75 protein-coding genes and 2 pseudogenes (2 of these 77 running past the window's edge) are annotated in these 115,343 nt (G+C 73.9%); 39 read left to right on the top strand and 38 right to left on the bottom strand.

Annotated features, from left to right (window positions below; genetic code table 11):
• On the bottom strand, positions 1-475 hold the start of the coding sequence (locus tag Q5425_RS05280) for a chitinase (protein WP_308670951.1). Its footprint begins 485 nt before the window's first position; only the first 475 of its 960 coding nucleotides appear in the window; it begins with the start codon at positions 473-475; its stop codon lies beyond the left edge, outside the window.
• A gap of 218 nt (positions 476-693) precedes the next feature.
• On the opposite strand from Q5425_RS05280, the gene Q5425_RS05275 reads away from it, so the two are divergent.
• The gene (locus Q5425_RS05275) at positions 694-1,992 is read left to right on the top strand and encodes a diguanylate cyclase (RefSeq protein WP_308670950.1); all 1,299 of its coding nucleotides are present in this window, start codon (positions 694-696) and stop codon (positions 1,990-1,992) included.
• On the opposite strand, the gene Q5425_RS05270 is transcribed toward Q5425_RS05275, so the two are convergent.
• On the bottom strand, positions 1,979-2,941 hold the full coding sequence (locus tag Q5425_RS05270; RefSeq protein ID WP_308670949.1) for a 2-oxoglutarate and iron-dependent oxygenase domain-containing protein: 963 nt from the start codon (positions 2,939-2,941) through the stop codon (positions 1,979-1,981). The two genes, Q5425_RS05275 and Q5425_RS05270, sit on opposite strands and share 14 nt — an antisense overlap.
• A 69-nt stretch (positions 2,942-3,010) precedes the next feature.
• On the bottom strand, positions 3,011-3,469 hold the full coding sequence (locus Q5425_RS05265; protein WP_308670948.1) for a nucleoside deaminase: 459 nt from the start codon (positions 3,467-3,469) through the stop codon (positions 3,011-3,013).
• Between the two features lie 110 nt (positions 3,470-3,579).
• Here Q5425_RS05265 and Q5425_RS05260 point away from each other — a divergent pair, with 110 nt between their 5' ends.
• Positions 3,580-4,536: a YafY family protein gene (locus Q5425_RS05260; protein ID WP_308670947.1), complete on the top strand. Its 957-nt coding sequence runs from the start codon at positions 3,580-3,582 to the stop codon at positions 4,534-4,536.
• 32 nt (positions 4,537-4,568) lie between these two features.
• On the opposite strand, the gene Q5425_RS05255 is transcribed toward Q5425_RS05260, so the two are convergent.
• Positions 4,569-5,657 (bottom strand): winged helix DNA-binding domain-containing protein, encoded by a 1,089-nt coding sequence (locus Q5425_RS05255; RefSeq protein WP_308670946.1) that lies wholly within the window; start codon positions 5,655-5,657, stop codon positions 4,569-4,571.
• Complete coding sequence (locus tag Q5425_RS05250; protein ID WP_308670945.1) at positions 5,654-6,208, bottom strand: DinB family protein; 555 nt, start codon at positions 6,206-6,208, stop codon at positions 5,654-5,656. Before Q5425_RS05250 ends, Q5425_RS05255 begins: the two co-directional genes overlap by 4 nt.
• 63 nt (positions 6,209-6,271) lie before the next feature.
• Here Q5425_RS05250 and Q5425_RS05245 point away from each other — a divergent pair, with 63 nt between their 5' ends.
• Entirely contained in the window at positions 6,272-7,210 is a 939-nt protein-coding gene (locus Q5425_RS05245; RefSeq protein WP_308670944.1) for a YafY family protein, read from the top strand.
• An 8-nt stretch (positions 7,211-7,218) separates the two neighbouring features.
• Here the strand turns inward: Q5425_RS05245 and Q5425_RS05240 are convergent, their stop codons facing one another.
• Positions 7,219-7,848: a TetR/AcrR family transcriptional regulator gene (locus Q5425_RS05240; RefSeq protein WP_308670943.1), complete on the bottom strand. Its 630-nt coding sequence runs from the start codon at positions 7,846-7,848 to the stop codon at positions 7,219-7,221.
• Positions 7,849-8,091: 243 nt separating this feature from the next.
• A complete protein-coding gene (locus tag Q5425_RS05235) occupies positions 8,092-9,420 on the bottom strand; it encodes a WD40 repeat domain-containing protein (RefSeq protein WP_308670942.1) in 1,329 nt (442 codons plus the stop codon).
• Positions 9,421-9,560: 140 nt separating this feature from the next.
• Here Q5425_RS05235 and Q5425_RS45710 point away from each other — a divergent pair.
• Positions 9,561-10,178 (top strand): annotated as a pseudogene (locus tag Q5425_RS45710) (alpha/beta fold hydrolase); the annotation flags it as partial.
• A 377-nt stretch (positions 10,179-10,555) separates the two neighbouring features.
• On the opposite strand, the gene Q5425_RS05225 reads toward Q5425_RS45710, so the two are convergent.
• From Q5425_RS05225 to Q5425_RS05215, 3 genes are all read right to left on the bottom strand, one after another.
• Complete coding sequence (locus tag Q5425_RS05225; RefSeq protein ID WP_308670940.1) at positions 10,556-11,416, bottom strand: hypothetical protein; 861 nt, start codon at positions 11,414-11,416, stop codon at positions 10,556-10,558.
• Positions 11,416-11,835: a hypothetical protein gene (locus tag Q5425_RS05220; protein WP_308670939.1), complete on the bottom strand. Its 420-nt coding sequence runs from the start codon at positions 11,833-11,835 to the stop codon at positions 11,416-11,418. Before Q5425_RS05220 ends, Q5425_RS05225 begins: the two co-directional genes overlap by 1 nt.
• A 122-nt stretch (positions 11,836-11,957) precedes the next feature.
• A complete protein-coding gene (locus Q5425_RS05215; RefSeq protein ID WP_308670938.1) occupies positions 11,958-15,662 on the bottom strand; it encodes a hypothetical protein in 3,705 nt (1,234 codons plus the stop codon).
• A gap of 374 nt (positions 15,663-16,036) precedes the next feature.
• Between Q5425_RS05215 and Q5425_RS05210 the strand changes: the two genes are divergently transcribed.
• Positions 16,037-17,605, top strand: coding sequence for a hypothetical protein (locus tag Q5425_RS05210; protein ID WP_308670937.1), 1,569 nt, complete (start codon positions 16,037-16,039; stop codon positions 17,603-17,605).
• Here the strand turns inward: Q5425_RS05210 and Q5425_RS05205 are convergent.
• The gene (locus Q5425_RS05205; protein ID WP_308670936.1) at positions 17,554-19,146 is read right to left on the bottom strand and encodes a long-chain-fatty-acid--CoA ligase; all 1,593 of its coding nucleotides are present in this window, start codon (positions 19,144-19,146) and stop codon (positions 17,554-17,556) included. The two genes, Q5425_RS05210 and Q5425_RS05205, sit on opposite strands and share 52 nt — an antisense overlap.
• A 127-nt stretch (positions 19,147-19,273) precedes the next feature.
• On the opposite strand from Q5425_RS05205, the gene Q5425_RS05200 reads away from it, so the two are divergent.
• Entirely contained in the window at positions 19,274-20,047 is a 774-nt protein-coding gene (locus Q5425_RS05200; protein ID WP_308670935.1) for a maleylpyruvate isomerase family mycothiol-dependent enzyme, read from the top strand.
• Positions 20,048-20,066: 19 nt separating this feature from the next.
• Here the strand turns inward: Q5425_RS05200 and Q5425_RS05195 are convergent, their stop codons facing one another.
• The 6 genes from Q5425_RS05195 to Q5425_RS05170 form a co-directional block, all read right to left on the bottom strand.
• The gene (locus tag Q5425_RS05195) at positions 20,067-21,293 is read right to left on the bottom strand and encodes a DUF6596 domain-containing protein (protein WP_308670934.1); all 1,227 of its coding nucleotides are present in this window, start codon (positions 21,291-21,293) and stop codon (positions 20,067-20,069) included.
• Positions 21,290-21,613 carry a YciI family protein gene (locus Q5425_RS05190; RefSeq protein ID WP_308670933.1) on the bottom strand — a complete coding sequence of 108 codons (324 nt, stop codon included), beginning with the start codon at positions 21,611-21,613 and terminating at the stop codon, positions 21,290-21,292. The genes Q5425_RS05195 and Q5425_RS05190 overlap by 4 nt, the downstream gene beginning before the upstream one ends.
• A 34-nt stretch (positions 21,614-21,647) precedes the next feature.
• The gene (locus tag Q5425_RS05185; protein WP_308670932.1) at positions 21,648-23,741 is read right to left on the bottom strand and encodes an iron ABC transporter permease; all 2,094 of its coding nucleotides are present in this window, start codon (positions 23,739-23,741) and stop codon (positions 21,648-21,650) included.
• Positions 23,742-23,748: 7 nt separating this feature from the next.
• The gene (locus Q5425_RS05180) at positions 23,749-24,726 is read right to left on the bottom strand and encodes an iron-siderophore ABC transporter substrate-binding protein (protein WP_308670931.1); all 978 of its coding nucleotides are present in this window, start codon (positions 24,724-24,726) and stop codon (positions 23,749-23,751) included.
• Between the two features lie 37 nt (positions 24,727-24,763).
• Positions 24,764-25,603 carry an ABC transporter ATP-binding protein gene (locus tag Q5425_RS05175; protein WP_308670930.1) on the bottom strand — a complete coding sequence of 280 codons (840 nt, stop codon included), beginning with the start codon at positions 25,601-25,603 and terminating at the stop codon, positions 24,764-24,766.
• Between the two features lie 246 nt (positions 25,604-25,849).
• Positions 25,850-26,020, bottom strand: coding sequence for a hypothetical protein (locus Q5425_RS05170; RefSeq protein ID WP_308670929.1), 171 nt, complete (start codon positions 26,018-26,020; stop codon positions 25,850-25,852).
• Positions 26,021-26,159: 139 nt separating this feature from the next.
• Here Q5425_RS05170 and Q5425_RS05165 point away from each other — a divergent pair, with 139 nt between their 5' ends.
• Together Q5425_RS05165 and Q5425_RS05160 are read left to right on the top strand one after the other, a co-directional pair.
• Positions 26,160-27,278 carry a serine hydrolase domain-containing protein gene (locus Q5425_RS05165; RefSeq protein WP_308670928.1) on the top strand — a complete coding sequence of 373 codons (1,119 nt, stop codon included), beginning with the start codon at positions 26,160-26,162 and terminating at the stop codon, positions 27,276-27,278.
• A 4-nt stretch (positions 27,279-27,282) separates the two neighbouring features.
• Positions 27,283-28,068 (top strand): MerR family transcriptional regulator, encoded by a 786-nt coding sequence (locus tag Q5425_RS05160; RefSeq protein ID WP_308670927.1) that lies wholly within the window; start codon positions 27,283-27,285, stop codon positions 28,066-28,068.
• 73 nt (positions 28,069-28,141) lie between these two features.
• Here the strand turns inward: Q5425_RS05160 and Q5425_RS05155 are convergent, their stop codons facing one another.
• Complete coding sequence (locus tag Q5425_RS05155; protein WP_308670926.1) at positions 28,142-29,824, bottom strand: alpha/beta fold hydrolase; 1,683 nt, start codon at positions 29,822-29,824, stop codon at positions 28,142-28,144.
• A 158-nt stretch (positions 29,825-29,982) separates the two neighbouring features.
• Here Q5425_RS05155 and Q5425_RS05150 point away from each other — a divergent pair, with 158 nt between their 5' ends.
• On the top strand, positions 29,983-30,546 hold the full coding sequence (locus Q5425_RS05150; RefSeq protein WP_308670925.1) for an RDD family protein: 564 nt from the start codon (positions 29,983-29,985) through the stop codon (positions 30,544-30,546).
• On the opposite strand, the gene Q5425_RS05145 is transcribed toward Q5425_RS05150, so the two are convergent.
• Both Q5425_RS05145 and Q5425_RS05140 read right to left on the bottom strand, forming a co-directional pair.
• On the bottom strand, positions 30,427-31,077 hold the full coding sequence (locus Q5425_RS05145; protein WP_308670924.1) for a response regulator transcription factor: 651 nt from the start codon (positions 31,075-31,077) through the stop codon (positions 30,427-30,429). The genes Q5425_RS05150 and Q5425_RS05145 overlap by 120 nt on opposite strands.
• A gap of 16 nt (positions 31,078-31,093) precedes the next feature.
• Positions 31,094-32,275 carry a histidine kinase gene (locus Q5425_RS05140; RefSeq protein WP_308670923.1) on the bottom strand — a complete coding sequence of 394 codons (1,182 nt, stop codon included), beginning with the start codon at positions 32,273-32,275 and terminating at the stop codon, positions 31,094-31,096.
• A 146-nt stretch (positions 32,276-32,421) separates the two neighbouring features.
• Between Q5425_RS05140 and Q5425_RS05135 the strand changes: the two genes are divergently transcribed.
• Positions 32,422-32,868 (top strand): hypothetical protein, encoded by a 447-nt coding sequence (locus Q5425_RS05135; protein WP_308670922.1) that lies wholly within the window; start codon positions 32,422-32,424, stop codon positions 32,866-32,868.
• A gap of 63 nt (positions 32,869-32,931) precedes the next feature.
• Here the strand turns inward: Q5425_RS05135 and Q5425_RS05130 are convergent, their stop codons facing one another.
• Positions 32,932-33,468 (bottom strand): MauE/DoxX family redox-associated membrane protein, encoded by a 537-nt coding sequence (locus tag Q5425_RS05130; protein WP_308670921.1) that lies wholly within the window; start codon positions 33,466-33,468, stop codon positions 32,932-32,934.
• A gap of 135 nt (positions 33,469-33,603) precedes the next feature.
• On the opposite strand from Q5425_RS05130, the gene Q5425_RS05125 reads away from it, so the two are divergent.
• From Q5425_RS05125 to Q5425_RS05105, 5 genes are read left to right on the top strand one after another with little or no spacing between them, the layout of a single operon-like run.
• Complete coding sequence (locus tag Q5425_RS05125) at positions 33,604-34,296, top strand: hypothetical protein (RefSeq protein WP_308670920.1); 693 nt, start codon at positions 33,604-33,606, stop codon at positions 34,294-34,296.
• 15 nt (positions 34,297-34,311) lie between these two features.
• A complete protein-coding gene (locus Q5425_RS05120) occupies positions 34,312-34,836 on the top strand; it encodes a hypothetical protein (protein WP_308670919.1) in 525 nt (174 codons plus the stop codon).
• Positions 34,802-35,368 (top strand): hypothetical protein, encoded by a 567-nt coding sequence (locus Q5425_RS05115; protein ID WP_308670918.1) that lies wholly within the window; start codon positions 34,802-34,804, stop codon positions 35,366-35,368. Before Q5425_RS05120 ends, Q5425_RS05115 begins: the two co-directional genes overlap by 35 nt.
• Positions 35,365-35,538, top strand: coding sequence for a hypothetical protein (locus Q5425_RS05110; protein ID WP_308670917.1), 174 nt, complete (start codon positions 35,365-35,367; stop codon positions 35,536-35,538). Before Q5425_RS05115 ends, Q5425_RS05110 begins: the two co-directional genes overlap by 4 nt.
• An 18-nt stretch (positions 35,539-35,556) precedes the next feature.
• Positions 35,557-36,120: a hypothetical protein gene (locus tag Q5425_RS05105; protein WP_308670916.1), complete on the top strand. Its 564-nt coding sequence runs from the start codon at positions 35,557-35,559 to the stop codon at positions 36,118-36,120.
• On the opposite strand, the gene Q5425_RS05100 is transcribed toward Q5425_RS05105, so the two are convergent.
• Positions 36,095-39,418, bottom strand: a complete 3,324-nt coding sequence (locus Q5425_RS05100; protein ID WP_308670915.1) for a S8 family serine peptidase — start codon at positions 39,416-39,418, stop codon at positions 36,095-36,097. The genes Q5425_RS05105 and Q5425_RS05100 overlap by 26 nt on opposite strands.
• 281 nt (positions 39,419-39,699) lie before the next feature.
• Positions 39,700-40,851 (bottom strand): N(5)-(carboxyethyl)ornithine synthase, encoded by a 1,152-nt coding sequence (locus Q5425_RS05095; protein WP_308670914.1) that lies wholly within the window; start codon positions 40,849-40,851, stop codon positions 39,700-39,702.
• A 219-nt stretch (positions 40,852-41,070) separates the two neighbouring features.
• Here Q5425_RS05095 and Q5425_RS05090 point away from each other — a divergent pair, with 219 nt between their 5' ends.
• From Q5425_RS05090 to Q5425_RS05065, 7 genes and pseudogenes are all read left to right on the top strand, one after another.
• The gene (locus Q5425_RS05090; protein WP_308670913.1) at positions 41,071-41,385 is read left to right on the top strand and encodes a DUF5994 family protein; all 315 of its coding nucleotides are present in this window, start codon (positions 41,071-41,073) and stop codon (positions 41,383-41,385) included.
• A gap of 55 nt (positions 41,386-41,440) precedes the next feature.
• On the top strand, positions 41,441-41,653 hold the full coding sequence (locus tag Q5425_RS05085) for a hypothetical protein (protein WP_308670912.1): 213 nt from the start codon (positions 41,441-41,443) through the stop codon (positions 41,651-41,653).
• Positions 41,654-42,128: 475 nt separating this feature from the next.
• The gene (locus Q5425_RS05080) at positions 42,129-43,451 is read left to right on the top strand and encodes an enolase C-terminal domain-like protein (protein ID WP_308670911.1); all 1,323 of its coding nucleotides are present in this window, start codon (positions 42,129-42,131) and stop codon (positions 43,449-43,451) included.
• Between the two features lie 50 nt (positions 43,452-43,501).
• Complete coding sequence (locus Q5425_RS05075; RefSeq protein WP_308670910.1) at positions 43,502-44,566, top strand: sugar ABC transporter substrate-binding protein; 1,065 nt, start codon at positions 43,502-43,504, stop codon at positions 44,564-44,566.
• 24 nt (positions 44,567-44,590) lie between these two features.
• Positions 44,591-45,043, top strand: a pseudogene (locus Q5425_RS45705) (ATP-binding cassette domain-containing protein); the annotation flags it as partial.
• Positions 44,935-46,089, top strand: coding sequence for an ATP-binding cassette domain-containing protein (locus tag Q5425_RS05070; protein ID WP_396135133.1), 1,155 nt, complete (start codon positions 44,935-44,937; stop codon positions 46,087-46,089). The pseudogene Q5425_RS45705 and the gene Q5425_RS05070, both read left to right, overlap by 109 nt.
• Positions 46,082-47,107: an ABC transporter permease gene (locus Q5425_RS05065; RefSeq protein WP_308670909.1), complete on the top strand. Its 1,026-nt coding sequence runs from the start codon at positions 46,082-46,084 to the stop codon at positions 47,105-47,107. Before Q5425_RS05070 ends, Q5425_RS05065 begins: the two co-directional genes overlap by 8 nt.
• 21 nt (positions 47,108-47,128) lie before the next feature.
• Here Q5425_RS05065 and Q5425_RS05060 read toward each other — a convergent pair whose 3' ends face one another.
• A complete protein-coding gene (locus Q5425_RS05060; protein WP_308670908.1) occupies positions 47,129-47,830 on the bottom strand; it encodes a FadR/GntR family transcriptional regulator in 702 nt (233 codons plus the stop codon).
• Positions 47,831-48,172: 342 nt separating this feature from the next.
• On the opposite strand from Q5425_RS05060, the gene Q5425_RS05055 reads away from it, so the two are divergent.
• Both Q5425_RS05055 and Q5425_RS05050 read left to right on the top strand, forming a co-directional pair.
• A complete protein-coding gene (locus tag Q5425_RS05055) occupies positions 48,173-48,460 on the top strand; it encodes a hypothetical protein (RefSeq protein WP_308670907.1) in 288 nt (95 codons plus the stop codon).
• A 226-nt stretch (positions 48,461-48,686) separates the two neighbouring features.
• Complete coding sequence (locus Q5425_RS05050; protein WP_308670906.1) at positions 48,687-50,711, top strand: AMP-binding protein; 2,025 nt, start codon at positions 48,687-48,689, stop codon at positions 50,709-50,711.
• 52 nt (positions 50,712-50,763) lie between these two features.
• On the opposite strand, the gene Q5425_RS05045 is transcribed toward Q5425_RS05050, so the two are convergent.
• Together Q5425_RS05045 and Q5425_RS05040 are read right to left on the bottom strand one after the other, a co-directional pair.
• Complete coding sequence (locus tag Q5425_RS05045) at positions 50,764-52,152, bottom strand: alpha/beta hydrolase (RefSeq protein ID WP_308670905.1); 1,389 nt, start codon at positions 52,150-52,152, stop codon at positions 50,764-50,766.
• Between the two features lie 350 nt (positions 52,153-52,502).
• Positions 52,503-52,892: an Lsr2 family protein gene (locus Q5425_RS05040; RefSeq protein WP_308670904.1), complete on the bottom strand. Its 390-nt coding sequence runs from the start codon at positions 52,890-52,892 to the stop codon at positions 52,503-52,505.
• Between the two features lie 1,327 nt (positions 52,893-54,219).
• Here Q5425_RS05040 and Q5425_RS05035 point away from each other — a divergent pair.
• The 8 genes from Q5425_RS05035 to Q5425_RS05000 all read left to right on the top strand — a co-directional run bounded on the left by Q5425_RS05035 (position 54,220) and on the right by Q5425_RS05000 (position 97,627).
• The gene (locus Q5425_RS05035; protein ID WP_308670903.1) at positions 54,220-71,910 is read left to right on the top strand and encodes a non-ribosomal peptide synthase/polyketide synthase; all 17,691 of its coding nucleotides are present in this window, start codon (positions 54,220-54,222) and stop codon (positions 71,908-71,910) included.
• A 30-nt stretch (positions 71,911-71,940) separates the two neighbouring features.
• Positions 71,941-72,141 (top strand): MbtH family NRPS accessory protein, encoded by a 201-nt coding sequence (locus Q5425_RS05030; RefSeq protein ID WP_013224966.1) that lies wholly within the window; start codon positions 71,941-71,943, stop codon positions 72,139-72,141.
• Positions 72,142-72,193: 52 nt separating this feature from the next.
• Positions 72,194-73,552, top strand: coding sequence for a serine hydrolase domain-containing protein (locus tag Q5425_RS05025; protein ID WP_308670902.1), 1,359 nt, complete (start codon positions 72,194-72,196; stop codon positions 73,550-73,552).
• 48 nt (positions 73,553-73,600) lie between these two features.
• Complete coding sequence (locus Q5425_RS05020) at positions 73,601-93,346, top strand: non-ribosomal peptide synthase/polyketide synthase (RefSeq protein WP_308670901.1); 19,746 nt, start codon at positions 73,601-73,603, stop codon at positions 93,344-93,346.
• Entirely contained in the window at positions 93,343-94,593 is a 1,251-nt protein-coding gene (locus tag Q5425_RS05015; protein WP_308670900.1) for an MFS transporter, read from the top strand. The genes Q5425_RS05020 and Q5425_RS05015 overlap by 4 nt, the downstream gene beginning before the upstream one ends.
• Positions 94,590-95,795 carry a cytochrome P450 gene (locus tag Q5425_RS05010; protein ID WP_308670899.1) on the top strand — a complete coding sequence of 402 codons (1,206 nt, stop codon included), beginning with the start codon at positions 94,590-94,592 and terminating at the stop codon, positions 95,793-95,795. Before Q5425_RS05015 ends, Q5425_RS05010 begins: the two co-directional genes overlap by 4 nt.
• Positions 95,796-95,903: 108 nt before the next feature.
• Positions 95,904-96,722 carry a hypothetical protein gene (locus Q5425_RS05005; RefSeq protein ID WP_308670898.1) on the top strand — a complete coding sequence of 273 codons (819 nt, stop codon included), beginning with the start codon at positions 95,904-95,906 and terminating at the stop codon, positions 96,720-96,722.
• A 128-nt stretch (positions 96,723-96,850) separates the two neighbouring features.
• Positions 96,851-97,627: a sugar phosphate isomerase/epimerase family protein gene (locus tag Q5425_RS05000; protein WP_308670897.1), complete on the top strand. Its 777-nt coding sequence runs from the start codon at positions 96,851-96,853 to the stop codon at positions 97,625-97,627.
• Here Q5425_RS05000 and Q5425_RS04995 read toward each other — a convergent pair whose 3' ends face one another.
• The 3 genes from Q5425_RS04995 to Q5425_RS04985 all read right to left on the bottom strand — a co-directional run bounded on the left by Q5425_RS04995 (position 97,628) and on the right by Q5425_RS04985 (position 99,886).
• Complete coding sequence (locus Q5425_RS04995; RefSeq protein WP_308670896.1) at positions 97,628-98,521, bottom strand: NADP-dependent oxidoreductase; 894 nt, start codon at positions 98,519-98,521, stop codon at positions 97,628-97,630.
• 1 nt (position 98,522) lies between these two features.
• Entirely contained in the window at positions 98,523-99,113 is a 591-nt protein-coding gene (locus Q5425_RS04990) for an HD domain-containing protein (RefSeq protein WP_308670895.1), read from the bottom strand.
• Between the two features lie 101 nt (positions 99,114-99,214).
• Positions 99,215-99,886: a lytic polysaccharide monooxygenase gene (locus Q5425_RS04985; protein ID WP_308670894.1), complete on the bottom strand. Its 672-nt coding sequence runs from the start codon at positions 99,884-99,886 to the stop codon at positions 99,215-99,217.
• A gap of 436 nt (positions 99,887-100,322) precedes the next feature.
• On the opposite strand from Q5425_RS04985, the gene Q5425_RS04980 reads away from it, so the two are divergent.
• Together Q5425_RS04980 and Q5425_RS04975 are read left to right on the top strand one after the other, a co-directional pair.
• A complete protein-coding gene (locus tag Q5425_RS04980) occupies positions 100,323-100,997 on the top strand; it encodes a hypothetical protein (protein WP_308670893.1) in 675 nt (224 codons plus the stop codon).
• Positions 100,998-101,011: 14 nt separating this feature from the next.
• Positions 101,012-102,784 carry a GMC family oxidoreductase N-terminal domain-containing protein gene (locus Q5425_RS04975; protein WP_308670892.1) on the top strand — a complete coding sequence of 591 codons (1,773 nt, stop codon included), beginning with the start codon at positions 101,012-101,014 and terminating at the stop codon, positions 102,782-102,784.
• Positions 102,785-102,817: 33 nt separating this feature from the next.
• On the opposite strand, the gene Q5425_RS04970 is transcribed toward Q5425_RS04975, so the two are convergent.
• The 6 genes from Q5425_RS04970 to Q5425_RS04945 form a co-directional block, all read right to left on the bottom strand.
• Positions 102,818-103,624, bottom strand: coding sequence for an MBL fold metallo-hydrolase (locus Q5425_RS04970; protein WP_308670891.1), 807 nt, complete (start codon positions 103,622-103,624; stop codon positions 102,818-102,820).
• A gap of 64 nt (positions 103,625-103,688) precedes the next feature.
• Positions 103,689-104,300, bottom strand: a complete 612-nt coding sequence (locus tag Q5425_RS04965) for a DUF3618 domain-containing protein (protein ID WP_308670890.1) — start codon at positions 104,298-104,300, stop codon at positions 103,689-103,691.
• Positions 104,297-104,725 (bottom strand): phage holin family protein, encoded by a 429-nt coding sequence (locus Q5425_RS04960; protein ID WP_308670889.1) that lies wholly within the window; start codon positions 104,723-104,725, stop codon positions 104,297-104,299. The genes Q5425_RS04965 and Q5425_RS04960 overlap by 4 nt, the downstream gene beginning before the upstream one ends.
• Positions 104,725-105,543 carry a hypothetical protein gene (locus Q5425_RS04955; protein ID WP_308670888.1) on the bottom strand — a complete coding sequence of 273 codons (819 nt, stop codon included), beginning with the start codon at positions 105,541-105,543 and terminating at the stop codon, positions 104,725-104,727. Before Q5425_RS04955 ends, Q5425_RS04960 begins: the two co-directional genes overlap by 1 nt.
• 113 nt (positions 105,544-105,656) lie before the next feature.
• Positions 105,657-106,451, bottom strand: coding sequence for a MerR family transcriptional regulator (locus tag Q5425_RS04950; RefSeq protein ID WP_308670887.1), 795 nt, complete (start codon positions 106,449-106,451; stop codon positions 105,657-105,659).
• A gap of 8 nt (positions 106,452-106,459) precedes the next feature.
• The gene (locus tag Q5425_RS04945; protein WP_308670886.1) at positions 106,460-106,924 is read right to left on the bottom strand and encodes an SRPBCC family protein; all 465 of its coding nucleotides are present in this window, start codon (positions 106,922-106,924) and stop codon (positions 106,460-106,462) included.
• A gap of 119 nt (positions 106,925-107,043) precedes the next feature.
• Between Q5425_RS04945 and Q5425_RS04940 the strand changes: the two genes are divergently transcribed.
• Genes Q5425_RS04940 through Q5425_RS04930 form a run of 3 tightly spaced genes read left to right on the top strand, consistent with a single transcriptional unit; the run spans position 107,044 to position 109,004 of the window.
• Positions 107,044-107,424 (top strand): STAS domain-containing protein, encoded by a 381-nt coding sequence (locus tag Q5425_RS04940; RefSeq protein WP_308670885.1) that lies wholly within the window; start codon positions 107,044-107,046, stop codon positions 107,422-107,424.
• 42 nt (positions 107,425-107,466) lie between these two features.
• Positions 107,467-108,276 carry a nucleotidyltransferase family protein gene (locus Q5425_RS04935; protein ID WP_308670884.1) on the top strand — a complete coding sequence of 270 codons (810 nt, stop codon included), beginning with the start codon at positions 107,467-107,469 and terminating at the stop codon, positions 108,274-108,276.
• Complete coding sequence (locus tag Q5425_RS04930; protein ID WP_308670883.1) at positions 108,273-109,004, top strand: metallophosphoesterase; 732 nt, start codon at positions 108,273-108,275, stop codon at positions 109,002-109,004. Before Q5425_RS04935 ends, Q5425_RS04930 begins: the two co-directional genes overlap by 4 nt.
• Before the next feature lie 68 nt (positions 109,005-109,072).
• Here Q5425_RS04930 and Q5425_RS04925 read toward each other — a convergent pair whose 3' ends face one another.
• From Q5425_RS04925 to Q5425_RS04915, 3 genes are all read right to left on the bottom strand, one after another.
• On the bottom strand, positions 109,073-112,237 hold the full coding sequence (locus Q5425_RS04925; protein ID WP_308670882.1) for a BTAD domain-containing putative transcriptional regulator: 3,165 nt from the start codon (positions 112,235-112,237) through the stop codon (positions 109,073-109,075).
• Between the two features lie 203 nt (positions 112,238-112,440).
• Positions 112,441-112,803, bottom strand: coding sequence for a hypothetical protein (locus Q5425_RS04920; RefSeq protein ID WP_308670881.1), 363 nt, complete (start codon positions 112,801-112,803; stop codon positions 112,441-112,443).
• A gap of 252 nt (positions 112,804-113,055) precedes the next feature.
• The gene (locus Q5425_RS04915; RefSeq protein WP_308671419.1) at positions 113,056-113,664 is read right to left on the bottom strand and encodes an SGNH/GDSL hydrolase family protein; all 609 of its coding nucleotides are present in this window, start codon (positions 113,662-113,664) and stop codon (positions 113,056-113,058) included.
• Between the two features lie 55 nt (positions 113,665-113,719).
• Here Q5425_RS04915 and Q5425_RS04910 point away from each other — a divergent pair, with 55 nt between their 5' ends.
• Both Q5425_RS04910 and Q5425_RS04905 read left to right on the top strand, forming a co-directional pair.
• Complete coding sequence (locus Q5425_RS04910) at positions 113,720-114,535, top strand: alpha/beta fold hydrolase (RefSeq protein WP_308670880.1); 816 nt, start codon at positions 113,720-113,722, stop codon at positions 114,533-114,535.
• Positions 114,536-114,616: 81 nt separating this feature from the next.
• Positions 114,617-115,343, top strand: partial view of a zinc-binding dehydrogenase gene (locus Q5425_RS04905; protein WP_308670879.1) — the 5' portion only. The gene runs 233 nt beyond the window's last position; 727 of the gene's 960 nt are visible here — the first part of the coding sequence; the start codon lies at positions 114,617-114,619; its stop codon lies beyond the right edge, outside the window.

The raw sequence follows: 115,343 nt of genomic DNA, 5'->3' as shown, positions 1-115,343 counted from the left end.
GGATGCGGTCCTGCACCGTCGCGTTCTGGAACTCGTCGGTGTTTTCGATGTCGAGGTCGATCGCCTTGAGCGCGTAGGCGTCGATCACCTTCTGGTAGGCACCGGCCAGCGCCGAGGCCGACGTGCACTTCGAGCCCAGCTTGGTGCCGGACCAGCCGCCGAAGGAGGGGATCACGTCCCCGCCCGCGTTGCGGATGTTCTGGATCATCGTCTTGTCCGAGCCGGTCAGCGAGCGGCTGCCGTCCCACTTCGGGATGCAGGTGCCGTCGGACAGCACGAACGCGAGGGTAAACGCTTTCACGCCGGTCGCCGACATCGCGGCGGTCGGGCTGGTCTGGCCGCCCCACTGGTACAGGTACGGGGAGGCGAGCACGGGGTCCACCGCGGCCATGGCCTGCGGGGCGAGACCGACTGCCGTCGCCATCGCGGCCGAAGCCGCGACCGCGAGGGTGACCAGACGGCGCATCGATTTCATGGGGGTCCTCCAAACGCGCAGGGTGGAGCACCTCCGGTTTGAGGCGGCGGGATCATCCCGGGAGGAGTGCTGTGTGCCACCACACAGTGGACTAGACCAATGTTGCGTGTCAACCCTCCGTCGGTGGGAAAATGACCCACGGGATCTTCGAGGCCGGCGATGTGAAATTCCCCTGAAGGCGGATCGACACGGGCCCGCATTCCGGCTACTTTGCCGAAATGGTGGGGGATTCCACGGTCGCCGCCGGCGGGGAACGCCGCCCGGGCCGGTTCCTGCCCGCCCTCGTCCTGCGGCGCTGGGCCCTGCGGCGGTGGGCGCTGTGGCGGCTGCCGCGCCGCGGCCAGGTCTGCTACCTCGTCGGGGTCGACACGCTCGCCGTCGCCGCCGTTGTGCTCGCCGCCGTCCGGTTCCCGCCGCTCGCGTCGATGCTGGTGCCGTTCGCGCTGCTCGCGGCCGGGATGCTGGGGTCGGCGGAGCTCGCGCGCCCGGTCGAGCGGCACCGCGAGGACACCCTGCTGGGGCCCGGCGTCGACACGCCGTGGATCTTCGCCGGGGTGCTCGTGCTCCGGCCCGGTCTCGCCGTCGCGCTGGTCGTGCTCTCCGCGCTGCACCAGTGGTTCCGGGTCCGCAGAAGACCGGTGTACCGGCAGGTGTTCGGCGCCGCGGCGACGGCGCTGGCCGGTCTTGTCGCCGGCGCCTTCCTCACCGCGACCGGCATCCGGCCGCTGGGCGAGGCCCTCGACACCCGGACCGTCCTCCTGCTCACCGTCGCCGGGCTGGTGTTCCTCGCGGTGAACGCCGCGCTCGTCACCGGCGCCGACGGGCCCCGCCGTCCGCGCGAAGCCGCGCCGGGGCACGCCTTCGACGCCGCGATGACGGCGTTCGGCCTGCCGCTGGCCTGGGCCGCCGGAGCCGCGCCGCTGCTGGTGCCGCTGCTGGCCGGCGCCACCGTCGTGCTGCACCGCGGCGGGCCGGGCGGTGGCCGCCGCGACCACGTCACCCTCGATCCCGGCACCGGCGTGCTGACCGCCTCGTCGTGGCGCGGCGCCGCCGAAGCCCGCCTGGACCGGCTCGGCGGGCACGGCCCCGGCCCGGCCGTGCTGCTGCTCGACCTCGACCGCTTCCGCCTGCTCAACGACCGCTACGGCGTCCGCATCGGCGACGCTGTCCTGCGCGCGGTCGCCGGCGCCCTGCGCGACGAGGTCCGGGCCGCCGACCTCGTGGGCCGCTCCGGCGGCGAGGAGTTCGCGGTGCTGCTGCCCGGCACCGGCCGCTTCGACGCGATGGCGATCGCCGAGCGGATCCGCCTGCGGATCGCTTCGACGCTGGTGGCGCTGAAGGACTCGGGGGACGGCCCGCAGTTCGTCGGCGTGACGGTGTCGATCGGCGTGGCGGACTGTGCGGCCGGCGGCGTGCTCGCGGACGCGCTGCTGGCCGCGGAACAGGCGTTGCTGCGGGCGAAGGCGGGTGGCCGCAACCGGACGGTCTGCGCCGAACCGGACGTCAGCTCATCGTGATGGCGTCGAGCTTCTCTTTCAGGTAGTCCGACGCGATCACTTCGGGGTAGGTCCGGGTGCCGAGCGGCGGCGCGAGCGACGTGATCCGCGCGTTGTGGTCGGTTTCGTAGAAGAAGATCAGGGACACCAGGTCCTCGTCCGGTGCCATCGCCGCCGGCGGGAGGACGCGGTGGCGCGTCGAGCGCCAGCGGTCGCCGGTCCAGCGGGCCATCAGGTCGCCGATGTTCACCGTGAACGCGTCCGGGTGGAAGGGCGCGTCCACCCACTCGCCGTCGGCCGTGCAGACCTGCAGCCCGCCGACCCCGGCCTGGCGGTCGAGCACGGTGACCGTGCCGAAGTCGGTGTGCGGGCCGATCCGGAACTGGTCCGGCGCGGGCGGGCCGACGCGAGTCATCGGCGGGTACCAGTTGATGTTGAACGTGTACGTCGGGTGCCCGGTGTGCCGGGTGAAGTGGCTCTGGGCGAGGCCGAGCGCCGCGGCGAAGATCTCCAGCAGGTGGTCCGACAGCGCCCGCATCCGGCGCATGTACTCCGTGGCCGCCTCGCCCAGGCCCGGCACCTCGTGCGGCCAGACGTTGGACTGGAACCAGAACCCGTCGATCTCGGCGACGCCGGTGTGCGTGTCGGCGCCCGCCGAGTAGGACTCCTTGAGGTCCGGCGGGGTCTCGGTGCCCTCGGCGTACCCGTTGGCCTCGACGCCCGGCGGCAGCCAGCCGCGGCCGCCGACCGTGACGGCGTAGCGCTGCTTGACGTCCTCGGGCAGCGCGAAGAACTCCCGCGCCAGCTCCCGGGTCCGGTGGCGCAGCTCGTCCGGCACGCCGTGCCCGGTGACCAGCAGGAAGCCGGACTCGCGCAGCGCGGTGTCGATCCGCCCCGCCACCTCGGCCCGGCCCTCGGACGTGCCCGCGAACCACGGCGAAAGGTCCACGAGCGGAACGGATGACGGCATACCGGCTCCTGTCAGGCACTGCTGTTGTCCCACTGCTGTTGTTCAACACTGCCGTTGGTCAACACTGTCCTATTCGGACTTTTCGACCCCGATGTCCTCGAACCAGAGGTCCGGGCGCGCGGCGATGAACTCCGTCATCAGCGCGGTGCAGCCGGGATCGTCGAGCAGGGTGATCTCCACCCCGAGCCCGGCGAGCCAGTCGTGACCGCCGTGGAACGTTTCGGCCTCACCGATGACGACGCGCCCGATACCGAACTGACGGACGAGCCCGGAGCAGTACCAGCACGGCGAGAGCGTCGTGACCATGATCGTGTCGCGGTAGTGCGGGCGGCGGCCGGCGTTGCGGAACGCCGCGGTCTCGGCGTGCATCGACGGGTCGCCGTCCTGCACGCGCCGGTTGTGCCCGCGGCCCAGCAGCGTGCCGGCGGTGTCGAACAGCGCGGCCCCGATCGGCACGCCCCCTTCGGCCCGGCCCAGTTCGGCTTCTTCGCGGGCGACGGCGAGCAGGGTGTGCGGGTCGATCGGCATGCGTCACTCTTTCGCCCGGGGCGGTGCCTGGCAAGTGTTCGGCCCTCCGACGGCACCTTCCGGCGAATCGCGGACCGGTTCTGTCCTCGATGTCTGGCACACTGCGTGCCATGTACGGCACTTCGGAACGCCTGCTCCGCCTGCTTTCCCTGCTGCAGGCTCGCCGGGACTGGCCGGGCGCGGACCTCGCGACCCGGCTCGAGGTCGACGTCCGCACGATCCGCCGGGACGTCGAGCGGCTGCGTTCCCTGGGGTACCCCGTGCACGCGACGCCGGGGGTGGCGGGCGGCTACCGGCTCGGCGCGGGTGCCGCGTTGCCGCCGCTGCTGCTGGACGACGACGAAGCCGTCGCGGTCGCGGTGGGCCTGCGCACGGCGGCGAGCGGGACGGTCAGCGGCATCGAGGAGACGTCGGTGCGCGCGCTGGCGAAGCTGGAGCAGGTGCTGCCGGCGCGGCTGCGGCCGCGGGTCGGTGCGCTGCACGCGGCGACGGTGTCGCTGCCCGGGGCCGGCCCGACGGTGGACGCGTCGGTGCTGACCACGATCGCCGCGGCCTGCCGCGACCACGAGCGGCTGCGCTTCGGCTACGGAGACCGGTCCGGCGCCTCGACGGAGCGGGCGGTGGAGCCGCTGCGCCTCGTCCACACGGGGCGGCGCTGGTACCTGGTCGCCTTCGACCTCGATCGCGCGGACTGGCGCACGTTCCGGGTCGACCGGATCGCCGGGGCGCCGGCCGCGGGTTTCCGGTTCACCCCGCGCGAACCCCCGGCCGAAGACCTCGCGGCGTACGTCTCCCGGCAGATTTCCACGGCGCCCTACCCGCACCAGCTGGTGCTGCGGGTCGCCGCCCCGGCCGCGGTGCTGGCGCGCCGGATCCCGCCGACCGCCGGGGTGGTCGAGGGGATCGACGAGCACAGCTGCCGGGTCCGGACCGGGGCGAACACCCTGGACACCGTGCCGTACCACCTGGCCCAGTGGGGTTACGACTTCGTCGTCGAGGAGGCGCCGCCGGGGCTGGTCGAGCGGTTGCGGGAGGTGGCGGAGCGGTTCGCGCGGGCGGTGGGGTGACCCGGCCCAGGTCGCGGGAGGGCGGCCACGGCTCAGCCGGGTTCCACCCGTACGCGGTCGCTCTCGCGGTCGGTCAAGAAGGCGGCCAGGTCGCTGCCTTCGGCGGTGACCTCCTCGCGTTCGGCCTTCGTCAGCGGCCGCAGCGGGCGCACCACCACCGCGTCGGCTGCCAGCGTCCACGTCGCCGAGACGCGGCCGTCCACCAGCACCACCCGCTCGCCCGCGACCGACAGCCCGCGGTGGGCGTCGTCGATGATGCGGGAGCGGTCGTCGTAGCCGAGGATCGAGTTGTCGAACGCCGGCAGGAACCGCACCGGGGCGGGCGTGTCCGGGTCGGGGCGCGGGGCTCCGGGCAGGTCGAGCAGCTCGCGTCCCCGCTCGTCGCGGAAGACCACCAGCTCCTCGCGCAGCGCCTTCACCGCCGGCGGCAACCCGGTCAGGCCGCACCACGCGCGCAGGTCCGCCGTGGCGGCCGGGCCGAACGCCGCCAGGTAGCGCCGCACCAGCGCCCGTCCGGCGCCGTCCGCCGGGTCGAGCGGGTCGGCGTCGCGGCCGAGCCACGCGGCCAGCGGAAGGTTCCGCACACCCGCCTTGGTGCGCCACAGCCCGCGCGGCGGCAGCTGCACCGACGGGATCAGCCCGGCGACCAGCAGTTCGCCGAGCGCCCGCGGGCCCGGGGCGGGCCACCGGCCGGCGACCGCCCGCGCGAGCTCACCCATCGAGCGGGGCTCGCCGTCGGCCAGCACCGCCCGGCCCGCCGCCGCGAGCTCGGCGAGATCCACTCCCTCGAGCTCGCGGCGGTAGGTGCCGAGGACACGCCGGCACAACATCGTGTCGAACCGGCTCCGCCACGCCAGCACGTCACCGGCGGTGAGCAGGTGGACGGTCCGGCGCATCAGGTGCGTCCGCACCACGTGCCGCCCGGTCAGCAGCGTGTCCAGCGCCGCCGGGTCGAACGCGCGCAGCCGCGACCACAGCCCGGTGAACGGCTCCTGCGGCTCCTGCGCCTGCAGCCCGCCGAGGTGCGCGACGGCGTCGAGCACGGGCAGGCCGGTGCGGTCGAGCAGCAGCTGCCGGGCCAGCGTCGCGCGGTTGAGCGCCCGCGTGTCCAGGACGGTCACGTCGACTTCCGGCCGTCGAGCGTCTCGCGCAGGATGTCCGCGTGGCCGGCGTGCTGGGCGGTCTCCGCGATGACGTGCATCAGCACCCGCCGCACGCTCTGCACCGCGCCCGGTGCGTTCCACGGCGCTTCCGGCAGCGGGTGCGTCGTGGACAGGTCGGGGACGGTCATGACGATTTCCTCGCTGCGCTTGGCGACGTCCTCGTAGCGCGCGAGGACCTCGGCCAGCGTCTCGCCGGGCAGCATCCGGAAGGCGTTCTGGTGGTCGATCGCCCACTGCGGGAATTCGCGGGCGGTTCCGGCGGCCATGTCCGCCCAGGTCACGCCCTCGGGGAGGTCGTAGCGCAGCGCCGAGGGGCCGTCGACGACAAAGCGCAGCCAACCTTCTTCGATGGCGGCGACGTGTTTGACGAGCCCGCCCAGGCACAGCTCGCTGACGGTCGGGCGGGCGCCGGCCTGCTCGTCGGTGAGCCCGTGGGTGGTGGCGATCAGGGCGGCGCGGGCGGCCGCCAGTTCGGCGATCAGGTCGTGGCGTTCGGTTTCGTTCTGCACGAGGACCACCGTGTCAGGGGTAGCGGACAGGGTGTGTCCGCTACTGCGGGCAAGATGACAGCCGTGCCGAAAACCTCCGCGCGGCTGCTCGCCCTGCTCTCGCTCCTCCAGACCCGCCGGGACTGGCCGGGCCCGCTCCTGGCCGGGCGCCTGGAGGTCAGCGAGCGCACCGTGCGCCGCGACGTCGACCGCCTGCGGGAGCTCGGTTACCCGATCACCACCACCAAGGGCCCCGACGGCGGCTACCGGCTCGGCGCCGGCTCGGAACTGCCGCCGCTGCTGTTCGACGACGACCAGGCCGTGGCCCTCGCCGTCGCGCTGCGCACCGCGGCCGGCGGCGGGCTCGGGGAAGCCGCGGCCCGGGCGCTGACCACCGTCCGGCAGGTCATGCCGGCCCGGCTGCGCCACCGCGTCGACGCGCTGCACGTCACCGCCGTTTCCCCGGCGGTGCCTCCGGTCGATCCGGCCGTGCTCGCCACCCTGAGCGCGGCTGTGCAGGCCCGCGAGGTGCTGCGGTTCGACCACGCGTCCTCGGCCGGTCCGCCGCGCCGGGCGGAGCCGCACCACCTGGTGACCTGGGGCGGGCGCTGGTACCTCGTCGCGTGGGACCTCGACCGCGGCGACTGGCGCACCTTCCGCGTCGACCGGATCACGCCCCGGATCCCGGCCGGGCCGCGCTTCGCCCCGCGCGAGCTGCCCGGCGGCGACGTGGCCGCCTTCGTCGCGAGCCGGTTCTCGGGCCGCGACCTCTCCGGGGACTGGCCGTGCCGGGGCGAGGTGATCCTCGGCCGGCCGGCGCACGTGGTGTCCGAATACGCCAGGGACGGGGTGGTGGAGGAACTCGGCCCGGACCGCTGCCGGCTGGTGCTCGGGGCGTGGTCGTGGACCGGGCTGGCGGCGACGATCGGGCGGTTCGACGCCGACATCGAGGTCGTGGGGCCGGAGGAGCTGAAGGACGCCTTCGCGCTCCTGGCCCGCCGGTACGGCGAGGCCGCTCGCTGAACGACTGCTTATTCTGTGACCGGCGTCTCGGTGGCGACGCCGAGCATCCGCAGCACCAGCCCGCCGTACTCCTGGCCCAGCGCGGTCGGCGTCTGCCGGGCGCGCTCGCTGTACCAGCGGGCGACGTCGACGCCCAGCGAAAGCACCGCCCGGGCGGCGACGTGCGGGTCGGACACCGTGAACACGCCGCCGTCGGCGCCCTCGGTGATGACTTCGCGCACGATGCGCTCGATCCGCCGCCGCAGCGCGGCGACCACCTCGAACTCCTGCTCGGGCAGCGCCTGCAGCTCGTACTGGACAACCCGGGCGACGGTGTGGCGCCGCGCGTGCCAGGCCACGAAGTCCTCGACGATGAGCCGGATCCGCGCGACGGGATCGGACTCCTTCGCGACGACGTTTTCGACGAGCGCGAGGGTCTGCTCGTGGCCGTACCGGCTGATGGCGAACAGCAGCGCGGCCTTGGAGGGAAAGTGCACGTAGAGCGCGGCGGGCGACATCCCCGCGGCGCCGGCGATGTCCCGCGTGGTGGTGGCGTGGTACCCCCGCTGGGCGAAGGCTTCCACCCCGGCCAGCATGAGCCGCCGCGCGGTTTCCGGCTGCACGTCCGGCCACAGTTCGGCCGACAGCGACATCGTCATCCGGTGATCCTCCCAGATCGCCCCGCCCCAGCGGCGGCCAAGACGGCCGGCCCGGTCCTGCCCATTGTAAGCGGCCGCTTTGTGGACGATCCGGTGGACGGATTCCGCCGTGGGATGTCTCTCATGACGGTGACGCCCGGAGGATCGCCCGGGTTGTCTCTCCAACGCGGTCTGCCGGCTCCGGTCGTACACGCGAGACGTCCACACTTCACCAAGCCGGCCCGCGGCCAACGCCTGAATTCGCTATCCGACTGACCAAAGCCGCGCGGTTTTGTCGGAACCGGCGCTCGCCAGCTTCGTGCCGTCAGGGCTGTAGACGAGCGACGCTATCGAACTTTCGTGTCCGTACAGCATCTTCTCCTCGACGCCGGTGCCGACGTCGAAGATCCGGATGACGTGGGAACCCTCCCACTGATCGACGCAGGCGAGGTGACGGCGATCGGGGCTGAACACCGGGTTGCCGGCGAAGTGGTGCACGCCGTTGGTCACCGCGTGCACGGCCGCTCCGGCGGAAGGGCGCCAGATGTTCGTGGCGTGGTAGCCCTTGGTGTAGGCGACGAGGGTACCGTCCGGGCTGATCGACACCTGTCCTCCCGAGCTGCTTATTTCCTGGTCGCGGGTCAAGGCGATCTCTTTCCCGGTGCCGACGTCCCAGACTCGGACGGTCTTGTCCGCGCTGATGCTGGCGAGCGCTTTGCCGTCTCGGCTGAAGGTGATGTCGGAAACGACATCCGTGTGTCCGGACAGCGTGCCAAGCGGTCGCCACGTCCGGCGGACCCGCAGGGTGATGACCTTCTGGTCGCCGCCCTCCGCGACGATCCTGCCGTCGGGGCTCATCGCGCAGCGAGAACGCTTACCCGGGATCGGGAACTTCCTGGTGGGGCTGTCGCTCCGCGCGTCCCAGAAGACGACTTGCTGGCCGACGCCGGGCGCCCAGCCCGCGCCGGCCATGATGGTCGAACCGTCCGGCGTGAAATGGATGTCACCCAAGCCGCCGATGGGTCCGTCCACTGTCAGCGTCTTCCGGGTGCTCGACGCCTCGACATCCCACAACCGGACGGTCCCGTCCATGCTGCCGGTGGCCAGCGTCTTGCTGTCCGGGCTGAACCGCACGGAGAACAGGACGTCGGTGTGCCCGGCGAACGTCCGGATCGAGTCGTCTCGCTTGTCTTCGACGATCAGCCACGACGCCACGCCGCCGACAGCGACCGATGTGCCGGCGAACAGTATCGTCCGCCTCCGGACCAGCGGTCTCGCTCTTCGGCTTTTTTCGCGGGGGACGGCGATTTTGCGTTCGATGGGCGTGGGGGCAGCGACCCTCGCCGGTGAGGCCGATCCGGTGGTGACCTTCCTGTCGGTTCGGGGGCGGAGCGGGGGTGCCTCGCTCCGCGGAGCTGCTTTCGGCGTCTTTGCCGGCAGCCGGTCACCCGCCCATTTCTCGATGAGGAAATTCGTGAGGTACAGCGCTGTGCCGCTGATGCCCGCAGCCACTGCGGCTTCGGGATCTTTGATGAAATACCACACGGCGAGCCCGATCAACGGCACGAGGAATTCGATGACTCGTCGCATCATCGTTGCCGATCATCCTCACGATGTCGATGTTCGCCCTGCTCGTAGGCCTTCTGCGAAGCCGTTGACACGTTCGTCAGGTTGCGGTCAAGGCAGCGAGCACACAGAGAAGGTCGTGAAGAGCGCGCCGGTGTTACACACCTGTGGCCCGACTGGGATACCGCGCGGGCCGGGGACCACTGCTCGTCCTGTGTCCCGGCCTCCTCACGACCCAAGCCGACCTTTGTGAACTCGTCGGGATACTGCGTCACCACCACGAAGTGGTGACCTTCGATCTCCGGGGTCACGGCCTCTCTTCACCCGGCCGCCAGTACACCTTCGAGGCGTTTCTCGGCGATTTTGCGGCCGTGCTCACGAAACTGGGATCCCGGCCCACGCTCGTCGGGCACTCCCTGGGTGCCGACCTCGCCGTGCACTACGCCGCCGATCACCCGGACCGGGTGGCCGGGCTCGTTCTCGTTGATGGGGCGAATCCGGTGCCCGAACCGTTCCTTCGCTCAGGCCGAGGGCACCGCGCGGCAGGTTTTGCTCGCCCCGCAGGACTTCCTCGACCCGAACCTCGAAATCGAGGCGGTGCGCGCCGGCATCCTCGACCGGTACCTACAGATCGACCGCCCGATCCGCATGATCATGGCCACCTCGATGGCCGGGGACGGCGATGCCGGGCGTACGGGGTGGCGCAACCGGAACTGGCGGGCCGGCGTCGAACGGCTCGTCCGCGCGTGGCCGTGTCGTGGGTTGACGGCGACCACCGGCTCGTCGTCACCCGCGCTCCGGAGGTCGCCCGGCTGATCCGCGGTAGCCGGCTGCGGGCGGGACACCGGAGCGATGCTGACCATCGGCGAACTGGCTCCGGATCCGGACCCTCGCCGAGGCCGGGGTTCCGCCGGCGCGGGTCCGGGAGCTGCTCCAGGCCGGTGCGGCGGAGTTCGCTGCCGCGGTCGCCGACATCGGTGACCGGCTGCGGGCCGAAATCCGGCTGCGGGAACGGCATCGCGAGCGGATCGCCCGGCTGGTCTCCGGGGACAGCCTGGCGCTGCCCCCGGAAGTGGCCGGGATCCTCGACCGGCTGCGGGCACTCGGTGTCGACGACTCGAACGCGTGGCGGCGGCGCCGCCGCAGCATCGGTGACCGCGAGCTACCCCGTTCCGACGATCCCGGCCGCTCGCGCGATGAGGTCCCGGCGCTCCGCCGACGCCCTGGGCAGGCGATCCCCGAGCCGGGCGATCGCGCGCTCTTGGTACGCGGAGTCCACCGCGTGCCAGATGCCCACGTAGTTGACGCGCCGGGCGCACGTGGCGTCGAGCTTCGCCATCGTGCGTTGCTCCGCGGGCGGCGACGTCCCGACCGACTCCGCCGCGTCCCAGCGGTGGTGGAAGTCGTGGCCCGCCTCCCGCATGCACTCCGTCCAGGCCGTCTCGGCGGCGCGAGCGCGGCTGTCGGCCCGGGTCTGCGTCCAGGATTCTCTCAGCACCTCGTCGACCAGGCGGGTGAGTTCACCGCCGCCGCCCAGCCGCCGCCAGGCCTCGTCCGCGCACCCGCCCGCCGGGACCGGTGCCCCGTCGGCCGCGCGGGCGGTGGCCGGGCCGCCGGTGGGGGTGCGGCCCGTGACGACCTCGTACTCGCGTCCGGACGGCCGCCACGGCCCGGCTCCCCGGCGCTCCTTGCCGGCGCGCGCGTAACCCGATCGGGCGGCTTCCTCGACGTCGATCACGCCGTAGCGGCGGTCCGCGCCGTCGAGGATGCCCGGCTGCTCGACGGAACCGACGGTGTAGTGCACCCCGAAGCGCCGGGCGCAGCCCTCGGTGAGGACCAGGGTGGCCCGGCCGATCACCTCGTCCTCTTCGGCGGACGGAACGTAGCCGGCGATCGGCAGGTGCAGCTGGGTGCCGTGCTCGATCGGGGCCACGGACGGGGGCAGGCCGGGCTCACCCGTGGCACAGCCGGCGGGCAGGGCGATTGCGGCCGCTCCCGCCACGGCCGCAATCAACCTCCTCATCAGCTGAGGGCGAAGGACGACGCCCGGTCGTTCCAGTTCGGGCCGACGTACACGCCGGCCGAGCCGCCGTCGATCCACCCGGTCTGCGCGTCGCCGGTGGCGGCGCCACCGTCCTCGTACAGCTTCGTGTCGCACGAGTTGTAGTCGTAGACGCGCGAGATGGCGTCGTTCCAGCCGGACGGCACGACCCCGACGACGTTGTCGCGGTCCGACGTCGACGTCGTGCACGGCGAACTGCCGAAGACCCGGATCCGGTTGCCCGAGCCGTCGGCGTTCTCGGTGAGGGTGGCCCGGTGCACGTTGCCGTACTGCAGCCCGAGGTCGTAGTTCGCCGTCGGGGTGTCGGCGTGGGCCACGGGGGTCATCAGGACGACCAGGCCGGCGGTGACCGCGCCGACCGAGACGATGCGCTTCAACAAGGTTCCTCCTCGAAATTGGTGCCACGACCAGCTGTAGCGCGCGGGATTTGTCCGGTGCCAGTGCCGGACCGCCGGACAAACAACCTCCGGACAATCGGGCCGCCCCCGACCTGGGCGGGCGCTCACGGCTCGTTGAGGTACACCTTGCGTTCCTGGGGCGTGAAGTCCCGGGTGATCCGTTTCTCGGCCGTCTTCAGCGCTTCTTCGACGGGTACGCAGGGTTCGCACCGGGCGATGCGGGCCGTGCCGTCGCCGTGCGCGGTGATCAAGGAATGCCCGTCGGGGCTGAACGCGAGAGTGCTGACCGAGGACCCGTACCCCTTGATCACCACGGAGCCGCCCGCTCCGTCGGCCTTCCAGATGCGCACCGTGCGGTCGCTGCCGTTGGTGGCCAGGTGCTGCCCGTCCGCGCTGAAGACCGCGCCCGCCACCGGCCCCTGGTGGCCTTCGAGGACGATCGGGTCCCGGTCCGTGAGCGAGCGCCAGATCCGCACGGTGCCGTCGGCGCTCGCGGTGGCCAGCCGCTGCCCGTCGGGGCTGAACACCGCCGACCGGGCGCCGCCCTGGTGGCCGGGGAGGACGATCGGGTCGCCGTCGGCCGCGGTGCTCCAGATCCGCACGGTGCCGTCCAGGCCGGCGGTGGCCAGCCGGGTGCCGTCGGGGCTGTAGGAGACGTTGTACACCGAGCTTTCGTGGCCGCGCAGGACGGTCGGCGGGTCGTCCGGATCGGTGGTCCAGATGCGCACGGTGCCGTCTTCGCCGGCGCTGGCCAGGTGCCGCCCGTCGGGGCTGAACGCCACGTCCCAGACATCACCCTGGTGCCCCCGCAGGACGACCGGGTGATCGTCGCCGTCCGCCTTCCACACGCGCACGGTCCCGTCCTGGGACGCGCTCGCGATGCGCCGGCCGTCCGGGCTGAACGTCGCGTCCCACACCTCGCCCTCGTGGCCGCGCAGGACGACCGGGCTGCTGTCGCCGGTGGACCGCCAGACACGGACGGTCGTGTCCCGGCCGCCGGTGACGACGCGCCGGCCGTCACCGCTGAATTCGACCGGCGCGACCCGGCCGCGGTGCCCGCGGAGCACGATCGGATCCCCGGGGGCGGTGACGTCCCAGAAGCGGAGGGTGCCGTCCGAGCCCGCGCTGGCCAGCCGGGAGGGCACGTCCGGGTCGTACGCCAAGTCCCACACCACGCCGCGGTGGCCGCGCAGGGTCAGCGGATCGACCGGGCTGTCCACGCTCCAGATCCGGATCACCCCGTCCTGGCCCCCGCTGGCCACGTTCCGCCCGTCCGGGCTGAACGCCAGCGTCTCCACGGTGCCGTCGTGCCCGCGCAGGACGAGGGGATCGCGCTGTCCCGGCTCCTTCCAGACCTTGACCGTGCCGTCGTCGCTCGCGGTGGCGAGCCGGCCGTCGCGGCTGAACGCGACCCGTTTCACGGTGTTGTCGTGGGCGGGGAACTCGAGGTCCTGGCGGCCCCCGGCCAGGTTCCAGAGGCGCACGGTCCCGTCGTCGCCGCCACTGGCCAGCCGCCCGTCGGCGCCGAAGGCGACGCTCCAGACCGGGCCCTGGTGACCGCGGAACACGGCGGTCTCGCGGCCGGTGCGCGCGTCCCAGACCCGGACGGTGCCGTCGTCGCCCGCGCTCGCCAGGTGGGTCCCGCCGGTGTCGAAGACGACCCCGCGCACCGCGCCTCGGTGGCCCTTCAGCAGCAGGTCTTCGCCCCCGGCGAGCGCACGGATCCGGATCACGCCGTCCTCGCCGACGCTCGCCAGCCGGCTGCCGTCCGGGGTGAAGGCCAGTTTGGCGGCCTCGCGCTGGTGACCGGGCAGCACCACGGACCCGGCCGGCGCCACGCCGGTGGTGGCCCGCTCCCACAGCCGCACGGTGCCGTCGGTGCCGGCGCTGACCACGCGCCGCCGGTCCGGGCTGAAGGCGACGTTGTACACCTCGCGCTGGCCGGCGGGCACCGTGGCCACCACCCGCGAGTCGAGGCTGGCCTGGCGGAGGGCCGCCTCCGCCTCATCGGTCGGCCGGATGCGGTAGGCCTGCCGGGCCAGCAGCAGGGCGAGCTCGGGATCGAGCGCCAGCTGAGCCCGGGCGTTGGCCACCAGCTGCCGGGAGAACGCCAGATCCCGGTCCCCGCTCGCCCGGCCGGCGGACACCAGCGCCAGCACCGCGAGCAGGCTCACCACCACGACGACGACGCCGGCGCCGATCAGCGTCCGGCGGGCCCGGCGGCGGGTCGCGGCGAGCTCGCGCCCGTGCCGCCGCCAGCTCTGTTCGAGGAACTCCCGCTCCGCGTCGTTGAGCCGCCCGAGATCGCGCTCGTCCCACGCCGTGAGCCGGGATCCCCGGTAGAGGAACTCCTCGTCCCGGCCGCTGCGCTCCCACTCGGCCGCGGCGTCGGTGAGGCGTCGCTGGGCGAGCAGCAGTTCGCGGTCCTCGTCGATCCAGGCGCGGAGGGTGGGCCAGTTCCGGATCAGCGCTTCGTGCGCGATTTCCACCGTGTGCTCGCCGACCGTCAGGAGCCGGGCCCGCACCAGCTCGTCCAGCACCGCGGCCGGGTGGGGGCCGGTGTCGAACTCGGCGGCCGGGACCCGTCTCCGGCTGTCCTCGGTGTCCTCGCCGAGGGCGATCAGCCGCAGCAGGATCTGCTTGGCCGCGCGCTGCTGATCGGCGTCGAGAGCGTGGTAGGCGTGGTCGGCGGTCTGGGCGATGGCACCCCGGACCCCGCCGGTGGCCAGGTAGGCGGACAGGGTGAGCGCGTTCCCGCGCCGGCGGCGCCACGTTTCCAGCAACGCGTGCGACACCAGCGGCAGGTACCCCGGTTGCCCGGCCACGTCCGCGAGGACGGCCGTGGTCAACGCCCGTTCCACCACCAGCCCCTGGCGGACGGCGGGCCGGGTGATCGCCTCGGTCAGCTCCTCGGCCGTCATCGGCCCGACGAGCAGTTCGGCGTCCTGGAGCGCGGCGACGAGATCGGGGTGCCCGGCGCACCGGGCGTAGAAATCCGCCCGGACGCCGAGCACGACGCGGGTCCGGCTGCCGGTTTGCCGGACCGCGGTCAGGAGCGCGGCGATGAACCGGTCGCGTTCCCGCTCGTCGTCGCAGAGGGTGAAGACCTCCTCGAACTGGTCGACGACGAACACGACTTCGGCCTCCGGAGGCCGGTCGGCGAGGGCTTCGTGCACGGCGAGGCCCAGATTGGCCGGATCCTCGGCCAACGCGGCCGCCAGGGCACCGGGGGAGGAGCCCGACAGCGGAGCCAGCCGGATCGCGCACTCGTGGACGGGCCTCGCGCCGGGGGTGAGCACCACGGACTGCGCCTGTCCCGCGGCGTGCAGAGCGGGGACCAGGCCGGCGCGCAAGAGGGACGACTTGCCGCTGCCCGAGGCGCCGACGACCGCGAGGAAGCGCCGGGACGCCATTCTGGACACGAGCTCGCCGACGAGCCGTTCCCGCCCGAAGAATCGATCCGCGGTCTCCGAACGGAAAGCCGCCAATCCCACATAAGGGACTTCTTCTTCGCCGGGAGAAACGGGCGGCGCGGGCGCCGATTCGGCCGCCACGGCCCGCCACCGGGCCTCCCATTCGGCCCGGTCGCCCCCGCAGGCGGTGACGTACGCCAACGCCACCTCCAGCGAGGGCAGCCGGTCGCCCTTGGCCGCGTCCGCCAAGGTCGTGACCGAGTAATGCGCCTGGTGAGCCAGCCGCCGGTACGTCGGCCGCCCGGCCTTTTCCCTCAGCTGGCGCAGCTCCCACGCGAAGAGCTGCACCGGCCCCGCCAGCGGATCCAGCGGCTGTTCAGGCCGACCTGCACCCATGTCCGTCTCCCTCCCCTTGGCCGGACATTCTTTGTCCGCCTCGCCACCCCGAAGCCGGACAACGCAAAACGGGCCGGATTCTAACAGGTGGACGGCAAAATCGTTGTCCGGAACGAGGGGCGGAAAAGCGCATTCGAAGCCGGTTGTGCGTCCGGCTGCCTGATCGGGCAGCGGCTCCCGCCTCGTCGGCCCCGCCCTCGGCCGGCCCGGCGCCAAGTGCGAGGGCGGCCGGGTCAACGAGATCTCCCCGGCCGTGCCCAGTCCCCGCGCCACCGCACCCCGTGACGGTGCGCGAGCGAACCGCCACCGGCCCCGCGCCGATCCGGGGCCGGGCCGTGTCGCGGTCGTGATCACCGCACCGCAGGCTGTACCGGATGCGAACTGGGGTCTTCGTGCGCTGGCTGGCGCACCCGCTGACCGTCGGGGCCACGGCGGTGCTGCTGCTCAACGACCACGTGGTCAAGCACGTGTGGCCGGGCCTCGTCACCGGCAAGCTCAGCGACGTCGCCGGGCTGGTGGTGGCACCGCCGGTGCTCGGGCTGCTGCTCGGCCTGTTCGGCGCCGGCCGGGCCGGTGCCGCGGCCGCGGTGCTGCTGACCGGGGCCGGGTTCGCGGTGGTCAAGCTGGTCCCGGCGGCCGCCGGGGTCGCCTCGGCGGCGTGGTCGGTGGTCAACGGGCCTTCGGTCGTCCTGGCCGATCCGGGCGACCTCTTTGCGCTGCCCGCGCTCGGCCTCGCCTGGTGGGCCTGGCGCCGGGCGGCGGCCCCGCCGCAGCCGCCCGGCCGGGCGGTGCGGTGGCGGATCGTGATCGCGGGGCCGTTCGCGGTGCTGGCGATCACCGCGACGTCGGCGCCCGCCGAAACGCTCCCGTCGGTCGACTCGGTGCGCACCGGCGGCGAGACGGGCACGCAGATCGTGGTCGAGGCGGACGGAGCGCTTTACGGCTCCTCCTCGGGCGTCGACGGCTGGACGCTCCTGCCGGACGCGCCGCCGGCGGAGCGCCGGCGGCAGGTCGAAGCCTGTGTGCCGCAGGTGGCCGCGCACTGCTACCGGGTGCACGGGGGCGGTGAGGCCGGCTTCGGTGAGGCCGACTTCGGTGAGACACTGCCGCGTGGTGGCAGGCTGCTCGGCGTCGACGAAACGACCGACGCCGGCCGGACCTGGCGCACCGCCTGGGAGGTGCCCGCCGGCCGGTGGCCGTTCGTCCTGCGCCAGCACCCGTTCCCCGGTGGGCTGGACCGCCCGGAGAAGGTGGCCAGTGTGGACGTCGTGGTCCGCGCCGTCCCCGGTGGACACGAGGTGATCGTGGCCAACGGGGTGGACGGGCTGGCGGTCCGCGGCGCCGACGGCACCTGGCGGCGCGTGCCGTTCGTGGCCGGCGATTCCGGGCCGACGATCCGGCCGGTGCCGCTCACCGGGTTCGGCCGGGCGATCGGGGACTACGTCAACGACGCCGGCCTGATCACCCTGCTGGCGCTGCTGATCGGGATGTCGGTGGCGGCCGGGCGGGCCCGGGCCCGGGGTGCCCGCGTGCGCGCCGCCGTGCTTCCCTTGAGCCTCCTCGTCGTGTCGGCCCTCCCGCTCACCGGCCTGGTGGCGTTCTTCACCTCGAACGCCGGGGTGCCGACCGGGCTCTGGCTGGTGTTCTCCCTGTGGCTGGCCGGGATCGGTGCCGGTCTCGCGCTGGCGCAGCGGGTGCTGCGCCGATCGCGCGTGGCGGTGCTCGTCGCCGCGGCCGTGCTGACCGGGCTGGCGTTCGCCGGCCCCCTGCTGGGCTGGACGGTGGGTCACCCGCAGGAGAGCGGTTCGGCTGTCGGACTCGGGCTGCTCCTCGCCGCGGGCGGCCTGTCCGTGGTCGTCGCGGCCGGCGGGTGGGCCGGCCGCGACCCGGTTCACCGGCCGGTGCCGGTCGAGCCGCCTTGGCCGCCTTGGCCGGCCGCGTAGGTGATGCCCGGTCCCGAGCGCTCCCAGATTTCGCCGGGGCAGTCCAGGCCCTCGGCGGAAAGCCGGCGCTTGAGGACCTTGAACGTCGACGTCCGCGGCAGTTCCCGGACCGTGCGCACGTACCGGGGCACCTGCTTGGGCCCGAGATCCGGCTGGCGGGCGAGGAAGCGGCCGAATTCGGCGGGGTCCAGCGGAGTGCCACCGGTGACGATGGCGGCCATCACCTGGTCGCCGGTCACCGGGTCGGGCACCGCGTAGACGGCGGTGTCGGTGATCGCCGGGTGCCGCAGCAGGATGCGCTCGATCGGGGCCGTGCCGAGGTTTTCGCCGTCGACGCGGAGCCAGTCGCCGAGCCGCCCGGCGAAGTAGCAGAACCCGTCGGCGTCGGCGTAGGCGAGGTCGCCGGTGTGGAACCGGCCGTCGCGCAGCCGTTCGGCGTCGGCTCCGGGATCGCGGTAGTACCCGGCGAACCAGCCGGCGCCGGTCGTGTTGACCAGCTCGCCGACGGCTTCTTCGGCGTTGAGCAGGCGGCCGTCGGCATCGAACTCGGCGGGTGGGCAGGGGCGGTGAGTGTGCGGGTGCAGGATCGCCACGTCCCCGGCCGGCCGGCCGAGCGAGCCGGGCGGCGTGTCGTCGGTGCGGGCGAACCCCACCCCGCCCTCGGTGGAACCGAACGCGTCGACGACCGTGCAGCCGAAGCGTTTCTCGAACACCGCCAGGTCGGCGCTCGCCCCTTCGTTGCCGTAGACCAGCCGCAGGGGGTTGTCCGCGTCGTCGGGCCGCGGGGGCGTGGCGACCACATAGGACAGTGGCTTGCCGACGTAGTTGGCGTAGGTCGCGCCGAACTTCCGCACGTCGGGCAGGAAACCGGACGCGGAGAACCGGCGCCGCAGGGCGATGGTCGCCCCGGCCGCAAGCCCGACCGCCCAGCCGGCCATGACGGCGTTGGAGTGGAACAGCGGCATCGAAACGTAAACCGTGTCCGATGCGGACAGCCCGAACCGCTGGGCGAGCATCGCGCCGGGGAAGGCGATCTTGCCGTGGGTGCAGCGCACGGCCTTCGGGTCGCCGCTGGTGCCGGAGGTGAAGATGAGCATGAGCAGGTCGTCCGCCGCCGCGGGGACGGGATCGATCGGCGCGTCACCCGCCGGCCACGATTCCGGTTCCCGCACCTCGATCCCGTCGAGGTCCAGTCCGTCCAGCAGGGGCCGGTACTTCCGTTCGGCGACCACGAACTGGCAGTCGGCGAGCCGGATGTCCCGCGCGAGGGCGTCCCCGCGCCGGGTGGGGTTCAGCCCGACCAGCACCGCCCCGGCGAACGCGCAGGCCCCCAGGAGGACGGAGAACGCCGGGATGTTGTCGGCCAGGATGCCGACGTGCGGCGGTTTGTCCCGGTCCAGCGTCTCCCGGAGGCCGGCCGCGCAGCGTGCCGAAGCGCGGACGTGCGCGGCCCACGAACAGGTCTCGTCCTCGAACCGCAGGCTGGGACGCTCGTCCCCGGCGCGGGCCAGCAGGAGCTCCGTCACCGTCGGGACGCTCATCCGCGCACCTCCCGGCACCGGCGGGCAGAACTGGAACAGGTTCTATTTCTAGCACGGGGGCGGCGGCCCGGTCCAGATCGGGAGTGATCGGCGGAACACCGGCGTGCCCCCGGGAGTTGAGCGTGGCATGAACCAACTCGTGGATCGCACGATCGCCGCCCTGCGCGCCGAGCACGACGCGCTCGCCGGCCTCGTCCGCACCCTCACCGACGAGCAGCTGGCCGCTCCCAGCGGCGCCGACGAGTGGACCGTCGCCCAGGCCCTTTCCCACCTCGGCAGCGGCGCGGAGATCGGCCGCGCACCGATCGCCAGGGCCGCCGGGGAGACCGTGGCGGCCGAGGACAACCAGACGATCTGGGCCCGCTGGGACGCCTCCGCGCCGCGCGCGCAGGCCGAGGGGTTCCTGGAGCACAACGGCCGCTGGCTCGAAACGGTCGAAGCGCTCACGCCCGAGCAGCGCTCGTCGCTGACCGTCGACCTCGGCTTCCTGCCGGAGCCCGTCTCGCTGCTGACCGCACTGGGCATGCGGCTCAGCGAGGTGGCCAACCACTCGTGGGACGTGCGCGTGGCCTTCGACCCGGACGCCGGGGTGGACGCCGGCTCGGCCGAGGTGCTCGTCGACCTGCTGGCCGGGCCCGTCGGCTTCATGCTGAGCTTCCTCGCGAAGCCGGCGGAGCTCGCGAACCCGGTGTCGGTCGCGGTTCCCGGGGCGGCCCTGGTGATCGACGACGCGGTCACGGTCGTGAACGACCTCGAGTCGCCTTCCGCGACGTTCCACGGGCCGGCGGAAGCGTTCGTCCGGCTGGTCAGCGGCCGGCTCAAGGCACCGTACGACAAGGGCGTCACCGTCGAGGGCGCCGTCACGCTCGACGACCTGCGCCGCGTGTTCCCCGGCTTCTGAGGGAACCGGGCCCGCCGGCCTACCCCAGCCGGTCGCGCCGGCGGGTCAGGGCGGCGGTCTCGGCGGTGTTGCCCGCCAGCTCGATCGCTTTGCCGTAAGCCGCGCGCGAGTCCGCGCTGCGGCCCAGCCGGCGCAAGAGGTCGGCGCGGGCCGCGTGGTAGGCGTGGTAGCCGGCCAAGGTGCCGCCCAAGCGGTCGATGGCCGCCAGCGCCACCTCCGGGCCGTCGAGCTCGGCGACCGCGATGGCCCGGTTGAGCGCGACGATCGGCGAGGGGTCGAGGCGGACGAGCTGGTCGTAGAGGGCGACGACCTGCGACCAGTCGGTGTCGCGGACGTCGCGGGCCGAGGTGTGCACGGCGTTGATCGCGGCGAGGATCTGGTAGCGGCCCGGCGCGGCCCCGGCGGCGAGGCGCTCGCGCACCAGCCGGTGGCCCTCGGCGATCAGCGCCGCGTCCCAGGTGCCCCGGTCCTGTTCGTCGAGGGTGACCAGTTCGCCGCCGGCCGAGACCCGGGCGGTGCGGCGGGCTTCGGTGAGCAGCATCAGCGCCAGCAGCCCGGCCACCTCCCCGTCGTCCGGCAGGAGGGCCCGGATGAGGCGGGTGAGCCGGATCGCCTCGGCGGTCAGCTCGTGGCGGACGGGGCCGGTGCCGGGACCGGTCGCCAGGTAGCCCTCGTTGAAGACGAGGAACAGGACGGTGAGCACGCCGGTGACGCGGGCCGGGAGGTCCTCGGCGGAGGGCAGGCGGTAGGGGATGCGCGCCGCCTTGATCTTGGCCTTCGCGCGGGTGATGCGCTGCCCCATGGCACTTTCGGCCACCAGGAAGGCGCGGGCGATCTCGGGCACGGTCAGGCCGCCGACCATGCGCAGCGTCAGCGCCACGCGGGTCTCCATCGCCAGCGCCGGGTGGCAGCAGGTGAAGATCAGCCGGAGCCGGTCGTCGTCGATGGCGCCGAGGGGCTCGGGTGGTTCGTCGTCGTGCACCCGCCACGCCTCGTGGTGCTTGTCGTCGCGCTTGTTCTCGCGCCGGATCCGGTCGATCGCCTTGCGGACGGCGGTGGTGGTCAGCCACGCGCCGGGGCCGGGCGGCACGCCGTCGGCCTGCCACCGCTCGACGGCGGTCGCGAACGCCTCGGCCGCCGCCTCCTCCGCGATGTCGAGGTCACCGAACCGCCTGGTCAGGATGGCCACCACCCGCGCCCACTCCTCGTGGTGGGCCCGGGTGACCGCCTCGTCGACGTCGATCACCGGAACGGCCGCACCTCGATCTTCCGGTCGCAGACCTTCGACGCCTCGGTGGCGAGCTCGAGCGCGACCTCCGGATCGGGGACCTCCCACACCCAGACGCCGGCGAGGTACTCCTTCGACTCCACGAACGGCCCGTCGCTGAACACGGCCTGCTCACCCCGGTTGTCGACGACCGTGGCGGTGCCGGTGTCCGCCAGCCCGCCCGCGAACACCCAGTAGCCCTCGGCGATCAGCCGCTCGTTGAACTCGCTGATGGCCGGCTGCCGGTCCGTGCGGCCGGGAGTGCCCTTGTCGTCGATCACGGAAACCAGGTACTGCATCCGGAGATCCTCTCGTGTGCGCCGCCGCCCCCGTTCAGCGTCCCCGGAGGGACTTCGTGCGGTGCCGGTACAGGAGCCACACGAAGTAGGGCGCGCCGATGATCGCGGTCATCAACCCGGCCGGGAGCTGGCCCGGTGCGATGACCGTGCGGCCGAGGGTGTCGGCCGGACAGACCAGGATGGCACCCAGGAGCGCGGCGGCGGGCAGCAGGCGCGAGTGGCGGCTGCCGACGATCGCGCGCGCCGCGTGCGGGGCGACCAGCCCGACGAACGTCAGCACCCCGATGCCGGCGACCGCCGCGCCGGTCAGCAGGACCGCGCACGCCAGCAGCAGGAGCCGCGACCGGGCGACCGGGACACCCAGCACCCGCGGGGTCTCGTCGTCCAGGGCCAGCAGGTCGAGCTCGCGCCGCATGCGGATCAGCACCGGTGCCACCAGCAGCAGCGCCAGCGCCATCGGCACGAGGTGGGTGAAGGTCCGGCCGTAGGTCGAGCCGCCCAGCCAGGTCAGCGCCTTGGTCTCGTTCCACGGGTCGGACAGGGTGATCAGCAGCGTCACCAGCGCCTGCGACGCCGCGTGCACACCGAAGCCGATCAGCACCAGGCGTTCGCTGGTGAAGCCGCCGCGGGCGGCCACCGCGAAGACCACGGCCATCGCCAGCGCCGCGCCCAGGCCCGCGGATCCCGTCAGGGTCCAGAAACCGACGCCGGACACCAGCGTGATCACCGCGACCGCGCCGAGGCCCGCTCCGCCGACGACGCCGATCATCCCCGGCTCCGCCAGGGGGTTGCGGGCCACCGCCTGGGTGAGCGCACCGCCCAGGGCCAGCGCCGCGCCCGCCAGCAGCGCGGCCACCACGCGGGGGACGCGGGTGTCGAGCACGCCGGTGACGAGCGGGCCCGCCTGGCCGGTCAGCCAGTTGACGACGTCGCCCAGCAGCAGTTTCGCGTCCCCGAGCAGGACGGCTCCCACGGCGGCGCCGACCGCCGCGAGCACCAGCACCCCGAGGACCACCCGGTACCGCAGGACGCTCACCCCGCCGCGCGCGCCCGCCGCGGGTGGTTCGGCGGTCGCCGACGTGATCCGGGCGGTGCGGGCCAGCACCACGAGGAAGAGCGCGCCCAGGATCGTCGTCACGACCCCCGTGGGCACTTCCAGGGCTCGTTGCGCGCTGATGATCGTCCGCAGCAGCACGTCGGCACCCAGCAGGAGCGCCGCGCCCAGCGCCGCGGCGACCGGGATCAGCGCGGCGTGCCGGTGCAGGCCGGGGACCGCGGACGCGAGCAGCCGCGCCAGGGCCGGGGCGGCGAGGCCGACAAAACCGATCGGGCCCGCCAGGGTCACCGCGGCCGCGGCCAGCAGGACCGCCAGCGCGATCGCCGCGAAGCGGACCCGTCCGACGTGGACGCCCAGCGTCCGGGCGTGGTCCTCGCCGACCTGGAGCAGGTCGAGGTGCCGGGCCATGCCGAGCAACACCGCCACCGCCACGCCGGCGAGGGGGCCGAGCGTGCCGATGCCGCCGAGCCCGTTCTGCTCCAGCGCCCCCTCGCCCCACGCGAACAGGCCCCGGGTCTCCTGCGCGTAGAGCAGCAGCAGGACCTGCGTCACGGAGATCAGGGCCAGCGCGATCGCGGTGCCCGCCAGCACCAGCCGCACGATCCCGGTGCCCCCGGTGCCGGACAGCGCGAGCACAAAAACGGCCGCGCCCAGCCCGCCCGCGAACGCCACCCCGGTCGCGCCGAGCAGGGGCAGCGAGACGCCGAACGCCGCGACGGCGACGACCGCCAGGTGCGCACCGGCGTTGACGGCGAGCGTGTCCGGCGACGCCAAGACGTTGCGGGACACGGTTTGCAGCACGGCGCCGGCCACGCCGAGCGCGGCGCCGACGACCAGCGCCGCGAGCAGCCGCGGCAACCGCGACTCGAGGACCACCGCGGCCGTGTCGCCGGTGCCGCCGCCGAACACCAGCCGCAGCACGTCGAGCGCGCCGAGGTTCGCGGTGCCCTGCGTCAGGTGCACCGCCGAGCCCAGCAGGATCAAGGCGGTGAGCCCGATCCCGAGCAGCGCCGGCCGCCCGCGTCGCCGGACGGTGACCACGGGCGGCCCGGGCTCGGTCAGGGTGACCACGGCCGCGTCATCCCTTCAGCGCGGCGACGGCCGCGTCGACGAACTGCTCCATCGACTTCGGGCCGCCGAACATCCACAACGAGTCCGGGAAGCGGTGCACCTTGCCGCTCTTGACGAACGGGAGGTTCTGCCAGATCGCGTTGCCGGCCAGCTGCTGCCGGTACGGGTCGCCGTCGGCGTTGTTGGCGATGTACCAGAACCGCACGTCGGGCAGCTGGGTCAGACCCTCGACGTCGGCCTGCGCGAGCCCGTAGGCCGCGTCGCCCGCCATCGGCCACGCCGTCTCGAGACCGAGCTTGCCGAACACCGCGGACACCAGCGCGCCCTTGGTGTAGGGGCGGATGCTGACCGAGCCGGAAGTGACGTAGGCGTCGGAGAACGCGACCTTCTGTCCCACCGCGCCCAGCTTTTCCGCCTCGGCCCGGCCCGCGGTGAGCTTCTGCTCGAACGCGGATTTCAGCTGCGCCGCCTTGGCTTCGGTGCCGGTGGCCTTCGCGATGACGTCCAGACCGGCGTACATCCCGGCGATCGGGTCCTCGGCGTTGCCGCCGTTGATGACGATCACCGGCACCTTCGCCTCGATCTGCTCGAGCGCGCCTTCGGTGACGCTGTCGGTGACGACCACGAGGTCCAGCCCCAGCGAGCCGAGCGTGTCGAGGCTCGGCTCGCCGCGGGTGCCGATGTCCTTCGGCGTGCTGTCGAGCGGCGCGGCGCTCACCCACTGGCCGTAGCCCTTGATGTCGGAGACGCCGACCGGCATGACGCCGAGCGAAACGAGGTGCTCGACGCCGTTCCATTCGGTCGCCGCGACGCGCTTGGCCGGACGGGGCAGCTTCACCTCCTTGCCGCGGGAGTCGACGACCGTGACCGGGCCGCCGCCGGTCGCGGCGGCGGCGCCGCTGGCGGGTTCCTCGGTGGTGCCGCAGGCGGCCACGAAGAACGTGGCGGCCGCGGACAAGCCGAGGATCATCCGGGTGATCCGCATGGGTTTTTCTCCTGTTTGTCGAGGAAAGGCGTATCGGTCAGACCGACGCGGTGCGCACTCGCGCGTCGTTGAAGCGGCCCACCGCGCGGGTGTGGATCCGCCCGTCGGCCGGATCGAGCACGACGTCCACGCGGATGCCGTAGGCCCGGCTGAGGTTCGCCGCGGTCAGCACGTCGGCGGGGCCGCCTTCCGCGGTGACCCGGCCGTCTTCCAGCAGGAGCACCCGGTCGGCGACCGCGGCGGCCTGGTCGAGGTCGTGCAGCACCAGGCCGACCCCGACACCGTGCCGGTCGGCGAGGTCGCGGACGACGTCGAGGACCTCGACCTGGTAGCGCAGGTCGAGGAAGGTCGTGGGTTCGTCGAGCAGCAGCAGCGCGGTGTCCTGGGCCAGGCAGGCGGCCAGCCAGACCCGCTGCGCCTGCCCGCCGGAGAGGGCCTGCACCGGCCGGTCGGCGAGCCCGGAGAGACCGGTCAGCTCCATCGCCCGCTCGACGGCCGCGGGCCCCTCGGGATCCCGGCCGCCCCAGCGGGACCGGTGCGGGTGCCGCCCGAACTCGACCAGCTCCCGCACGCACACGCCGCCCGGAGCGGTCCGCTGCTGCGACAGCAGGGTGATCCGCTTGGCAATGTCCTTTCCGGACAGTGCACGCAGGTCGGCACCGTCGGCGAAGGCGACCGAGCCGCCGACGGGCGGGTGCAGCCGCGCGAGGGCGCGCAGGAGCGTGGACTTCCCACTGCCGTTCGGGCCGATCAGCGCGGTGACGGTACCGGCACGCAACGAGACGGACGCGGCACGCACGACGACGTTGCTGCCGTAGGCGACGTCGATGTCATGGGCGTGAAGACCGGCATCGGGACGGTGGGGAACTGGGGACACGGGAGGACAATAAGGTCAGGCTTACCTAAGTGCAAGGGTGGGTGGCGGCCGGCACAGTGGCTCCGGATCGGGCGGCGGGACGAAGAAAGTGCTGCGGTAGTTGGCCGGGGGCCGAACCGGCAAAACGGGCCGTTTCGCCGCGCGGTGGGCCCGGCGCGGCTGCTCGCCCTCCAGCGCTCGCCGGAGCCGGCGGGATCGCCCGGCCGCCGGCCCAACCTCGACGTCCGCGCCGCGACCGAAACCGGCTTACCAGGGCAGCTCCCCGTTCTCGTCCTGGAGAGTCCCGGTCGGGCCGTCGGCGCCGAGGGTGGCCAGGCGCACGACCGTCCCGGCGCTCTCCTGCTGGGACCGGCCGATGCCGAAGGCCGCCGTCATGTCGGTGCCCACCGCGTTCGTGTCGAAGGCTCGCAGGGCCATGGGGCTCTGGGGCCTGCTCGGAACGGGAGCGCATCCCGTGACCGGGTGAGGCGGATCACCGTTGAGGTTGACCTCGGGTCAGGGCCCAAGCTCGCCGCAGCGGCGAAGCGCCGCCGACCCGATCCGAGGAGCGATCACCATGTCCGAGCAAGACCGTCCCGAACTGCGGCAGGCCATCGAAGAAATCGCCGGCTCCGGTTTCCTCGGGGTGTCCCTGCGGGTGCACGACGAGCGGGGCGAGTGGGCCGGCAGCGCCGGGGCGGCGCAGCTGGGCGGGGCCGCGAAGCCGCCGGTCGACGGGCACGTCCGGATCGGCAGCAACACCAAGACCTTCATCGCCACCGTGGTGCTGCAGCTGGTCGCCGAGGGCCGGATCGGGCTGGACACCCCCGCCGCGGGCCACCTGCCCGGGGCCGGCCTGGACGAGCGGATCACCGTGCGGATGCTGCTCCAGCACACCAGCGGGGTGTTCAACTTCAGCGGCGAGGTCGGCGACGACGGGACGGTCGTGCCGGGGATTCCCGTCCCCTACCTCGGCACCGGCGAAGAATGGGTGGCCAACCGGTTCCGGACCTACTCGCCCGGCGAGCTGGTCCGGCTCGCGGCGGCCCGGCCGCTGCGGTTCGAGCCGGGCACGGGGTGGAGCTACTCCAACACCAACTACGTGCTGGCCCGGCTGCTGATCGAGAAGGTCACCGGCCGGTCGCTCGCCGAAGAATTGCCGCGGCGGATCCTGGGGCCGCTCGGGCTGTCCGGCACCGTGGTGCCGGACGCCTCGCCGGAGATCCCCGAGCCGCACGCCCGCGCCTACTTCCGGTACGAGGACGCCGGGGTGCCGAAGACGATCGACGTCACCCGTCACAACCCGTCCTGGATCTCCGCCGGCGGAGACCTGATCTCGACCACGCGGGACCTCCACACCTTCATCGCCGCGCTCAACGGCGGCGGGCTGCTGCCGGCCGGGCTGCTGGCCGAGATGCGCACCCCGTGCCCGACGGGCCTCCCGGACATGGGTTACGGCCTCGGCGTGTTCTTGCTGAACGGGGGCACCCTCGTCTCCCACAACGGCGCCACCGTCGGCCACGCGGCGCTGATGTACAGCACGCCCGACGGCCGCAAGACCCTCACCGCCGCGCTGAACTGCGTCGACGACGCCGGGATGTCCGTCGCGGCCGCGTTCCGGAACGCCCAGCAGCGGCTCGTCGAGGCGGTTTTCGGCGGGGGACCGGGCGCCGCCGGCCGGGACACGGCAGGCTGAGTGGATGGGGAACGGGGTCACGATCGGGCAGGCGGCGGCGTTCGCCGGCGTCACGGTGAAAACGGTGCGGCACTACCACAAGCTCGGCCTGGCCGGGGAGCCGGAACGCGACGGCTCCGGCTACCGGCGGTACGGCTCCGCCGACCTGCTGCGGCTGGTGCAGGTCCGGACGCTGGCCGCGGCCGGGGTGCCGCTGGCCGAAATCGGGCCGCTGCTCGACACCGACGCCGCGGGCTTCGCCGCCGCGATCGCCGACGTCGAGCGGCGGCTCACCGAACGGATCGAGGACCTGAAGGCGCGGCGTGCCACGCTGAACCGGCTCGCCGACGAGGACCGGGCCCTGCTGCCCGGCCGCGCGGTCGCGCTGCTGGCGCGGCTGCCCGGCCTCGGGTTCTCCCCGGACGAGGTGGCCGCCACCCGGGAGGGCTGGGTGCTGGCCCGCGCCCTGGTCCCCGACGGCTTCGACGACTACCTCACCCAGTTCGGGCAGGCCGTCGAAGACCCCCGGCTCGTCGCCTTGGGCCGGCGCGCAGCCGAAGCCGCGACCTGGGACGCGGACGACCCCCGCCTCGCCGGACTCGCCTCCGACGCCGCCGGGCTCTACCTCGCCGACCCCGCCCTGCTGAAGACGGTGACCGGGCTGCAGGCCCGCACCGACGCCGCGGCCCGGTACGCGCTGATCGCCCACCACGGCGAAGAGCGGACACCGGCCGCGGCGCGGCTGGCCGAGCTGTTCGAGGCCGAGCTGCGTGCCGCCGGCGTCCGCGTTCCGCGGCCGGGATCCCGCTGACCTCGGCCCCCTCACCGAACCCGCCGGCAGCACGGAAACGAAGCGCCGCCGGACGATCGGCTCGCGGTGCGGTTCACCGGTACCGGTTGACCGCGCCGATCTCGTCCTGGACCCGCGCGCGCAACGCCGAGACGTCAGCCGAGAGTCGCGTTTGGACGGACAACGCCGTGTCGCGCACCGGTCCGGCGACCGGGTACACCTGCTCCTCGCCCGGCAGCGGAACACCCGGGCAGGTCGTGGTGCGGGGCCGGGAGTTCTTGACCAGGAACACGTTCACGAGACCGTCGACGCACGGGTTGCCCGCCAGGGCGTACTGGCCGTGGAACGGCGAGTCGTCCACCGACACCAGCGGCACGCCGGCCGAGCGGACCGCCGACGCCGCTTGCTCGTAGCCGGTCTGCGGGTCGAACTCGCCCTGGACGACCAGGATGTTCGCCGCCGCTTCGGGCGGGAGGTCCGGGAGCTCCTGCCGCGGCTTGTCCGACCAGAAGCCGCACGTCTCGCCCAGGCCGTACGCCCAGCCGAACAGCGGGTACCGCGGGCCCTGCCGGTCGCTGAGCCGCTTGTACCAGGCCGCCGAGCGGGTCGGCTGGTCGCCGCACGCGACGGCGAAGCGGGTTCCGGGCACCTGCTTGTAGTCGGGGGCGAGGCTCGCCGCGGCCACCCGGTCGGTGGTCAGCTCGGCCGCCGGGACGCCGAACGTCGTGCGGGACACCGCGTCCAGGTCGCCGGACAGGGCCGCCGGGTCCGGGGGCGGCGTCCCGTCGAGGGCCTGCGCGCCCAGCACGAAGATCAGCGCGCCGAGCACCCACCGGAGGTGGCTGCCGTTGCCGACGAAGACGCCGTCGTAGGTGTCGGGGGCCAGGCCGTGCGTGCCGTAGTACGCGCGGACGCGCTCCCACTTCGCCTTGACCTCGGCGGCCGTTGCGCCCAGCTGCGCGGGGAAGTTCCGCGCCAGCCACGGCAGGTAGACGTCGTCGAACTGCCTCTGGTCGATGACGGGGAACGCCTCGAAGTCGGCCTGCAGCCTGCCTTCGAAGTCGACGCTGGAGTCGAGCACGGTCTTGCCGGTGTGCTCCGGGAACAGCGACGCGTACTTGGCGCCGAGCCAGGTGCCGTAGGAATAACCGAGGTAGTTGAGCTTCTCGTCGCCGAGCAGGGTGCGGATCAGGTCCATGTCGTGGGCGGTCTGCCAGGTCGTGACGAAGGGCGCGAGCGCGTCGCTCTGGCACGCCTCGGCGACGGCCCGGGGGACCTGCTGGTGGGCGGCGATGCTCGCCGCCGAGCGGTCCCGGGCGTCGAGCGGGCCCTGCGGCAGCCGCCCGACCGGCACCTGGCACTGGAAGCCGTTGTCCCCGGTGCCGGCGTGGCCGGTGCCGCGGGGATCCATGCCGACGAAGTCGTAGAGCTCGTTCACCGTCGGCTGCAGCGCGGCGAGCGAGCCCGCGAGCGGGGTGCCCTGGCCGCCGGGACCGCCGGGGTTGAGCAGGATCGCGCCGCGCCGCTCGCCGGTCGCGGCGACCCGGCTGATCGACACCTCGAGCTGCGGCCCCGCGGCCGGGTCGGCCCAGTCCCGCGGGACCGTGACCCGGGCGCACTGCGCGGGCTTCTCGTCCGCCGCCGGCTCGAACGGGCAGCTGCCCCAGCTCAGCTGCTGCGTCGTGTACGGCGTGAGCGGGTCGGCGGCCGCGGCGGGCACCGTCGCGGCGAAGAGGGCGGCCGTCGCGGCCACCAGTCCTGTCCGGGAGAAACGCACCGGGATCCTTCCGTCGGCGGGTGGGGGTGCGCCCGAGACTGGCCCGGTGGCGCCCGCCGGTGATCAGCCCGCGGGACGAACTCGCCGCGTCCGCCTCGGCCCGGGGTATGAGACGCACCCGGCGCGCGCCCGGCGGCCACGGCGGAGATCATGGGCCCATGACCGGTTCGCGGCCGGGGCTCGGCGTCGTCGGACGCCGCCTCGCTCAGTTCCTGCTGGACGAGCTGCTCGTCTTCGTGCCGATGCTGCTGCTCGCGATCGCCGTGGTCTGGCTGTTCCACCCGCCCGGGCCGATCCTGACCTTCCTCAAGGTCGTCTGCTACGCGATGCTGGCGCTGGTCCTGGTGGGCCAGTGGTTCGTCAACGCCTGGTGGCCCTACCGGCACGGCGGCCAGACGCCGGCGATGCGGTGGCTGCGCCTGCGGGTCGTGACGCTCGAGGGCACGCACCCGTCGCTGGGTGCGTTCTTCGTGCGCGAGCTGCTGATGCTGGTCGACGGGTTCGCCTGGGGTCTGGCCGGGATCGTGGTGATGCTGGTGAGTCCCCGCCGCCAGCGGTTCGGGGACATCGTCGCGCGCACGGTCGTCGTGCGCGTCCCGAAGTCAGCGGACCAGGCCGCTTTCCCAGGCCCAGATGGCGATCTCGGTGCGGTTGCGGGCCCCCAGCTTGCGCTTGGCCGCGCCGATGTGGGTCTTGACCGTCGGCATCGACACCACCAGTGAGCGGCAGATCTCGTCGTTCGTCCTGCCGCGGGCCACGGCCTTCACGACGTCGAGCTCGCGCGGGGTGAGCGGGTTCTCCGGTGCGGTGGCGCGCCGGGGATCGCGGCGCGCGAAGTGCGCCAGCAGCCGCGTCGTGATCGCGGGGGAGACCAGCGCCTCGCCGTGGGCGGCCGCGTGCACGGCCTCGACGAGCAGGTTCGGCCCGGCGTCCTTGAGCAGGAAGCCGCAGGCCCCGGCCCGCAGCGCCGCGTGCACGTTCTCGTCGAGCCCGAACGTCGTCACCATCACCACGTGCAGCGGCTCCGCGACGTCCGGGCCGGCCAGCAGTTCCGTCGCCCGCAGCCCGTCCACGCCGGGCATCCGGATGTCCATCAGTGTGACGTCCGGGCGCAGCTGCCGGGCCAGGCGCACCGCCTGGTCCCCGTCGGCGGCCTCGCCGACGACCTCGATGTCCGGCTCGCCTTCGAGGATCAGCCGGAACCCGGCGCGGACCATCGCCTGGTCGTCGGCGATCAGCACTCGCGTCGGCACCCGGTCTCCCCTCGCCTCAGCCCGGTTCGAGCGGCAGCCGCGCGACGACGCGCCAGCGCCGGCCGCCCGCCGGACCCGCCTGCACGGTACCGCCCACCGCCGCCACCCGCTCCGCCATCCCCAGCAGGCCGTAGCCGCCCCGGCGGGCGGGCCGGGCGGCGCCGTCGTTGACCACCTCGACCCGCAGCTCGCCGGGCGGCTCGTGGCGGACGAGCACCCGCACCTCGGCGGCGTCGGGCGCGTGCCGCCGGACGTTGGTGAGCGACTCGGTGAGCAGCCGGTGCGCGGTGGTGACGACCTCCGGCGCGACCGGGAGCGCGCCGAGATCGGGGCTGACGTCGAGGTGGATGCGGTCGTCGTCGGGGACCGCGCGGTCCACGGCGGTGGCGAGGTCGGCCGGCGGGACGAAGAGGTCTTCGTCGCCGGTCCGCAGCGCCCCGACCAGCCGGCGCATCGCGGACAGAGCCGCCGCACCGGCGGTTTCGAGCTCGGCGAAGGTCGCGGTGTCGCCGCCGGTGCGCTCGGCGACGCGGTGCGCGGCCTGGACGCGCACGACGATGCCGGTGATCTGGTGGGCGACGAGGTCGTGCAGTTCCCGGGCCAGCCGCAGCCGTTCGGCGTTGCGGAGCTCGAGCACGTCGACGCGGTGGCGGACGTCGGCGTCGCGCAGGACCAGGCCGCCGGCGAGCGCACCGCCCCAGACCACCGCGGCCCCGGCGGCGTAGAGCGCGGACGGCGTTTCGGCGCCGTAGCGCAGGATCGGGGCCAGTGTCGCGGCGCAGCCGCCGAGGACCGCCTGCACGGTGGCCGCTTTCGGCGAGAGCCGGTGGCAGCACGCGCCGACCATCAGCGCCAGCGCGAGGGCTTCGGCCGCGCCGGGCTGGGGCGGGAGCCGCGCCCCCGTCACGGCCAATGCCGCCGCGACGGCCGTGCCCAGGAGCGACAACCCGGAGACGGCGGCGGCCAGACCGGCGATGTGGTCCGGGAACCGGCGGCGCAGCACGGCCAGCAGCGCCACGACCGGCCCGACCCCCGGCGCGAACTCGATGGCGATGGAGGCGAACTCGCCCCGGCCGGGGCCCGCCCGGGCCGCGAGGACGGTGTCGAGCACCACGAGCGCGCCGAGGACGGCCGCCTCGGCCACGAGCGGGCCACGGCGGCCGGTCCACGGGATCCGCGGGTGGCGGGCGAAGGTCATCTGCCGATGGTGCCCCACCGCGCGCCTCCGCGCCGCGAATCTCGTACCCGGGTACGAGACGGCGGCGGTGATCTCGTACCGCCGTCCGATCGCGGGTGAGTGGGTCCCCGCAAGACTCGGGGGACGACCCGAATGGAGGATTGCTCATGCGAGAGGCCGAAACCACGGCCGGCACGCGGCCCGTCGAAGGCGACATCGAGGGCCTGCCCGGCTGGTACTTCGTGCTCGTCGGGCTGCTGGTGGCGAGCAACGACCTCAGCGTGCAGTTCCGCGACCGGTACGGCTGGGTCGCGTTCCTGCCGCTGGTGCTCCTGGCGGTGCACCTGACGCTGTGGTTCACGTTGCTGTCCCGGCGACGGCGGTACCTCCGCGCGGTGTGGCGCAGCAAGCAGGCGCTCGCACTCGTCGTCGTGCTGGTGGCGCTGCGGCTGCTGCTGCAGGTGGGGCTCGCGAAGCTGACCGACGAAGCCGCGCCGCTGCACAGCTACCGGCACCTGGTCATCGGGCTGGTGATGCTCGTCGTGACCACCGCCGGCGCGTGGTTCGACCAATGGCTCGTCCTGCGGGTGCTGAACCGGGAAACGAACCGCTGACGGTGATTTTCCGGCAACCGTCCGCCGATTTTCCCGCCGGTCCCGGAAACCGTGGAAAAATCATCAAGCGGAGCGGCCGGATTTTCGATAGTTGGCTCCGCGCCAAACCGGGACGAGGTGGTTCGCCATCGCGAGGACCACCCCGGCCGCCACGCACGCCCAGCGGTCCGGCACCGGCTCGGGCGCGCCGAGTACCGCGCACCCGGCGCTGCCCGCGGCGAGCACGACCGCTCGGGACACCACCGCCCACGACACCTCCGCCGTGCCGAAGCACCCGCACGGCAGACCCGGGCGGCGCGTCCGCAGCACCGCCGCGTAACCGGCAAAAGCGCAGTACAGCGCGGCTTGAGCGGTGGACGGCAGGACCGCGGCGCCCGGCGCCGCGAGCAGGACCGCGAGCACGGTCGCGCCCACGAGGACCTCCGCGGCGGTGACCGCCACCGCCACGGGTGCCGCCGACGCCGCCGGCAGGAGGCGGTGGGCGCGCAGCACGGCCCGGTGCTCCCGCGGGCGCGCCGCGTGGGCCACGCCCGCCGCGGCCAGGAGAATCGCCCCGAGTGCCGTGAGGACGGTCATTCCGGCGGTCCAGAAAACGGTCATGGAACCACGGTAACGACCGACAAAAATACCGTCCCCGTTCGGACCAATTCGGAAACCGTTGCGAAACGATCGTGGCCGCCGCCGAATCCGTCGGCTAGTGTCTCGCGAATCGGATTCGGGGGAATCGGAGGTCCCATGGCGACACAACGGCTGCGGTTGGTGGCGCCGAGCGGTGACCGGCTGACCGTGGACCTGCCCGCGGCGGCTCCCGTGTCCCACGTGGTGGCCGGCGTCCGCTTCGTCGGCGGTTCGTACGGCACCGGCTTCCAGATCGGGCCGCGCGGCTACCACGAATTCGCCTGCACCCACGTCGCGCCGGCCGGAACCCGCGAACGCCTGGTCGTGCACGGCCGGGAAGTGGTCGTCGCCGAGGCACACGACGGGCAGTCGTCGGTGGCCACCCTGATCGGGGCGTACCACGAGCTCATGACGGTCTACGCCGGACCGGCTCCCCGCCGCGACCGCGTGCTGGCCCTGTTCGGCTCGCTGCGGATCGAAGACCACGTCGACGGCATGACCGTCGTCCCCCGCGCGGCGACCCTGCTGGACCCGGCGAACGAGCACTTCGTGATCGTGGTGAAGGACCACGGTTCGCTGTCCGTTCCCGCGCCGCGGCAGGCCGCGGCCATGATCCCCCGGCACGCGGGCGCCCGCACGCAGCACGGCGAAGTCTGGAAGGCCGGCTACACGAAGGATTCCGCGCGCTCATTCCTCCTGGGGTGCCCGGCGGGGCTGGCCGAGGTGCACCTGGCGGACACGGCGGCGAAGACCGAGCGGGACCGGCTCGACTGGCTCGACCGGATCGACATCGCCTGGGCCCGGGGCTGAGGGGAGGGGACGCCGATGCCGCCGTCGATCGCGGTCACCCTCCTCACCTGGGCGGCGATCATCCTGCTGTTCTTCGGGCTCGCGGCCGTCCTGCGCGAAGTCCGGCTGCTGCGCGGGATGGTCACGCGCAGCACGGACGGATTTGTGGCCGTACCCCCGGATCTGGTCCTCGGCCCGCGGTTCGCCGGGGACGGCGGCCGGATCGTGGCGGCGGTCGATTCGGGCTGCCCGCTGTGCCTGGTGGTGGTCGAGCGGCTGGCCGTGCTCGGCTCGGGCGCGACCCTGCTGACCCACGAACCGCCCACCACGTGGACGGACCTGGCCCGCGGGCTGCCGGTGATCAGCGACGGCGAAGCGTGGCGGTCGATCTCCCACCTGGCACCGCCGGTGCTGATGCTGCTCGACGGGACCGGCCGCGTCCGCCGGCTGCTGCTCCCGGTCCGGGCCGGCGAGGTGGACACGACACTGGCCGAATGGGCCGTCCCGGAGGCAGGAGGCGATACCGGTGACCCTGGTGTTGGCGCACATTCCCGACCATGACCGGCCCGGCCCGGATGCGGGGGACACCCGCGCGGGCCGGAAGCTGAAGGCCGGCGGCACGCGCAGGACGTTCCTGCGTGCGGTGGCGCTCGGCGCGCTGACGCTCGGCGCGACCGCGCTCGACTGGTCCGGCCTGTCCCGCACCAGGAAGGCGAACGCCGAGTTCAGCCCGTACGGCATGCCCGGCTACGACCGCAACGACTGCCGGGACGCCTACCCCACCGGCTACGCCGAACTCCCCGACACCAGCGGCACCTACACCGCCACCTACGCCGCCTGCTTCGGCGGCTTCTGGCGGGGAAGCACCTACTGCGAGGCGGGCTGGCACAAGTACGGCACCTACAACGAAGGCGGCCTGCAGGTCGACCACCAGCCGGTGGCCAACACCTGCGGCCAGTTCGTCGGCAAGAACGCGTGGCGGTGGACGACGCCGGACTCGAAGGTGTACCGCTGCTCGGACGGCTTCTCCACCTTCTGGGGCGCCGGGTACACCGGCCAGACGTACCTGACCATCTGCCGGGCGGTTCTTTGACGCACGGGACTCCCCGGCGCCGGTGGCACCCGCGCACCATCGCGGCCGGGCTGGTGCTCGCGGCCGTTTTGACGAGCGCGCTCGTGCTGGTGCGGCCGGGTGGGCTGCTGCCGAGCGCGTGGCTCGTCATGGGCGCGGCGGCGGGGTTCGCCACCAGCGGCTCCAGTTGAAGCCGGAACTCGGCCTTCGTGCTGAGCTCGCCGGTCTGGCGAGGCACCCCGACACTCGCGTTCTGCGCGGGACTGGTCTGCGGCGGCGCGTGCGCGGCGCTCGTCCTGATCGTGGCCGGTTCCCTGCTGCGTGCCCCGCTTCCGGACTTCGCCCGCTGGGCCGCCGTGGCCGCGGCGCTGGGCGCCGTGCTGCTGCGGGAGACGGGGGTGTGGTCGTTCCGGCTGCCGGAAAACCGGCGGCTGGTGCCGGAAACCGTGTTCCGGCACGGCCGGCACCTCGGCCCGCTGCAGTTCGGGTTCGAGATGGGCACGGGCGCGCGCACCTACCTGCCCAGCGGCCTGCCCTACGCCGCCGCGGCCGCCGTGGCCCTCACCGCCGCGCTGCCCGCCGCACTGGGCGCGGGTGCCGGGTTCGGCCTCGGCCGGGCGCTGATGACCACGGCGAACCTGCGCTACGACCCGGACAACGGCTGGGACGGCGAATGGCGGGCCCACGGCCGGGAACTGAGGTTCCTGACCGGGGCCGCCTTCGTCGTCCCGCTCGCCGCGATCGCCGTCAGGGCGTGGTCTGGTACGCCCTGATCACGGTCTGGGTGAGCGTGTTGCCCTGCCCGTCGCGCGCGGTGATCCGCAGGGACACGAACCCCTCGCCCGGCGGGTTGCGCACCACCGCGAGGCCGCCGTTCCCGAGGCGCACGGCGGGGACGGCCGTCCAGGTCGTGCCGTCGTCGGCGGACGACTCGACCCGCAGCTCCGCCAGCCGGAACTCACCGGCGCCCGGCTGCCGCTGCGCGGTCAGCGCGAGCACGAACGGCTTGCCGGCCGGCGCCCGGCTCTGGTCGTCGACCGCGCCCTCGGCGCGGACCACCATCAGCGGCAGCGGTTTCGCCGGGGCCGCCGCACCGGGCTCGGTGAACGTCCACGCCACGTCGACCCGGGTGCCCACCACCGACCACGGCACGCTGCGCGTGGCGACGGACCGCAGCGTGTAGGTGCCCGGGCCGTCCGGGATGGTGAACGCCCCGATGGCGGGGTTCTCGGTGGTGCCCAGCACGACGCCGTCGCGCGACAGCGTCGCCGTGCCGGTGAGCCCGCCCGGCGGCGCGGTGTACTGCTCCGGGTCGCTGCCCGAGACCAGCGGGATCGCGTACACCAGCTGGTTGCCGGCGCGGAGCACGCCCCAGCCGTCCTGGGGTGCGCCGAAGGCCGGCCCGACCGGGGCGCGGTTCCAGCCGGAGCGCTGGGGCCCGGCGCGGTAGGTCCGGTACGAGAAGCTGTTCTCCGCGTCGGTCAGCGGCGTCGGGTACACCGCCAGGAGGTGCTGCCAGCTCACCCCGGTCGTGTAGTACTCGGTGCGCCGGCTCGGCAGCACCTGCGGCAGCAGCTGGTAGGTGCCGCTGTCGGCGCCCGGGAAGCCGAAGGTGACGTCGTCCAGGCGCAGGCTGTCCGCCGGTTTTCCCTGGGTGTGGTAGCGGGTGTCGACCACCGCGAGCTCCCGGTCGCGCACCCGGAAGACCGGGTCGGCCGGCACGCGGCCGCGCTCGAGGAAGGCCAGCTGGTAGACGTAACCGTTCGGATCTGCCCCTGGCGGCCGGGCGGCCAGGGTCGCCCGGAAGTACAGCGCGTAGGTGTGGTCGGTGACCTCGCCGCCCGAACCCACCGCGTACAGCTCGTTGCCCGGCTGGACGATCCAGGCGAGCGTGCTGGTGCGGCTCCCGGCCGGATTTCCGGACACCAGGCCCAGTTCACCGCCCTGCAGCCGCGCGTCGCGGCGGTCGACCGCCGCGCGCACGGGTTTGCCCGCCCGCGCGTCGAGCGTGACCGAGACATCGCCGGTCACCGACTGACCGGGCCGGGACAGCAGCGTCACCGCGGCCGGCCGGGTCTGGCCGGTGGGATCACCGGAGACGTCGAACGCGTTGAGGTCGTAGCGCCCCTTGGGCACCCGCACCACGGCCGTGCCGTCGGAGCGGAAGGGCCGGACGCCGAACGCGGCTCCCGTCGTGGTGTCGACCAGCGTGGCCACGCCCGCGGTGAACCGCCCGTCGCGGCCGATCAGCCGCACGGACACGTTGTAGCTCTCCGGCTCCAGGAACGCACCGAGCGCGGTCTGCACGGTGATCCCCGGCGCCGTTGCGGTCAGCCTGCCGCCCTGCGGCCCGGCACCGGCCGGGCCCGCCCGGAGGGTGACACCGACGTCGGCCTCGCCGTGCGCGGGCACCACCACGGACGGCGCCGACGGCGTGAACAGCGGCTCCGGGCCCGTGGTGAGCGTCAGGGTGACGGCGGCGTCGCCGTCGTTCCGGTAGGTGACGGTCTTCGTGACCGGCGCGGTGCGGGGCCAGGCGACGAAGCCGTAACCGAGGCTGCCCGTGGTGGCGGTGACCTGCTGGGTGACCGCGCGTGCCACGTCGACCCGGCCGGCCCCCTGCTCGAGGACGTCGGCGGTGGGGTTGGCGGTGCTCGTCAGCGTGGACTTGAGCCGGCCGGCGAGCCAGTCCGGGTGCCGCTGCAGCAGCAGTGCCGCCGAACCCGCGACGTGCGGCGCCGCCATGGACGTCCCGGAGAGCCGGGCGTAGGCGGCGTCCACCGGAGCGGTGTCGCCGTCGCGCGTGCCCGCGGCCCGGGCCGAGACGATGCCCTCACCGGGCGCGGCGACGTCCGGCTTGACCGCGTGGTCGCCGAGGCGCAGGCCGCGGTTGGAGAACGCGCTGGTCGTGTCCTGGGCCGAGACGCTGCCGACGGCCAGCGCCGCATCCGCCGCGGCGGGCGCGACGACCGGTCCCGGTTCGGGGAGGTCGAGCGAGCGGTCGTTGCCCGCCGGCGCGACGAACAGCGTGCCGTACCGGCCGGTGAGCGCGTTCACCGCCTGGGACACCGGATCCGTGCCGTCGGTCGCGTCGCCGCCGAGGCTCAGGTTGACCACGCGCACCTTCGGCGCGATCCACTCCATGCCGGCGATCACCGCGGACTCCGGGCAGCCGTAGGCGACGCAGACCTTGCCGCTGATCAGCCGGGCGTCCGGCGCCACACCGCGGTAACGGCCGCCGGAAGCGGCGCCCGTGCCGGCGATGATGCCGGCGACGTGCGTGCCGTGCCCGAGGTCGTCGCTCGCGTCCGGCCTGGTGCCGGTGAAGTCCTGCGCTTCCACGACCTTGCCCGCCAGGTCCGGGTGATCGGCTTCTACGCCGGTGTCGAGCACGCCGACCGTGACGCCGCTGCCCGTGTAGCCCGCCTGCCAGGCGGCCGGGCCGCCGATCTGCGGCACGCTGACGTCGAGGGCCGGCTCGGCCAGGCCGTCCAGCCACACCTGGTCGATCCCGGCCCGCAGCGCGGCCCCGGCGGTGAGCCAGCTCCAGAACTCCGTCGCGCGGCGCCGGTCCTGGCGCAGGGCCGCACCGCGCACGCTCGGCAGGGTGCGGACGGTCGTGGCGGCGGGCGGCGTGGGCGCGGGAGCCGCGGCCGGATGGGTGACGATCAGGGGAAGGCCCGGCGCGGAGTCGTCGAGGTGCTGCTTCAGCAGCCGGGAAACGTCGAACAGCCGGGGATCCAATTTTCCGGACGACACGAGGGACAGCGCGTCCGACGGCACCACGGTGATGTCGCCGCTGCCCGTGCCGCTGTTCGCGGCGGTGTTCGTGCCGGTGTTCGTGGCGCGGAAGAAGCCGATCCCGTCGCGGCCCGGCCCCGGTTCGACCACTACCGTGCCGGCACCGCGGTGGTCCGGCAGCACCCGGACCCGGTCGCCGGTGATCAGCGTGACCGCCTGCCCGGGATCGCCGTCGCCGCGGGGCACCGCGGCCGGCGTCCCCGCCGCCGGCGCGGGTTGTGCCAGCACCACCGTCATCACCGCCGCGATCGCCATCGGTCTTCGATGCATGTCGGAACCCTCCGCCTCAGCTCGTTTTCCCCAGATTTCCCGCGCCGTCCGCCGTTCGGAAAGGTCGGAAAAATTCACACCCTCGAATCGTTTTTTCACGGCAGCGCGAGCCTGGGCGGTCGCCGGAACAACGTATAATCCGTGCGGGCGGATTGTGCAATCCGGCGTCCTCGTGAATCGGGATCCGCCGAGCTGGGCGTCGAATTCGGCGAAAGGTGACATTTCCGGAAGTGGGCAAATAACTTGCCGGCTCCGTTACCTATTTCGCGGTGAGCGAGGGCTCAGCGCGGCGGGTGCGGGTAGTCCGGCGAGCGGTGCTGGAAGGAAAGGATGGCGGGGTTGCGGATCGTGCCGTCCTGGATCTCCACGGCGCGCCGGACGGTTTCGTCCTCGTCCCATGTGGACTGTCCGGAGAGGACCGCCCGCAGGTGCGGCAGGAGGGCTTCGCTGATCTCCCAGGTCGCCGAGTTCCACAGGTACGACGGGCTGTGGTCGACGGCGTAGTAGGTGACGCCGTCGCCGACGGTGAAGGCCGGCCGGGCGAACGTCGTGGGCCGGGCCCAGCTGAAACCCATGCCTTCGTCGCAGGAGACGTCGACGATCAGGCTGCCGGGCGCGAACGCGGCGAGGTCGTCTTCGACGAGGAAGGTCAGGGGCGCGTCGGTGTCCTGCAGCACGCAGTTGACGACGATGTCGTGCTCGGCGAGGAACCCGGCCAGCGGCACCCGGCCGTGGTCGGTGATCGCGTGGCTGCGGCGCAGATCGCCGGGGTTGTTCCCGTCGTGGTCGAGGTGCACCATCGTCGCGGAGTGGATCGGCGAGCCGACCGCGCTGAGACCGCGAGCGGTCAGGACGTCGACGTCGTGGATGCCGTGGGCGTTCAGCGCGGTCACCGAGCCGCGCGCGGTCGCGCCGAAGCCGATCACCACGGCCCGCAGCCGCCGTCCGTAGTCCCCGGTCGACCCGATCAGCTGCAGGGCGTGCAGCACCGAGCAGTAGCCGGCCAGTTCGTTGTTCTTGTGGAAGACGTGCAGGTCGAACGAGCCGTCGCGCCGCCAGTGGTTCATCGCCTCGAAGGCGATCACGGTCAGCCGCCGGTCGACGGCCAGCTGGGTCAGCTCGGCGTCCTGCACGCAGTGCGGCCAGCCCCACAGCACCTGACCGGGCCGCATCCCGGCGACGTCTTCCCGCAGCGGCTTGGCCAGCAGGACGACGTCGCATTCGGCGATGAGCTGCTCGCGCGTGCGCAGCCCCGCGACGGCGGCCGCCAGGTCCTCGTCGGGCACGCCGAAGGGTTCGCCGTAGCCGTGTTCGAGGTAGATGCTCTTCCGGAGATCGGCGTCGATCCGGTCGAGGTGGTGGGGGTGGATCGGCAACCGCCGTTCGTTCTCTTTCCGTGAACGCGCGATGACGCCGAGACTGAGCTGCTGCAAGGGGGCCCCTTTTGCTAGGACCCAGTCTTAACACACCGGCTTGCGCTGCTCGGCGCAGTCGTCGTGTACGCTGGGTGTTGTCCGAGAGCATTTCGTGCGCAAGTGGTCGAACCTGTGCCGTCCTCGGCCCCAAGCCGGCCAGCGAGCCACGCCTGCGGCTGAAGCCGGTGGCCCCGCACCCGTGACCTGGCCGCCGAGCTGCCCCCGCTGCTCGCGGCGGTGGCCGCCCGGCTGGGCCGGACCGACCGGGTCACCTACGGCCTCGGCGAGTGGCCGGGGCCGGGCCGCCGGCTCACCGTCGACGACGGCGTCGTCCGGCTCGAGGGCTTCCGGTCGCAATCCGGCGGCACCCTGACGGTCGTCGGCTGGGACCGGCGACGGCTGACCCTGCTGGTGGTCCCGCCGGAAACCGGCGCCGACGAGGCGGAACACGTCCTCGCGACCACCGCGGGCCCGGACGGCGGCGGCGCGCACCCGCGCACCGCCGGTGCCGTCGCCGGGCCCACCCCGGGCGGCGTACCGCTGCCCGCCTGAACCCACGCCACCGCCGGTGGCGTCCACGAAAGGATCCCCGATCACTACTTCTACAGTGGACAGTGCGCTGTTCAGCCACCCCGTCGCCGAAGAACCCCGCCCCGGAGCGCTCGCCGCGCCCCAGAGCGACCGGTACGGGAGCCTGTTCCGCCAGCCGGTGTACACCCCGGAACCCGCCGCCGACGGCGAGACCACCCCGGGCCCGCAGCGGAGGCACCGCGCGGCGACCACCCGCGCCCACGACCCGTCGGGCCGCCGCGGCCGCTGAACCGCAGCTACGTCGGCGCCCGCTGACCGCGGGCACCACCGTCTATTTGTGCGTTCCGCGGTCGTTCAGGCCCGAGAACCGCGACGGTAACTCCGGAGCTTCGAACCGCCGCGTCCCGCGCCCCTATCCGCCGGTCGCGGTTCCGCGTTCGGACGGCGGCAGGCCGTCGATCAACGGCGTTCGCAGCGCACTGGCAACTCCGGGACCTGTGGCCCTGGGCGGAGACCGCGTTCGATCCGGCGATGAGCGGCTCCGCGGCCGCGCCCGCCCGCTTGGTGCGTGCCGGCGCGCGTCGCGGGGACCGTAGCAGACATATGATGTCTCGATCAAATTGTCGCCGAGTCATCACATCTAAACGCACGTACCGTAGTCACCAGTTACTGCTCGTCCAAGTTATTGCCGTGTTACGGCCCAACACTGGACATTCGCCGAGCCGCCGCGTAGCCATACATATGTTGTCTGCGTCGAGCGGGAGGTGGCCTCGGTGGTTGAAGTGATCAGCGCCATCGACGCCGTGGACGTCCGCTTCCCGACTTCGCTGAGCCTGGACGGTTCGGACGCGATGAACCCGGAACCCGACTACTCGGCCGCGTACGTGACCATCCGCACGAGTGCCGGCGAGGAGGGCTACGGGCTCGCCTTCACCGTCGGACGCGGCAACGACGTCGAGGTCGCCGCCGTCCGGGCGCTCGTGCCCCTGGTCGTGGGGATGCCGGTGGCCGCCGCGCTCGCCGACCTCGGCGGCTTCTCCCGCCGGCTGACCGGGGACAGCCAGCTCCGGTGGCTGGGCCCGGACAAGGGCGCGATCCACATGGCTGCGGCCGCGATCGTCAACGCGGCCTGGGACCTGCGCGCCCGCCGCGAAGGCAAGCCGGTGTGGCGGCTGCTGGCCGGGCTGCCGCCCGAGGAGCTGGCCGACCTGGTCGACTTCCGGTACCTGCAGGACGCGCTGACCCGCGACGAAGCCCTCGACATCCTCCGCCGCGCCGAACCGGGCCGCGCGGCCCGCCAGGCCGAGCTGCTCGAGTCCGGTTTTCCCGCCTACACCACGACTCCGGGCTGGCTCGGCTATTCCCCGGAGAAGCTGGCGGCCCTCGCGGCGGCGGCGGTCGAGGACGGGTTCACCCAGATCAAACTCAAAGTCGGCGCCGATCTCGACGAAGACGTCCGCCGGCTGCGGCTGGCGCGCGAGGTCGTCGGGCCGGACGTGCGGATCGCCATCGACGCCAACCAGGCCTGGGGGGTCGGCCAGGCCATCGAATGGCTCCGGCCGCTGGCGCAGTTCGACCCGTACTGGATCGAGGAGCCGACCTCGCCCGACGACGTGCTCGGCCACGCCGCGATCCGCCGGGCGGTGGCGCCGATCAAGGTGGCCACCGGCGAACACACCCCCAACGCGGTGGTGTTCAAGCAGCTGCTGCAGGCGGAGGCGATCGACGTCCTGCAGCTCGACGCGAGCCGGGTCGCCGGGGTGACCGAGAACATCGCGATCCTCCTGCTGGCCGCGAAGTTCGGCGTCCCGGTGTGCCCGCACGCGGGCGGGGTCGGGCTGTGCGAGATGGTGCAGCACCTGTCGATGTTCGACTTCGTCGCGGTGAGCGGCACCCGGACCGACCGCGTCATCGAGTACGTCGACCACCTGCACGAGCACTTCGTCGACCCGGTGCGGATCGAGCGGGGGCGTTACCTGGCTCCGCGGGAGCCGGGGCTCGGCGCGCGGCTGCACGACGAATCCGTGGCGCGGTACCGGTTTCCCGACGGACCGGCCTGGCAGCAGGACGCGGTGGTGGTCGCCTGACCGGCGGCGTCCCGACCCGGTAGCCCGAAACCCGTCAACGAGGAGAGGCCATGAAGTTCCAGCACCTGGGGGCCGCCGCTGTCGTCACAGCCGGCGTCCTGACCGCGGCCGCACTGGCCGGCTGCAGCGGCGGCGGTTCCACCGCCGCGTCGGGGGGAACCGTCGTGGGGGTCGACTACCCGCGCTCGGACACCGACTTCTGGAACGCCTACATCAAGTACGTGCCCCGGTTCGCCGGGCAGCTCGGTCTCGACCTCAAGACCACGAACTCGCAGAACGACGTGGCCAACCTGACGGCCAACGTGCAGACGATGATCAGCCAGGGCGTCAAGGGCGTGGTCATGGCGCCGCAGGACACGGCGGCGATCATCCCGACCCTGCAGCAGCTGGCCGCGAAGAAGATCCCGGTCGTGTCCGTCGACACCCGGCCGGACCAGGGCAACGTCTACATGGTGGTGCGGGCGGACAACCGCGCCTACGGCGAGAAGGCCTGCCGGTTCCTCGGCACCAAGCTCGCCGGCCGGGGCAAGGTCGTCATGCTGCAGGGCGACCTCGCCTCGATCAACGGCCGGGACCGCACCGAAGCTTTCAACGATTGCATGAAGAAGGACTTCCCCGGCATCACCGTCTTCGGTGAGGCCACCAACTGGGACGCCGGCACCGCCGCCCAGAAGCTGCAGACCCGGCTGACCGCCAACCCGGACATCAAGGGCGTCTACATGCAGTCCAGCTTCGCCCTGTCCGGCACGCTGCAGCTGCTGAAGCAGCGTGGGTTGCTCGTCCCGGCGGCCGATCCGAAGCACGTGTACATCGTGTCCAACGACGGCATCCCCGAGGAGCTGGCCAAGATCCGGGCGGGGGAGATGGACGCGACCGTGTCCCAGCCCGCCGACCTGTTCGCCCAGTACGCCCTGCAGTACGTCAAGGACGCGATCGCGGGCAAGACGCCGGCGCCGGGCAAGACCGACCACGACAGCACCATCGTGGCCGTCCGCGACGGCCTGATGGAGGACCAGCTGGCCGCGCCGCTGGTCACCGCCGACGGTGGCACCTTCGGGCCGGTGAGCAGCGTCAAGGTCGACGACCGGTCCCTGTGGGGCAACAGCAAGAGCTGAGGCGTTTTCGGAGAGGACGCGAACATGAGCACCGTGCCGGTCGTCGAAGCCCGTCAGGTGGTCAAGCGCTACGGCGCCACGGTCGCGCTCGACCACGCCGACCTGACCGTCCTACCGGGACAGACGCACGCACTCGTCGGCCGCAACGGGGCGGGCAAGTCGACCCTGGTGTCCGTCCTCACCGGACTGATCGGGCCGGACGCCGGAACCGTGCGGCTGAACGGGGAACCGGTCCCGGCCCTGGCCGACCGGGACGCCTGGCGGTCGCGGGTGGCCTGCGTCTACCAGCGGTCGACGATCATCCCCGAGCTGTCGGTGGCGGAGAACCTGTTCCTCAACCGGCAGGAGACCCGCGGCGGGCTCGTCCGCTGGGCCGCGCTGCGCCGCTCGGCCGCCGAACTGCTCGAACGCTGGTCGGTGGACGTCGACGTGCACCGCCCGGCCCGCGAGCTGAGCGTGGAGCAGCGGCAGTTCGTCGAGATCGCGCGGGTGCTGTCGTTCGGCGCCCGGTTCGTCATCCTCGACGAGCCGACCGCGCAGCTCGACGGCGCCGCCATCACCCGGCTGTTCGGGCACATCGCCGAGCTGCAGCGCCAAGGTGTCACGTTCCTGTTCATCAGCCACCACTTGCAGGAGGTGTACGAGATCTGCGACACGGTGACGGTGTACCGGGACGCCCGGCACGTCCTCACCGCGCCGGTCGCCGAGCTGCCGAAGGCCGGCCTCGTCGCAGCGATGACGGGGGAGAACGCAACCGTGGCCGAAGAGCGCCCCTCGTCGGTCCGGGCCGGCGCCGGCCCCCTGCTCCGGGTCGACGACCTGAGTCTCGCTCCGCACTACGAAGCCGTGTCGTTCGACGTCGCGCCCGAAAGATCGTCGGGCTGGCCGGGTCGGGCAGCAGCGGCAAGACCGAACTCGCCGAGACACTGGCCGGGCTGCGCAAGCCCACCTCCGGGACGGTCTTCGTCGCGGGCCGGCGGCCGCGGCCCGGCGACGTCCCGTCCGCGCTGGCCGCCGGGATCGGTTTTGTCCCGGAAGACCGCCACCACCAGGGTTTCGTGCCGGAGATGTCCATTGCGGACAACACCACGATGAGCGTGCTGGACCGGCTCGGTCCCGGCATCTTCGTCCGGTCGGGCCTGCGCGACCGGCTCGCCGGGAAGCTGATCACGCGGCTGGCGGTGAAGACGCCCGGGCCGGAGCTCCCGGTGTCGGCTCTCTCCGGCGGCAACCAGCAGAAGGTCGTCATGGCGCGGGCGCTCGCGGGCGACCCGCGCCTGCTCGTGCTGATCACCCCGACCGCCGGGGTCGACGTGCGGTCGAAGGAGTTCCTCCTGGACAAGGTCGCCGAGGCCGCCGCGGCGGGCACCGCGGTGCTGATCGCCTCCGACGAGCTGGACGACCTGCGCCTGTGCGACCGGCTGCTGGTCGTGGTCCACGGCAGGCTCACCACCGAAATCGCCGCCGGCCGGCCGGACCGCGAGGTCGTGGCCGCCATGGAAGGAGTCGACCTCGATGCCTGACAGCCCCGCCGCGGTGGGCGTCCCGCCGCGGACCGGACCCGGCGCCACCCGGCCGAGCCGGCGCATCGCCCTCGCCCGCCTGCGTGATTTCGCGCTGGTGCCGGGGATCGTCGCGATCGCCGTCGTCGGCCAGCTGGTGAACCCGGTGTTCCTCCAGTACGACAACGTGCTCAACATCCTGCAGACGATGTCGGAGATCGCCCTGCTGGTCCTCGCCCAGACGATGGTCCTGATCGTCGGCAAGATGGACCTCTCGCTGGAATCGACCTTCGGTCTCGCGCCGGGCGTGGCGGCCTGGCTGACGATCGGGGGCGGGCATTCCCTGGGGCTGCTGCCGTCCTGGACCGCGGTGCCGGTGGTGCTGTTGGTCGGTGTGGTGGTGGGGGCGCTCAACGCGTTGCTGATCGTGCGGTTCGGGCTGAGCGGGTTCGTCGTCACCCTCGGCATGCTGATCGTGCTGCGCGGCCTGCTGACCGGGATCTCCGGTGGCCAGACCTTCTTCGGCCTGCCCGATTCGGTGCTCTACCTCGGCACCACGCTGTGGGCCGGGATCCCGGCGTCGATCTGGGTCTGCGTGCTGCTGTTCGCCGGCGGGATCGTCCTGCTCGGCTACACCCGGTTCGGCCGCAGCCTCTACGCGATCGGCGGGAACGAGGACGCGGCGAAGGCCGCGGGCATCCGGACCGACCGGATCGGGTGGATCGTGCTGATCGGCGCGAGCGTGCTGGCCGCGCTCGGCGGGCTGCTGCTGTCCGGCCGGCTCGCGTCGGTGGCGGCGGCGCAGGGCAACGGTTACATCTTCACGGTGTTCGCCGCCGCGGTGATCGGCGGGGTGAGCCTGAACGGCGGCCGTGGCACGCTGTTCGGCGCGTTCACCGGGATCCTGCTGCTGTACATGATCCAGAACGTGCTGACCCTGGCCGGGGTGCCTGCCCAGTGGATCGGCGCGCTCAACGGCGCGATCATCCTGATCGCGCTGGTGATGTCCCGCATCACCAGCGGCAAGCGCCAGACCTGACGGCCGCGCCACCGGGACCGATCAGCCGAGTTCCCGGAGGTCGGCCAGGTGGGCCCGCAGCCAGCGTTCGGACGTGTCGACGTGCATCAGCGCGGCCGCGGTGGCCACCGCGGGATCGCGGTCGGCGAGCGCGTCGTAGATGGCTTTGTGCTGTGACAGCGTCACGTGCGTGACGCCCCGGTCGACGGTGCCGCGCCAGATCCTCGCGCGCAGGGTCATCGAGGAGATCCCGTCCAGGACCGCCGTGAGGGTCTCGTTGCCCGTCGCGGTGACGACCGCCCGGTGGAAGGCGGCGTCGAGCACGGTGAGGCGTTCGACGTCCTCGATCGCTTCGTGCATCGCGTCGAGCAGCTCGCCGACCGTGCGGAGCTGGGTGTCGGTGATGCGGGTGGCGGCCACGCCGGTCGCCGCGGGCTCCAGGAGCCGGCGCACTTCGGTGAGCTCCAGGACGCTCCCGCCCTGCATCAGCGCCACCGCGCTGCCGAGGCCCTCCAAGAGCAGGCTCGGCGCGAGGCTCGTGACGTACGTGCCGTCGCCACGGCGGACTTCGAGGACCCGCGCCAGCGCCAGCGCCTTCACGGCTTCCCGGGTGGGGCTGCGGGAAATCCCCAGCTCGGTGGCCAGTTCGTGTTCGGGAGGCAGCTTGGCGCCCGCCGGGAACCGGCCGGATCGGACGAACTCCCGGATCCGGTCGATCGCTTCGTCGGTCAACGACCTCGCCATGGCGCTCCTCGGACGGTGGGTCCTGCTCCGGCCATTCTAAGGGTCGTATGATGTCTATCCGGGAAGTGGGCGGGAGGTCGCGCGTCTGAGTGTTCTGAGCGCTGAGACATGTGATGTCTTGGGCCGGTGAAAGCAGGCTTCGAAGGGCCACCGCGATGTCCCGCCCGCCGCCGTTGATCGCGTGGTGGTGCAGCAGCTCGCTCGCCGATCGGGCCCGCCCAGCCGCCGGGGTCGCGGACGTCGATGCCGGCGGTGCCCGCCTGCACGGCTTCCCGACGGCGGTGACCGACGTGAGCTTCTCGTTCTCGACGGTGATGCGGACACGGCTCGGCGCGGGTGCCGGTGACGAGCCACAGCCGGGCGGGCTGCACGTTGACGAACGACCACTCCGGACTGGACCTCGGCGTCGAAGGCACGGCGGTCGTCCAGCAGACCACGGCGACGCAGTGGGTGATCACGCGGCAGCCCAGCGGGTACGCCACGCCGGCGAACGCGGGCCGCGTCCTGTCGGTGGCCGGCGAGTCCACAATGGACGGCGCGCGGCCGGAGGTGCCCGCGCCCGGGTCCGCGGCCCAGGAGTGGACGGCCGCCCGGGAGCGGCGCCCGGTCCGCGGTGACCGCCCGGCGTGAGGAGCACGTGAAGACTTCGGCGGTTCACCGGGTTTTCCGCGCTCTTCGTGGTTTAATCCGTCGAATCGTCCGGACCCGTGTTGACACGCCGGTCGGTGCAAACGGATGCTCGGCGTACCGGCCAAAAGGCCGAACTCCGCGCCGGCAAGGGAGAACTCCAGTCATGACGATCTCGCCGGTGGCACCGCCCGGGCGGCCGAGCCGGGTGGCTGGGTGACCGACGTCGATGGAGCCCGAACTCGTCGAGATCACCGCCACCGTGCCGCACTCACCCTCGGCGGTGTGGACGATCGTCGGCAGCCCGCACCTCTACCCGCGGTTCGTCCGCGGGATCACCTCGTGTGAGCCGGTTTCGGAGACAACCGGGCGGGGCGCCCGCTACCGGTACCGGGCCGGCGGCGAGGGTGCGGCCGAAATCTTCGTCCACCGCCGGGACGAGCACCTGGCGTGGTCCGGCGTCGAGGGCAGGCCGCACCGGATGTCCGTCGTGCTGCGGCCGGTGCCGGAAGGCACCGCGCTCACCGTCCTGCTCACGCTGCTCGACGGCCGTTCGCCCGCGGTCCCGCGGATCCGGCAGCGGATCCTCGACGCGATCGCGGCGATCGGCGACCACCTCGGCGGGGTGCCGGCGGCGGACGCGCTCCCGGCCCGCCCGTCGAAGCGCGAACTCGCGCGGATCCTGGTCCGGGCCGGGGTCCTCACCCCGGCTCAGCCCACCGGAACGCTGCGGCAGCTGAGGTCCGTGGGCCGCTGGGGCTCGACCTTGGCCGGCGGCTACGAGGCGGCGGGGCGCCGCGCACCCGGGTCCCTGGCGCTCTGCGACGAGCGGTCCGAGCGGACCTTCGGGGAGGTCGACGAGCGCACCACCCGGCTGGCCGCGGTGCTGCAGCGCTACGGGATCACCGAGGGCACGCGGGTCCTCCTGATGTGCCGCAACCACAACGCGATGGTCGAGGCGATGATCGCCTGCAGCAAGCTGGGTGCGGACGTGGCGCTGATGAACACCGGGCTGGCGCTCGGCCAGGCCGCCGAGTTCGCCGTGCGGCAGCGGTCGCGGCTGGTGCTCGCCGACGCCGAGTTCGCCGCCCTGCGCGCCGAGCTGCCGCCGGACGTCCCGCAGCTGTGGACCTGGCCACCCGGTGGCGGGTGGCACGGTCCGACCATCGAAGAGCTGATCGAGGCGCAGCCGCTCGCCCGGATCTCCCCGCCGGAGCGGCCCGGCCGGCTGGTCGTGCTCACCTCGGGCACCTCCGGCCCGCCGAAGGGCGCGCGCCGTCCGACCCCGCACAGCGTCGCCGACGCCGCCGCGGTCCTGTCGGAAATCCCGTTGCGGGCCGGGGAACCGATCCTGGTGGCCGCGCCGCTGTTCCACACGTGGGGCCTGGCGGCGCTCCAGCTCGGCATGGCGTTGCGCGCGGGTCTGGTGCTGCCCAGGCGGTTCGACGCGGAAGCGACGCTGGCGATGATCGAGCGCCGGCGGTGCACGGCGTTGTTCGCGGTGCCGACGATGCTGCGGCGGCTGCTCGACCTGCCCGAGAAAACGCGGACCCGCTACGACATTTCTTCGCTGCGCGTGGTCGCGAGCTCCGGCGCGGGGCTGCCGGGCCGGCTGGGGGAGGAGTTCATGGACGCGTTCGGCGACATCCTCTACAACCTCTACGGCTCGACGGAGGTGTCGTGGGCGGCGATCGCCGGCCCCCGGGAACTCCGGGCGGCCCACGGCACGGCGGGCCGTCCCCCGATCGGCACGGCGATCCGCGTCCTGGACCGCGCGGGCAACCCGGTCCCGCCCGGCGTGACCGGCCGGCTGTACGTCGGCAACCGCCTGCTGTTCGACGGGTACACCGACGGCGCGCAGCTGGACGTCCGCGACGGGTTGATGGACACGGGCGACCGCGGGTACGTCGACGCCAACGGCCTGCTGTTCGTCCAGGGCCGCGAAGACGAGATGGTCGTGTCCGGCGGCGAGAACGTGGCCCCGGCCGCGGTGGAGGAAGTCCTGCTGACCCTGCCGGAAGTCCGCGAGGCGGCGGTGGTCGGCGTCCACGACCCCAAGTACGGCCAGCGCTTGGCGGCTTACCTCGTGCTCGCGCCGGGGGCCCGGCTGGACGTCGACTCGGTGCGGTCCCACGTGCGGGAGCGGCTGGCCCGGTTCGCGGTGCCGCGGGACGTCGTGTTCGTGGACTCGCTGCCGCGCAACGCCACCGGCAAGGTGGTCAAGCGGGCCCTGCGCCGCAACTACCGCTGGTGACTCGGGCCGGCAGCTACCCCGCGGGCGCTGCCGGACCGCGAGTACCGGGAGGTCAGGCCGCCGGGCAGCTGACGTCGTGCGGGGGCAGCTGCAGCGTCAGCAGGTAACGGTTCACGGCCGACAGGGTGCAGGGCGTGCGCTCGAAAACCCCGTGGCCCGAGCCCTCGTACGTCAGCAAGGTCGTGTTCGCCGGTGCCTGGCGGTGGATGGCGAGGGCCCACGCGTACGGGGTCGCCGGGTCGTAGCGGGCGTTCAGCAGCAGGATCCGCGGCGCTCGCGGGATGCTCAGCCGGTGCGGCGGGTTCGCCGGCGGGCCGGGGACGCCCAGGCACGCCACCGCTTCGTCGTGGCTCAGCATGCTGCCCCGCATGATCGGCCCGCGGCGCAGCTCTTCGGCGTGCAACGCCGAGTACTGCGCGAAGTCCCGGATCCGGAGGTCGAAGTCCTGGCAGACGACGGCCAAGCGGATCGACGCGTAGTTGTACTCGAACTGCGCGGACACCGGCGGCCGGCCGGCCAGGGTGCCGGCGATCGCCTCGGCCAGGTCGTCCCAGTTCGGGCCGTACATGTCCTTGAACACCCGGTCGCGCAGGTCGGGCCCGTTACCGGTGATCGCCAGGGCCTGCTCCCAGGCGGCCAGGACGTCGCGGCCGTGCAGCGCGCAGGTCGTCGTCCGGTCGCACCACGCGGCGAACTGCCGGAACAGCTCGTCCGCGGCGGTGGCCCGGTCGCCCAGGAAGCGCCGGACGTCGGCGCTGTGGTCGATGGAGCTGTCGAGCACCATCGCCCGCACCCGGTCGCCGTGCAGTTCGGCGTACTGCTGGCCCAGCAGCGTGCCGTAGGAGATGCCGAGGAAGCTGATCCGGGCCTCGCCCAGCGCGCGGCGGACCGCGTCCATGTCCCGGGCGTTGTCGGCGGTGTTCGCGTGATCGAAGACGGGGCGGTTGTGCGCGCGGCAGTCGGCGACCGCTTTCCGGTGGTACGCCCGCAGTGCGTCGAACTCGGCCCGGTTCCGCGGTTCGGTGCCCGGCGGGGCGGTCGTGGTTTCGCACCGGATGAACTCGCTGCGGCCGGTGCCGCGCACGTCGACGCCCACGACGTCGAAGCGGGCCCGGACCTCCGGGCTGTACACCCCCGGCGTCAGCGCGATTTCCGCGTTCGACGAGCCGGGGCCGCCGAAATCGGCCAGCAGCACCCCGAGGCGGTGTGCGGAATCGGTGGCCCGGTGGCGGCCCAGCGCGAGTGAGATCGACGGCCCGGCCGGCCGGTTCCAGTCCAGCGGCACCCGCAGCGTGCCGCACTCGCCGTCCGGCGCACCGGGGCTGTCCGGGTCGTCGGGGCAGGCCGCCCAGACGATCGGCGACGGCGACCAAGCGGCCTCCGCCACGGCGGGGGTGCCGCCGGCCAGCAGGAGTGCGCTCGCCAGAACCGTTCCCCACATCCGAGGCTCCTCCCCGCGCCGACCCGGAGCCTCCGACCGTAGGGCTCCCCGGGTCCGGCCCACAAGGGCGGATCGGTCGGCGGGAGCGCTCCCGGAGGCCGGCCGGCGCGACTGCGCGCGCCGGCGGCCCGGCTGTTCTCCACCGCGACCACAGCCGCCGCCGTCCAGTTCGGCGTACCGGGTGGTCGGTATTCCTGTTCCGCGTCGAGTTCACGTCCTCCGGGTCATCCGGTGATCGGTGACCTCGAGGCTGCACGGCGATTCGGCGGAGAAACGGTCTTGTTCTTTCCCTCGGCCTCGGCTGCGCGTACTTCGGCGGCTTCGCCCGGCAAAAACCACCGTAATCGGGGTCAAGCGGCGACCTTCTTGCGCTTTCGGGGCGACGGGGCGGCCGATTCCGCTTCGCTGCCGTGCGCTCGTTCGTAGGCGGCGGCCACTTCGGAGGAGAGTCGGCCGCGTTCGGAGACTTCGTAGCCGTTCGCGTTCGCCCAGGCCCGGATCTGCTGGTTGCGCTCGCGGTCGGAGGCGGTGGTCGACTGGCCGGTGGCCGCGCGGGCCTTCCGCCCGCCGACGCGGCGGCCGGCGCCGATGTAGCGGGCCAGTTCGCCGCGCAGGGCGGACGCGTTCCGGTCCGAGAGGTCGATTTCGAAGGTGACACCGTCGAGGCTGAACTGCACGGTCTGGGCGGCGGTGCTGCCGTCGATGTCGTCGAGGATCTCGACGGAGACTTTCTGGGCCACTTCATGCTCCTCTTGGTGGATGTGTGTCCAGGAACGCGACAGCACAATGCGCAGCGTCCGTCGGGAAGTGTATCGACAACCGGGCCGGAAAGGAAATTTCCCCCACCGGGAAACGGGGCGGGTCCGTTCGGCGTAATTGCCCGCATCGGAGCGGAAGCACGGCGGGTGCCGAGGTGAGCGGGGGGTCCGTGAATTGGTGCAACGTCGCCTCAACGGGTGAAGAACAACTTCGGCGAGCCGGGTGACGGCCGGAGATCCCGGGAGTGTGTCGTGCCGGGCGCGTGAACGCGGAACCGCCGGTTGCCCGGCGGCTCGCGTATTCGGTTCCGCCGGTTCCGCCGGTTCCGCCGGTTCCGCTGCCGGGTGGGGCGGACGCCGTCGGTGGGTCCGGTGGCGAGCGGACCGCCGGCGGTCATCGGTCCGGCCGTCCGGGCCGCCGGCGGTCACCGGTCCGGCGGTCCGGGTCGCCGCCCCGGCGGCCCGGTGATCTCGGCCCCGGCGCGGTGAGGCCGCTGCCCGCGCTCGGCGGAAGATCATCCGGACGCCCGGCGGTCCCCGCATTCCGGGGCCGGCTTTGCCCGCTTGACGAGACGGCGCAAGATCTGTAGTAGGCGCTTGGAGCCGCTGTCTTCAATCGATCATTTCACCGATGTGACCGGGTCTTCCGCGTTACCCGCCAAACGGGTGATGTGGCGTAAGCTGGAACACGACTTCCGATACGCGCTTACTTCCCCGCCCGGCTCCGCTCGTCACCCGGCTGCCGGGAGTATCTTCCCAGGTGAGCGCTCTGCCGGAAAGTCAAACCTCCCAATCGAGGTAACATTTTCCGGCAGAAGAGTGAACATTAATCGACGTCGTACTACTCGCTGTCTGGGCAAAGCCACGCGATTTTTGGACATTTTTGCCAATGCTCCGTTCGGCGGTACGAGCGGGGCTTTCACTGGGTAGCGTGATGCCAATCCGGCTGGTCTTGGGGGTACTTGACTGCCGGGTGACCGACCTGTTGCACGAAGAACGCTGGTTGTCGCGCGCGTTCGGCGGTCGCTGCTGCCTGAACGGCGCGGCGGGGGTGCCGTCGAAATCGGAACTGTTTCCGGGAGCCGTCGCGCGGCCGGCGCGCTGGAAAGGATCAATGTGTCTCGCGCTCGTTCCTGCGGGTTCGCCCGGTGTGTGGCACGCCGGGCCGATTTGTTGAACGAGTGGCAAAAAGACGGCGGACGGCCGCCGTTTCCGTGAATTCCCAGGTCGCAGGCCACCCCTGCGTGTCCTCTCCCAGCGCCCGGACGGCCCTGCGCTGACGTCACCCCGTGCTCGAAAGGTTTCCGCAATGCCGCGATACGACGTCTCGGTTCCTGCCGACGGCGACGACAGATCGGTACCCGCGCGTACCCTCGCCGGGCTGTTCCAGGCGCAGGCCGCCCGCACCCCCGGGGAACCGGCGCTGACCGGCGCCGACGGCACCCTGACCTACGCGACGCTCAACGCACGGGCGAACCGGCTGGCCCGGCTGCTGATCCGGCACGGCGCCGGCCCGGAAGAGGTCGTCGCGCTCGTCCTGCCGAGGTCGGCCGACCTCGTCGTCGCACAGCTCGCGGCGGCCAAGGCCGGTGCGGCGTTCCTGCCCGTCGACCCCGACCAGCCCGCCGAGCGGATCGCCTTCATGCTCGCGGACGCGCGGCCGGTGCTCGTCGTGACCCGTTCGTCCGCCCGTCCGGCCGGCGTGGAGACCGTCCTCGACCTCGGTGCACCCGGGTTGCTCGACGGCCTGCCCGACGGCGACCCCACCGACGCCGACCGGACGCGCCCGCTGGCCGTCGACCACCCGGCCTACCTCATCTACACGTCCGGCTCGACCGGCGTGCCGAAGGGCGTGCTCGTCACCCACCGCGGCCTGGCCGGGTTCTTCGCGGCCATGCGGGAGCAGTACGACGTGCGGCCCGGCGACCGGGTCCTGGAGTTCTCCTCGCCGAGCTTCGACGCGTCGATCCTCGAGCTGGGCATGTCCCTGCCGGCGGGGGCGGCGCTGGTCGTGCCGCCGCCCGGCCCGCTGCTGGGCGAGCACCTCGCCGCCGTGCTGCGCGACGAAGGGGTGACCCACGCCCTGATCCCGCCGGTCGCGCTGGCCACGCTGGCCGCGGAGCACGCGGCCTCGCTGCCGGGCTTCCGGACGGTGATCGTCGGCGGGGACGCCTGCCCGCCCGAGCTGGTGCGGACCTGGGCACCCGGGCGCCGGATGATCAACTCCTACGGCCCCACCGAGTTCACCGTCGTGGCGACCTGGAGCGATCCGCTGGTCCCCGGCGGCACGCCGCCGATCGGCCGCCCGCTGCCGGGCGCCGCCGCGTACGTGCTCGACGAGGCGCTGCGCCCGGCCGCCACCGGGGAGCTCTACCTGGCCGGCCCCGCACTGGCCCGCGGCTACCTCGACCGGCCGGGACTGACCGCGAGCCGGTTCGTGGCCGACCCGTTCGCCGGACCCGGCGAGCGGATGTACCGGACCGGCGACGTCGTGCGCCGCACCCCCGGCGGCGAGCTGGAGTTCGTCGGCCGGGCGGACCACCAGGTCAAGATCCGCGGCTTCCGGATCGAGCCCGGAGAGATCGAAGCGGTGCTGCTGGGGCACGAGGGGGTCCGCGAGGCGGTCGTCGTCCCCCGCGAGGACCAGCCCGGCGTCAAACGCCTGGTGGCCTACGTCGTCGGGGACGCCGATCCCGCCGTGCTGCGCGCCGCACTGGCCGACCGGCTGCCGCCGTACATGGTCCCGGCCGCCATCGCCGGGCTCGAGGCGATGCCGCTGACCCACCACGGCAAGCTCGACCGCGACGCGCTGCCGTCCCCCGACTGGCAGGCCCAGGTCCGCGCCGCCCACACCGCGCCCCGCACCGACGCCGAGCGGGCCCTCGCCGAAATCTGGGCCGACGTGCTGGGCGTGCCGGACGTCGGCGTCGACGCGGACTTCTTCGAGCTCGGCGGCGACTCGATCCTCGGGGCGCGGGCGCTCGCCCGGATCCGCGCCCGGTTCGGGGCGGAGCTGTCCCCGCGCGTGGTGTTCGACGCCCGCACCATCACGAAACTCGCCGAGCTGCTGCCGGCTCGATCCAGCGCCCCGGCCGGCCGGATCGAGCCCGTGCCGCCCGGCGCCGTCGTGCCGCTGTCGCCGGTCCAGCGCCGCCTGTGGGTGCTCGACCAGCAGAACCCCGGCAGTACCGAATACAACGCCGGGGTCGGCCTCACCCTCTCCGGCCCGCTCGACCGCGACGCCCTGCGTGCCGCACTGGACGGGCTGGCCGCGCGGCACGAATCCCTGCGGACGACGTTCCGGACCGTCGACGGCGAAGGCGTCCAGGTCGTCGCCGACGAGGGGACCATCCCGCTGCGGGAGGCCGACGCCGGGGACGACCCGGACGCGCAGCTCGCGGCCGAGCTGGACCGCCCCTTCGACCTGGCCACCGGACCGCTCACCCGCGCCCTGCTGCTCCGGCGCGGTCCCGAAGAGCACCTGCTCCTGCTGTGCCAGCACCACATCATCACCGACGGCTGGTCGGTCGGCGTGCTGGTCGACGACCTGGCCGCGCTCTACGCGGGGGAGAAGCCCGCCCCGCTCGAAATCGGCTACCGCGACTACTCCCGCTGGCACCACGACCGGCTGGCCGGGCCGCTGCGCGAGCGGCAGCTGGCGTACTGGCGCGAGCAGCTCGCCGGGCTCGAACCCCTGGACCTGCCCACCGACCGGCCCCGCCCGCCCGTGCGCGGCACCCGGGGCGCGATCCGCCGGTACGACCTGCCCGCCGGCCTCGCCGAGCTGGGCCAGGACACCGGCGCGACCCTGTTCACGACGCTGACCGCCCTCGTGCAGCTGCTGCTGGCCCGCTACACCGGGCAGGACGACGTCGCCGTCGGCACCGCGGTGTCCGGTCGCGACCACGAGCAGCTCGAACGGCTCGCCGGCTTCTTCGTCAACACCCTCGTCCTGCGGTCCGCGGTCGATCCGGCCCAGCCGTTCGACGAGTTCCTCGGCCGGGTCAAGGAGACGACGCTGGCGGCGTTCGCCGCCGGCGAAGTGCCCTTCGACCAGGTCGTCGACGACCTGCGGCCGGCCCGTGACCCGAGCCGGACCCCGCTGGTGCAGGTCCTGCTGGTGCTGCAGCAGGACCTCGTCCGGCCCCGGGAGGCGGGCGCCCTCCGCCTGGGCGAGCACGATCTGCCCCGCCCCCGGGCCCGGTTCGACCTCGTGCTGGAGTTCCGGCCGCGAGGCCGGGGGGTCGCGATCGAATACGACACCGCGCTCTTCGACGCCGCGACGATCGACCGCTTCGCCGGGCACCTGCGGGTGCTGGCCGAAGCGGTGGTCGCCGATCCGCACCGGCCGGTGGCCGAGCTGCCGATCATGGACGGCGCCGAGCTGGCCCACCTGCACGACCTGTCCCGCGGGCCGGTGCTCGAAGCGCCGGAAGCCACGCTGCCGCAGCTGTTCGAGGCGCAGGCGGCCCGCACACCGGACGCGGTCGCCGTCGTCTGCGATGGCCGCTCGCTCACCTACGCCGAGCTGGACGAACAGGCCAACCGGCTCGCCCGGGTGCTGCTCGGCCGCGGTGCCGCGCCCGAACGGTTCGTCGCCGTCTCCCTGCCGCGCACCGAACGGATCCTCGTGGCGCTGCTCGGCGTGCTCAAGTCCGGCGCGGCCTACCTCCCGGTCGACCCGGCCTACCCGGCCGACCGGAAGGCCCTGATCCTCGACGACGCCGCCCCGGCCCTGCTGCTCACCGGGGACGGGCGGGGGCCGGGCACCGTTCCCGTCCTCGCGTTCGACGACCCCGCGCTGCTCGAGGGCTCCTCCGCCGAGCCGGTCGGCCGCGCCACGAACCCGGACCACCCCGCCTACGTGATCCACACGTCCGGCTCGACCGGCCGCCCCAAGGGCGTGGTGATCGCCCACCGCAGCGCCGCGAACCTGATGGCGTGGGCCGGCCACGACTTCGGGGACGTCTTCCGCCCCGGGTCCACAGTGGTCGCTTCGACGTCGCTCAACTTCGACGTCTCGGTGTTCGAAATCTTCGCGCCGCTGATGACCGGCGCCACCGTCGAGATCGTCCGGGACGTGCTGGCCCTCGGTGAGGGCGAGCAGACCGGCCGGCCCGTCGGCCTGGTCAGCGGGGTGCCCTCGGCGTTCGCCCAGCTGCTGGCCCAGGGCGCGGTGACGGTGCGGCCGTCCACCGTGGTCCTGGCCGGCGAGGCGCTGACGCTGCACGCGCTGCACGACATCCGGAAAGCGTTGCCCGGCAGCCGGCTCGCGAACATCTACGGACCCACCGAGTCCACTGTGTACGCCACCGCGTGGTACCACGACACCGACCGCACGCCGCCGATCGGCCGCCCGATCGCCGGCATCCGCGCCTACGTGCTGGACCGCGGCATGCGGCCCGTGCCCGTCGGCGTGCCCGGCGAACTGCACCTCGGCGGCGCCGGGGTGGCCCGCGGCTACCTCGGCCGGCCGGGCCTGACCGCCGTCCGGTTCGTGGCCGATCCCTTCGGCGAGCCGGGGATGCGGATGTACCGGACCGGCGACGTCGTGCGCTGGACCGCCCGCGGCGAGCTGGAGTACCTGGGCCGGGCCGACGACCAGGTCAAGATCCGCGGCTTCCGGATCGAGCCCGGCGAGGTCGAGGCCGCGCTGCGGCAGCACCCGGACGTGACCGAGGCGGTGGTGGTCGCGCGCACCGACGCCGGCCACCAGCGGCTGGTCGCCTACGTCGTGCCCGAGGCGCCCGCGGACCTGCGGGAATTCCTCGGCGCCTCGCTGCCCGCCCACCTCGTGCCGTCGGCGTTCGTGCCGCTCGAGCGGCTGCCGCTCAACCCCAGCGGCAAGCTCGACCGGCGCGCCCTGCCCGCCCCCGACTGGACCGGCGGCACCACCCGCGTCGCGCCGCGCACCGAGACCGAACGGCTCCTGGCCGCCATCTGGGCCGACGCGCTCGGGCTGCCCGAGGTCGGCGTCGAGGACAACTTCTTCGAGCTCGGCGGCGACTCGATCCTCAGCATCCGGCTCGTGTCCGAGGCGGCCAAGGCCGGCCTGCGGATCACCACCAAGGACGTCTTCCGGCACCAGACGATCGCCGCGCTCGCCGCCGCGGCCGGGGTGAGCGCGCCCGCGCCCGAACGGTCCGCGGCGACCGGCGAGGTGGTCGTCACCCCGATCCAGCACTGGTTCCTCGACACCGAGCCGGCCGATCCGGACCACTTCGTCCAGCACCTGAGCGTGCGGCTCGCCGAAGACTTCGACGAAGACCGGCTGCGTGCGGCGGTGCACACGGTCGTCGCCCACCACGACGCCCTGCGGCTGCGGTTCCGCAAGACCACCGCGGGCTGGACGCAGTTCCACGCCGAGCCCGGCGACGTCGACGTCTTCGGCGCGGAGATCGACCTCGAACACGGCCCGCTGGTGCGCGCGGACCTCAACGGCACGACCCTGCGCCTGGCCGTGCACCACCTGGTGGTGGACGGCGTCTCGTGGCGCATCCTGCTCGAGGACCTCGACCACGCCTACCACGGACGGGACCTGAGCCCCCGGACGACGTCCTTCCAGGACTGGGCGAACCGGCTCGCCGGCCACCCCTTCGACGGCGACCTCCCGTACTGGCAGGCGGTCGACGGCGCCCAGATCCCGCTGGACCACGCCGACCCGGACACCGGCGACCGCGCCGCGGTGGCCGGCACCCGCACGGTCACCACCCGGCTCGACGCCGAGCTGACCCGCGCGCTGCTGCAGGACGTCCCCGGCGTCTACCGGACCCAGGTCAACGACGTGCTGCTGGCCGCGCTCGGCGGGGCCTTGCGCCGCTGGAGCGGCGCCGGCCGCGTGCTCGTCGACCTGGAGGGGCACGGCCGCGAGGAGCTGTTCGACGACGTCGACCTGTCCCGCACGGTCGGCTGGTTCACGTCGATGTTCCCCGTCGCGCTGGAGGTCCCCGACACGGGCGTGGCGAGCCTGCTCAAGTCCGTCAAGGAGCAGCTGCGCGCGATCCCGGCCCGCGGCCTGTCCTACGGCGTGCTGCGGCACCTCACCGGGACCGCCCCCGCGGTGACCCCGCGGCTCAGCTTCAACTACCTCGGCCGCTTCGAGGCCGAAGGCGAGCTCTACCGGGGGCTCGAGCGGGAACTCGAGCTTTCGCAGCACCCCGGGGACGTCCGCGCGCACGCCGTCGACGTCGTCGCCCGGGTCACCGGCGGCCGCCTGGAGATCACCTGGTTCTACGGCGGGCAGCTGCACCGGGAAACCACCATCCGCGCGGTCGCCGACGACCTGGTCGGCCACCTGGCGGAGATCGTCGCGCACTGCACGGCACCGGGCGCCGGCGGCCGCACGCCGTCGGACTTCCCCCTGGCCGGCCTCGACCAGGCCGCGGTGGACCGGCTCGCCGGCGACGGCCGCGCGGTCGAGGACATCTACCCGCTCACCCCGGCCCAGTCCGGCATGCTCTTCCACCGGCTCACCGGCGGCGGCCGCCACGCCTACCTCCAGCAGGTGACGTTCGTGCAGAGCGACGTCCCCGACCCGGCCGCGCTGGGCCGCGCCTGGCAGCGGGTGGTGGACCGGACGCCGGTCCTGCGCAGCCAGGTCGTCTGGGACGGCCTCGACGAGCCCGTGCAGGTCGTGCACCGGCAGGTCACCCTGCCCGTCGAGCACCGGGACTGGACCACCGCACCGGAAGACCTCGACACCGTGCTGGCGGCCGACCGGGACGCCGGCCTGGACCTGGGCGAGGTCCCGCTGATGCGGCTGCTGCTGGCCCGCGTCTCGGCGACCGAGGTCCGCGTGGTCTGGACGTTCCACCACCTCCTGCTCGACGGCTGGAGCCTCTTCCAGGTGCTCTCCGACGTCTCGGCGGCGCACGCCGGGCGTCCGCTGCCGGCCCGCCGCCCGTTCCGCGACCACGTCCGGTGGCTGTCCGAACAGGACACCCCGGCGGCGGAACGGTTCTGGCGCGGACAGCTCTCGGGCCGGCCCGAGCCGGTCCGGCTGCGCACCGACCGCCCCCGGTCCCCAGGGCACCCGGTCGAGTCGACGGCCTCGCTGCGGATCGAACTGCCCGCCGGACCGCTGCGCGCCGCCGCGCAACGCCACGGGCTGACTCTCAACACGCTCGTCCAGGGCGCCTGGGCGGTGCTGCTGGCCCGCCACACCGGACGGCCGGAGGTCTGCTTCGGCACCACGGTCTCCGGACGGCCCGCCGACCTGCCCGGGGCCGACGGGATCACCGGCATGTTCATCACCACGCTGCCGGTCGTCGCCGACGTCGACGAGCGCGCCGGGGCCGCCGCCTGGCTCCGCGACCTCCAGGACGCCCAGGCCGAGGCCCGCCGGTACGACCACCTTTCCCTGGCGCGCCTGCAGACCTGGGGCGGGGAGTTCGACACCCTGCTGGTCTTCGAGAACTACCCGGTGACCGCGGAGCTCGGCCTGCGCGACCTGCGGGGCGTGGAGACGACCAACTACCCCCTCAGCGTCGTCGCCTACCCCGGCGAGGAGCGCCTGGAGGTCCTGTTCGGCTACGACCCGGACCTGTTCGACGCCGAGACGATCGCCGGGTTCGCCCGGCACCTGGAGACCCTGCTTTCCGAGTTCGCGACCCGGCCGCACGAGCCGCTCGCCCGGCTGCGCATGCTCACCGAAGCCGAGCACCACGACGTCGTGGTGCGGTGGAACGACACCGCGCAGGACCACCCGGACACGACCGTGCCGTCGCTGTTCGCCGACCAGGTCCGCCGCACGCCGGACGCGGTCGCCGTCACCGGCGAAGAAACCTTGACCTACGCGGAGCTGGACGCCCGGGCGAACCGGCTGGCCCACCGCCTGCTCGCCCTCGGGGCGCAGCGGGACGGCCTGGTGGGGCTGCTGCTCGGCCGCTCGGCCGATGTCGTCGTCGCCGAACTCGCGGTGCTCAAGGCCGGCGGCGCGTACCTGCCCCTGGACGCCCGCGCGCCCCGCAGCCGGCTGACGGCTCTGCTCGAGGGCGTCCGCGTGCTGGTGACCGACGACGCCGGCCGGGCGCTCGCCCACGACGTCCACAGTGGACCGGTGGTGTCGATCGACGACGCCGGGACCGAGCCGTCCGACGCGCCGGAGGTGGTGCTCCGGCCGGAAAACCTCGCCTACGTCATGTACACGTCGGGCTCGACGGGAACGCCCAAGGGTGTGGCGGTCAGCCACCGGGCCATCGTCGGCCTGGCGCGGGAGCGGTCCTTCGCCTGCCCCGCCCACCGGACCGTGCTGATGCACTCCGCGCTGGCGTTCGACGCGTCGACGTACGAGACGTGGGTGCCGTTGCTGAGCGGCGGCCGGGTCGTCGTCGCGCCGCGGGGCAACCTGGACGCCGAGGTGCTCCGCCGGGTCGTCGCCGCGCACGGGGTGACCGCGGTGTTCCTGACGGCGGGGTTGTTCCGGGTGCTGGCGCAGGAAGATCCCGCCTGCCTGCGGGGCGTGGAGGAGGTGTGGACCGGCGGCGAGGTGGTGCCCCCCGCCGCGGTGCGGCAGCTGGCGGCGGCCTGCCCCGGCCTGACCGTGGTGGACGTCTACGGCCCCACCGAGACCACGACGTTCGCCACCCGGTTCCCCATGCCGCCGGGCGAGCCGGTGCCGGCCGTGCTGCCGATCGGGCGGCCGCTGGACGACACGGCGGCCTACGTCCTCGACCACGGGCTGCGCCCGGTGCCGCCGGGCACCGTGGGCGAGCTGTACCTGGCGGGCACCGGGCTGGCCCGCGGCTACTTCGGGCAGCCGGCGCTGACGGCCGAACGGTTCCTGGCCGACCCCTTCGGCGCGCCCGGTGCGCGGATGTACCGCACCGGCGACCTCGTCCGGTGGACCAGCGCTCGCGTACTGGAGTTCGTCGGCCGCGCCGACGACCAGGTGAAGATCCGCGGCTTCCGCGTCGAACTCGGCGAAATCGAGACGGCGCTGACCGCCCACCCGGACGTCGCCGAGGCCGTCGTCGTCGCGGCGGAGTCCGCCGGGAGCAAGCGGCTGGTCGCCTACGTCGTCACCACCGGGACGCCGGACCTCCGTGAATTCCTGCTCCGGTCCCTGCCGGACTACCTCGTGCCGTCGGTGTTCGTGCCGCTCGAGGCCCTGCCGCTGAACGAAAACGGGAAGGTCGACCGCCGGGCGCTGCCCGCACCCGACTTCGTGTCCGGCCTCGGCTACCGCGAGCCCGCCACGGACGCCGAGCGGCTGCTCGCCGGCATCTGGGCCGAGGTCCTGCGGGTCGACCGGGTCGGCGCCGACGACAACTTCTTCGAGCTCGGCGGCGACTCGATCCTCAGCATCCAGGTGGTTTCCCGGGCCCGCCGGGCCGGTCTGAACCTGATGCCCGGCCAGGTGTTCGACCACCCGACGGTCGCCGCGCTCGCGCTCGCCGCCACCCCGGCCGCGCCCGCCGCGGCCGCCGACGCGGGGCCGGTCACCGGCGAGGTGCCGCTGACGCCGGTGCAGCACTGGTACCTCGACCCGCGGCCGGTGCACCCGGAACGGTTCGCCCAGTCCGTCTCCGTGGAACTGCCCGCCCCGCCGGACCCGGCCGTGCTGCGCCGCGCGCTGCGCGATCTCCAGCTGCACCACGACGCCCTGCGCCTGCGGTTCACCCCGGACGGCCAGCACCACGCGCCCGACGCCGGGGATGTCCTCGGCGCCACCATCAACCTCGAAACCGGGCCGCTGCTGCGGGCCGAGCTGTCCGGCACGACGCTGACGCTGGAGGCGCACCACCTGGTCGTCGACGGCGTGTCGTGGCGGATCCTCCTGGAGGACCTGCAAACCCTCTTCGACGGCGGCCGGCTCGCCCCGCGGACGACGTCCTTCCGCGACTGGGCCCGCACCCTGGCGAGCCACGCGGCCGAAGGCTTCTTCGACGACGAACTCGGCCACTGGGCGGCGATCGACGCCGACCCCGCCCTGCCGGTCGACGCGGCGGGCGAAAACACCTACGGCTCGGCCCGCTCGGTGGTCGTGCGGCTGCCCGCGGAAGCGACCCGCGCGGTGCTGCACGACGTGCCGGCGGCGTACCGGACGCAGGTCAACGACGTCCTGCTCACCGCGCTCGGCCGCGTCCTGCGGGACTGGACGGGCCGCGAGCGCGTCCTGGTCGACCTCGAAGGCCACGGGCGGGAAGACCTGTTCGCGGGCCTCGACCTCTCCCGCACCGTCGGCTGGTTCACCTCGATCTTCCCGGTCGAGCTGACCTCGTCCGGCGAAGACTGGGGCGAAGCCCTGAAGACGACGAAGGAGCGGCTCCGCGCGATTCCCCGCCGCGGGATCGGCTACGGCGCTCTGCGGTACCTCACCGGTACCGCTCCGCGCCTCGAACCCCGGATCAGCTTCAACTACCTCGGCCGCTTCGACCACGGCGGCGGGCTGGGCGGGGCCGCGCACCCCGAGCAGACCCGCGGGCACCAGCTCGACGTCGTCGGCGCGGTCGTCGGCGACGAGCTCGAACTGACCTGGATGTACTCCACGGGCGTCCACACCGAGGCCACCGTGCGCCGGCTGGCCGGCGCGCTCCTGGAAGCGCTCACCGGGATCGTCGGGCACTGCGCCCGCCCGGACGCCGGCGGCCGGACGCCGTCGGACTTCCCGCTGGCCCGCCTCGACCAGGCAGGAGTGGACCGCCTCGCCGGCACCGGCCGCACGGTCGAGGACATCTACCCGCTCACCCCGATGCAGTCGGGCATGGTCTTCCACAGCCTCGTCGACGGCGAGGCCGGGACCTACCTCAACCAGGTGCGGCTGCGGCTGACCGGCGTCACCGACCCCGAGCGCCTGGCCCGTGCGTGGCAGCAGGTCGTCGCGGACACGCCGGTGCTGCGCAGCCGCGTCGTCTGGGACGGCCTCGACGAACCCGTGCAGCTCGTCGAGCGGACCGCCGCAGTCCCGGTCGTCCACCTCGACTGGACGAGCTTGGACGACGCCGAGCGCGTTCGGGAGCAGGAGCGGTTCCTCCAGGCTGATCGCGCGCGCGGGTTCGACCTGACGGCCGCCCCGCTGCTGCGGCTGGCGTTCGCCCGGCTGCCCGGCGGCGACGTGCTGCTGGTGTGGACGTTCCACCACGTGCTGCTCGACGGCTGGAGCGCCGCGCAGGTGTTCGGCGAGGTGTGCGCCCGGTACGCGGGTGCCACCACGCCGGGCCACCGCCCGCCGTTCCGCGAATACCTGCGCTGGCTCGGCGAACAGGACACCACGGCCGCCGAAACCCACTGGCGCGAGCAGCTCGCCGGGCTGCGGACGCCGACACCGCTGCCGTACGACCGCCGCCCGGTGGAGGCCCACCGCGCGCGGTCCGCCGCGTCGGTCCGCGTGTCGGCGCCCGCCGAGGGACTGCGAGAGCTGGCGCGGCGCGCCGGCCTGACGCTCAACACGATCGTGCAGGGCGCGTGGGGGCTCGTGCTTTCCCGCGCCAGCGGGGAGTCCGACGTCGTCTTCGGCACCACCGTGTCCGGGCGGCCCGCCGACCTGCCGGGCGTCGAAGCGATGGCGGGGCTGTTCATCAACACCCTGCCCGCCCCCGTCACCGTCCACAACGGACTCACCGTGGCGCAGTGGCTGCGGGACCTGCAGGCGGCCCAGTCCCGCTCCCGCCGGTTCGACTTCGTGTCACTGGCCCAGCTGCAGGGCTGGGCGGGCGGGACCACGCTGTTCGACAGCATCCTGGTCTTCGAGAACTACCCGTTCGACACCGACGCCGTGGCCGAGCACGGGATCGGCCTGCACGAGGAAGGCGAGCTGCAGCCGACCAACTACCCGCTCAGCGTGGTCGTCACGCCGGGCGAGCGGCTGACGGTGTCGTTCGACCACGACCCCGACCTGTTCGACCGGGCCACGATCGACCGGCTGGCCGGGCAGCTGCTGCTCGTCCTGGAGCGCATCGCGGCGCAGCCGGAACAGCGGGTCGGCGAGCTGGACCTGCTCACCGGCGACGACCGCGAGAAGGTGCTGCGGACCTTCAACAACACGGCGCACCCGGTCGCCGAGGCCACCGTGGTGAGCCGGTTCGCCGACCAGGTCCGCCGGACGCCGGACGCTCCGGCGGTCGACGACCTGACCTACGCGCAGCTGGCCGCCCGCGCCGGCCGGCTCGCGTCCCGGCTGAGCGAGCTGGGTGTCGGGGTGGAGGACCGGGTGGGGCTGCTGCTGGAGCGATCGGCCGACCTCGTCGTCGCCGAGCTGGCGGTGCTCACGGCCGGGGCCGCGTACGTCCCGGTCGACCTGCGCGCGCCGGCGAGCCGGATGCGCCTGGTCCTGGCCGAAGCGGGCGTCTCCGTGGTCATCGCGGCGGAGTCCTATCAGGACATCCACAGTGGACCGTCGGTGCGGGTGGACGAGACCGGCCCGGAGGGTGCGCCGGATGTCCCCGTGCGGCCCGGAAACCTGGCGTACGTGATGTACACGTCCGGGTCGACCGGCCAGCCGAAGGGCGTGGCGGTGACCCACCGCGACATCGTGGCCCTGGCCTCGGACCGCTCGTTCGCGGGTGAGGCACACCGGACCGTGCTGCTGCACTCGCCGCAGGCGTTCGACGCCTCGACGTACGAGGTGTGGGTGCCGCTGCTCAACGGCGGCCGCGTGGTGGTCGCCCCGCCGGGGGACGTCGATGCCGAGGTGCTGCGGGACGTCATCACCCGGCACGGCGTCACCGCGCTGTGGCTGACCGCCGGGCTGTTCCGGCTGCTGGCGCAGGAAGACCCCGGCTGCCTGCGGGGGGCCGGCGAGGTGTGGACCGGCGGTGACGTCGTGCCCGCCGCGGCCGTCCGGCAGGTGCGCGCGGCCTGCCCGGGGCTGACCGTCGTCGACGGCTACGGCCCCACCGAGACGACCACCTTCGCCAGCCGGCACTTCCTGGCCCCCGAAGCCGCGGTGCCGGACGCGATGCCGATCGGGCGGCCGCTGGACAACATGGCCGCCTACGTCCTCGACGAGGGGCTGCGGCCGGTTCCGCCGGGCGTGACGGGGGAGCTGTTCATCGCCGGGGCCGGGGTGTCCCGCGGCTACCTCGGCCGGCCCGGGCTCACCGCGGAACGCTTCGTGGCCAACCCCTTCGGGGCGCCGGGGGAGCGGATGTACCGCACCGGCGACGTCGTCCGCTGGTCCGGCGACGGCGTGCTGGAGTTCGTCGGCCGGGCCGACGACCAGGTGAAGATCCGCGGCTTCCGGATCGAGCTGGGCGAGATCGAGACGGTCCTGGCCGCGCACCCGGACGTCACCGAAGCCGTGGTCGTCGCGCGGGACCGGCGGCTCGTCGCCTACGTCGTCACGGCCGGAAAGCCGGACCTGCGGGCGTGGCTGCAGCGGGACCTGCCCGACTACATGGTCCCTTCGGCGTTCGTGACGCTCGACGCGCTTCCCCTGAGCGCCAACGGAAAGGTCGATCGCAAGGCGCTCCCGGAGCCCGCCGCGGAGCCGGTGGCCGGGTACGTGCCGCCGCGCACGGAGACCGAACGCCTGCTCGCCGAGGTCTGGACCGACGTGCTGGGCGTGCCCGGCGTCGGCGTCGAGGACAACTTCTTCGAGCTCGGCGGCGACTCGATCCTCAGCATCCAGGTCGTCTCCCGGGCCCGGCGCCACGGCCTCGCGCTCACCCCGCGGGACCTGTTCGCCCACCAGACCGTCGCCGCGCTCGCCGTCGCGGCGGGCTCGGCCGCGGTGACCGTGGCCGAGCAGGGCCCGGTCAGCGGCCCCGCCCCGCTGACCCCGATCCAGCGCTGGTTCTTCGACGGCGGCTTCGGGGACCCGGCCGCGTTCACCCAGTCGGTCCGCCTCGAGCGCGCCGAGCCGTTCGACGTCGAGACCCTGCGCAAGGCGCTGGCCACCCTGGTCGAGCACCACGACGCCCTGCGCATGCGGTTCACCGGCGACGGCCAGGAAAACGCCCCGGCCGAACCGGCCGAAATCCTCGGGGCCGAGATCGACGTGGCGAGCGGGCCGCTGCTCACCGCCGAACTCCTGGAGCCCGCGGTCCTGCGGCTGACGGTCGATCACCTCGTCGTCGACGGCGTCTCGTGGCGGATCCTCCTGGAGGACCTGGAAACCGCCTACCGCGGTGGCCCGCTGCCGCCCAAGACGACCTCGTTCCGCGACTGGGCCAACCGGCTCGCCGCGCACGCCGAGGCCGGCGGCTTCGACGACGAACTGCCGTACTGGCGCGCCGCGCTCGCCGTCGACGCCTCCCTGCCGGTCGACGCCGGCGCCGCGGACGACGGCACCGGCACGGTCACCACGCGGCTGGACGCCGAGCTGACCCGGGCGCTGCTGCAGGACGTCCCGGGCGTCTACCGGACGCAGGTCAACGACGTGCTGCTGGCCGCACTGGGCCGGGTGCTGGCCCGCTGGACCGGCCGCGACGGCGTGCTGATCGACCTGGAGGGCCACGGCCGCGAGGAGCTGTTCGACGACGTCGACCTGTCCCGCACGGTCGGCTGGTTCACCTCGCTGTACCCGGTCGCGTTGCGCATCGACGACGACTGGGGCGTCCTGCTCAAGTCGGTGAAGGAACAGCTGCGCGCGGTGCCCCGCCGCGGCGTCGGCTTCGGTGCGCTGCGGTACCTGACCGGGACCGCGCCCACGCTGGAGCCCGGGATCAGCTTCAACTACCTCGGCCGCCTCGACGGCGCCGCCGGCAGCCTGGATTCTGCGGTCGGCGAGGGCGCGGGCCGGGCGCACCTGCTCGACGTCGTCGGCCGGGTCGACCGGGAAACCCTGGAGCTGACCTGGTACTACTCCCGCGACACGCACACCGCCGCGACGGTGGAGAAGCTGGCCGCCGAACTGGTGGCCGCGCTGGGCGAAGCCGTCGCGCACTGCGCCGGACCCGGTGCGGGCGGGCGCACCCCGAGCGACTTCCCGCTGTCCGGGCTGGACCAGCGGCAGATCGACCGGATCGCCGGCGACGGCCGTGGCGTGAGCGACATCCACCCGCTCACCCCGATGCAGGCCGGCATGGTCTTCCACGGGCTTTCCCAGCAATCCCAGGGCGTCTACTTCGAACAGGTCACCGCCGTCCTCGACGGCGTGGCCGAGCCGCGGTTCCTGGCCGGGGCGTGGCAGCACGTGGTCGACCGGACGCCGGTCCTGCGCGGCAGCGTCGTGTGGGAGGACGTCCCCGAGCCGCTGCTCGTGGTCCACCGCGAAGCGCGGGTGCCGGTCACCGAGCTCGACTGGCGGGACCGCGACCGCGAGGAAGCCCTGCGCGAGCTGCTCGCGAGTGACCGGGCCCAGCCGTTCGACCTGGCGGCCGCGCCGCTGCTGCGGGTCACCTTGGCGCGCCTGCCGGACGACGCCGTCCAGCTCGTCTGGACGTTCCACCACGTCCTGCTGGACGGCTGGAGCGTCTTCCAGGTGCTGTCCGACGTCTGCACCGCCTACGCGGCGCTGCGCGACGGCACGGCACCCGCCCTGCCGCACCGCCGTCCGTTCGCCGACTACGTCACCTGGCTCAGCGGCCAGAACGCCGACGGCGCCGAAGAATACTGGCGCCGCGAACTCGGCGGCGTCACCGAGCCGACGCCGCTGCCCTACGACCGGATCCCCACGGCCACCCACGAATCGAGTTCGTCGACGTGGGTGAGCCGCGACCTCGGCGAAGAAGCGACCGGCCGGCTGGCGGCGTTCGCCCGCCGCGAGCGGCTCACCGCCAACGCCCTCGTGCAGGGCGCCTGGGCGCTCCTGCTGGCCCGGCACAGCGGCGAGGACGACGTCTGCTTCGGGGCCACCGTGTCCGGCCGCCCGGCCGGGCTGGCCGGCGTCGACGACATCACCGGCATCTTCATCAACACCCTGCCGGTGCGGGTCACCGCCGACCCGGCGGCCCCGGTCGCCGGCTGGCTGCGCGGCCTGCAGGCGGCCCAAGCCGAATCGCGCCGGTTCGAGCACGTCCCGCTGACCGCGGTGCAGGCCTGGAGCGGCGTCGAGGGCGGCCGGAACCTGTTCGACAGCCTCGTGGTGTTCGAAAACTACCCGGTCACCGCGGACGATGTCGCCGCGCACGGCGTGCGGCTGCGGGACCTGCAGGCGATGGAGACGACCAACTACCCGCTCAGCGTCGTGGCCGCCCCCGGCCCGCGCCTGTCGCTCGGCCTGGGCTACGACCCGGCGCTGTTCGACGAAACCACCGTCGAGCGGCTGGCCCGGCAGCTCGAACACCTCCTGGAGACGATCGCCGAAGACCCGGCCCGGCCGCTGCGGGACCTGGATGTGGTCGGCGCCGCCGAACGCGACCAGCTCCTCGTGGGCTTCAACAACACCCACCACGAGGTCCCGCCGGTCACCCTCACCGAGCTGATCGAGGCCCAGGCGGCCCGCACCCCGGACGCCGTCGCGGTGGTCTCGCGCGAGGAACGGCTCACCTTCGCCGAACTCGACACCCGCGCCGACCGGCTGGCCCGGCTGCTGGCCGCGCGGGGGGCCGGTCCCGAGCGGATCGTCGCGCTCGCCTTGCCGCGGTCGGTGGAGATCGTCGTCGCGCAGCTGGCCGTGCTCAAGACCGGCGCCGCCTACCTGCCGGTCGACCCGGACTACCCCGCCGAGCGGATCGCGTTCATGCTCGCCGACGCGAAGCCGGTCGTCGTGGTGACCAAGCCGGGAACGCCGTTGCCGGTGGCCGACGTGCTCGTCCTCGACGGCTCCGAGGCCGACGGCGCGGCCGCCCCAGTGGCCCCGTCCGTGCCGCTGACCGCGCCGGCGTACGTCATCTACACCTCCGGCTCGACCGGCACCCCGAAGGGCGTCGTCGTCACCCACGCCGGCCTGGCGAGCTTCGCGAGCGCCGAAATCGCCCACTTCGACGTCCGGCCGGGCGACCGCGTGCTGCAGTTCTCGTCGCCGAGTTTCGACGCTTCGGTGCTGGAGCTGTGCATGGCGTTGCCGGCGGGCGCCGCCCTGGTCGTACCGCCGCCCGGGCCGTTGCTCGGCGACCACCTCGCCGCCGTGCTGCGCGACGAAGGCGTCACCCACGCGCTGATCCCGCCGGTGGCCATGGCGAGCGTGCCCGACGTCGAGCTGCCCGCGTTCCGCACGCTGGTCGTCGGCGGCGAAGCGTGCCCGGCCGACCTGGTGGCCCGCTGGGCGCCGGGCCGCCGGATGATCAACGCCTACGGGCCCACCGAAACCACGGTGGTGGCGACCTGGAGCGACCCCCTCGAACCCGGGGCCACCCCGCCGATCGGCCGCCCGATCCGCAACACCCGCGTCCGCGTCCTCGACGCCGCACTGCGGCCGGTGCCGATCGGGGCCGCGGGGGAGCTGTACGTCGCCGGTGCCGGGCTCGCCCGCGGGTACCTCGACCGGCCGGGACTCACCGCCACGCGGTTCCTCGCCGATCCGTTCGGGGCGCCGGGGGAGCGGATGTACCGCACCGGCGACCTGGTCCGGTGGCGCGCCGGCGGGACCCTCGAGTTCCTCGGCCGCGCCGACGACCAGGTCAAGATCCGCGGCTTCCGGATCGAGCCCGGCGAGATCGTGGCGGTGCTGCGCAAGCACAGTGGCGTCCGCGACGCCGCCGTCGTCGCGGACGGCCAGCGGCTGATCGCCTACGTGGTGGGCGAGCCCGGCGCCGGGCTGCGGGAACACGTCGCCGCCGCCCTGCCGGCCCACTTCGTGCCCGCCGCGTTCGTCCGGCTCGACGCGCTTCCCCTGACGGCCAACGGGAAGCTGGACCGGCGGGCCCTGCCCGCCCCGGCCGCACCGGAGGAAAGCGCCGGGTACGCGGCCCCGGAAACCGAGACCGAAGAGGTCCTCGCGGCCATCTGGGCCGAGGCACTGGAACTCGACCGGGTCGGCGTCGAGGACAACTTCTTCGCCCTCGGCGGCGATTCGCTGCGCAGCCTGCGGATCACCTCGATGACGAAGTCCGCCTTCGACGTCGAGCTCACCCCCAAGGACGTGCTCACCGCCGGCACCGTGCTGGCGCTGGCGGAGCTCGTCGAAGAACGGGTCCTGCAGGACCTCGAGCGGCTCGCCGCCGGCCAAGACCACTGAACAAAACCCCTTACAGGAAGGTGAACGCACATGCAGGACGACGCCGAATTCCAGGTGCTGGTCAACGACGAGGGCCAGTACTCGCTGTGGCCGGTGGCCAACGAGGTCCCCGCGGGCTGGCGCGCCGACGGGTTCCGCGGCGGCCGCCAGGAGTGCATGGACCACGTCGACGAGGTGTGGACCGACATGCGGCCGCTGAGCCTGCAGCGGCAGATGGCGGCCGACGGCTGAGCCGCCGCCGTCCCCGCCGTCCCCACCGAACCGACGCGGAAGGTTCCCGCCCATGCCCTCTCCTTCGACGTTCTCCCAGTCCCTGCGGGTGCCGGTCCGGGATGTCCCGGAACCACGGTCCACGACCGACGCCCGGCTGCAGCGGCTGCTGACCGGCCTGGCCCACCGCCACGGCGTACCCGCCGCCCAGCTGGTCGTGCACGACGGCGGCCGGACGCGCTCCGCCGTGACCGGCGGGATCGCCGCCACGGCGAAGTTCCCGGTCGGCTCGATCACCAAGGCGTTCACCGCGGCGCTGGCGATGCTGCTCGTCGCCGACGGCGACCTGGACCCGGACGACCCCCTCGCCGAGCACCTGGACGGGCTCGGCCCGCAGGTCGGCAGACCCACCGTCGGGCAGGTGCTCAGCCACACCGGCGGGCTGCCGGCCGCGCTCGGTGCCGCCGCCGACGGCGGCTCGGCCCGCCGGTACCTGCGGGCCTGCCGCGACGCCGGGCTCGTCCAGCCGCCCGGCCTGGGCTTCTCGTACTCCAACGTCGGCTACGTGCTCACCGGCTACGTGGTCGAGGCCATCACCGGGATGAGCTGGCACGAGGCGATGGAGAGCCTGCTGCTCGGCGAACTCGGGATCACGCCGGCGTTCGTCGTGGAGCCGGGCGCGCGGCGCCGGACCGGCGGCCACGTCAGCGGGCACGCCGTGCACGCGGCGACCGGCCGGGCCCGGCCGGTCGCGCAGACCCTGACCCCCGCCGAGGCGGCGGCCGGGGCGCTCGCGCTGAGCGCCGAGGACCTCGCCGCCTTCGGCCGCATGGTCTGCGGCGGTGCCGGCCCGCTGCCGGCGGACCTCGTCGACCTCATGCGCCGTCCGGTGCCGGGGGCGGAGCCGTTCGGGCTGGCCGACGCCTGGGGGCTCGGCCTGGCCGGCTACCGCGGCGCCGACGCGGACTGGACCGGCCACGACGGCACCGCCGACGGCACCTCCTGCCACCTGCGGATCGACGCCGAGCACGGCCGGGTCGTCGCGCTCACCACCAACGGCAGCACCGGTGCGGCACTGTGGACGGACCTGGTCGCCGCCCTGCGCGCCGACGGCCTCCCGGTCGGCGACTACGAGCTGCCCGGCGAGCTCGACCGGGCCGCCCGCCCGGCCGCCGACCTGTCGGGCCGCTACACCAACGGCGACCTCGAGTACCAGGTGGACGTCCGCGCGGACGGCGGGGCCGTGCTCGTCGTCGACGGCGAGGTCTACCCGGAGCTCGCGCTGCTGCGCGACGGCTCGTTCTCGGTGCGCGAACCCGGCACCGGCCGCCGGATCATCGGCGGCCGCTTCCTGACCGACCCGGCCACCGGGACCGTCAGCGCCATGCAGGCCGGGGGCCGCGTCGCCCGGCGCCGCCGCCGCGCCTCCTGATCTCCCGTCCCCGGACCACCCGAACTGCGTTGTAAGGACACGAAAGCGATGACCACCTCGAGGAAGAGCCGCATCGACGCGCTACCCGCGGAGCTGCGGGAGACGCTCAAGCGCCGGCTGGCCGGGCGGGCGGAGCGGTCCGACGTCATCGGCCGGGCGCCGCGGGAGAACGCCCTGCCGCTGTCGTTCGCCCAGCAGCGCCTGTGGTTCCTCGACGAGTTCCGCCCGGGGGACGCGGAGTACAACAGCGCCGTGGCGCTGCGGCTGACCGGCCCGCTCGACCCGGGCGCGCTCACCGGCGCGCTGGCGCAGCTGGTGGCCCGCCACGAATCCCTGCGCACGACCGTCGACGACGCCGGCGGCACCCCGGTGCAGGTCGTCCACCCCGCCCCGGAGATCCCGGTGCGCACGGTCGACCTGACCACCGACCCCGCGCTGCGGCCCGCCGACCTCGACGAGGTGCTGGGGACCGAGTACGGCCGGTCGTTCGACCTGCGCCGCGGGCCGCTGGTGCGGCTGCTGCTCGTGCGGGTCGCCGACGAACACCACGTCCTGCTGATCACCGCCCACCACATCGTCACCGACGGCGAATCGATGGGCATCCTGGTCGGCGAGCTCGCCGCGCTGTACGCGGCCGCCGTCCGCGGCGAGCCCGCGGACCTGCCCGAACCGGCGGTCCAGTACGCCGATTTCGCCGTGTGGCAGCGGAACCGGCTCGCCGGGCCCGCCCTCGACCGGCACCTCGCCTACTGGACCACGCAGCTGGCCGGCGTCGAACCCCTGGACCTGCCGTCCGACCGGCCCCGGCCGGCCGTGCGCACGACGGCGGGTGCCGTGCACCACTTCAGCGTCCCGGCCGAGGTCGCGGCCGGCCTGGCCGAGCTGGCCCGGGTCCACGACACCACGCTGTACACCGTGCTCGTCGCGGCCTGCCAGGTGCTCTTCGCCCGCTACACCGGCCGCTCCGACATCGCCGTGGGCACGGTGGTCTCCGGCCGGAACCGGCCGGAGCTGCAGCGGACGGTCGGCTTCTTCGTCGACACCGTCGTCATCCGGTCCACAGTGGACCACACGGCGCCGTTCGGGACGTTCCTCGACGCCGTCCGCACCACCGTGCTGGAGTCCTTCGAGCACGCCGAAGCCCCGTTCGAGAAGCTCGTCGAAGCGCTGCGCCTCGACCGCGACGCCAGCCGCAACCCGCTGTTCGACGCGATGGTGCTGCTGCACGGGAGCGCGGGCGGCCCGGCGGACTTCGCCGGGTTGACGGCCGAGCCGGTCGAAGTGGCCCGCCGAGCGGCCAACTTCGACCTCACCGTGGAGTTCCAGCCGGCCGCGGACGCGCTCGAAGGGTCGCTGGAGTACAACACCGACCTGTTCGACGAGCGGACCGCCGTCGCGCTGGGCGAGCACCTCACCGTGCTGCTGACCGCGATCGCCGCCGACGCGCGGCGCCCCGTCGGCGAGCTGCCGCTGCTGACCGGGGACGAGGAGCGCCGGCTGCTCACCGGCTGGAACGCCACCGCACTGGACGTGCCCGAGGCGACCGTCACCGAGCTGTTCGAGTCGCAGGCCCAGCGCAGCCCGGACGAGACGGCGCTCGTCGCCGGGGACGTCGCGCTGAGCTTCGCCGAGCTCAACGCGATGTCCAACCGCCTGGCCCGGCACCTCGTCACGCTGGGCGCCGGCCCCGAGCGGGTCGTCGCGCTCGAGCTGCCGCGCACGGCCGAGGCGATCGTCGCCTTCCTCGCGGTGCTGAAGGCGGGTGCGGTGTACCTGCCGATCGATCCGGCGCTGCCCGCCGACCGGAAAGAGCTGCTGCGGTCGGACGCCGGGGCCACCCTGGTCCTCGGCCCCGCGGAGATCGCGGCCGCGCGGCCGGAGTACTCCGCCGCGGACCTCACCGACGCCGACCGGCTTGCGCCGCTGCGGCCGGACAACACCGCTTATGTCATCTACACCTCCGGGTCCACCGGCCGTCCGAAGGGCGTGGCCGTCCCGCACCGCAACCTCACCAACCTGCTCTTCAACCACCGCAACGACTTCGCCGCCCCGGGACGGCGGCTGCGGGTCGCGCTGACCGCGACGCTGTCGTTCGACACGTCGCTGGAGGGCCCGCTGCTCATGGCCGACGGCCACGAGCTGCACCTGATCGGCGAGGACGTCCGGCTCGACGCCCACGCGCTGGTCGACCACATCGCCGAGCGCCGGATCGACTTCCTCGACCTGACCCCGACCTACCTGCGCCGCCTGATCCCCGCCGGGCTGCTCACCGACCCGCGCCACCGGCCGAAGATTCTCATGCTCGGCGGCGAAGCCCTCGACGAAAAGCTCTGGCGCGAACTCGCCGACGCCGAAGTGACCGTGGCGCACAACTTCTACGGCCCGACCGAGTACACGGTGGACGCGGTCTCCTGCCGGGTCGGCGAAACGACCCGGCCGGTGCTGGGCCACCCCCTGGCCAACACCCGCGCCTACGTCGTCGACCAGCACCTGCGGCCGGTGCCCGCCGGCGTGCCCGGCGAGCTGTGCCTCGCCGGGGCGCAGCTCGCCCGCGGCTACCTCGGGCGCCCGGGCCGGACGGCCGGTGGTTTTGTCGCCAATCCGTTCGGCGAGCCGGGCGAGCGGATGTACCGCACCGGCGACCGCGTCCGCTGGACGGCGGACGGGCAGCTGGAGTACCTGGGCCGCCTCGACGACCAGGTGAAGATCCGCGGCTTCCGGGTCGAGCCGGGCGAGGTCGAGGCCGCGCTGGTACGCCTGCCCGGGGTCGCCGCGGCCGTCGTCGTCGCCACCCGGCCCGAAGAGGGCCACGCCCGGCTGGTCGCCTACGTCGTCGGAGCCGGTGAGGCCGCGCCGCCGGCGGCGGACCTGCGCACGGCGCTGCGGGCCACCCTGCCCGACTACCTGGTGCCCTCGGTGTTCGTCCCGATCGACGCGATCCCGCTGACCCCGCAAGGAAAAGTCGACCGCCGGGCGCTCCCGGCCCCCGACGCGCCGCCGGACGGCGGGCAGACCTACGTGCCCGCGCGCACCGCCGTCGAGCACCAGCTGGTGGCCATCTGGTCCGAGGTGCTCGGCAACGACCGGATCGGGGTGGAGGACAACTTCTTCGGCCTCGGCGGCGACTCGATCCTCAGCATCCAGGTGGTCGCCCAGGCCCGCCAGGCCGGGCTGCGGCTCACCTCGCGGGACATCTTCCTGCACCAGACCATCGCCGGCCTCGCGACCGCGGTGCAGACCGCCGCGGCGCACGCCCCGGCCGCGGCGGGGCCGATCGCCGGCCCGGCGCCGCTCACCCCGATCCAGCACTGGTTCTTCGACACCCACGGGCCGCTGGCCCACTTCACGATGTCGCAGCTGCTGGAGCTGCCCGCCGACGTCGACCAGCAGGCGCTGCGGACCGCCCTCGACGCGGTCGTCGCCCACCACGAGGCCCTGCGGACCCGGTTCTTCACCGTCGACGGGCAGTGGCGGCAGGAGATCACCCCCACCCCGCCGACCGGGGTCCTGCGGATCCGCGACCTGTCGTCCCTCGGCGACGCCGGGCAGCGCGCGGGCATCGAAGCCGCCGCCGCGCAGGTGCGCGCCGGTCTCGACCTCACCACCGGCACCCTCGCCGGCGCGGCGCTGCTCCTGCGCGGCACCCGGCCGCCGCTGCTGTTCCTGGCCGTGCACCACGTGGTGACCGACGGCGTGTCGCTGCGGCTGCTGCTCGGCGACCTCGAAACCGCCTACGGCCAGGTCGTCGCCGGGGCGCCGGTCCGGCTCGCGGCCACGGCCACGCCGTTCACCCAGTGGGCGCACCTGCTGGAGCAGCACGTCCGTTCCGGTGGGTTCGACGACGACCTCGAGCACTGGACGCGCGTGGCGCGCCGGGTCCCGGCCGCGCTGGCGGCCGACCACGCGGGGGCCGGCACGACCGGCTCCACCCGCACGCTGACCGTGACCCTCGGCGCCGGAGACACCGACGCGCTGCTGCACCAGGTGCCGGCGACCTACCGGACCCAGGTCAACGACGTGCTGCTGAGCGCGCTCGGCCGGGCGCTGGCCGACCGCACCCGGGAAGACGGCGTGCTGATCGCCCTGGAGGGACACGGCCGGGAAGACGTCCTCGACGGCGTCGACCTCTCCCGCACGGTGGGCTGGTTCACCACCCAGTTCCCGGTGGCGCTCGACCTGCCGCCGTCGGGCGACTGGGGCGCCACCCTCAAGGCGGTCAAGGAACAGCTGCGGGCCGTCCCGCGCCGCGGCCTGAGCTACGAGGCGCTGCGCTACCTCGGCGAGCCCGGCGCGCCGGGGCACGCCCTGCAGGCGTTCCCGCTGCCGCAGGTCTGCTTCAACTACCACGGCCGCTGGGACGCCCAGGCCGGGGCGGCCGGGCTGTTCCGCGGCCGGCACGACAGCCCGGGCGCGGACATCGCCCCGGACGAGGCGAGCACCTACCAGCTGGACGTGACCGGCGTGGTCGAGTCCGGCGAGCTGTCGCTGACGTGGTCCTACTCCGACCAGGTCAACGACGAAGACACCGTCCGCGAGCTGGCCGAAGCGATGCTGACCGGCCTGCGGGAGATCGTCGCGCACTGCGCCGGCCCGGACGCCGGCGGCCGCACGCCGTCGGACTTCCCGCTGGCCCGGCTCGACCAATCCACAGTGGACAGATTGGCCGGCGACGGCCGCGACGTCGACGACATCTACCCGCTGACCCCGCTGCAGGCGGGCATGCTGTTCCACAGCCTGCTCGATCCCACCGCCGACGCCTACGTCGACCAGGCGCGGATGCTGCTCGACGGCGTCCGCGACCCCGATGCCTTCGCGCTGGCCTGGCAGCAGGTCGCCGACCGGACCCCGGTGCTGCGGACCGAGCTGGTCTGGGCCGGCGTCGAGGAACCCCTGCAGGTCGTGCGGCACCGGGCCGCCGTGCCGATCACCCGGCACGACTGGCGCGGGCTGTCCGAAGCCGAGCAGACCGCCCAGCTGGCGCGGCTGTCGGCCGAGGACGCCGCCGCCGGGCTCGACCTCGCGACCGCCCCGCTGATGCGGCTGGGCATCGTCGCGCTGACCCACGACCGCGTGCTGCTGATGTGGACCTCCCACCACATCGTGCTCGACGGCTGGAGCCTGGCGCAGATCTTCACCGAGGTGTGCGAGCAGTACGCCGCGATCACCGAGCACCGGGTACCGCGGGTGCCGGCCCACCGGCCGTTCCGCGACTACCTCGGCTGGCTCGCCGCGCAGGACGTCACGGCCGCCGAAGACCACTGGCGGTCCGTGCTGTCGGGCTTCGCCGCCCCGACCCCGCTGCCCTGGGACCGGCCCCCGGCCCAGGCCCACCGGACGCGCTCGTCGCGCTCGGTCCGGACCTCCTTGTCCACGGAGGACACCGACCGGCTGCGGGACGTCGCCCGGCGCCACGGCCTGACCGTCAACACCCTCGTGCAGGGCGCGTGGGCGCTGCTGCTGGCCCACTCCAGCGGCGAGTCCGACGTCGTGTTCGGCACCACCGTCTCCGGCCGCCCCGACGACCTGCCGGGCGTGGAGACCATGATCGGGATGTTCATCAACACCGTCCCGACGCGGACGCGGATCGACCGCGGCGAGCCGGTGCTCGCGTGGCTGCAGCGGCTGCAGGACGAGCAGAACCAGGCCCGGCGGTACGACTTCGTCGCGCTGGGGAAGCTGCGCTCGCTCAGCGACGTCCCCTCGGGGGAGAACCTGTTCGACAGCATGGTCGCGTTCGAGAACTACCCCTTCGACGAGAACGCCGCCGCGCAGGCGGGCGTCACCCTGCGCGAGGTGACCGCGCTCGACGCCACGACGTTCCCGGTCACCTTGCGCGCCTACGTCGACCGGCGCCTGGGCTTCGAGCTCGGCACCGACCCGGACCTGTTCGACGCGGAAACCGCCGAAGCGCTGGCGGCCCGGCTGGAGACGCTGCTGCTGGGGATCGCCGAGGACCCGGACCGCCCGATCGCGCGGCTGCCGTGGCTCTCGGCCGCCGACCGCGCCCGGCTCACCGCCGACCCGTTGCCGTCGCTGCCCACGCCGACCATCACCGAGCTGTTCGCCGCCCAGGTGGCGGCGAACCCGGACGCGGTCGCGCTCACCGCCGACGGCACCCAGCTCACCTACGCCGAGCTGAACGCGCGGGCGAACCGCCTGGCGCACAAGCTGATCGACCTCGGCGCCGGGCCCGAGCGGTTCGTCGCCCTGCGCCTGCCGCGCTCGGCGGACCAGGTTGTCGCGATCCTCGCCGTGTTCAAGGCCGGGGCCGCCTACCTGCCGATCGATCCGGCCACACCCGCCGAACGCGTCGAGCGGATGTTCGCCGACACCGATCCCGTCGCCGTCCTCGCTCCCGAAGACGTCACCGTGGAGACGGGTCCCGAAACCGATCCGCCGCTGCGCTGCACCCCGGAGAACCCCGCGTACGTCATCTACACCTCCGGCTCGACCGGGCTGCCCAAGGGCGTGGTGATCCCGCACCGCAACGTCACCCGCCTGTTCGCCGCGACCGCCGCCCGGTTCGGCTTCGGCTCCGGCGACGTCTGGACGCTGTTCCACTCCTACGCGTTCGACTTCTCCGTCTGGGAGATCTGGGGCCCGCTGCTGCACGGCGGCCGGCTCGTCGTCGTGCCGCACGCGGTGTCCCGCTCGCCGCGGGAATTCCTGCGCCTGCTGGCCGACGAAGGCGTCACCGTGCTCAACCAGACGCCGTCGGCCTTCTACCAGCTCGTCCGGGCCGACGAGGACGATCCCGAAGCCGGCGCGCGGCTCGCGCTGCGGTACGTCGTCTTCGGCGGCGAAGCCCTGGAAACGCGCCGGCTGGCCGGCTGGTTCGCCCGCCACGGCGACCGCACGCCGCGGCTGGTCAACATGTACGGCATCACCGAAACGACCGTGCACGTCACCCAGCACGACCTGTCGTCCGATGTGGACAGTGCGACCGGGCTGATCGGCACCGCCCTGCCCGACCTGCGCGGTTACGTCCTCGACACCGACCTGAACCCGGTCCCGGCCGGCGTGCCCGGCGAGCTCTACGTGGCCGGCGACGGCCTGGCCCGCGGTTACCTCGGCCGTCCCGGGCTGACCGCCGCCCGGTTCGTCGCCGACCCGTTCGGCGCGCCCGGGTCCCGCATGTACCGCTCCGGCGACCGCGTGTCCCGCACCCACGGCGGAGCCCTGCGCTACCACGGCCGCGCCGACCAGCAGGTCAAGATCCGCGGCTTCCGCATCGAGCCCGGCGAGATCGAGGCCACCCTGCTCGCCCTGCCGGACGTCGGCTCGGCGGCCGTGCTGGCCCGCGAGGACGAACCCGGCCGCAAGCGGCTGGTCGCCTACGTCGTCCCGGCGACGCCGGAGGACCCGCCGAGCACCGCGCGGCTGCGCGAGCACCTGGGCCGGTCGCTGCCGGACTACATGGTGCCCTCGGCGTTCGTCACCCTCGGCGAACTCCCGTTGACCCGCAACGGGAAACTCGACCACCGGGCCCTGCCGGCGCCCGTCGCGGCGGGCACGGAGAGCGCCGGGTTCGCCGAACCCCGGACCGACGCCGAACGCACCGTCGCGGCGGTCCTGGCCGCCACGCTCGGCCTGGACCGCGTCGGGGCCGACGGCAACTTCTTCGAGCTGGGCGGGGATTCCATCCTCAGCATCCGGTTCACCTCCGCGCTGCGCGAGGCCTTCGGCGTCGACGTGTCCCCGCGGACGGTGTTCGACCACCCGACGGTGGCGGGCCTGGCGGCCGCGCTGCCCGCCGCGCCGGCCACCCCGCTGTCCGCGGCGATCACCCCGGTGACCCGCGACGGCGAGCTGCCGCTGTCGTTCGCCCAGCAGCGCCTGTGGTTCCTCGACGAGTTCGCCCCCGGCAGCACCGACCACGTCACCGTCTTCGGCGTCCGGCTGCGCGGGGACGTGCGGCCCGGCGCGCTCGCCCGGGCGCTCACCACGCTGATCGCCCGGCACGAGTCGCTGCGCACCACGTTCCCGGCCGTCGACGGGCGCCCCCGCCAGGTCGTGGGGGAGCCGTGGCAGCTCGCGCTGCCGGTCACCGACCTCGCCGGCCCGACGGCGGAAGACGACCTGCGGCGGCTGCTGGCCGAAGACCTCGCCCGGCCGTTCGACCTCGCTCGCGGCCCGCTGCTGCGGGCCCGGCTCGTCCGCCTGGCCCCGGACGAGCACGCCCTGGTCCTGTCCCTGCACCACATCATCACCGACGGCTGGTCGATGGGCGTTCTCGTCGGGGAGCTGGCCACCCTCTACGGCGACGAGCGGGCCGAGCTCCCGCCGTTGCCCGTCCAGTACGCGGATTTCGCCGCGTGGCAGCGTGATCGCCTCACCGGCGAGTTCCTCGCCGACCAGCTCGGCTTCTGGCGCCACGAGCTCGACGGCCTGCGCCCGCTCGATCTGCCGACCGACCGCCCCCGGCCGGCCACGCGGACGTCGAACGGCGCCGAACACGAGTTCACCCTCGGCGCCGAGGCCCTCGCCGGGCTGCGCCGGCTGGCCCGGGACCGCGACACCACGCTGTTCACGGCGCTGGTCGCGGCCTGCCAGCTGGTGCTGCGGCGCTGGTCCGGCCAGGACGACGTCGCCGTCGGCACGGTGACCTCCGGCCGGGACCACGCGGAAGTCCAGGACCTGGTCGGCCTCTTCGTCAACACGGTCGTGCTGCGGTCCCGGGTGGACGGACGCGCGGGCTTCGGCGAGCTGCTCGGTGCCGTCCGCCGGACCGTCCTGGACGCGTTCGCCCACCAGGAGGTGCCGTTCGAGCGGATCGTCGACGAGCTGAGCCCCGACCGCGACCCCGCCCGCACCCCGCTGTTCGAGGTGCTGGTGACGCTGCAGAACGCCGGCAACCGCCTGCCCGCCCTCGCCGGGCTCACCGCCGGGGAACTGACGCTGCCGATGACCACCGCCGGGTTCGACCTGAGCGTCGAGTTCGAGGAACGGCCCGACGGCCTGCGTGGCTCGATCAACTACAACACCGACCTGTTCGACGCGGCGACGATGCGCCGCTTCGCCGAACACCTCACGGTCCTGCTCACCGCCGTCACGGCCGAGCCGGACCGGCCCGTCGACGCGCTCCCGCTGCTGCCCGCGGCCGAACACGACCTCGTCGTCGAGACGTGGAACAGCACCGGCCGGCCGGTGCCGGACGCAGGAGTCGTCGAGCTGTTCGAGGCCATGGTCGCCCGGACCCCGGACGCGACCGCGCTCGTCTGCGGCGACACGACGCTGACGTTCGCGGAATTGAACGCCCGCGCCAACCGGGTCGCGCGGGTTCTCGTCGCCCGGGGTGCCGGGCCCGAGCGGCTGGTGGCCGTCGCCCTGCCGCGCTCGGCGGAACTCGTGGTCACGATCCTCGCGGTGCTCAAGGCGGGTGCCGTGCACCTACCCCTGGATCCGGAGCTGCCCGAGCGGCGGCGGGAGGCGTTGCTGGCCGACGCCCGGCCGGTGCTGGTGCTCACCGAACCGGTTCCCTCCGAGGAAGCGGACACGAACCTCACCGATGCGGACCGGCTCGCGCCGCTCACCCCGGACCACGCCGCCTACGCGATCTACACCTCCGGCTCCACCGGGACACCGAAGGGCGTGCTCGTCGGCCACCGCGCGCTGGCCAGCTTCGCCGTCGACCACGCGGACGAGTTCACCGCCGCGGCCGGGAAGGACCGGCTGCGGGTCGCGCTGACCGCCGCGTTCACCTTCGACGCGTCCTGGGAAACCGTGCTGCTGATGCTCACGGGCGGGCACGAGCTGCACGTGATCGACGCCGACACCCGGCTCGACCCCGCCGTGCTCGCCGGGTACGTCGCCCGGAACCGGATCGACCTGGTCAACTCGACGCCGTCGTTCGTCCGGCACCTGCTGGACGCCGGGTTCGGCGAACACCGCCCGTCCGTGCTGCTGATCGGCGGGGAAGCCGTCGGCGAAGCGCTGTGGCGCGACCTGAGCGACCTCGACGGCGTCACCGCGTTCAACCTCTACGGCCCGACCGAATGCACGGTCGACGCCACCCTCTGCCGCATCGGGGAAACCACCCGCGAAGTGATCGGCCGCCCGGTCGGGAACGTGCGGGCCTACGTCCTCGACGACCGGCTGCGCCCGGCCCCGATCGGCGTGCCCGGCGAACTCCACCTGGCCGGCGTGCAGCTGGCCCGCGGTTACCTCAACCGCCCCGGGGCGACCGCGGACCGCTTCCGCGCCAACCCCTTCGGGCCGCCCGGCAGCCGGATGTACGCCACCGGCGACCGGGCCCGCTGGACCGCCGAGGGGTACCTGGAGTACCTCGGCCGCGCCGACGACCAGGTCAAGATCCGCGGCTTCCGGGTCGAGCCGGGCGAGGTCGAGGCGGCGCTGCGCGCCCTGCCCGAGGTCGCCGACACCGTCGTCGTCGCCCGCCGCGACGACGGCCACGCCCGGCTGGTCGCCTACGTCGTCCCGGCCGGCGGCTCCCCGGCGGACCCGGCGCGGCTGCGGACGGCGCTGAAGGCGACCCTGCCCGACCACCTGGTGCCGTCGGTGTTCGTCCCCCTCGAAGTGCTGCCGCTGGCCACCAGCGGCAAGGTCGACCGCCGCGCGCTGCCCGCGCCCGCCGTCCACCCGGCCCCGGCCGAGGGCCGCACCGCCCCGCGCACCGACGGCGAACGGCTGCTGGCGGAGATCTGGGCCGACGTCCTCGGGGTCGCGGAACCGGGGGTGGACGACAACTTCTTCGCCCTCGGCGGGGATTCGATCCTCAGCATCCAGGTCGTCTCCCGGGCCCGGCGGCACGGCCTGCGCCTGACGTCCCGGGACGTCTTCCGCCACCAGAGCATCGCCGAGCTCGCGCTCGTCGCGGGCACCGAAGCGGCGGCCGAGCCCGAAGCCGGCTTCACCGGCGCGGCGCCCCTCACCCCGATCCAGCGGTGGTTCTTCGAGACCGGCCACCACGACCACTTCACGATGTCCACGCTCGCCGAGCTCGACCCGGACGTGGACCTCCCCGCGCTCGAAACCGCGCTGCAGGCGGTGCTGGCCCGCCACGACGCCCTGCGCACCCGGTTCACCCGCACCGGCGACGGGTGGCGGCAGGAGTTCCGGCCGGACGCCGAAGTCCCCGCCCTACGGCACGTGTCCGATGGGGACATCAGCACGGTCGCGGCCGAGGCCCGGGCGGCGCTGCGGGTCGAGGGCGGCCCGCTCGTCGCGGCCGCGCTGGTCACCGCTCCCGGGCGGGCACCGCGGCTGCTGCTGGTCGTCCACCACCTGGTGGTCGACGGCGTGTCCTGGCGCATCCTCTTCGACGACCTGGAAACCGCCTACCGCCAAGCGATCGCGGGCCGGCCGATCGACCTCGGCCCGGCGCCGGTCAGCTTCCTCCGCTGGGCGGATCGCCTGGCCGGGCACAGCTTCGAGACCGAAGTGCCGTACTGGACGGAGGTGCTCGACGGCGTCGTCCCGGACCTGCCCGTCGACGCGGCGGGGGAGAACACCGCCGGAAGCGCCCGCACGGTCACCGTCCGCCTCGACAGCGACACGACCGACGCCCTGCTGCACCAGGTCCCGGAGGTCTACCGCACGCAGATCAACGACGTGCTGCTCAGCGCGCTCGGCCGGGTGCTGGCCCGCTGGACCGGCCGCGAACGCGTCCTGGTCGGCTTGGAAGGGCACGGCCGCGAGGAAATCTTCGACGACCTCGACCTGTCCCGCACGGTCGGCTGGTTCACCGCCGAGTACCCGGTCGCGCTCACCCTCCCCGCGACCGAAGACTGGGGATCGACCCTGAAAGCCGTCAAGGAGCAGCTGCGGGCCGTCCCCGGCAAGGGGCTCGGCTACGGCGCGCTGCGGCGGCACGACGACCCGGTGCCGCAGATTTCCCTGAACTACCACGGACAGTGGACCGCCGGTGGCGACGAGAGCGGGCTGTACCGGGGCTGGGGCGGGGACCTCGGCCCCGACATCGACCCGCAGCGGCCGCGCACGGCCCTCCTGGACGTCGTCGGCATCGTCGACGGCGGCCGCCTCGAACTGGCCTGGACCTACGCGCCCGACGTGCACCGCGAAGACACCGTGCGCGGGCTCGCCGAGCAGGTCGTCACGGCACTGCGGGACATCGTCGCGCACTGCGCCGGCCCGGCCGCCGGCGGCCGCACGCCGTCGGACTTCCCCCTGGCCCGGTTGAGCCAGGCCGAGCTGGACACCGTCGCCGGCGACGGCCGCGCGGTCGAGGACGTCTACCCGCTCACCCCGCTGCAGGCCGGGATGGTGTTCCACACCCTGCTCGACGACGGCTCCCCGGCCTACTTCGAGCAGGTCCGCATCCGGCTCGCCGGCGTCGCCGACCCCGCCGCGCTCGCCGCGGCCTGGCAGCGGGTCGTCGACCGGACCCCGGTGCTGCGCACCCGGCTCGTCTGGACCGGCGTCGAAGAGCCCGTGCAGGTGGTGGACCGCGCGGCGACCCTGCCGGTCACCCACCACGACTGGCGCGACCTCGGCCCGGCGGACCGCGAAACCGCCCTGCGCGAGGCGTTGGCGGCCGACCGCGCCGTCCCGTTCGACCTGACCCGGGCCCCGCTGACCCGGCTGACCATCGCCGCCCTGCCCGGCGACGAGGTCGACCTGGTGTGGACCTCCCACCACGTGCTGTTCGACGGCTGGAGCTCCGCGCAGGTCTTCGCCGAGGCCTGCGAGCAGTACGCCGCCGCGACCGCCGGCGTCCGGCCCGCCCTGGTCACCCGGCGCCCGTACCGCGACTACCTCGGCTGGCTGGCCGGGCGCGACCAGGCCGCGGCCGACGCGTTCTGGCGGGCCACCCTCGCCGGCTTCGACACCCCGACGGCGCTGCCGTACGACCGTCCGCCGGCCGAGGCCCACCAGTCCCGGTCCACCGACTCGGTCCGGGTCGAGCTGCCGCCGGCCGCGACGCTGCGGCTGCGGGAGTTCGCCAAGACCCACGGCCTCACCGTCAACACCGTCGTGCAGGGCGGCTGGGCGCTGCTGCTGGCCATGCTGTCGGGCGACCGTGACGTCGTCTTCGGCACCACCGTCTCCGGCCGCCCGGCCGACCTGGCCGGCGTCGAAACCATGATCGGGCTGTTCATCAACACCATCGCCACCCGCGTCCGGGTGCCCGGCGCCCAGCCGGTCGCGCGGTGGCTCGGGCAGCTGCAGGCGGCCCAGAGCGAGGCCCGCGACCACGACTTCGTGTCACTGGCCCGGCTGCGCCCGCTCAGCGACGTCCCCGCGGGGCAGAACCTGTTCGACAGCATGGTGGTGTTCGAGAACTACCCGATCAGCGAACCCGCCACCGCGGGCGCGCCCCGGGTCGCCGAGGTGTCCTCGGCCGACGCCACCAACTTCCCGCTGTGCCTGCGGGCGTCCCTGGACGAGGGCCTCGCCCTCGACCTCGCCTACGACCCGGCGCTGTTCGACCCCGCAACCGTCACGGCCATGACCGACCGGCTCGTCCTGCTGCTCGACGCCGTCACCGCGGACCCGGACCGGCCGCTGGCCCGGGTGCCCTGGGCCGGCGCCGCCGAACGCGCCCGGGTGCTCGCCGACGCCCACGGCCCGGGCGCCGCCGGGACGCCGTCCACGGTGCCCGCGCTGTTCGCCGACCAGGTGCGGCGGCACCCGGACGCCCCCGCCGTGCTCGCCGTCGACCGGACGCTCACCTACGTCGAGCTCGACGAGCGGGCGAACCACCTGGCCGGGCGGCTGGCCGGCCTCGGCGTCGCCGCCGAGGACCGGATCGGGCTGCTGCTCGAGCCGTCGGTCGACCACGTCGTCGCCGAACTCGCCGTGCTCAAGGCCGGCGCGGCCTACGTGCCGCTGGACACCCGGGCCCCGCAGGAGCGCCTGCGTGCCGTGCTCGCCGAGGCCGGTGTCTCCGTCGTGGTGGCCGGCGACACCTGGGTGCCGACGGCCGAAATCGTCCACAGTGGACCGCTGCTGACCGTGGGCGAGCAGCGGTCGCGGACCGCGCCGGAACCGGTGGTGGTTCCGGAAAACCTCGCCTACGTCATGTACACCTCCGGCTCCACCGGCGTCCCCAAGGGCGTCGCCGTGCGCCACCGCGACATCACCGCGCTGGCCCAGGACGGCCGGTTCGCCGGCGGTGCCCACACCCGGGTGCTCGCGCACTCGCCGCTCGCCTTCGACGCCTCCACCTACGAGCTGTGGGTGCCGCTGCTCACCGGCGGCGCGACCGTCCTGCCCGACGGGCCCGACCTGACCGTCGAATCGTTGCGGCGCGCGGTTTCCGCCCACGACGTGACGGCGGCGTGGCTGACCGCCGGGCTCTTCCGGCTCCTCGCCCAGGACGCCCCGGACGGCCTGCGCGGCCTGCGCGAGGTGTGGACCGGCGGCGACGTCGTCCCGCCCGCCGTGGTGCGGGCGGTCCAGGCCGCGTGCCCCGGCCTCGTCGTGGTCGACGGTTACGGCCCCACCGAGACCACCACCTTCGCCACGTCCTTCCGGATGACCGGGGACACGGGCGTGCCCGAGCCCGTGCCGATCGGCCGCCCGCTCGACGGCATGCGCGCGTACGTGCTGGACGCGGAGCTGCGGCCGCTGCCCGCCGGGGCACCCGGGGAACTGTGCCTGGCCGGCGCCGGACTGGCGCGCGGCTACCTCGGCCGCCCCGGCCTGACCGCCGAGCGCTTCGTCGCCGACCCGTTCGGCGCGCCGGGGGAGCGGATGTACCGCACCGGCGACGTCGTCCGGCGCGGGCCCGACGGTGAACTCGTGTTCCTCGGCCGGTCCGACGACCAGGTCAAGCTGCGCGGGTTCCGGATCGAGCTCGCCGAGGTCGAGGCCGTGCTGGCCGCGCACCCGGCGGTCGCCCAGGCGGTCGCGACGATCCACACCGATCCCTCCGGCACCCGGAGGCTGATCGCGCACGTCGTCCTCGAGCGCGCCGCGGATCCTGACGAGCTGCGCGGGCACACCGCCGCGGCACTGCCGGAGTACATGGTGCCCGCCGTCGTGCTGGTGCTCGACGCGCTTCCGTTGAACCGCAACGGGAAGGTCGACCGCCGCGCCCTGCCTGCCCCGGACGGCCCGGTGCCGTCGCAGCGGCCCTACGTCGAGCCGTCGACGCCGACCCAGCGTGCGGTCGCCGAAATCTGGCAGCGGCTGCTCGGCGTCGAACGGGTCGGCGCGAAGGACAACTTCTTCGAGCTCGGCGGCGACTCGATCCTCAGCATCCGGCTGGTTTCCCGGCTGCTGGCCGAATGCGGCGTCTCGTTGTCGCCGCGGGCGGTGTTCGCCCACCCGACGGTGTCCCGGCTCGCCGCCGCGATCGAAACCGTCGGAGCCACCGCCACCGACCCGATCCCCGCCGTGCCCCGCGACCAGGAGCTGCCGCAGTCCTTCGCCCAGCAGCGGCTGTGGTTCCTCGACGAGTTCGAGCCCGGCGGCACCGAGTACGTCACCAGCTCGGCGGTGCGCCTGCGCGGCGAACTGGACGTCGCCGCGCTCGCCGGGGCGTTCACCGCGCTGGTCGCCCGGCACGAGCCGCTGCGCACCACGTTCGGCTCGGCCGACGGCCACGGGGTCCAGGTCGTGCACCCGCCCTCCGCGGTGCCGCTGCCGGTCGTCGAGGCCCGGGAGGAAGAGCTCGCGGACATCCTGCGCGCCGACGGCGAACAGCCCTTCGACCTGAGCGGAGGGCCGCTGCTGCGGGCGAAGCTGATCCGGCTCGCCCCGCGGGAGCACGTGCTCACCGTGGCGGTGCACCACATCGTCACCGACGGCTGGTCGAACGGCCTCATCGCCGAAGAGGTCGGCGCGTTCTACGCGGCCGCGCTGCGCGGCGAACCGGCGGACCTGCCGCCGCTGCCGGTGCAGTACGCGGACTTCGCGGCCTGGCAGCGCGGACGGCTCGCCGAGCGGGTCCTCTCCGGCCAGGCCGGCTACTGGACCGAGCGCCTGCGCGACCTCGCCCCGCTCGAGCTGCCCACCGACCGGCCCCGCCCGCCGGTGCGCACCACCCGCGGCGCGACGCGCGAGATCGTCGTCCCGGCGGCGGTGACCGCCCGGCTCGAGCAGGTGAGCCGGCAGCGCGAGACGACCCTGTTCACCACGCTCGTCGCGGCGTGCCAGGTACTGCTGGGCCGCTGGGCCGGCCAGGACGACGTCGCCGTCGGCACGGTCACCTCCGGCCGGGAGCGGCCCGAGCTCGAGGGGCTGGTCGGGTTCTTCGTCAACACGGTGGTCCTGCGGTCGCGGGTCCGCCCGGAGGCGGCGTTCACGGCGTTCCTCGACGAGGTCGCCACGGGCGTCCGCGAAGCGTTCGACCACCAGGACCTGCCGTTCGACCGGGTCGTCGACGCCGTGCAGCCCGGCCGCGACCCCAGCCGCACCCCGCTGTTCCAGGTGATGGTGGTGCTGCAGAACAGCCCGCGCGCGGCGACCCGCCTGCCGGGCCTGGAGACCGAGGAACTCCCGCAGCCGGCGACGGCGGCCAACTTCGACCTGACGCTGGAGTTCCAGCCGGACGGCGGAGTGCTGCGGGCGGCGCTGACGTACAACACGGACCTGTTCGACGCGGCCACGATCGACCGCTTGGCAGCGCACCTGGGCGTTCTGCTCGCGGGCGTCGCCGAGAACCCGGACCGGCCGCTGTCCCGGCTCCCGCTGATCGGCGCGGCCGAACGCGAACTGGTGCTGGGCCCCTGGAACGACACGGCCCGCCCGGTGGAGCCGTCGACCCTGCCCGAGCTGATCGCGGCCCGCGCCCGGCGGACGCCGGACGCGATGGCGGTGCTCGCGGACGAGTCCCTCACCTACGCCGAGCTGGACGCCCGGGCGTCCCGGTTGGCGCGGGTGCTGGCCGGGCACGGCATCGGCCCGGAGCGGATCGTGGCGCTGGCGCTGCCCCGCTCGGCGGAGATCGTGGTCGCGCAGCTGGCGGTGCTGAAGGCGGGAGGGGCGTTCCTCCCGGTCGACCCGACGTACCCGATCGAGCGCATCACGTTCATGCTGGCCGACGCCCGCCCGGCGCTGGTCCTGACCTCCGACGGCCTGGCACCGCCGGTGCCGGAAGGCGTGGAAGTGCTGACGCTGGACGACCCGGCGCTGTTCGAGGGTGAGCCGGCGCCGCCCGTCTCCGTCCGCCCCGGGCACCCGGCCTACATCATCTACACCTCCGGCTCCACCGGCCGTCCGAAGGGCGTGGTCGTCACCCACGCCGGCCTGGCCTCCTTCGCCGCCGCCGAAGCCGAACACCTCCGCGTCACCGAAGGCGACCGGGTCCTGGCCTACTCCTCGCCGAGCTTCGACGCCTCCGTGCTCGAACTCTGCCTGGCGCTGCCCTCGGGCGCCGCGCTCGTCGTCGTCCCGCCCGAGCCGCTGCTGGGCGAACCGCTCGCCGAGTTCCTCGCCGCCCACCGGATCACCCACACCCTGATCCCGCCCGCGGCGCTGGCCACCGTTCCGGCGACCGACCTGCCGGACCTGCGCACCCTGGTCGTCGGCGGGGACGCCTGCCCGGCGGAGCTGGTGGACCGCTGGGCGCCCGGACGGCGGATGATCAACGCCTACGGCCCCACCGAGTCCACGATCGTCGCCACCTGGAGCGAGCCGCTCGTCCCGGGCACGCCGCCACCCATCGGCCGGCCCATCCCGAACACCCGCGTCTACGTGCTCGACGCCGCGCTCGAACCGGTGCCGATCGGCGTGGCCGGCGAACTGTACGTCGCCGGGCCGAGCCTGGCCCGCGGCTACCTCGACCGGCCGGGCCTGACCGCCGACCGGTTCACCGCGAACCCGTTCGGGGCACCGGGGGAGCGGATGTACCGCACCGGCGACGTCGTCCGGTGGACCGTCGCCGGGCACCTGGAGTTCGGCGGCCGGGCCGACGACCAGGTCAAGGTGCGCGGCTTCCGGATCGAGCTCGGCGAAGTCGAGGCCGCGCTGACCCGGCACCCCGGGGTGGCCGCCGCCGTCGCGGCCGTCCAGCAGGACGAGTCGGGCCACAAGCGCCTGGTCGCCTGCTTCGTCGCCGAACCGGGGACGGAGTCCGTCGGCGCCGCCGGGCTGCGCGAGTTCCTGGCCCGGTCGCTGCCCGGGCACTCGGTGCCCTCGGCCCTGCTGGAGCTGCCCGCGCTGCCGCTCGGGCCGACCGGCAAGGTCGACCGCCGGGCCCTGCCCGTGGTGGCCGCCGCGGCCGAGCCCGCCACCCGCCACGTCGAGCCGGTGACCCCGGCCGAGCGGGTGCTGTGCGAGATCTGGGCCCAGGTCCTGGGCCTGGACCGGGTCGGCACCGCGGACAACTTCTTCGAGCTGGGCGGCGACTCCATCCTCAGCATGCAGGTCGTGTCCCGCGCCCGGCAGGCCGGGCTGCAGCTGTCCACCAAGGACCTGTTCCTGCACCAGACCGTCGCCGCGCTGGCCCCGGAAGCCGGCGCGGTGGCCGAGACGGCGGAGCCGGACGGCCCGGTCACCGGACCCGTGCCGCTGACCCCCATCCAGGACTGGTTCTTCGCCACCCACACCGTCAACCCGCACCACTTCAACCAGTCCACGCTGGTCGAGCTGGCCGACGGCTTCGACGCCGGCGCGCTGCGGCGGGCGCTGGCCGCGGTGTGGACCCACCACGACGCCCTGCGGATGCGGTTCACCCGCACCGAAGCGGGCTGGCACCAGCACAACGCCGACGTCGAGCCGGTGCCGGTGCTGCGCCACGAGGACCTCACCGCCGTGCCCGAGGCCGAGCGGGCGGCCGCGCTGGAGAAGATCGCCGACGACGTCCACGCCGGGTTCGACCTCACGCACGGCCCGCTGCTGGCCGCCGTCCTGGTCACCGCCGATCCGGCGTGGCGGCCGCGGCTGTTCCTGGCCGCGCACCACGTCGTGGTCGACGCCGTCTCCTGGCGCATCCTGCTCGACGACCTCGACACCGCCTACCGGCAGGCCGCCCGGGGTGTCCCGGCCGACCTCGGCCCGCGGACGACGTCGTTCCGCGACTGGGCGCACCGCCTCCGCGACCACGTCCGCGCCGGCGGGTTCGACGACGAACTGGCCTACTGGACCGGCCTGCCCGCCTCGGGTGAGCTGCCGGTGGACCGGGACGGCGGCGGCACCGGCACGGCGGAGGTCACCGTGGTGCTCGGCAGCGACGACACCACCGCCCTGCTGCGCTCGGCGCCGTCGGCCTACCGCACGCGCGTCAACGACGTCCTGCTGACCGCGCTGGCCTGGGCACTGGCCCGCTGGACCGGGCGCCCGGACGTGTCGATCGCCCTGGAGGGCCACGGCCGGGAGGACGTCCTCGACGGCGTCGACCTCAACCGGACCGTCGGCTGGTTCACCACGCTGTACCCGGTGGCGCTGTCGATCAACGCCGCCGCCGCCGACGAGGCCGACAGCCCGGACTGGCGGACGCTGGTCAAGTCGGTCCGCAAGCAGCTGCGGGCCGTGCCGGGCAACGGGTTCGGTTACGGCGCCCTCCGCCACCTCGGCGAGGCGGACGTCCGGGAGCGGCTCGCCGGCTCCGGGCCGCAGCCGCAGATTTCGTTCAACTACCTCGGTCAGTGGGAGGGGTCCGGGTCCGCCGGGACGGCGGCGTCCGAGAGCCTCTACACCGAGGTCTGCGGCTCGCTCGGTCTCGACCACGACCCGGCCGAGCACCACCCGCACCTGCTCGACCTGGTCGGCGCGGTGCAGGACGGCGAGCTGGTGTTTTCGCTGATCTACCAGCCCGGCCGCCACGACCGGCAGACCGTCGAAGCGGTGGCCGGCGACTTCGCGGCCGCGCTGCGGCTGATCGCCGCCGACAGTCAGGACCCGGCCCGCCGGAAGGAGCGGCGGTGACCACGCGGCTTTCCCGGAACCGGAACTACCGGCTGCTGTGGGGCAGCCAGGCGCTGTCGGAAGCCGGGTTCAGCGCTTCGATGATCGCGTTGCCGCTGCTGGTGCTGGCGGTGACCGGCTCGCCGGCGCTGTCCGGGCTGGTGCTCGGCGTGGACGCGATGGCCCAGCTGGTCGCGGGGCTGCCCGCGGGCGCGCTGGCCGACCGCTGGGACCGCAAGAAGATCCTGCTCGGCTGCGAGGCGGTGTACGCGCTGGCGGTGGGGAGCCTGGCGGCGGCGATCTGGTGGGAGGCGGTGCGCATTCCGCACCTCATCGCGGTCGCGGCCGTGCTGGGCTGCTGCCGGTCGCTGTTCGGCCCCGCCGAAGGCGCGATGCTGGCCGGGGTGGTGCCGCCGGCCCAGCTGCCCACCGCGGTGGCGATGAACTCCGCGCGCGGCGCGCTCGGCCAGCTGTCGGGCACCGCGGTCGGCGGGTTCCTCTACGGCCTCGGGCGGGTCGTCCCGTTCGCGTTCGACGCGCTCGTCCACCTGATCTCGCTGGTCGCGCTGACCTTCGTCCGGGCGCCGCAGCGCGAGGCGGCGGCGACCGGCGACGGCCACCTCGGGAAGGAGATGCTCGAGGGGCTGCGCTGGGTGTGGAGCGAACGGCACGTGCGCGTCACGGTGGCGTGCGCGGTGAGCCTGAACTTCTTCTTCAGCGCCTACTACATCGTCATCATCGTGCTGGCCAAGGAGCGCGGCGTCACTTCGGGCGAGATCGGCGTGATGGCCGCGATGCTCGGCGTCGGCGGGGTGGTGGGCTCGCTGATCGCGCCGTACCTGCAGCGGCGGCTGAGCCCGTATGTGTCGATCATGAGCGTGTTCTGGGTGCTGACCCTGCTGACCCCGCTGGCGGCGGTGATCCACGACGGCTACCTGCTGGGCGCGCTGTTCGTCGGGATGGCCCTGCTCCCGCCGACCGCCAACACGACGATCGGCACCTACCAGCTGCTGCTCACCCCCGACCGGCTGCGCGGACGGCTGACCAGCGTGATGGGCGTGATCGGCGGGGTGTCCGCGGCGACCGGGCCCGCGTTCGGCGGCCTGGTGGTGCAGGCGTTCCCCGGCACGGACGCCGTCCTGCTGTGCGCCGCGGGGATCGCGCTGGTGACCGTGGTGGTCACGATCAGCCCCACCCTGCGCCGCTTCCCCCGCGCCGACTCCCTGACCCCCGCCCCCCAGCCGACGACCGAGGAGAAGACGTCATGACGACCCAGGAACCCGACCTCGCTTTCGCCTTCGAAGACCTGCTGGCCCGTTCGGCCGGGCTGCGCGAGCGCGGCCCGGTGCACCACGACGAGGAGCGGGGGCTGTGGCGGGTGCTCGACCACCCGTCCGTCTCGCGGGTGCTGTCCGACCCGGCGACGTTCTCGTCGGACTTCAGCGGGCTCACCCCGGTCCAGGAGGACTTCGAGACCTTCCGCAAGGGCAACTTCGTCGGGATGGACCCGCCGGACCACCGCAAGCTCCGCACGCTGGTCAGCCAGGCGTTCACCCCGCGCGTGGTAGCCGGCCTCGAACCCCGGATCCGGACCATCGCCGGCGAGCTGCTCGACGAGGTCGCCGGGGCGTCCCGCTTCGACGTCGTCGACGCGCTGGCGTACCCGCTGCCGATCATCGTGATCGCCGAGCTGCTGGGCGTCCCGGTGGCCGACCGCCCGCTGTTCACCCGCTGGGCCCAGGTCCTGTTCAGCGGCGACCAGCTGGGCGAGTCGGCCGACATGGCGGACATCCAGCGCGCGCTGGACGCGATCGCCCCGACGATCCGCGAGATGAACGCCTACATCCTCGACCACATCCGCCACCACCGCGCCCACCCGGGCCCGGGCCTGACCAGCAGGCTGGTGGAGGCGGAGTTCAACGGCGAGCGCCTGGAAGACCAGGAGATCGTGGGGTTCGTCGCGCTGCTGCTGATCGCGGGCCACATCACGACGACGGCGCTGCTGGGCAACGCGGTGGTGACGTTCGACCGGAATCCCGCGGCCGCGGCGGCGCTGCGGTCCGCCCCGGCCGGCCTGCCGCCGGCGCTGGAGGAGGTCCTCCGGCTGCTGCCGCCGTTCCCGGAGCTCGGCCGCCGCACGACTCGCGAGATCGAGCTGGGCGGCCACCGCATCCCGGAGAACTCGATCCTGATGGCCGACCTGGCGTCGGCCAACCGCGACCCGGCGTTCTTCGACCGCCCGGACGCGTTCGACCCGGCCCGCAACCCGAACCCGCACCTGACGTTCGGCCACGGCATCCACTTCTGCTTCGGCGCGCCCCTGGCGAGGCTGGAAGGGCGGATCGCGTTCGAGGTGCTGTTCGAGCGGTACCGGGAGCTGGCGGTGGCGAGGGATGCGGAGGTCGTGTTCCAGAACCCGTCGGTGATCGTCAGCGTCCGGCACCTGCCGCTGGACGTGAAGCCGGCGTGAGCCCCAGACGCCGATGGGTGGTCGACGTTCCGGATCCGCCTCCACTGGGTAGCCCCTAGGCGTGAGCTGAGCAGGCCATGCCTGCTGCGACGAGTGAGAGGTGATCACATGAGCCAGGGCGACGCCCCGGTCGGGCGATCGGTGAAGACGGCGGCGGCCGGCGTACGGGATCTCGCCGCGGAGGCCGCGCGGGTGGGGGCGGCCGCGGCCGCGCGGGCGGTCGAAATCACCGATCGGAAGCTGGCCGAGGGCAAGGACGAACTCGCGAAGGTCGGCCGGGCGGCGACCAAGGAGCTCGACAAGAGCACGCGCTCCTCCCGCCGGGACGTGCTGGCGAACTCCGGCGCCGCCCGTGACGAGGTCATGGCCCGCGCGGCGAAGATGCGCGACCCGGGCCGCAAGGCCGCCCAGGCGGTGGCGACGGTGGTGAGCTCGAAGGGCGAGTCCGGCCGGCGGCGCCGGAAGGCCGTGGCCACCGCGAAGCGGGACCTGGCCGTGGCGCTCCAGGAGGCCAAGAGCGTGGCCCGCGGGGAGCGCACCAAGCGCGCCCGCTGGCCGTGGCTGCTCGCGCTGGGTGCGGTGGCGGCCGCGATCGTGGCGGTCGTGCAGGTCCGGCGGCCCAACCCGCTGGCCGAGGAGGCCGCCGCGAAGCCGGCCGACAAGCCCGCGACGGAGCCGACGGGGAACACCGCCGCGCTGTCCGCCGAAAAGCCGGCCACCGAGAAGCCGGCCGCCGAGAAGCCGGTGGCGGCCAAGCCGGCCACGCCGGCGGCACCGCCGGCCCCGGAGGCAGCCAAGCCGACGCCGGCGGCACCGCCGGCCCCGGCCACGCAGCCGGCGGCCGTCAAGCCGCAGCCGGCGGGCAAGACCACCGACGGCGCGAACGGCCGCGCGCCCGCGGGCCGCGGTCAGAACAAGGCCCACTAGCCCGGGTCCCCGCTGCCCGCACCCGAGGTGATCACGGGTGCGGGCAGCGGTTTGCCCGGAGCCGGTCGTCTCACCCGCTGAAAGCGCTTACACTCGGTCCGTCGCCGAAACCCGGCAGGAGGTCGTCGATGGGCTGGCGGTTCGCTGTGAGCACGCTCGGCATGCCGGGGACCCCCGTCGTGGACGCCGCCCGGACCGCCGTCGCCCACGGCTGCGCCGGCCTCGAACTGCGCGTGCACCCCGACGAACAGGTCCACTTGGGACTGTCCGGGGGTGCCGTCGACGGCATCCGGTCCACCCTGGACGGCGAAGGCCTGGCCATCGCCTGCCTGGCCGGGTACGCGAAAGTCGCCGCGCCCGGGGCCGACCGGCCCGTCGTCGACGAACTGAAGGCGCTGATCGCCCTGGCCCACCGGATCGGCGCCCCCTCCGTGCGCGTCTTCCCCGGCGGGAACGGGGACGGGGACGCGCAGCGCCGCATCGGTGCCGTCCTGGGGGACCTGCGCGACGCCGGCGTGCGGCTGCTCGTCGAGACGCACGACTCGCACCCCACCGGGACCGCGGCCCTCGGGCTGGTCGCCGGGTTCGGCGCACCGGACCTGGCCGCCGTGCTCTGGGACGCCGTCCACCCGTGGCGCGCCGGTGAGGAACCGGCCGCCACCTTCGCCGTGCTCGGCCCGTACCTCGGCTACTTCCAGGTCAAGGACGCCGTGAGCCGGCCGGACCCGACCCCGGTGCCGCCGGGGGCGGGCGCCGTCCCGCTCGGTGCCTGCGGCGAGCTGCTGCGGTCGTGGGCGGGCTGGGTGTCGCTGGAGTGGGAAAAGGCCTGGTACCCCGGCATCGCGCCGGTCGACGTGCCGCTGCGCGCGGCGGCCGCCTGGTTCCAGCGGTACGCGCCGGTGTAGTCACCCGACCCGGAGCACGGTCTTGCCCCGCGCGCCGAACGCCGCCGGTGCTTCCGCGAGCGGGCGGACGGTGTCGATCCGCGGGCGCAGGCGGCCCTCCCGGACCCGGCGGGCCAGGTCCGCGAGCCGGGCCCGGTCGGGCTCGACGACGAAGAACACCGCCCGGCCGTCCGCGGGCCGGATGCGGGGCGGTTCGGCGATCGTGACGAGCGTGCCGCCCTCGCGCACCAGCGCGGCCGAGCGGTCGAGGACCTCGCCGCCGAGCACGTCGAGCACCACGTCCGCCGGGCCGAGGTCCGCCAGCTCCGCCGAGAGGGGCTCGGCGAAGGCGTCCGCGCCGAGCCCGAGCACGGTGTCCCGGTCGGCGGCCCGGCCGGTGCCGAGCACCCGGGCGCCCGCTTCGCGCGCGAGCTGCACCGCGAGCGAGCCGACGCTGCCGGCGGCTCCGTGCACCAGGACGGTCCGGCCCGCGGTGAGCCGTCCGTGGTCGAACAGCGCCTGCCACGCCGTCAGCCCGGAAATCGGCAGGGCGGCGGCGGTGACGTGGTCGACGTCGGACGGCAGCGGTGCCAGGTTGCGCGCTTCCACCGCGGTGTATTCGGCCAGGGAGCCGTCACGAGCCCAGTCGGCCAGGCCGAAGACCCGCTGGCCGACGCTCAGGCCGGTGGTTCCGTAGCCGAGTGCCGCGACGACACCGGACAGCTCGTGCCCGGGGACGCTCGGTGTCCGGTCCCGGCCGGCGCGGTCGGTCCAGGTGGCGGGCCAGGTCAGCTCGCCGGGGGTGAACCCGGCCGCGTGCACCCGGACGACGACGTCGTTCTCCGCGGCGTGGGGGTACGGCAGTTCGGTGAGAGCCGGTTCGGCGGTGCGGTCCCGGACGGTGATGGCTTGCAAGTCAGTTCCCTTCGAGCGGGTTGCGGGCCATGCGGGTGGCGAGGTCGTTGCGCATCGCGGCGCCGGCGGAGCTGTCCGGCTTGCGGTCCGCCTGGTCGCGGAAGCAGCGGAGGAACTCGTCCACCAGGTCCAGCCGCGGGTAGCGCTCGAGCACCTCGGCGCGCAAGCCCGCGGGCAGGTCCGCCACGTCGCGCCCGGCGATGTCGGCCGCGGCGGCGCGCGAGAGCAGGAAGCCCTCCGGGTCTTCGGCCGGGTCGACGTCGGCCTGCATGTGCCGGACGATCACCTCGGTCAGGCGCGCCCGCCGCCCGGGCGGCCAGCCGGCACCCGCGGCGAACACCCACGCCACGTGCCCGCCGGCCACTTCGAACGGCTTCGTGTGGCTGTCGAACTCCGCGGCCAGCCCGACGTCGTGCAGCATGGCCGCGACGAACAGCAGCTCGGCGTCGAAATCGACGTGGTGGACGCCGCCGAGCGCGACCGCCCAGGCGTACACCCGCATCGAGTGGTTGAGCAGGGAGGGCGCCGAGTAGGCCGCCGCGACCTCGGTGGCGGTCACGCACGCCGGGCCGGAGGGGAAGGTCAGCTCCATGCCCCGAGCGTACGCCTTGCATTACGATCAGCGTATGTAACGTAACTTACCCCGGAAGCCGGGCCGCGGTCGGCCCGCGGCCCGGCTCCTCCCGGAAATCGTCAGCGTCCGGAGAAGTTCACGTCACTGCAGAAGTAGTACGACTGGTCGAGGTGGCTCGCCTGCCAGATGGTGTAGACGACGTGCCGTCCCGTCCGGCTGCCCGCGTTCACCGCGACCTGGTACTGCCCGGCGGGAGCGATCTTGCCGGTTTGCGCGACCAGTTCGAGGTTGCCCCAGCCGAGGGGCTGGGTGGCGGGGTTGAAGCCCTGCTTGGTGATGTACACCAGCAGGTAGTCGGCGCCGTGGCGGGCCTGGTCGGTGATGGTGAGCGTGAACCGGTTGTCCTTGTTCGCCATCTGCCACGCGCCGACGGTGTCGAGGGCGTTGTACCGGGGCGCCTGCGTGCGGCCGCCGCTGCACAGCGTGCCGTCGGGGATCGCACCCTGGTGGTTGCCCTTGACGCCTTCGCGGTAGAGCCCGTTCCAGTTCCACATCGCGTTCGGGTCGGCCTGCCAGGCCTGCCAGCACATCGGGTCCTTGGTCGCCATCGCCGGGTTCTGGAAGTCGCTGCCCCAGCGGTTCCAGCAGCCGTAGTTGCGCGAGGGCGGGTCGGTGGCCGAGCCGTGCGCGTCGGCGACACCGGTGAGCACACCACCCAGCAGCACGGCGCTCACGGCCGTCACCACCAGGGAGAGCAAGGTCTTGCGGGGTCGGATCCGTCGGGGAACCACGCTGTCCTCCTTCGTCGGGGGCCGGATTCGGGAGCGCTCCCAAGGTTGTGCCGGACGACCATACGTGCCGCGCCCGCGCCCGGCCACCGTCCGAGTCCCGGAAACCGATTCGAGAGAGCGCTTTCCGGCACGGAGGCGAACTGAACGGTCACTGAACGGCGGAAGGCGGCGGAACCAGGGCCGCCCCATCGGCCCGGGCCCGGGGACGCCCGGTGAACGCGGCGCCGCCGGGCTGCTCCGCGCGGGTGTATCCGGAGAATTTGTCACCGGAGGACGGGGGAAGCGACCCGGGTCCCGTCTGCCGCCACAACCCGGCCGGGGCCGATCGGGTGATCCGCCGGTGCCGGGCGGCGAAGGAGCGGAACGCGCCTAAAGTCGTCCACCACGAACGTTTCCCGACGCATTCCCCGACCGGACGCGAAACGTGGTGGTGATCATGGCTCCTCTTCCGGAACCCCCGGGAAATCCGGCGATCAGGCGGCGGGTGGTGCTCGGCGCCGCCGTGGCGGTTCCCGTTCTCCTCGCCTGGGACACCGCCCGGGCCGAAGCCCTTCCGCTGCCGCCCGTCGACGACGCCATGGCCGGGCTCGTGGCCTTCCTCGTGCCGGGCCGGGATCCGTTCTCGGTCCGGCAGGGACGGACGTCGAGCACGGACGGCGGTGTCGCGGCCGGTGCCGCCCCCGCGCTGCGGTACGTCTACGACCAGGCGATCCCGTACCCGATCGTCGGGCGGCCCTTCGACCTCAACCTGCCCGGCGCGGCCGCGGTGGCGGCCATTCTCAACCTCGTCGCGATCGAGGTGGACCCCCCGGCCGCGCTCGGCCCGTTCGCCGCGTCGTTCGCCAACCTCTCCTTCGCGGGCAAGGTGGAAGTGTTCCGGCGGCTCGAGGAACCGGGACTGGCCGACGGCACGCCGGTGCGGTTCATCCTCGACACGCTCCCGACGCTCGCCGCATTCGTCTCGTATTCGGAAGCGCCGGTGTTCGACCGGGCGACGAACCGGCTGACCGCCATTCCGCTGGGCTGGGAGCTCAGCGCGTACCAGGGGATCGGCGACGGGTGGAACGAATTCCGGGGCTATTACCGCGGAATCGACCGGGTGACCGACTAGGGAGGACCCTGCTCATGCGCGACATCGTGGTCGTCGGGGCCGGCGGCGGCGGACCCGTCGTGGCCAAAGAACTGGCCGCCCGCGGCCTGGACGTGCTCGTGCTCGAAGCCGGGGCCCGGCACCTGCGGCCCGAACAGGAGTGGACGCGGCTCGAGGACGACACCAACAACCCGATCACCGGGCGGTTCCGGGTCGGGCCGTCGCGGCGCGCGGAAGCGCCGTGGCTGCGGGACTTCCCGCAGAACTCGTTCGTCTGGCAGATCGCCGGCGTCGGCGGCACGACGCTGCACTACTTCGGCAACAACCCGCGCCCGGCCCCCGGTGTGTTCGCCGGCTACGAAGGCGCCGATCGCACCGAGTACGACACCGCGCACGTCTTTCCCTTCACCTACGCCGAACTCCGGCCGTACTTCGAATGGTGCGAGGAGACGCTGCCGGTGCGCACCGCGCCCATGGGGACCAAGGAAGCCGTCTTCTTCCGCGGCGCCGAACGCATGGGGCTGACCCACCAGACCTGGAAGGACCTGCGGGGCCCGTCCTACCGGGCGCAGGAGAACGCGATCCTGCAGCCGCACGGCACGGCGGGCCGCACCGGCGACCCCGCCCGGCTGCTCTTCCCGGAAGCGCAGGGCTGCACCTTCTGCGGGCACTGCTTCCAGGGCTGCCTCGAACCCCGGCGGGCGCCGCGCAACCTCAAGGCCAAGCGCTCCACCGACAACTCCTACGTGCCGATGATGCTCACCGCCGACGCGTGGTCGCCGGGCGGGCGGGCCGCGGAGCTGATCACCGACGCCTACGTCGTGCGGGTGCTGACCGAGCAGTCCGGTTCGCGCACGGTGGCGCGCGGGGTCGTCTACCGCACGCCCGACGGCGCGCTGCACACCGTCGAGGCCCGCGTGGTCGTGCTCGCCGGCGGCTGCGTCGAAAACCCGCGCCTGTGGCTCAACAGCGGCCTGCCCAACCCGAACGACTGGGTGGGGCGCGGGCTCACCGAGCACCACCTCGACTGGGTGGTGGGGGTGTTCGACTCCTACACCGGCGAGTCCAAGGGGGCGGGCTCCAACTGCCGGATGGACTTCCCCGGCTACGGCGGCGTGGAGAACGTCTGCCTGCCGCCGGCGTTGCAGGCCTTCGCGTTCGCCTACAGCGACGCCGGGATGTCCGGCTTCTACGACAACGGGGCGGGGGTCGGCCCCCAAGGCGCCGACACGCTCGGGCGGCTGGTCGGCAACGACCTCAAGGCGGCGCTCGGCGACGTCAACAAGCTGCTCACGGCGTTGGTGGTCACCGACGACGACGTCCAGCCCGAAAACCGGGTGACGCGGTCGGCGGTCATCCCGCCGGACCCGCACGGCCCGGTGCCGCGCGTGGAGGTCCGCCACCGCGCCCGCACGGCGCGCACCCGCCGCAACCGCGAGTACCTCGCGGCGCGCTCGGCCGAGCTGATGCGGCTCGCGGGCGCGCGGCGGGTGCACCGGCTGGACTGGGCGCCCCTGTTGCTCCACGTGCAGTCCAGCATGCGGATGGGCTTCGACGCGGCCGACTCGGTACTGGACGGCACGGCGGAGGCCCGCTGGGTCGACCGGCTGTACATCGCCGACAACTCGGCCCTGCCCAACGCGGCGGGCGGCGCCAACCCGACGCTGACGACCCAGGCGGTGGCGACCCGCACGGCGGAGAACATCTTCCGCACCTACTTCGGCGGTGACCCGTGGGTGGGGCGGGAGGCACCGACGTCGTCCATCGACGACCGCGTCACACAGGCGGTGCTGGCCCGCGGGCTTTAGGTCCTTCGCCGGGATGCCGGGACCGCGCCGGGATCACAACGACAGGAATTCGCCCCGCTGCAGCAGCTGCACCCGCGTCGGCGGGCGGCGCAGCCGGACCTCCTCCAGGAAGTTCGACACCGGCGAGTGGAACAGGCCGTAGTCGTCGAAGTGCACCGGGACCGCACGCCGGGGCTCCAGCAGGTTCAGCAGGTCGACCCCGCCGCGGTGGTCGAGCGTGACGAGGACGCCGAACGCGCGGGTGCCGCCCAGGTGCACGACCGCCAGGTCGAGGTCGGGGAAGTGGTGGCGGATGGTGCGGAGTTCGTCGTGCAGCACGGTGTCGCCGCTGAGGTAGATCCGCAGCGGATCGGCCTCCGGTGCCGCGCGGTACTCCAGCACGCTGCCCATCACCGGGGGGAGCAGGCGCCGGGCCGGGCCCGGGGCGTGCCGCGCGGGCACGGACGTCACCGTCAGCCGCGCGTCTCCGTCCGAGAAGGTTTCCGCCGTCCACGTCGGCAGCGGCAGCGGCGCGTGGAAACCGCGCCGCAGCAAGCGGGTCGCCGCGTGCCGGGTGGTCAGGATCGGGGTGTCGCGGGGGAGTTCGCGTGCGGCGATCCGGTCGAAGTGGTCGCCGTGCAGGTGGGACAGGATGATCGCGGTCAGCGGCGGCAGGTCCGCCGGCTGCAGCGCGGGCTCGGTGCGCCGCCGCGAGAACAGGCCCTGGCCGAAGTAGGACCACTGGCCGCGGTGCAGGAAGTTCGGGTCGGTCAGCAGGGTGAACGGGCCCAGCCGGAGCACCGTGGTCGCGGTCCCGACGAACATCAGGCTGTCACCGGTGGGCGGTGCGTACGGGGGCATCGGGTTCCTTCCGGCACAGGGCCGGGGCGCGGCCGGGCGGGCCGCGCCCCGGACTGCGTGCTCCTCAGCTCTGGGAGCGCACGTTTTCCTTGGCCTCCTGGGCGCGATCGGTGACGTCGCCGGTCGCCGAGCGGGCTTCGTCCTTGACCGTGGACGCCGCGTCGGCGGCTTCGGACTTCACCGACTCCGCCGCCTGCTGCACGGGCTCGCGCAGGTTCTCCTTGAGCTCCTCGGCCGCGTGCTGGGCGACCGGGGCCACGTGCTCGCGGGCGAGGTCGGTCGCCTGGCCGGCGAGCCGGCGTTCCGGCTCGCTCGCGGGCAGCAGGGACGAGACGAGCCAGCCGGCGCCGAAGGCGATCAGGCCGGCCGCCAGCGGATTGCCCCGCGTGCCACGCCGGATCGAGGCAGGGGCCTCGCTGACGGCGTCGGCGGCGGAACTCACCTTGTCCCCGGCCGTCGAGGCGACCGAGCCCACCTTGTCGCCCGCCGTCGACGCGTGGTCGGCCGCCGTGCCCATGACGCGATCCCGCGCGTTGCCCACCGCGGTGCGCATCCGGCCGATGCGGCGTTCGACGATCCGGCCCGGGGTCACCTTCTCGGTGAGGGCGTTCACGTCGGTGCTGAGATGGCGTTGCGTGCCTTCGATTTCGCGGCGGATCCGCTCCGGTTCGGTCATGGTCGTTCGCCTTTCAGTGCGTCCGGGACCTGCTGCAGGGTCTCGACGGTGCGTTCGGGTTTCGGGTTGATCCGGCGGACTTCGCGCCGGCCGGTCGTGTAGAGCACGGCGCCGGCGATCACCCACACGACCGCGACGATCAGCGCCGCCCAGCCGGAATCCATCACGTTCGCCAGGCCCTGCCACAGGGCGATGGAGAGGAACAGCGCGACCATGTAGCCGGCGAACCCGGCGCCGCCGAGCATGCCCGCGCCCTTCGCGGCCTTGCCCGCCTCGGCCTTCACTTCGGCCTTCGCCAGTTCCACCTCCTGCCGCACCAGGGTGGAGATGTCCTTCATGACGTTGGACATCAGCTCGCCGACGGAGACGTCGGCGACGTCGACGGGTTCGCCGGCCCGCGGGGCGGGCCCGGGTGGCTGGGTCATCACGGCACCTGGCCCGGCGCGGAGAAGCGGGGGCTCGGCTGCGGGAGGCCTTCGGGCGGCTGCGGCGCGTTGTACCCGCCGGGGACCGTCCCCGGCTGGCTCGGCTGCGGGAGCCCGCCCGCCGGCTGGGGCGCGTTGTACCCGCCGGGGGCCGTGCCCGGCTGCGGCGTCTCGTACCCGGCAGTCGCCGGATACCCGGTGGGGGGCGCGTACCCGGCACCCGGCTGAGGTACCGGCGGGGTCGCGGCGGGGCCGGCGTGCGGCTGCGGGGCGCCCGCCTGCCCGTTCGAGGAGTTTTCCTCCTGCTTCTGCGCGACGACGCCGCGGGTGAGCCGCCCCACGAGGACGCCGGCCACGGCCGCACCGACCAGGAAGGTGCCGGGACGGCGGCGGGCGAAGCGCCGCACCTCGTCCAAGAGGTCACCCGGTTCGCGGTGCTCGAGCCAGTCGGCGACCGTCCGCGTCCGGTCGGACACCTGGCGCGCGACGTCGCCGGCGATGCCGGGGGAGTCGGTCTGCTCCGCCATCCGCTCCAGCTGACCGGCCAGCTGGTGGAGGCCCTCGGCCGCCTTCCGCTGGCCGTCCCTGGCCTGCGACTGCAGCTGTTCCCGGCCTTCGCGGACCAGGTCGCGTGCTTCCTGCTGGGCGTGCGCGGCCACGTGTTTTGCTTGGTCCGCGGCCGTTTGCGCGACTTCGCCACCCCGATCGGCGGCTGTGGAAGCCACCTCGCGGGCTTCGTCCTTGGCGGTTTCCGGCATCGACGGCGATCCGCTGCCGTGCTGCTGCGGCGGTGACTGACCGCCGGGTCCCTGCGTCATCTCGACCTCCTGCGGGGAAGGCACTTCCGCGCCTACGTGGGTGCCGATGCGACCATCGGCCTGGTAGGGCGGCTGGCTACCCGGGTGGTCCGGGGATAAACCGGACCCGCCCTTCACTCCCCCGTCGTCAGCAGCGAGACGGCGTCGCGGAGGCTGTCCGGGCGGCCGGGGGACGGCCGGCCCGGACCGGCCAGGACGATCCGGGCTACCGGGAGCCCGCTCGGGGGAGTCACCGGGTGGCTGCTCCACAGCACGACGGCGGCAGGCCGGACCCGGTCGACCGCGTGCCGGAGCGCGCTTTCGGGGATCGAGGCGCCGAGGAACAGGGCCGCGCGGCCCTGTTCGGCCAGCGCCGCGCGCAGGGCTTCCAGCGGCAGCGTGTGCCGCTCGCCGTCCACACAGGCCAGCAGGACCGGCGGCCCGGCGCCGGTGGGGGCGGGGATGCGGTGCAGGGCCGCGGCGATGGCCCAGGCGAGCCCGTGCACCAGGTCGATGCAGCGGTCGGCGTCCGGGCCGCAGAGGGCGCCGAGCGCCGGGCGGCAGAGCTCGTCCCAGGTCGCGGGCACGCCGCGGCCGGCCAGGTGCGCGTCGAGGAGCGCGGCCGCGGTGTCGAGCTTCAGCCGCCGGACGGCGGTCAGCAGCGTGCCCACGTCGGTCCGGCCGCCGGGGCGGAACGCCCGTGCGGCCGCGGCTGCGGGGCCGAGCCCCTGCTCGATCAGGTGCTGCATGCGGAGCAGGGCGTCGACGTCCGTCCGGCCGTAGCGGCGGTGGCTGCCCGTCTGCGGCGCGGACAGCGGGAGGTCGTACCGGCGGTGCCACGCGCGCAGCGTGGACGCGGGCAGGCCGAGCATCCGCGCCACCGCCCCCGCCGTCCAGGTGACGGCGGGGGCGGTGGCGGGCCGGTCCACCGGCAGGCTCAGTTCCCGGGGCGGGCGACGTCGCCGCGCCAGGCGCCGGTCTCGCGGCCGTCGCGGTCCTCGATGAAGGTCTTGAACCGGCCCAGGTCGCCCTTGACCCGGCGGTCCATGATGCCCAGCTTGTCGGCCACGTTCTCGACGAAGCCGTCCGGGTCGATGTCGAGCTGGACGGTGACGCGGGTCTGCCGGTCGTCGAGGCGGTGGAACGTCACGACACCCGCGTGCGTCGGGCCGGAGTCGGACTTCCAGGCGACGCGCTCGTCCGGGTGCTGCTCGGTGATCGTCGCGTCGAACTCCCGGGTCTGCCCGCCGACGGTGATCTTCCAATGGGTGTGGGTGTCGTCGAGCTGCCGGATCTCGTCGACGCCCTCCATGAACCGCGGGAAGGACTCGAACTGCGTCCACTGGTTGTAGGCGGTGGTGACGTCGGTCTCGACGTCGACGGATTCGGTGACGGTGCTCATCGCGGTGAAGTCCTCTCTCCAAGGGGCGGGGTGGTCCGGTCCCCGGATACCCGGCAAATCGATGACAAAACGATGCAACCGCTCTATGGTCGGGCAGCAGCGACGAAAGAGGAGCCCCCGTGACCGACGACCGGATGCCCGCACTGACGGTGCGGACGCGCACCGTGCCCGAAGCCGTCGTCGTCGCCGCGGCCGGCGATCTCGACCTCGGCACCGCGCCGGTGCTGCGCACGCGAGCCCGGGCCGCGCTGACCGGACGGCCGGGTGCGCTCATCGTGGACCTGGGCGCGATCACCTTCTGCGGCTCGGCGGGCCTGCAGGTCATCGCCGAGCTCGTGACGGCGACGGCGGCCGCGGAGCTGCCGTTCGCGGTCGTCACCGACCGGCACGCGGTGCTGCGGTCCCTGCAGATCACCCGCCTCGACGCCACGGTCGCGCTGCACCCGACGGTGGACGGCGCCCGCGAGTGGATCCGGCAGCGGCCCGGCGGCGTCGCCTGAGGCGGCGGTTAGGGCCGGCCCACCCGCGGGTAGTCCTCTGCCATGGAAGCGGAGGCGCTGCTGCAGAGCCTGACCAGAGTCGTGACCGCGCTCGACGGCACGGGCATCCGGTTCGCCGTCGCCGGCGGGCTGGCCGTGTACGCCCGTGGCGGGCCGCCGTCGGACCACGACGTCGACCTGTTCCTCAAGCCCGGCGACGCGGAAAAGGCGGCCGAGGTGCTCACCGCGGCCGGGCTGCGGCGGGTGCACCCGCCGGAGGACTGGCTCACGAAGGTCTACGACGGGGACATCCTCGTGGACCTCATCCACGGCCCCAACCACCGGCCGGTGACCGACGAGCTGCTCGACCGCGCGGCGCTGATGCGGATCGGGTCCACCGCGGCGCCGGTCGTCTGCGGCACCGACCTGCTGGTGGACAAGCTGCTCGTGCTGAGCGCGCACCGGTGCGACTTCGCGCCGCTGCTGCGGATCGCCCGCGACCTGCGCGAGCAGGTCGACTGGACCGAGGTCGCCGTGCAGGTGCAGGCGTCCCCCTACGCCCGGGCGTTCCTGGCCCTGCTCGGCGACCTGGCCGTGATCGACCCGAAGGAGGCACTCGTGCCCGAACCACCGCAGTACCTCGTCGCCCGGCTCCACCGGGCGCTGGCCGAAGACCCCCGCACCGCCGAGCTCGGCGTGCACGTGACCGTGCGGGGTGAGCACGTCCACCTGACCGGCGAAGTCACCTGCCCGGCGCGGAAGGCGGAGGTGGACGCCGTCGTCGGCGAATACCTGACCGGGGAGCTGGTGCACAACGACGTCCGGGTCGCCGACGTCCGCGAACCGGCGAGCGCGGAGGAGATCGGCCGATGAGGATCGCCGCGGTCGGGGACGTGCACCTGGGCGAGGACTCCCGCGGCCTGCTCCGGCCGGCCCTGGAGCACCTCGCCGGCACCGCCGACGTCCTGCTGCTGGCCGGGGACCTCACCCGGCACGGCACCGTCGAAGAGGCCCGCGTGGTGGCCGACGAGCTCGCCGGGCTCGGGGTGCCGATCGCCGCGGTCCTCGGCAACCACGACCACCACAGCGACGCCGGCGAGATGATCTCGAACCTGCTCCGGGAGACCGGCGTCGAGGTGCTGGAAGGCGACGCGGTCCGGTTCGACCTGCCGGACGGCTCCCTGGGCGTCGCGGGGGTCAAGGGCTTCGGCGGCGGGTTCGCCGGCAAGTGCGCCAGCCGGTTCGGCGAGCGGGAGATGAAGGACTTCGTCGAGCACACGATGGCGTCGGCCGATTCGCTGCGCAAAGCGTTGCAAACCCTCGACACGGACGTCGTCGTCGCGCTGACGCACTACGCGCCGATCCCCGGGACCCTGCACGGCGAGCCGCCGGAAATCCACCCGTTCCTCGGGTCGTACCTGCTGTGCGAGCCGATCGACGAGGTGGGGGCCGACCTGGCGCTGCACGGCCACGCCCACTTCGGGTGCGAGCAGGGTGTGACGCCGGGCGGGGTGCGCGTGCGGAACGTGGCGCAGCCGGTGATCCGGAAGGCGTACGCGCTCTACGACCTGCACCCGGCCGAGCTGTCCGCCCGCCGCTGACGAGTCCCTCGTGAGTGGTAAGGCGGGTTAGAACCCGCCTTACCACTCACGACCAGCCGCGGCAGAGGTCACTCGGCCAGCAGGGTGCGCACCACCGCCAGCACCGGGCGCTCGCCGGCGGCGGCGAGCACCTCCTCGGCCGTGCGCCAGCAGGCGCGGGCCGCGGCGGGGCCGGTCAGGCTCAGGCGCGCCTTGCCGAGCACCACGAGGGCGTACGCCTCGCCCAGCCGGTGCCCGGTGGCCCGGAACCCGGAAACCGCCCGGACGGCCAGGGTTTCCGCGGCCGCCGGGTCGCCCGCGGTCAGCGAAGCCGACGCCATGCTGGTCCGGGCCTGCTCGGCCAGCAGCCGGAAACCGCCTTGGGCGGCGTCGCGCAAGGCGGTTCCGGCGTGCCCCAGCGCCTCGGCACTATCCACAGTGGACAGCCCGATCCGGGTGGTGATCCCGCCGCGGAGGTAGCCGATCTTCTCCGCCAGCCGGTGGGCTTCGGTGTACTCCGCCAGTGCCGCCGCCGGGTCGCCTTCCTGGCGGTGGAGGTCGCCGAGCGCGCACAGCGCGTCGGTCTCGAACCGCTGGTTGCCGGCCTCCCGCGCCACCGTCACCGCGAGCCGCGCCGCCGGCCACGCCCGCGCGAGGTCGCCGGTCGCCCGGTGCACCGCCGCGAGCCGCACCAGCGCGTCCGCCTCGTCGTCCCGGGAACCCAGCTGCCGCAGGGCTTCCAGCGCTTCGGTGAGCACGGTCTGCGCGCGGGCGAGATCGCCCGAGGCGCGGTAGCCGTACCCGAGGTTGCACAACGCGATCGCCGCCGCGTGCGGTGAGCCGAGCCGGCGGCAGAGGTCGAGCGCGCGCTCGTTGTGCTCGATGCCGTCGGCGAGCCTGCCGTGTTCGATGAGCACGGCACCCAGGTTGATCAGCCCGTTCGCCGCCCGGATCGACTCGCCGTGCCGCAGCGTGCCGTCCAGTGCCGCGGTGAAGTGCTCGATCGCCCGGTCGAGCCGGCCGAGGTCCAGGTGCACGACGCCGAGCGCGTGCAGGACCGAGTCGGCGCCTTCGCGGGCCCCGGCGGCGTGGTAGGACCGCTGGGCCGCTTCGAGCTCCGCGAGCGCCGTCTCGTAGTCGCCGCGGCTCCAGGCGAGCGCGCCCAGGCTGTGCCGCATGGCTCCGGCCGCCCGCTCGTCCCCGGCCCGCCGCGCGGCGGCCAGCCCGGCGGTTGCGGCCGCCTGCCACCCGGCGTCGAGCCGGTGGGAGTGGAAGAAGCCGCGCAGCAGGTCGGCCCCCCGCCAGGCGAACGATTCCCGGTCCGTCCCGGCGGTCCACCGGATCGCGGACAGGACGTTGCCGTGCTCGGCCAGCAGCCAGCGGCGGGCTTCGGCCGGTTCGACGGCTTCGCCGTCTTCGGGCGCGTCGGGCAGCCGCTGCAGATCGGGGTAGAGCGCGGTCGCCGCCCGGGCCGCCGCGCGCAGGTAGTACCCGAGGAGCCGGTCGAGGGCGGTCGCCCGCTCGGCCGGCGGCAGCTCGTCGCGGGCGCGTTCGGCGGCGTACGCGCGGAGCAGGTCGTGCAGGCCGAACCGGTCGCCGCGGGGCTGCACCAGGTGGCTCGCGGCCAGTTCGCGCAGCAGCCGGCCGGCCCGGGCGTCGTCCACCCCCGCCAGCGCCGCCGCGCCCGCCACGCCGACGTCGGCGCCGGGCACCAGCCCGAGCAGGCGGAAGAACCGGCCCGCCGCCGGGGAAACGGCGTCGAAGGACAGGTCGAAGGCCCCCCGGACGCCGAGCTGCCGGAGGTCGGGCCCGGCCAGCTCGGCGAGGTAGCCGCGCAGGGACCGGTCCGGCCACAGCGCGAGGTTCGCCGCGGCGATCCGCAGCGCCAGCGGCAGCCCGGCGCACAGCCGCACCAGCTCGCGGGCGGCGTCCTCCTCGGCGGCGACCCGGTCCGCGCCGACCACCGAGGCCAGCAGCGCGAGCGCGTCGTCCGGCGACAGCTCGGCCAGTTCCACGAGCCGGGTGTCCAAGGTGGCGGCCAGGCCGCAGAGCCGGTCGCGGCTGGTGATCAGCACCGCGCAGCCCGGGCTCCCGGGCAGCAGCGCGCGCACGTGTTCCGGCCCGGCCACGTTGTCCAGCACGATCAGCACGCGCCGGTCGGCGAGCACCGAGCGGTAGAGCGCGGCGGCGTCGGCGACGTCGGTCGGCACCTGGCCGGGCCGGACGCCGAGCGCGTGCGAAAACCGGGTCAGCACCTCCAGCTGCGCGAGCGCCGGGACCGTCGAGTAGCCCTGGAGGTCGGCGAAGAGCTGGCCGTCCGGGAAGTGCCGCGCGGCGCGGTGCGCCCAGTGCACCGCGGCGGTCGTCTTGCCCACCCCGGCCGGCCCGACGAGCAGGGCGATCGGCGGGTGCGTGCCGGGCGGCCGGTCCGGACCCAGCACCTCGTCCAATGTGGACAGCAGCCGGGTGCGGCCGACGAGCGCGGCGACGGCCGGGGGCAGCTGCCGCGGCCGGAACTCCGGCTGCGCGCCGGGTTCGTCGGCGAGGACGGCCTGGTGGGCGCGGCGCACCCGGTCGCCGGGGCCGACGCCGAGCTCGCCGGTGAACATCCGGTGCACCGCGCGGTAGGTCTCCAGTGCGTCGGCGCGGCGGCCCGCCCGGTGCAGCGCCTCCAGGTACAACGCCCACAACGCTTCCCGCCACGGGTGCTGGCGCGTGAGCCGGGCCAGTTCGCCGGTGATCTCACCGGGACGGCCGAGTTCGAGGCTGACCTCGAAGTAGCGCTCCTGCGCCAGCAGCCGCTCTTCGGCGGGCTGGTCGACGTCTTCCCGGCTCAGGACCTCGGCCGGGACGTCGGCGAGCAGCGGTCCGCGCCAGCAGGCGAGCGCGGCGGCGAGCAGCTCGCGCTCGGCGTCCGGGCTCGGCTCGGCCCGCGCGGCGGCGGTGAGCTCGCGGAACCGCAGCAGGTCGTGCCGCGCCGGCGGCACGCGCAGCAGGTAGCCGGTCGGCTGGGTCTCGACGACGCCGTCGCCCAGCGCCCGCCGCAGCCGGACGGCGTGCACCTGGAGGCTCTTGCGGGCGGTTTCCGGCGGGTCGTCGCCCCACAGCAGCTCGGTGAGCCGGTCGAGCGACACGGTCGTGTTCGCCCGCATCAGCAACGCCGCCAGGAGGGCCCGCACCTTGGGCCCGGTGACCGGGACGGGCACGCCGTCCCGCTCGACCTGCAACGGTCCCAGCACCCCGAAGCTGAGCACTTCTCCGCACCCCCCGCTGACCGGACGAACCGGTCATTCCCACCGTGAGGGTAGCGCCGAACGATCACCCGGGCCGTACGGGCCGCACCGGTGGGGAGAACAGGGAGCCGGACACCGGCCCGGGTCCGCCGATCCGCAGGCCGAAACGCCGCGGCCGGGGTCGGCGACCCCGGCCGCGGCGCCGGATCAGCGGATCCCGGGTGTCACCAGCGAAGACCGATGTTGGACGGCCCGGCGGGACCGGAGACGATGCCGTACAGCCACTGGGCCGCCACGTTGGAGCAGGTCCAGGACCGCGGCGGGTCGCCGGCGGCGAACCCGGTGCGGCAGATGTTGCCGCCGTTGTCGTTGCGGACGATCCACTCCGCCGGGCCGCTGCCGTGCACGTCGGCATCGACCGAAAGGGTGCCGCCCGGGAACCAGACCTCGTTCGTCTGGCAGGCGCTGTCCTGGCACGTCTTCGAGATGCCGCCCTGCGCCGTGGCCAGCGCGGCCGGGGTGGCGAGTGCGAGCGCGCCGGCGGCGACCGCTCCCACGACGGCCGCCCGCTGCACGAATCGGTTCATGTCTGCCCTCTTTCCCGTGTCGTGACGGAAGGGGCGGGCGCCGCGAGCCCCCAGCCCGCGACGCGCGTCGTGATCGACGCGAGAAATGTGTTCCCCCTGGTGCCCCCGGTGCCAGACGACCGGTGCCCCGTTCACCGGCACGTCCCCCCTGCCGGTGAGGTTCCGGATCCCAGCCCCTCGCACCGACCGTCTGGCGGATCCGATCTTGCCGGGTGCCGGTTAAAGCCGGGCAAAACCCCTTCTCGGGAAACCCTAGGCGGCGAGCTGCGCGGCCGCGGCCAGCACGTGCGGGGCCAGGCCTTCGGCGATCACGGCGTAGCCGGCCGAGGAGGGGTGGAAGCGGTCGGCCGAGAACAGGGCGGGCTCGGCGGCGAAGCGGGCGGCCAGTTCCGGCCCGGCGGTGGCCACCGCGCCCCCGGCCCGGATGGCGGCTTCGGCTTGGGCCTGGGCGTAGTGGCCGCTGGCCGCGGAGACCAGCTGCCGGTAGGGCCCGGGCACCCGCGCCACGATCCCCAGGTCGGGCGCCGGGACCACGATGACCCGGGCACCGGCGCGGACCAGCCGGGCCACGGCGTCGTGCAGCTGCCGGGCACCGACCGCGGGGGAGACGAACCCGGCGAGGTCGTTGGCGCCGATCACGATCAGCGCCAGGTCCACGCCCGCGCCGAGGGCGACGCCGACCTGGCGTTCGAGGTCGGCCGAGCGGGCGCCGGGCACGCCGGAGTTCCGCAGGTGCACGGTGTGCCCCGCGTCGCGCAGCAGCCGGGTGAGCCGCCGGCCGAGGGTGTCGTCTTCGCGGGTGCTGCCGACGCCGGCCGCGAGCGAGTCGCCGAGGACGCAGAACCGGAGTGGAGGAGTCATCACGGGGTACAACGTGTCCACGTCGCCGTTGTTTCCCGCCGGGGTGGAGGTCACGTTGACCAGGACCGTGCTCGTGCGCGTCGTGCTGGTGGCCGTGGTGGTGGTGGTGCTGCTGCTGGCCGCCGTCTGGGTGCTGCAGCGGCGGCTGATCTACCTGCCGGACCCGGCGCCGGTGCCCGCCGCCGCGACCGTGCTGCCCGGCGCCGAGGACGTCCGCCTCCGCACCGCCGACGGGCTGGAGCTGGGCGCCTGGTACCTGCGTCCCCCGGGCCCGGAGCCGGCGGCGACGGTGCTGGTCGCGGGCGGCAACGGCGGCAACCGGGCCGGACGGGCCCCGCTGGCCGCGAAGCTCGCGCGGGAAGGGCTGGCCGTGCTGCTGCTCGACTACCGCGGGTACGGCGGCAACTCCGGCGACCCGAGCGAGGAGGGCCTGGCCCTCGACGTCCGCGCGGCCCACCGCTTCCTCACCGAGGACCGGCGGGTCCCGCCCGGGCGCCTGCTCTACTTCGGCGAGAGCCTGGGCTGCGCCGTCGTGACGGAGCTGGCCCTCGAACACCCGCCGGCGGGGCTGCTGCTGCGGTCCCCGTTCACCGACCTCGCGGCCGTGGGGGCCGAGGTCTACCCGTACCTGCCGGTACGCCTGCTGCTGCGCGACCGCTTCCCGGTGCAGGAGCAGGCCGCGCGCCTGCACCTCCCGGCGGTGGTGGTCGTCGGCGGCCGGGACTCCATCGTCCCGCCGTCCCAGAGCCGCGAGGTGGCGGCCGCCGCGTCAGCCCGGCTGGTGGAAGTCCCGGGGGCCGACCACAACGACCCGGTGCTGCTCGAGGGCCGTCAGCTGGTCGAGGCGGTGCTGTCGCTGGTGCCGCGCTGACCCGGCGGCGCTGCCTGGTCCTGGCGGACCCAGGTTCGGCCGGACCTGGTCCGGGGCGCACGGCGGCCGCAGGATCGCCGCATGACGAACAGCATGAAGGCGGTCACCATCCCGGAGTTCGGCCCGGCCGGCGTGCTGCGGCTCGACGCCGTGGCGATCCCGCAGCCCGGGCCGGGCGAGGTCTCGATCGACGTCGCCTACGCCGGCGCCAACTTCGCCGAGGTCCTCTACCGGCAAGGGGTCGTGGACGTTCCGCTGCCCTTCGTCCCCGGCATCGAGGTTTCCGGGCGGATCCGCGCGCTGGGCGAAGGCGTGACCGGCCTGTCGGTGGGGGAGCCGGTGGCCGCGTTGACGATCGTGGCGAGCGGGGGCTACGCCGAAGTCGTCACCACCTCGGCCGAGCTCGTCGCCCCGCTGCACGGGACGGGGCTGGAGGTGGCGGCCGCGGTGCCGTCCAACAGCACCACCGCTTTCCTCGTCCTCGAGCGCGTGGCCCGGCTGGAGCGCGGCGAACGCGTCCTGGTGCACGCCGCCGCCGGCGGGGCCGGCAGCCAGCTGGGCCAGGTCGCCCGCCTGCTCGGGGCCGGCCGGGTGGTCGGCACCGTCGGCAGCGAAGCGAAGATCGCCGCCGCGAAGGCGTTCGGCTACGACGAGGTCGTCCTGCGCGACGAGGTCGCGGGCACCGGCGAGTTCGACGTCGTGGTGGACATGGTCGGCGGGCCGGCGCGCCGCGCGAGCCTGGACCGGCTGGCCCCGATGGGGCGCCTGGTGGTGATGGGCAACGCCTCGGGCGCCGAAGACGTCGGCA

This window comes from Amycolatopsis sp. A133, assembly GCF_031082405.1.
Lineage (GTDB): Bacteria > Actinomycetota > Actinomycetes > Mycobacteriales > Pseudonocardiaceae > Amycolatopsis.
This window is presented reverse-complemented; position numbering and strand designations above follow the sequence as displayed.

What these genes read in the sequence shown, in the direction of transcription:
- Q5425_RS05275 (WP_308670950.1), top strand. Translation starts at nt 694, where the DNA reads ATGGTGGGGGATTCCACGGTCGCCGCCGGCGGGGAACGCCGCCCGGGC.
- Q5425_RS05270 (WP_308670949.1), bottom strand. Translation starts at nt 2,941, where the DNA reads ATGCCGTCATCCGTTCCGCTCGTGGACCTTTCGCCGTGGTTCGCGGGC.
- Q5425_RS05265 (WP_308670948.1), bottom strand. Translation starts at nt 3,469, where the DNA reads ATGCCGATCGACCCGCACACCCTGCTCGCCGTCGCCCGCGAAGAAGCC.
- Q5425_RS05260 (WP_308670947.1), top strand. Translation starts at nt 3,580, where the DNA reads ATGTACGGCACTTCGGAACGCCTGCTCCGCCTGCTTTCCCTGCTGCAG.
- Q5425_RS05240 (WP_308670943.1), bottom strand. Translation starts at nt 7,848, where the DNA reads ATGACGATGTCGCTGTCGGCCGAACTGTGGCCGGACGTGCAGCCGGAA.
- Q5425_RS05235 (WP_308670942.1), bottom strand. Translation starts at nt 9,420, where the DNA reads ATGATGCGACGAGTCATCGAATTCCTCGTGCCGTTGATCGGGCTCGCC.
- Q5425_RS05225 (WP_308670940.1), bottom strand. Translation starts at nt 11,416, where the DNA reads ATGAGGAGGTTGATTGCGGCCGTGGCGGGAGCGGCCGCAATCGCCCTG.
- Q5425_RS05215 (WP_308670938.1), bottom strand. Translation starts at nt 15,662, where the DNA reads ATGGGTGCAGGTCGGCCTGAACAGCCGCTGGATCCGCTGGCGGGGCCG.
- Q5425_RS05210 (WP_308670937.1), top strand. Translation starts at nt 16,037, where the DNA reads ATGCGAACTGGGGTCTTCGTGCGCTGGCTGGCGCACCCGCTGACCGTC.
- Q5425_RS05205 (WP_308670936.1), bottom strand. Translation starts at nt 19,146, where the DNA reads ATGAGCGTCCCGACGGTGACGGAGCTCCTGCTGGCCCGCGCCGGGGAC.
- Q5425_RS05200 (WP_308670935.1), top strand. Translation starts at nt 19,274, where the DNA reads ATGAACCAACTCGTGGATCGCACGATCGCCGCCCTGCGCGCCGAGCAC.
- Q5425_RS05190 (WP_308670933.1), bottom strand. Translation starts at nt 21,613, where the DNA reads ATGCAGTACCTGGTTTCCGTGATCGACGACAAGGGCACTCCCGGCCGC.
- Q5425_RS05180 (WP_308670931.1), bottom strand. Translation starts at nt 24,726, where the DNA reads ATGCGGATCACCCGGATGATCCTCGGCTTGTCCGCGGCCGCCACGTTC.
- Q5425_RS05170 (WP_308670929.1), bottom strand. Translation starts at nt 26,020, where the DNA reads ATGGCCCTGCGAGCCTTCGACACGAACGCGGTGGGCACCGACATGACG.
- Q5425_RS05165 (WP_308670928.1), top strand. Translation starts at nt 26,160, where the DNA reads ATGTCCGAGCAAGACCGTCCCGAACTGCGGCAGGCCATCGAAGAAATC.
- Q5425_RS05160 (WP_308670927.1), top strand. Translation starts at nt 27,283, where the DNA reads ATGGGGAACGGGGTCACGATCGGGCAGGCGGCGGCGTTCGCCGGCGTC.
- Q5425_RS05150 (WP_308670925.1), top strand. Translation starts at nt 29,983, where the DNA reads ATGACCGGTTCGCGGCCGGGGCTCGGCGTCGTCGGACGCCGCCTCGCT.
- Q5425_RS05140 (WP_308670923.1), bottom strand. Translation starts at nt 32,275, where the DNA reads ATGACCTTCGCCCGCCACCCGCGGATCCCGTGGACCGGCCGCCGTGGC.
- Q5425_RS05135 (WP_308670922.1), top strand. Translation starts at nt 32,422, where the DNA reads ATGCGAGAGGCCGAAACCACGGCCGGCACGCGGCCCGTCGAAGGCGAC.
- Q5425_RS05130 (WP_308670921.1), bottom strand. Translation starts at nt 33,468, where the DNA reads ATGACCGTTTTCTGGACCGCCGGAATGACCGTCCTCACGGCACTCGGG.
- Q5425_RS05125 (WP_308670920.1), top strand. Translation starts at nt 33,604, where the DNA reads ATGGCGACACAACGGCTGCGGTTGGTGGCGCCGAGCGGTGACCGGCTG.
- Q5425_RS05120 (WP_308670919.1), top strand. Translation starts at nt 34,312, where the DNA reads ATGCCGCCGTCGATCGCGGTCACCCTCCTCACCTGGGCGGCGATCATC.
- Q5425_RS05100 (WP_308670915.1), bottom strand. Translation starts at nt 39,418, where the DNA reads ATGCATCGAAGACCGATGGCGATCGCGGCGGTGATGACGGTGGTGCTG.
- Q5425_RS05075 (WP_308670910.1), top strand. Translation starts at nt 43,502, where the DNA reads ATGAAGTTCCAGCACCTGGGGGCCGCCGCTGTCGTCACAGCCGGCGTC.
- Q5425_RS05065 (WP_308670909.1), top strand. Translation starts at nt 46,082, where the DNA reads ATGCCTGACAGCCCCGCCGCGGTGGGCGTCCCGCCGCGGACCGGACCC.
- Q5425_RS05060 (WP_308670908.1), bottom strand. Translation starts at nt 47,830, where the DNA reads ATGGCGAGGTCGTTGACCGACGAAGCGATCGACCGGATCCGGGAGTTC.
- Q5425_RS05050 (WP_308670906.1), top strand. Translation starts at nt 48,687, where the DNA reads ATGGAGCCCGAACTCGTCGAGATCACCGCCACCGTGCCGCACTCACCC.
- Q5425_RS05045 (WP_308670905.1), bottom strand. Translation starts at nt 52,152, where the DNA reads ATGTGGGGAACGGTTCTGGCGAGCGCACTCCTGCTGGCCGGCGGCACC.
- Q5425_RS05035 (WP_308670903.1), top strand. Translation starts at nt 54,220, where the DNA reads ATGCCGCGATACGACGTCTCGGTTCCTGCCGACGGCGACGACAGATCG.
- Q5425_RS05030 (WP_013224966.1), top strand. Translation starts at nt 71,941, where the DNA reads ATGCAGGACGACGCCGAATTCCAGGTGCTGGTCAACGACGAGGGCCAG.
- Q5425_RS05025 (WP_308670902.1), top strand. Translation starts at nt 72,194, where the DNA reads ATGCCCTCTCCTTCGACGTTCTCCCAGTCCCTGCGGGTGCCGGTCCGG.
- Q5425_RS05020 (WP_308670901.1), top strand. Translation starts at nt 73,601, where the DNA reads ATGACCACCTCGAGGAAGAGCCGCATCGACGCGCTACCCGCGGAGCTG.
- Q5425_RS05010 (WP_308670899.1), top strand. Translation starts at nt 94,590, where the DNA reads ATGACGACCCAGGAACCCGACCTCGCTTTCGCCTTCGAAGACCTGCTG.
- Q5425_RS05005 (WP_308670898.1), top strand. Translation starts at nt 95,904, where the DNA reads ATGAGCCAGGGCGACGCCCCGGTCGGGCGATCGGTGAAGACGGCGGCG.
- Q5425_RS05000 (WP_308670897.1), top strand. Translation starts at nt 96,851, where the DNA reads ATGGGCTGGCGGTTCGCTGTGAGCACGCTCGGCATGCCGGGGACCCCC.
- Q5425_RS04990 (WP_308670895.1), bottom strand. Translation starts at nt 99,113, where the DNA reads ATGGAGCTGACCTTCCCCTCCGGCCCGGCGTGCGTGACCGCCACCGAG.
- Q5425_RS04980 (WP_308670893.1), top strand. Translation starts at nt 100,323, where the DNA reads ATGGCTCCTCTTCCGGAACCCCCGGGAAATCCGGCGATCAGGCGGCGG.
- Q5425_RS04975 (WP_308670892.1), top strand. Translation starts at nt 101,012, where the DNA reads ATGCGCGACATCGTGGTCGTCGGGGCCGGCGGCGGCGGACCCGTCGTG.
- Q5425_RS04970 (WP_308670891.1), bottom strand. Translation starts at nt 103,624, where the DNA reads ATGCCCCCGTACGCACCGCCCACCGGTGACAGCCTGATGTTCGTCGGG.
- Q5425_RS04965 (WP_308670890.1), bottom strand. Translation starts at nt 104,300, where the DNA reads ATGACCGAACCGGAGCGGATCCGCCGCGAAATCGAAGGCACGCAACGC.
- Q5425_RS04960 (WP_308670889.1), bottom strand. Translation starts at nt 104,725, where the DNA reads ATGACCCAGCCACCCGGGCCCGCCCCGCGGGCCGGCGAACCCGTCGAC.
- Q5425_RS04955 (WP_308670888.1), bottom strand. Translation starts at nt 105,543, where the DNA reads ATGACGCAGGGACCCGGCGGTCAGTCACCGCCGCAGCAGCACGGCAGC.
- Q5425_RS04945 (WP_308670886.1), bottom strand. Translation starts at nt 106,924, where the DNA reads ATGAGCACCGTCACCGAATCCGTCGACGTCGAGACCGACGTCACCACC.
- Q5425_RS04935 (WP_308670884.1), top strand. Translation starts at nt 107,467, where the DNA reads ATGGAAGCGGAGGCGCTGCTGCAGAGCCTGACCAGAGTCGTGACCGCG.
- Q5425_RS04930 (WP_308670883.1), top strand. Translation starts at nt 108,273, where the DNA reads ATGAGGATCGCCGCGGTCGGGGACGTGCACCTGGGCGAGGACTCCCGC.
- Q5425_RS04920 (WP_308670881.1), bottom strand. Translation starts at nt 112,803, where the DNA reads ATGAACCGATTCGTGCAGCGGGCGGCCGTCGTGGGAGCGGTCGCCGCC.
- Q5425_RS04915 (WP_308671419.1), bottom strand. Translation starts at nt 113,664, where the DNA reads ATGACTCCTCCACTCCGGTTCTGCGTCCTCGGCGACTCGCTCGCGGCC.